This is a genomic window from Streptomyces sp. NPDC002889 (assembly GCF_042888425.1).
Taxonomy (GTDB): Bacteria; Actinomycetota; Actinomycetes; order Streptomycetales; family Streptomycetaceae; genus Streptomyces.
In genome coordinates, this window is sequence record NZ_JBIAPT010000001.1 from 1 (window position 1) to 112,658 (window position 112,658).

Below are 112,658 nucleotides of genomic sequence, written 5' to 3' on the forward strand. Positions count from 1 at the left end.
CACCGTCTCCGTGGCGGCCGGCGCCGGAGTGGCGGTGACCGTCGAGGTCACGGTTGCAGCAGGTGCTGCCTTCTTGCTCGCTGCGGTGCCGGTCTTCGTCTCGCCGTCAGACCCGGCGACGATGCCTATGAAGAACAGCATCAGCGCGGCCGGTATCAAGATCCGCTTACGTGCCCACTTCGGGCGCTCCGGCTGCGGAGTCGGCGGCACGTACGGGCTGGGGCCCCCAGGGGCGGGTGGCTGGCCCCAAGGCGGCGGCTGCGACGGCGGGTTGTGTGACATGGAGCTCCCAAGGGACGCGACGAAGGAAGCCGACCGTAGCGGGTACACCGCTGGATACTGGGCAGTTTCGCTGGATAGCGGAACCTCGCCAACCTTCAATCTCACAGACGGTATCGAGGCCCGGAGACGTACGACCTGGACGAGGTCTGCGCTGGTGCCCCCGGAAGGTTTCGAAACCTGCGACACCCGCTTCAAGGAGCGAGGTGAGCGAGTCGGGGCCTGACCAGCGGCAGGTTAACTGTGGCGCTGGCTGGCCAAAGCCCCCGCCGGCAGCCGCAGCTCCCTATGAGTCTCCGCCCCACCTGGCGCGGTCGTGGGACGGGGAAGAACGACGAAGCTGGAGTGATGATTCGAGTGGTTGATGGCCGGGCCGGTTACAGCAGCAGTGCCCATACGCTCAACAAGCAGCCCCCCATGGCGATGCCTGTGTGGAGAGCCACCCACAGCATGAATAGACGCACCCTGAATAGCCGAGGGAACTTCGTTTGTTGATCGCGTTGGACCTCGGCCCACGTTGCACCAATAGAAACAGCTGGGTGCAGAGCGTCAAGCTTCTTCCGAAGGCTAACGGCTTGTGCGTTGTGTAGAGCATTCCGTTCCCGGTACTTCATGCATGCCAATGCCCCGTACGACCCAAGCAACGTCATGGGAACCGTGACAACCAGGACTGACGGTCGCAGGCCTCTTTGCGCGATGAACCCCAGCCCGGCTGCTGCTACCAGAATCACGATGTTGGTCAGGACCGCGCGTTGGTTCTCCACCTGCCGCGCCTGGTCACATTGTGACTTCCAGAACTCGATAAGGACGTCACTGTCATCAGCCATGGCCCCCCCGAATGCATTTGTCTGTCCACTCCAAGGTACGAGCAGCGTCGGGCATGGCGCATCGACATACGGAAACTAGGTCGCCAGTTTGAGGTCGGTGGAGTCTCGATGATGGGCGAGTCAACCATGTCAGCGATCTTGAAAGCCGTCGTGGCAGCGATGTCACCGTGGGTTCAAATCCAACACCCACCGCAGGTGGACGGCCCCTGACCAGGTAACTCGGTCAGGGGGCGTTCGCATGAGCTTTGCCTGCCAGCGACCGCTGTTCCCCGCTGCTTTCCGACCGAACGGGCACGGGAGGGGCACGGCCCCCTTTTGATCCCTAGCTCTAGCCGGATCGGCCAGTGACGGCCATTCCAGCCGCTACCAGGCCCCGGAGGGACGCTACCGGACGCTGGCGATTGCTGGGGTTGCGGTACCTGGCTGCTGTACCGCAGGATCCCGGCGGGGGTGACCATGGAACGGCATTTGCTGGAGAAGCTGTTGGCCGGTGACGACGAGGCGTCCGTGGTTGCTCTGGCCTCCCTCCGCAGCGGCGCCACCTACAGCGTGGGAGACAGGGCGCATCCCGCAGAGCGGCATGCCGGAGTCTTCGGGCACCGCTTCGGCGCATGCGGATGCACGGAGTCGAACCTCTTGGGCTGGAACGAGCAGTGCAGCTCCTCCGCGAACATGGCTGGCCGGTGCGCGTAGGGCTGATCGATCCTGCCGATCGGACATGGACCTTCCTGCTCCTGCTCACCGAGGACGGCAGCGCACTGGTGGCCTGCGCCGGCTGGCAGTGGGTTGCCAAGGAATCACCGCTTTAGGAGCGAGGTGGGGCGAGTTGGGGCCTGACCTGGGTAACGCTGGCTTTGGCGCCTCCGGCTCCTCAGCCCCGCTGACAGCCGCCGTTCCTCGTGACTCCCCGCTCGATCTGGCACGCCTGTGGCACGGGCTGACCCTCTCGATGCGAACTATCGGCTGGGCGGTCGCTGAGGTCTGCCTGGCTGGTAAGGCGGCCGCAGAGGGTTGGTGGGGGTCGGCGCCGGTTGCTGTGGTTGCTGTACTTCGCTGCTGTACGGCTTGAGCTGCCTGGTGGGCGTTGGCGAGGTGTTGTGGCCTGCCAGGGGTGCTTGACCACCAATGGTCCGCGACCGCTGAATAGCCCGGGATCCGCGTTCGTTGCACCACCGTACCCGTTCGGCCTGATGAGCTAACCGACCATGTTCGGGCCGAGGGCGCTGTCTGCGGCGCGAGCCACTCCGCCTGGAGCTGCGGAGCCATGAAGGTCGGTGGCGGTCCTGAAGCCGCTCCGGTTGAGAAGGCGTCGTTTCCGGTGAACTGGACGGCGTTCAGGGAGATCGCGTCACCAGCATTCAGTTGCACGATCGTGGACACGTCCTGTGAAATCGAATTGGCCCCAGCGGTTGTGATGGTGTCCTGCCGGTCAAGGGCAACGTGGGTGATGCCGTTGACCAGAATACGAAGCTCACGAAACCCGCCCGGATTCAGGGTGAAGGCCCATAGAAGCCTTCCCTTGAGGAGGTAGCGCCCGGCAGTGAGAAGATACTTGGGCCGATATCGACCGTGGGTCCGGTGGGTCCTGTCGCCCCGGTCGGTCCCGTAGCACCCGTCGGGCCAGTGGGTCCCGTGGCACCTACGCCTGTTGGACCCGCGGCACCGGTCGGCTGCGCCACCCGGGCCGCTCGTCGCGCTTACGCGTCCACCCATGCTGTGAGCCACGGCCGCGACCGGACTGGCACCCCGGCCGCCAGGACCAGCGCGAGCGAGGCGATCGTGCCGCCGGCCATCCACCTGGCTCGACGGGGCAGAGGTTCCCAGCGGGGACCGTGTCGTGGTGTCAGGACCCATGTGCAAGCTCCTTGTTTCGATCGCTTGGGGACTCCACGTCCGAACCCAAGGGCGAGCCTGTCCCGTGGGCGGCCGATCGATCGGCACACCTGGTCGACACGGCAAGCGCGGCGGCGTCCGGCCGGCGCCGCCGCGCTGTGCGCGGCACCTCCCCGGCTTCACCCTTCGCACTTATACGCATCTGATGCCGTCGAGTGAGGCTCGCACTCGGGCCGCCGTTGATCGAGTCTTCAGGAAGGACGATGTTGCCGCCGACGGCCCTGAGACGGCCCAAGAGGGTGCACGGGTCCCTGACCTGCGGCTCACTCAATAGCGCTGGTTCAGATAGCCCAGCAGCTCTTCGTGGAGCCGTCCGTTCGATGCCGCGGCGTTGCCGCTGTGCGGTCCCGGCCGGCCGTCGAGGCCGGTGAAGGTGCCTCCCGCCTCCTGGACGACGACCGCGGTGGCCGCCATGTCCCACAAGGACAGCTCCGGCTCCGCGCAGATGTCCACCGAGCCCTCGGCGACCATCATGTACGGCCAGAAGTCGCCGTACCCCCGGGTGCGCCAGCAGGCGCGGGTCAGGTCCAGGAACCCGTCGAGCCGCCCCTGCGCCTCCCAGCCGCTCAGCGAGGAGTACGCGAACGAGGCGTCCTGGATCCGCTCCACCTCGGAGACCCGGATCCGGCTCGCGGAGGAGAGGCTGCGGCCCGTGTACGCGCCCGTGCCCTTCGCCGCCCACCAGCGGCGGCCCAGCGCCGGGGCGGAGACGACACCCACCACCGGCTGGAAGCCCGGAGTGCCATCGGCACCCGCTTCCATCAGAGAGATCAGCGTCGCCCAGACCGGAACGCCGCGCACGTAGTTCTTGGTTCCGTCGATCGGGTCGACGACCCAGCGGCGTGGCCCCGTGCCCTCGATGCCGAACTCCTCGCCGAGGATCGCATCGCGCGGCCGTGCCCGCTGAAGATGCCCGCGGATCAGCTCCTCGGCCGCCTTGTCCGCCTCGCTCACCGGTGTCATGTCCGGCTTGGTCTCGACCTTGAGGTCCAGAGCCTTGAACCGTTCCATGGTCACGGCGTCGGCGGCGTCCGCGAGGACATGGGCAAGGCGCAGATCATCGTGGTAATCGGGCATGGCCGCCACTCTATCGGTGCACGTGGCTCCCTTCCCGGGCTGCGGCGGGGCGCCATCGGCGCCGGCCCGGCGGCGCCTGCGTCACGGCTATTGACAGTGGAGGAGCGCGAGTCAACTCTGTGCCGAGAGTCCGGACCCACACCCCCCGCCGGGAGTGCGCGCCCGGAGCCGCCCGGCAGGGGAGGCGACGATGCCCGCAGCCCGAGAGTCACTGCTGAACGCAGCGCTCGTGGCACTCGGCGACCTGCCCTGGTCCGCGGTGCGGATGGTCGACGTCGCCTCCGCCGCCGGTGTCTCGCGCCAGACCCTCTACAACGAGTTCGGCAGCAAGGACGGCCTCGCCCGCGCTCTTGTCCGGCGGGAGGCGGACAGGTACCTGCACGGTGTGGAACGGGTGTTGGCGCAGCGGACCGAGGCCGGCGACCGGCTGGTGGCCCTGGCGCAGTGGACCGTGGCGGAGGCCGGAGAAAGGCCGCTGCTGCGCGCCCTGCTGACCGGCTGCTGGGGGGAGCGGATGCCGGCGCCCAGGCCGGTGCGGCAGGGCGCCGTGCTCTGCGGACTGCCCGCACAGCGCCGGGCCGATGCGAGGCTGCCGGCCCCGGCCGACCTGGTCGCCACGGTACGGGACCGGTCGGTCACCGCCCTCGGCGCCGGGTGCCAGGACGGGCGGGCGGAGCTGGCGCAGCGCTGTGAGCTGGCGGTGCGGCTCGCCCTGTCGTATGTCGTCGCACCGGTCGGCGAGGGCGTCGACCGGCTCGTACGCGGGGCCCTGGGCGCCGTGCTCAGTGCGAGGAGCCCGAGAGCTGCAGACCGATGACGCCGACGATCACCAGTGTGATCGAGACGATCTTGAGAGTGGAGACCACGTCGTCGAGGAAGACCATTCCGTAGATCGCGGTGCCTGCGGCGCCGATGCCCGTCCACACCGCGTACGCGGGACCCACGTCGAGCTTCCTCAGCGCGAGCGTCAGCAGCCCGAAACTGCCCAGCGCGAACGCGGCGAACGCGATCGTCGGCCAGAGCCTGGTGAAACCGTGCGACAGCTTGAGGCAGACGGCGAAGCCCGTTTCCAGAAGTCCGGCGACCACGACCAGCAGCCACGACATCGTCTGTGCCTCCGCATAGGTCGGTGACCGCTTCGTCTGACTTGGTGCGATTATGCCCTTACCAGCAACGACGATCCGCAAACGTGCCTGACTCAGTCACCTTCGCGTCGCTCACGGGTGGACATCAGACGCCGCAGTGAGTACAGCCGCGCGGGATCGGCATGGCCGTCGGCCACCCATTGGTCCAGCGCGCAGTCCCGCTCGTCGTGCGAGCAGGCCCGTGGGCACCCCTGCGTGCCGGGCTCCAGATCCGGGAAGGCCTGGATGACCCGGGAGGGGTCGACATGGTGCAACCCGAAGGAGCGCACGCCCGGCGTATCGATCACCCAGCCGCCCTCCTTGTCCGCGAGCGGGAGGGCGAGTGCCGATGTCGTGGTGTGCCGGCCCCGGCCGGTGACCGCGTTGACCACGCCCGTCGTGCGGCGCCTGTCCTCCGGGACAAGGGCGTTGACCAGGGTCGTCTTGCCGACGCCCGAGTGGCCGACGAACGCGGTCGTCCGGCCGATCAGATACTCACGAACCCGGTCCGCGGCAAGGCCGTCCACGAACTCCTCGCGGGTGGTGACCACATGGGCCACACCGAGTGCCCCGTACATCTCCAACAGTTCGTCCGCCGGGGCGAGATCGGACTTGGTGAGCACCAGGAGCGGCTCGAGGCCGGCGTCGTACGCCGCCACCAGACAGCGGTCGATCAGGCGCGGGCGCGGCTCGGGGTCGGCGAGCGCGGTCACGATCGCGAGCTGGTCGGCGTTGGCGACGACCACACGCTCGAACGGATCGTCGTCGTCGGCCGTGCGACGCAGCACCGAGCGGCGCTCCTCGATACGCACGATGCGGGCCAGGGTGTCCTTGGCGCCGGAGAGATCCCCGACGATGCCCACCCGGTCGCCCACCACGGCCGCCTTGCGGCCCAGTTCGCGCGCCTTCATCGCCAGCACGACCCGGTCCTCGACGAGGCAGGTCAGTCGGCCCCGGTCGACGGTGAGGACCATGCCCTCGGCGGCATCCTCGTGCTTGGGGCGGATGTTGCTGCGGGGCCGGTTGCCCTTGCGGTTGGGGCGCGACCGGATGTCGTCCTCGTCGGTGTGCTTGCCGTAGCGGCGCATATCGTCAGGCCCCGAGCATTCCGGTCCACATCTGCGGGAAGTCCGGCAGGGTCTTGGCGGTTGTCGCCACGTTCTCGATCTGTACGCCCTCCACCGCCAGGCCGATGATCGCTCCTGCCGTGGCCATCCGGTGGTCGTCGTAGGTGTGGAAGACGCCGCCGTGCAGTGGCCGCGGGCGGATCAGCAGGCCGTCCTCGGTCTCGGTGACATCGCCGCCGAGCTCGTTGATCTCCTTGGTGAGGGCGGCCAGCCGGTCCGTCTCGTGCAGACGCAAGTGCGCCACGCCGCGCAGCGTGGACGGGGAGTCGGCGAGCGCCGCGACCGCCGCGATGCCGGGGGTCAGTTCTCCGACTTCGCCGAGGTCGACGTCGATGCCATGGATACGCCCGCTGCCGGTGAAGACCAGGGCGGTGCCGTCCGGGGTCGTCGTCAGCTCGCAGGAACCGCCCATCTCGGTGAAGATCTCGCGCAGCGCGTCACCGGGTTGGGTGGTGCGCTCCGGCCAGTCCGGGATCGTGACCCGGCCACCGGTGACCAGCGCCGCCGCCAGGAAGGGCTGGGCGTTGGACAGATCGGGCTCGACGGTCAGGTCCCGGCCGAGCAGCGCGCTCGGTGAGACCCGCCAGACGTTGGGCTCACCGCCGGTCTCCGGCTCGTCGACCTGTGCGCCGACCGCGCGCAGCATGTCGACGGTCATCCGGATGTGCGGCATGGAAGGGAGTCTGCCGCCGACGTGGCGTACCTCCACGCCCTGGTTGAACCGGGGTGCGGACAGCAGCAGGGCGGAGACGAACTGCGAGGACGAGGAGGCGTCGATCCGGACCGGTCCGCCGTCCAGCGCGCCGCCGCCGTGCACGGTCATCGGCAGGGCGCCGCGGCCGTCGTCGTCGATGCGGGCGCCCAGTACGCGCAGCGCGTCGATCACACCGTTCAGCGGGCGCTCGTACGAACGGGGATCGCCGTCGAAGCGGACCGAGCCGTCGGCGAGGGCGGCGACGGGGGGCAGGAATCGCATGACCGTACCGGCGTTGCCTACGTCCACGGTGGCCGGGCCGTGCAGCCCGGTGGGGATGACCCGCCAGGCTTCACCGGCGCCTCCGGTGGTGCTGGAGGAGACCGTCTCCTCGATGCCGACGCCCAGCGTGCGCAGGGCCGAGGCCATCAGCAGGGTGTCGCGGGAACGCAGCGGACGGCGCAGCCAGCCGGGCTCGGCGGCCAGCGCGGCCAGCACCAGGGCCCGGTTGGTGACCGATTTCGAGCCGGGCACGGTGACCGTCGCTTCGACGGCGCCGGTCGCGAGCGGGGCGGGCCAGAGGGCGGGTTGCACGGAGCTTTCGGTCATGGGCCTCACTTTAGTGGCTCGACGCGAGGCCCGATCTTGATCAGAAGCACTGAAACCGGGGCAAATGGGCCACGAAGGGCCGCGGCGGTTCGGTCAGAGTCCGAGCAGCCAGCGGCCGCCGCCTATCAGGGACGTGAGCGACACGGCGTGGAAGAGGAACAGCCACAGGGCCGGCGGCACGTTGGTCAGCCGGGCGAGCTGGTCCGCATCCGAGTCAGGGGCCCCGCCGTGCCTCCGCTTGGACTGGAGCTCGAAGGGCGGCCGTACGCCGCCGAGCAGCAGGAACCAGACAGCCGCATAGGCGAAGGCGGCCTGGACGCCGGGCTCGGTCAGCCAGGACACGAGCACGAACGCCGCTCCGGCGACGACCACCGTGAACACGCCGTACGCGTTCCGGATCATGATCAGCATTGCCAGCAGCAGCGCGGTGGCCAGCCAGAGCAGCAGTGTGATGTGGTGCGCGGCGAGCAGCCAGGCCCCGCCGAGGCCCAACAGCGACGGGGCGGTGTAGCCCGCGGCCGCGGTCAGGATCATGCCGAGGCCGGTCGGCTTGCCGCGGCTGACGGTCAGCCCGCTGGTGTCCGAATGCAGCCGGATGCCCTGCAGCCGGCGGCCGGTGACCAGAGCGATCAGGCCGTGGCCGCCCTCGTGGGCGATGGTCACCGCGTTGCGCGAGAACCGCCAGGCGGCCCCAGGTGTCACGGCGGCCAGCGCGACCACGGCCGTGGCGATGACGAGCCACTGCTCGGGGGCGGGCTGGCTGCCGAAGACGCGGTCCCACAGGTCGGCGACCGAGGTGATGCCCAGGGGCATGCCCGAGGCAATGAAGGAGTGTGTGCTGTCCATGTCTCGGGCGGGCTCCTCGGGATGGTGGTCGGGCGGCTTGCGGGAGTGGCAGTGTGGCACTTATGTGCGGACGGTATGCGGCGAGTCGTAGGCCCGAGGATCTCGTGGGCCTGTTCGAGGTCGAGAAGTGGGAGCCGGAGGAAACGCTGGCGCCCGACTGGAACGTGGCGCCCACCAAGGAGGTCTACGCGATTCTCGAACGTCCTCTCAAAGACGCCGAGGACCGGAGTCCGGTTCGCCAGCTCCGGACGCTGAAGTGGGGGCTGGTGCCGTCGTGGGCCAAGTCGCCGGAGGGCGGGGCCCGCATGATCAACGCGCGGGCGGAGACGGTGCACGAGAAGCCGTCGTTCCGCAGGCCGTTCGTCTCCCGGCGCTGCATCCTCCCGGCGGACGGCTATTACGAGTGGGTGACCGGCGCCGAGGAGCGGGAGCTCGAGGTCGAGGGCAGGAAGAAGCGGCCGCGTAAGCAGCCGTACTTCGTGACGCCGTCGGACGGGTCCGTGTTCGCGATGGCGGGCCTGTACGAGTTCTGGCGGGACCGCACACTGCCGGACGATCATCCGCGGGCCTGGTGGGTGACGTGCTCGGTGATCACCACCGAGGCGGAGAAGGGGCCGCTGGGGGTGGCCCCGGCACAGGGGCCGCGGTCGCTGTCGGACATCCACCCGCGGATGCCGCTGATGCTGACACCGGACCGGTGGGACGCCTGGCTGGACCCGTCCCGTACGGACCTGGAGGACCTGCGGATGCTGCTGGAGCCGCCGGAGGGCGGGCTCATGCGGGCGTATCCGGTGACGACGGCGGTCAGCAACGTCCGCAACAACGGCCCTGAGCTGCTGGAGGAACTCGCGGGCCCCGAGGTGGCCACGCTGTTCTGACGCCTCCCCCACGCTCCCCCGACCCGCCTCAGAGCCTCGTCCGCGGCCCCGTCCCGTGACCGGGGGCAGGGCCCCGGGGACCTCCGGGCCCGGCGTGGGCGCGCCGCGTCGCGTGCCCCGATGGGGGAGCATGGGCCGCGTGAGTCGGGTTGAGATCGTTCGGACCGAGGCCGGTGACGCCCGCGTCAGCTGGTGGCCGGCCGACAAGGCGCGGGGCGTGCTGGCCCTCGGGCACGGGGCCGGGGGCGGTATCGAGGCGCGGGACCTGAAGGCGGTCGCGGAGGTGCTGCCCGCGCACGGTGTGACCGTCGCGCTCGTCGAGCAGCCGTGGCGTGTCGCCGGGAAGAAGGTCGCACCGGCGCCCAGGACACTGGACGTCGGCTGGCGCGGCGTATGGCCCGTCCTGGAGAAAGCGGGGCTGCCCGTCGTCTCCGGTGGGCGCAGTGCCGGGGCGCGCGTCGCGTGTCGGACCGCCGTCGAGCTCGGTGCCGTGGGTGTGCTCGCGCTGAGTTTCCCCCTGCATCCGCCCGGCCGCCCCGAGAGATCACGTGTCCAGGAGCTCCTCGACGCCGGTGTGCCCACCCTTGTCGTACAGGGCGGCAACGACCCCTTCGGCCGCCCGGACGAGTTCCCCGATGGAGCATACGAGCTGGTGGAAGTCCCGCACGGGGATCACGGGTTCGCCGTGCCGAAGCGGGCCGGTGTCGGGGAGGCCGAGACCCTGCAGATGATCACCGACGCCGTGCGGGACTGGACACGGAGACGGTGGGAATGATGCGCGTGCGGTCGCTGTTGTGGCGAATGTCTGAACGTCAGCTACAGAGTATGGAGTAGGGAGTCCGCCACATGGGTACGACCTTCTGCCCGACAGCCGGGCGCGCGACCGGGCTCGACTGGACAGTGCTTTCCATGGGCAGGGCCGAGCGGGCTCGGGCGGCGGGCGGAACGGATCGGCAGGCCTCGTCGGAGCATGGTCGACTATTCTCCGATTCGAGCGGGTCCGCACTCGGTCCCGTCACAGCGTTGGAGGAGGTGGGTCCGGTCACTGGGACCGACGCAGGGACCGACGACGGCCAGGCGGAGCAGCCCGAGGAGACGACCGCCGAGCGCAATGCCCGTTTCGAGCGGGACGCCCTCGGCTTTCTCGACCAGATGTACTCGGCCGCGCTGCGCATGACACGTAACCCGGCCGATGCCGAGGACCTCGTGCAGGAGACGTATGCCAAGGCGTACGGATCCTTCCACCAGTTCCGCGAGGGCACGAACCTCAAGGCCTGGCTGTACCGGATCCTCACGAACACCTTCATCAACTCCTACCGCAAGAAGCAGCGCGAGCCCCAGCGCAGTGCGGCGGAGGAGATCGAGGACTGGCAGCTCGCGCGCGCCGAGTCGCACATGTCGACCGGACTGCGCTCAGCGGAGTCGCAAGCCCTCGACCACCTGCCGGACTCGGACGTGAAGGCGGCACTGCAGACGATCCCCGAGGAGTTCCGGATCGCGGTCTATCTCGCGGACGTAGAAGGCTTTGCGTACAAGGAGATCGCGGACATCATGGGGACACCCATCGGTACGGTGATGTCCCGCCTGCACCGCGGCCGCCGCCAGCTGCGCGGCATGCTCGAGGACTACGCCCGTGACCGCGGGCTCGTCCCGGCCGGTGCGGGGGAGTCGAACGACGTGAAAGGCTCGGGCTCATGAGCTGCGGAGAGCCGCATGAGACGGACTGCTCAGAGGTCCTGGACCACCTCTACGAGTTCCTCGACCGGGAGATGCCCGACAGCGACTGCACCAAGTTCGAGGTGCACTTCGAGGAGTGCTCCCCGTGCCTGGAGAAGTACGGACTCGAGCAGGCCGTGAAGAAGCTGGTCAAGCGGTGCTGCGGGCATGACGACGTGCCGAGCGATCTGCGTGCCAAGGTCATGGGGCGCATCGATCTGATCCGTTCGGGCCAGGCGGTGCCCGACCAGGACGTGGCGACGGCCCAGGAGTAGGGCCGGAGCACAGCCCGCCCAGGAACGCATGCACATACAGGGTGCGCCGCGCACAGCGCGGCGCACCCTGTGCGTATGTCACTCGTACGTGCGAATGGGCGGCGAACGGCAGCCCGTCCCCCCTCAACTCGCTAGCGTGGCGCTCGATGTGAGGAGGGTGCGGGGCAGTGACGGCCTTACCCAGGGCAGCTCGTGTGTACATCGCGGGCGCCGTGCTGTCCGCGGCGGCGTGTGCCGCCCCGGCCGCATGGGCAGCCGGGGTGCCATGGAGCACCGTGCTGCTGCTCGCCGCGCTGTACGCCGTGTGCGAGCTGCCCGCGCGCTGCCGCTATCTCGGCGACTCGGTCCCGGTGAGTGCCGGGTCGTTCTTCCCCGTACTGCTCGCCGCGGCATTCCTGCTGCCGCCCGCCGTGGCCGCCCTCGTCCCCGTACCCGGAGCACTGCTGGGGCGGGTGGACCGGCCCCCGGCAACAGCCCGGCGGATCTGGCGGGCGGCCCAGCTGGCCCCCCCGACCTGGGCAGCGGGGCAGGTGTATCTGCTGCTCGGGGGTGACCACACGCTGCGCGCGCCGGACTTTCCGTTCGCGCTGCTGCCGGCGGCAGGCGGCGCGCTCGCGTTCTGTCTGGTGCTGACGGTGCTCGAGGGGGGCATCCGGGTCACGGCCGAGCGGGTACCGCTGCGCAGCGCCTGGCGGGGGCTGCTGCCGGCATCGTCGGCGCCGCACTGTGTGCACGGGCTCGCCGGACTGATGATGGCGGTGCTGTGGAGCAGTCCGTACGGGCCGGTGTCCGCGCTGTTCGTGCTGCTGCCGATGTACATCTCCTGCTGGATCTTCGCGCAGTACCACCGTGAACGTGCCGCACACCAGGCGACGATCAGGGCGCTGGTGCAGGCGGTCGACATCAAGGACCGGTACACCCGCGGGCACAGCGAACGCGTGGGGCGGGCGTCGGTGCTGATCGCACGCGAACTGAGCATGGAGGAAGGCCGGCTGGAAGTGCTCCGGTTCGCCGGGATCCTGCACGACGTGGGCAAGCTCGGAGTGCCGACCCGGGTGCTGCGCAAGGACGGGCCACTGACGCCTCAGGAGCGGCGCGTGATCGAGCTGCATCCGGAGTACGGGCACGAGATGGTGCGCGGCATCGGATTCCTGGGCGAGGCGCGGGCCGCGATCCTGCACCACCACGAGCGGATGGACGGCAGCGGCTATCCGTACGGCCTCGTCGGCAGCCAGATCCCGGAGTTCGCACGGGTGGTGGCGGTGGCGGACGCGTTCGACGCGATGACCTCGACCCGGTCCTACAGCAGAGCGAGACCGGTGCCGGTGGCGCTGGCGGAGCTGGAGCGGTGCGCGGGGACCCAGTTCGATCCGCAGATGGTGCGGGCCCTGGTGCGGGCGCTGGCACGGCACGGCTGGGAGACATCCGTGACGTCGGACGAGGCGATGGCCGTGGGGGCGCCGCGAGGGCAGGAGCCAGGTGAGGCGCCGCCCGGGCCCGTCCCGCCGCCGTGGCGGGTGCGGGCCGGGTGAGGGCGCCGTCAGGCGGCACCGGGCGCGGCAGGGACACCGCAGGGGCAGGGATGAGGCGCCGCCCCGGGGGCCTCGTCGTCATCGTGTACGCCGCCAGTTTCGGTCTGACCGCGGCGGCGCTCGGTCATGTCGCATGGGCGGGGCTGGAGCAGCGCGGGATCGCGCTCGCCTTCGGGGTGTTCATCGCCGTGGGGGAACTCGCGCGGTCGGGGTCCCTGCCCGGGGTGGGGGAACCCCCCGTGCTCGAAGAGCCATGGGGGAGAGAGCCCGCACCGCTCGGGTCCGCGGGAGCACTGGCGTACGCCCTGCTCGGGGACTGCGCCGGGCAGCCCACGAGCCACGGCGTACTGCAGGTCGTCGCGGTCGTGCTCGCCGGCGCGCTCGCGGGGGCCGTACCGCATGTCGCCCGCGGGCGAGGGCCCTCTCTCGATCACGTGGTGCGTCGGGTGCTGACGGCCGGCTTCGCCGCCGTGTGCTTCCAACCGCTATACAACTCGAGGGAGTTGGACCGCCATGCCGGGCACGGGCCGTACTACGCCCTCTTTCTGCTGGTCCTGCTGGTGCTCACCGCGCTCTGCGACGCCGTACTCACCGCCGCGCTGCTGAGGGCCCGCACCCTCCCCCACGGCGTCAGACGCATGGGGGGCACCCCCGTCCCGTACGGGCCACTGCTGCGCGACGAGCTGCGGGCGCTGCTCGGCATAGGCTCGGCCGTCTGCGCCACCGGCGCGGTCATGGCGCTCGCCGTCGCCGTCGCCGGGCTGTGGGCGCTGCCCGTGTTCTGTGTGCCCCTGCTGCTGACCCAGCTGTCGTTCCGCCGGTACACGGCCGTCAGAACCACCTACCGGCAGACCATCGCCTCGCTCGCCCGCGCCACCGAGATCGCCGGATACACCCGGCCCGGCCACGCCCACCGGGTCGCCGCACTCAGCACCGCCGTGGGACGTGAGATGGGCCTCTCCGGTCCCGATCTGACCGTGCTGGAGTACGCGGCCCTGATGCACGACATCGGGCAGCTCTCCCTCCTCGACCCGGTCGCGGAGGGGGCCACCGCCGGCCTGCCGGTCGCCGAGCAGCGGCGGATCGCGCTGCTGGGCGGGGCCGTGGTCCGCCAGACCGGTGTCCCCGCGGCCGTCGCCGCCGTCGTGGAGCAGCAGGCCGACCCCTACCGGGACCAGCCGCTGCCCGCCCGGATCGTCCGTGCCGTCAATGCATACGACGATCTGACCGGGGGAAGCGGAGGAAGTGCGGGCGGGGCGCTCACCGCACTGGAGCGGCTGCGGCTCGGCACCGGGCACGACTACCAGCCCGAGGTCGTCGAGTCCCTTGCCAGAGTCCTTGCCCGAGGCGGTCTGGCCCCGGTTCCGCCGGGGTAACCCATGGGTAATGAGCGAGCCTGCGACCGGGCATGGTTGGATGCGAAAGAAGGCACACAAGCTGGCACACAGGCATGCGTCCGGGGGCAGTGACCCGAGCGATCGGCAGGCGGGAATCGTGAGGATCTTCGGGAAGGTACGGCATCGGCCCTCCGCCTCGTGGCGGCAGGCCACCGACCGCGCGTTCACGCTGATCGGCGACGGCCGGTACGAGGACGCCGGCGCCCTGCTGACGCGCGCTGCGGACCTGGAGCCCTGGCTGTCCGAGTCCTGGTTCAATCTCGCGCTGCTGCACAAGTTCCGGCACGACTGGGAGCAGGCACGGGCCGCGGGCCTGCGCGCCGTCGCCCTGCTCGACAAGGAGACCGGCGCCCCGGACTGGTGGAACGTGGGGATCGCCGCCACCGCTCTGCAGGACTGGCCGCTCGCGCGCCGCGCGTGGCAGGCATACGGGCTCAAGGTCCCCGGATCCGCCGTTCCGCACGGCGAGCCCGTCGGCATGGACCTGGGCAGCGCCGCCGTCCGCCTCTCGCCCGAGGGCGAGGCCGAGGTGGTGTGGGGCCGCAGACTCGACCCCGCCCGTATAGAGGTGCTGTCCATCCCGCTGCCGTCCTCCGGGCGGCGCTGGGGCGAGGTGGTGCTCCACGACGGCGTACCGAACGGCGAGCGGATCACCAGCGCGGGGCCTTCCTACCCCGTCTTCGACGAGATCGAGCTCTGGGCACCGTCGCCCGTGCCCACCTGGGTGGTCCTGCTCGAGGCCGCCACCGAGTCCGACCGGGACGCCCTGGAGCGGCTGGCCGCCGACGCCGGATTCGCCGCCGAGGACTGGTCCTCCTCGGTGCGGCTGCTGTGCCGGGCCTGTTCCGAGAGCCGGATGCCGAGCGCCGAGGGCGAGGGCGAGCACCTCGACCCGCACGACCACAGTGAGCCGGGACACCCCGGGCCGCTGGGCCACCGCACGGCAGGTGATCTGTGGTCGCCCGAGCGCGAGTGCGGGATCGCGGCGCCCGCCGGCCTGGTCCGGGGCCTGCTGGACGGCTGGGTCGCGGACAGTCCGGACTCCCGTGAGTGGCGGGATCTCGAGGAAGTCTGCTGAGTCCTGCCCGTAGGCTGTACGGACACAGGAGTGACCGGGCATCGGGTCGGGCAACGGGTAGTGAGAAGGGCGTACGGCTGACATGGCGTCGCAGCAGTCGCAGCAGGAGACGGACCAGCAGGTCAACGATGGTTTCGTCGTGGACACGGAGAACTGCGAGGAGCGCGAGCAGGCGTACTGCGAGCGCGGCGCCGCGCGGCCGATCACGGTCGTCGGCAACCCAGTCCTCCACAAGGAGTGCAAGGACGTCACCGAGTTCGACGACAAGCTCGCCGCGCTGATCGACGACATGTTCGCCAGCCAGCGCGCGGCGGAGGGCGTGGGTCTGGCCGCCAACCAGATCGGCGTGGACCTGAAGGTCTTCGTCTACGACTGCCCCGACGACGAGGGCGTACGTCACACCGGCGTCGTGTGCAACCCGGTCCTGGAGGAGCTGGCTCCGGACCAGCGCGTGCTCGACGACTCGAACGAGGGCTGCCTGTCCGTGCCGACGGCGTACGCGTCGCTGGCCCGTCCCGACTACGCGGTGGTGCGCGGCCAGGACGCCCGAGGCAACCCGATCAAGGTCCGCGGCACCGGGTACTTCGCGCGCTGCCTGCAGCACGAGACGGACCATCTGTACGGGTACCTGTACATCGACCGGCTCTCCAAGCGCGACCGCAAGGACGCGCTGAGCCAGATGGCCGAGGGCACACCGCGCTACCCGGTCGTCGCCAACGATTGACCGCTCGGACACACCACGGCCCCGCTCACGTCGAGTGGGGCCGTTGCCGTGGGGGAGGGCGCCATTGGGTCGACAAATGACGCCGGGGCAGGGGCTGTTGACGCGCGTCAACCGGCCCGCCAGTCTCTGCCGTACACCTCTCTCACGGTATGGAGGCTCGATGTTCCGACGAACCGCACGACTGTTGGTCGCTATTGTCATGCTCATGGCTGCATCGCTGGCCGGGGTCGTGGCGGCGGCCGGCGCCGCCCGGGCGGACGGCTGCTACACCTGGTCGCGCCCCCTCTCCCAGGGCACTTCCGGCGCCGATGTCACCCAGCTCCAGATCCGGGTCGCCGGATATCCGGGGTACGGAGCGGTCCTCGCGATCGACGGCGACTACGGCCCGGCGACCGCCGCGGCGGTCAAGCGCTTCCAGTCCGCCTACGGTCTCCCCGCGGACGGCGTCGCCGGGACCGGCACCTTCAACAAGATCTACGCCCTTCAGGACAGCGACTGCACCCCGATCCACTTCAGCTATGCCGAACTCAACGACTGCAACACCACCTGGGCCGGCGGCGCGGTGAGCGCGGGAACCGCCAAGTCCAACGCGCTGCGCACCATGTGGAAACTGGAAGCCATGCGGCACGCGCTGGGCGACCAGCCCCTCACGGTGACCAGCGGCTTCCGTTCGCAGGCATGCAACGACGCGGTCGGCGGGGCGGCGGGCAGCCGCCATCTGTACGGTGACGCCGCCGACCTCGGAGCGGGACCGCACTCCCTGTGCAAGCTGGCCCAGCAGGCCCGCAACCACGGCTTCAACGGGATTCTGGGGCCGGGCTATCCGGGCCACAGCGACCACACCCATGTCGACCACCGCGCGAGCCGATACTGGTCCGCGTCGAGCTGCGGGATCTGACCGAGAGGCCTTCCCGCGCCGGCCCTTCCTTCACCGGGTACGCCGGGCACCTCGGAACGACGGCCGGCCGCGGGAACCGGAACGTTCCGCCCGGAGCAGGGCCCAGCAGGCGGCCGCTCCCGCGGCCCCGACCGCGTACCAGAACAGATCGGGAGCATCGAAGGAGGTGCCGAGGACGAGCCGGGCGAAGGTGCTGTGAGCGGCGAGCCCGGCCGGGACACCGGTGAGCTGGAAGAACTCCACGGCCCAGCTGACGCCCAGCGCGATCCCGGCCGCCCGCCAGGGCGTCACGCGCGGGGCGCACACCACCACGAGGGTGAGGACCAGCACCGTGTAGAGCGCGTCCCCGCGTACTCGGCGGCATCGCCCGTCGCCGCGGACCGGATTCCCAGGCCCGCGGCGACGGTCAGCGGCGCGGCGGCGCACGCCATGAGCCATGTTCGAACCGGACCGTCCATGGCGCGCACCCCGTACGGCACCGGTCAGAAGTCCTCGTCCAGGTCGACCGACCCCTCGACCGCGACCTGGTACGCCGACGGGCGGCGCTCGAAGAAGTTCGTCAGCTCCTGGACCCCCTGGAGCTCCATGAAGGAGAACGGGTTCTCGGAGCCGTACACCGGGGCGAAGCCCAGCCTGGTGAGGCGCTGGTCGGCGACGCACTGCAGGTACTCGCGCATCGACTCGGTGTTCATGCCCGGCAGGCCGTCGCCGCACAGGTCCTGTCCGAACTGCAGCTCCGCCTCGACGGCCTCTTGCAGCATGTCGGTGACCTGTTGCCGGAGCTCGTCGTCGAACAGCTCCGGGTCCTCCTTGCGGACGGTGTCCACGACCTCGAAGGCGAAGTTCATGTGCATCGTCTCGTCCCTGAACACCCAGTTGGTGCCGGTCGCCAGACCGTGCAGCAGGCCGCGGGAGCGGAACCAGTAGACATACGCGAACGCGCCGTAGAAGAACAGGCCCTCGATGCAGGCCGCGAAGCAGATCAGGTTCAGCAGGAAGCGGCGGCGGTCGGCCTTCGTCTCCAGGCGGTCGATCTTCTCGACGGAGTCCATCCACTTGAAGCAGAACTGGGCCTTCTCCCGGATCGACGTGATCTCCTCGACCGCGTCGAAGGCGGCCGCCCGGTCGTCCGGGTCGGGGAGGTAGGTGTCCAGCAGCGTCAGATAGAACTGGACGTGCACAGCCTCCTCGAAGAGCTGGCGGCTCAGATACAGCCGCGCCTCCGGGGAGTTGATGTGCTTGTAGAGGGTGAGCACCAGGTTGTTGGAGACGATCGAGTCGCCCGTCGCGAAGAACGCGACCAGGCGGCCGATCATGTGCTGCTCGCCCGGGGAGAGCTTGGCGAGGTCGGCGACGTCGGAGTGGAGGTCGACCTCCTCGACGGTCCATGTGTTCTTGATCGCGTCCCGGTAGCGCTCGTAGAAGTCCGGGTAGCGCATGGGGCGCAGAGTCAGTTCGAAGCCGGGGTCAAGCAGGTTCTTCTCGGGGGTGACCGTCGGCGCGGAGCGCCGTCCGTCGGGGGTGGTGGCCGGGTGACGGGTGGGCATTACTGGCAGGCCTCGCAGGACTCGGGGTTTTCCAGGGAGCAGGCGACGGCGTCGGGTTCGGCCGCCTGCTGTACGGGGATCGGCGTGGCGGACCGGGCCGCGCGGGCGATCCGGGTCGCCGGCCGGGAGCGCAGGTAGTACGTCGTCTTCAGGCCCTGCTTCCAGGCGTACGCGTACATCGAGCTGAGCTTGCCGATGGTCGGCGTCTCCAGGAACAGGTTCAGGGACTGCGACTGGTCGAGGAACGGGGTACGGGCCGCAGCCATGTCGATGAGGCCGCGCTGCGGGAGTTCCCAGGCGGTGCGGTAGAGCGCGCGTACGTCTGCCGGGACCCAGTTCAGGCCCTGCACCGAGCCGCTGGACTCGCGCAGCGCCTCGCGGGTCTGCGCGTCCCACACGCCCAGCTTCTTCAGCTCGTCCACCAGGTACGAGTTGACCTGAAGGAACTCACCGGACAGCGTCTCCCGCTTGAAGAGGTTGGAGACCTGCGGCTCGATGCACTCGTACACGCCCGCGATCGACGCAATGGTGGCGGTCGGCGCGATGGCGAGGAGGAGCGAGTTGCGCATGCCGGTCGTGGCGATGCGTTCACGCAGCGCGGCCCAGCGCTCGGGCCAGTTGAGCTCGACGTCGTAGTGGTCGGGGTGCAGCACGCCGCGCGCTGCGCGGGTCCGCTCCCAGGCGGGCAGCGGGCCGTTGCGCTCGGCAAGGTCGCAGGACGCCTCGTACGCCGCCAGCATGATCCGCTCGGCGATGCGGGTCGACAGGGCCTTCGCCCCGTCCGAGTCGAAGGGCAGCCGCAGCTTGAAGAAGACGTCCTGGAGGCCCATGGCGCCGAGGCCCACCGGGCGCCACCTGGCGTTGGACCGGCCCGCCTGCTCGGTCGGGTAGAAGTTGATGTCGACGACACGGTCGAGGAAGGTCACGGCCGTACGGACGGTCTCGTCCAGCCGTTCCCAGTCGATCACTTCCTCCCCGGCGCCGGCGTCGTGGGTGACGAAGGCGCCCAGGTTGACCGAGCCGAGGTTGCAGACCGCGGTCTCCCCGTCGTCGGTCACCTCGATGATCTCGGTGCACAGATTCGAGGAGTGGACGACCGTGCCGGGCTCGGCGGTCTGGTTCGCCGTGCGGTTCGAGGCGTCCTTGAAGGTCATCCAGCCGTTGCCGGTCTGGGCGAGCGTACGCATCATGCGTCCGTAGAGCTCACGCGCCGGGATGGTGCGCCGGGCGAGCCCGTCCGCCTCGGCCTTGCGGTACGCGGCGTCGAAGTCGTCGCCCCACAGGTCCACCAGCTCAGGGACGTCCGCCGGCGAGAACAGCGACCAGTCGGCGTCCGCGTTCACCCGGCGCATGAACTCGTCCGGGATCCAGTGCGCCAGATTGAGGTTGTGCGTACGCCGCGCCTCCTCGCCGGTGTTGTCGCGCAGTTCCAGGAACTCCTCGATGTCCGCGTGCCAGGTCTCCAGATAGACGCAGGCCGCGCCCTTGCGGCGGCCGCCCTGGTTGACGGCGGCGACCGACGAGTCCAGCGTCCGCAGGAACGGAACGATGCCGTTGGAGTGACCGTTGGTGCCGCGGATGAGTGAACCGCGGGAGCGGATGCGGGAGTACGAGAGCCCGATGCCGCCCGCGTGCTTCGACAGCCGCGCCACCTGGTGGTAGCGGTCGTAGATGGAGTCCAGTTCGTCCAGCGGGGAATCCAGCAGATAGCAGGACGACATCTGGGGGTGGCGGGTACCGGAGTTGAAGAGCGTGGGGGAGGACGGCAGGTAGTCGAGCCGGCTCATCAGCCCGTACAGTGCGGCCACTTCGTCGAGGGCGCGGACCGACTCGTCCTCGGCAAGGCCTGCGGCCACGCGCAGCATGAACTGCTGCGGGGTCTCGATGACCTTGCGGGTGATCGGGTGGCGCAGAAGGTAGCGGCTGTAGAGCGTGCGCAGGCCGAAGTAGCCGAACCGGTCGTCGGCGCCCGGGTCGACGAGCGCGTCCAGCCGGGCCGCGTGCAGCGTGACGAACTCGGCCGTACGATCCGCGATCAGGCCCTCGCGGTGTCCTACCGCGACCGAGGCGGAAAACGACACCGAGCCCTGCCCGGCCGCCTCTTCGGCGATGGTGCGGGTCAGCAGACGGGCGGCGAGCCGGGAGTAGGAGGGGTCCTCGGAGATCAGCCCGGCGGCAGCGTCGGTGGCGAGGGAGTGCAGTTCGGCCTCGTCCGATCCGGAGTGCCGGCCGCGCAGTGCGGCGGCGGCGACCCGGCCCGGGTCGGTGTCGGGCAGATCGGCCGTGAGGTCGGTCAGGGTCCGCAGCAGCGCGGTCCCGGGACCGTCGGCCGCCTGCTCGACGGTTCCTGAAACCGGATCGGCTGGCGCGATCGTCACGTGGTGCTCCCTCGCTCGGATCCGGTTCGGCGGGGGAGGGGGAGGGCCGTGGGGCGTACGTGCCGCATCGGGGCAGCACGGCGCACGGCGTCCACCGGCCCAACCGCGAGGCCCGGACGTCCTGGCACCCGGATCGGTCGAACCGGATGCACCGTCGGCAGGTGCTCGGACTCGCGGGTACGGCAAAGCGCACCACAGCACACCGTTGCGGGACAGTTCCGGATTTTCACCGGATTCCCCTGCGGCGACAGCGAGCATGAGCATACATGTGGGGGCGGCTCATTGCGTCACCCCCCACATGTTGTGTCAGGAGGTATGTGAGACGCCCCAAAGATCCTGGGCGTCCGCCAACAGGCCGATACCGGGGACGCCTTCCCCGTCCTGTGCGAAGGGCCGCCGCATTCCCGGGCGGGAGATGCGACGGCCCTTGGCCCGGTGACAGAACGGTCAGTGGCCCGCGCCCGCTGTCGCCGCCGGGAGTTCCACCGTGACGCCGGGGTCGCCCGCGTCCGCCGTGTAGTCGGAGGGGCTGGTCTCGTCGACGCCGTCGGGGGCCTTGGCCGCCCGCAGGACGAAGGTGAGGGCCACGGTGACAACGACGTTCAGCACGAACGCGGTGAGGCCGATGTAGCCGATCTCGCCGATGCCGGGGATCTGGGCGGAGGAGCCGCCGAAGTGCTTCTGGGTGGGGCTCGCGACACCGTAAGCGGCCGCCGTACCGTAGACCATGCCGACCGCCCAGCCGGCGAGCAGCGCCCAGCGGTGGAACCAGCGGGTGAACAGACCGCCGACCAGGGCCGGGAAGGTCTGCAGGATCCAGATGCCGCCCAGCAGCTGGAAGTTGATGGCGACGGTCTTGTCCATGGTCAGGACGAAGGCCAGTGCGCCGACCTTCACCAGCAGCGAGACCAGCTTGGACACCTTGGTCTCCTGCGCCGGGGTCGCGTCGGGCTTGATGAAGTCCTTGTAGATGTTCCTGGTGAAGAGGTTCGCCGCGGCGATCGACATGATCGCCGCCGGCACCAGGGCGCCGATGCCGATGGCAGCGAAGGCCACGCCCGCGAACCAGGCCGGGAACATGTTCTCGAACAGCTGCGGGATCGCCAGCTGGCCGTTGGTCACCTTCACACCGGCCGCGATCGCCATGAAGCCGAGCAGCGCCAGCAGGCCCAGCATCAGCGAGTACAGCGGCAGGATCGTGGTGTTGCGGCGGATCACCTCGCGGCTGCGCGAGGACAGCGTCGCGGTGATCGAGTGCGGGTACATGAACAGCGCGAGCGCCGAGCCGAGCGCCAGCGTGGCGTAACCCCACTGGCCGAGTTCGCCGGGTACCAGCGCGCCGGCCGGTTTGCCTGTCGCCTCGTTGATCGTCGCGAACTTCTCACCGGCCTTGGCGAAGATCTCGTCGAAGCCGCCGAGTTTGATCGGGATGTAGATGATCGCCACCGCGATCACGATGTAGATCAGGGTGTCCTTGACGAAGGCGATCAGCGCCGGGGCACGGAGCCCGGAGGAGTACGTGTACGCCGCCAGCACACCGAAGGCGATCAGCAGCGGCAGGTCCCTGACGAACCAGTGGGTGGTCTCACCGCCGCCGACCCCCATCACGTCCAGCACCGCCTGGATACCGACGAGCTGCAGGGCGATGTACGGCATCGTGGCGAGGATGCCGGTGACGGCGACCGCCAGGGACAGGCCCTTGGAGCCGAAACGCCCGCGCACGAAGTCGGAGGTGGTGACGTACCCGTGCTTGTGCGACACCGACCACAGCCGCGGCAGGAAGGTGAAGATGAGCGGGTAGACGAGGATCGTGTAGGGCACGGCGAAGAAGCCGGCCGCGCCCGCCGCGTAGATGGCCGCGGGGACGGCGACGAAGGTGTACGCGGTGTAGAGGTCGCCACCGAGCAGGAACCAGGTCACCCAGGTGCCGAACGACCGGCCGCCCAGGCCCCATTCGTCGAGGCTGTGCTCGTTCTCGGCCTTGCGCCAGCGCGCGGCCAGGAAGCCCACGGCCGTGACGGCCAGGAAGAAGAAGACGAAGACGCCGAGTGCGACGCCGTTCACGCCGTCGTTCACTGCGACGCACCGCCCTTGCGGGCGCGCTGGTCACGCTGCCACAGCTGGTACGCGACCATCGTCAGCGCGGTCGACAGCAGGACCCAGAGCATCTGGTACCAGTAGAAGAACGGCATGCCGATGAACGTCGGCTCGACCTTGGCGTAGGAGCTCACCCAGAGCATCGCCACGAAGGGCGCGATGAGGCAGAGGGCGATGACCACCCGCACCGGTGTGACGGCGGGCTGGTTCAGTTCGGGCGCTTGTGGCGGTTCGGGCGCTTCGGGCGCCTCGGGCACTGCGGACATCGTTGTCTCCGTCCCATGCTGATCACCTGTACCTGTAACGCGCAGGGAAATGTAGGCGAGGCTTTCGAACCGAGTCACCCCCGTCCGCATATCGGTACGGCAACGACTGCGCTCAGGCTCTGGGCACGGCGGAGGAAACCGCGACATAGCGCCGCGACGTCCGTCGCGGCGCCATGCGGTCGAGGGCGGTCCGGGCCGGGGGCCGGGGTGCTGCGGCCCCCGCCCTCAGTCCTGTGGACGCTGCAGCCTCGCCACGAACTTGTAGCGGTCGCCCCGGTACACCGACCTCACCCATTCCACCGGCTCGCCCTGCGCGTCCAGCGAGTGGCGCGAGAGCATCAGCATCGGAAGGCCCACGTCCGTACCGAGCAGGCCGGCCTCGCGCGGGGTGGCCAGGGAGGTCTCGATGGTCTCCTCCGCCTCGGCCAGGCGGACGTCGTACACCTCCGCGAGCGCGGTGTAGAGCGAGGTGTACTTCACCAGGCTGCGGCGCAGCGCCGGGAAGCGCTTGGCCGACAGATGCGTGGTCTCGATGGCCATCGGCTCACCACTGGCCAGGCGCAGCCGCTCGATGCGCAGCACCCGTCCGCCGGTCGAGATGTCCAGCAGTCCGGCCAGCGTGTCGTCGGCCGTGACATAGCCGATGTCCAGCAGCTGCGAGGTGGGTTCGAGGCCCTGGGCGCGCATGTCCTCGGTGTACGAGGTGAGCTGGAGCGCCTGCGAGACCTTGGGCTTGGCGACGAACGTGCCCTTGCCCTGGATGCGTTCCAGCCGGCCCTCGACGACCAGCTCCTGGAGTGCCTGGCGCACGGTGGTGCGCGAGGTGTCGAACTCGGCGGCGAGTGTGCGCTCGGGCGGTACGGGCGTGCCGGGGGGCAGCGTCTCCGTCATGTCGAGCAAGTGCCTCTTGAGCCGGTAGTACTTGGGCACGCGTGCGGTACGGGTCTGTGCCCCGCCCTCGTTGTCCGTGCCGCCCCCGTCCGTGGCCATACCCCGCCTTCCCGACTGCTGCGATCCTGCCGTCACCGGCTCCTCCGTCTGTAGCGGCTCACATGGTGGCACGGACCGGCCGCAGGTCGTCGCCCTCCCTCAGGTGTCGGTCCGATAACGGACACGACAGCCCTTCTTATACACCCTTGACACCCCTAAAGGTCTAGGCCAAGCTCCCGGTACTGGTCTAAACCACTAGAGGCCAGGTCCCAGCCCCACGAGCAGTACTCGGCGTATTGCCTCCGTATGTCTTCGCGGTGGGCGGGGGGTTGCAGCATCCCTGAGGAGGATGGCGTGAAGCGCAAGCTCATCGCGGCGATCGGCGTCGCGGGCATGATGGTCGGCATTGCGGCGTGTGGGTCCGACAGCGAGAAGCCGGGGGACAAGGCCGGCGGCGACGTCAAGGAGATCACCGTCTGGCTGACGGTCGACGCCCAGAACAACTGGCCCGACCTCGTCAAGGCGGCCGACGACGCGGTGGTCAAGAAGCACCCGGGCCTGAAGATAAAGCACGAGTACTACGGCTGGCCGGACAAGAACGCCAAGCTCGACGCCGTACTCGCCACGGACAAGGCTCCGGACGTGGTCGAGATGGGCAACACGGAGATGCTCGGGTACACGGTCAAGGGTGCGTTCGCCGAGATCGACCCGTCGAAGTTCGACCAGTCCGACGCCTGGCTGGACGGCCTCAAGGAGTCCGTCACCTACGACGGCAAGACCTACGGTGTCCCGTACTACGCCGGTGGCCGCGTGGGCAACTGGCGCAAGGACGTCGCCGCCGAGGCCGGTGTGAAGGCTCCGCCGAAGACGTACGCCGAGCTGACCGCCGCCCTCGACAGGATCCAGAAGAAGAAGGGCGCCAAGTTCAGCGCCTGGTACCAGCCTTCGCCGGACTGGTACGCCGCGATGTCCTTCGTCTACGACGCGGGCGGCGCCATCGCCACAAAGGACGGCGGCCAGTGGAAGGCGAGCCTCTCGTCCCCTGAGTCCCTCAAGGGCCTGAACGAGTACAAGAAGATCCTCGACTCGTACATGAAGGCCGACAAGACCAAGGACGAGTCGGACCGTTACATCGTGTACGGCCAGGGCAACGCCGGCATGATCTTCGGCGCGGCCTGGGAGGGCGCCACCGCCGAGGACCCGAAGAACGACAAGACCGGCAAGCTCAAGGGCAACCTCGAGAACTTCGTGATGCCCGGCCCGTCCGGCAAGAACATGCCCGTCTTCCTCGGAGGCTCCGACCTGGCCGTCCCGGTCAAGTCCAGGGCGCAGGACGTCGCGGCCGAGTGGATCAACGCCTTCACCGGCGCCCAGGGCCAGAAGGGTCTGCTCGCCAAGGGCAACCTGCCCAACAACAAGACGGACCTCGCGACCCTCAAGAACGACCCGAAGACGGTCGTCCCCGCCACCGCGGCCGAGTCCAGCTGGTTCGTGCCCATGGCACCGGGCTGGGGCCAGGTCGAGAAGGCCCAGACCCTGAAGACCATGCTCCAGGAGATCGGCACGGGCAAGAAGTCGGTCGAGGACGCCGCGAAGGCCGCGGACGCCGCGATCGACAAGGTCATCAACACCAAGTGACCTTGCCGCAGGGCCCCGTCGGGCGACGACGGGGCCCTGCTCCCGTACGAGGAGAGGGACCGCTGAGGAGCGCCGGATGAGTGCCGCTGAAACAACCACTGCCAAGGTGCCGCCCGCGCGGCCGTCGACAGCCCCGAAGGCCGGGGCCGGGACCGGGGGAGCCGGAAAGCCGGGGAAGCAGCGGCGCACGGGCGGGGCCGCGCTGCCGTGGACCCTGCTCGCGCCCTGCCTGCTCGTCCTCCTGCTGGTCCTCGGATATCCGCTGGTCCGGCTGGTCACCCTCTCCTTCCAGAAATTCGGGCAGCCACAGCTGTGGGGCTTCCAGGAGGCCGAATCCGTCGGCTTCGCCAACTTCACGAGAATCCTCGGGGACGGTGAGTTCTGGGCCGTCGTCGTCCGCACGGTGATCTTCGCCGGCGGCGCCGTCGTCCTCACCATGGTGCTCGGCATGCTGATCGCCCTGCTGCTGCAGCGCGTCTCCGGTTGGGTGAAGACCCTCATCAACATCGCGCTCGTGGCGAGCTGGGGCATGCCCATCATCGTCGCCACCGCGATCTTCAAATGGCTCTTCGACACCGACTACGGCGTTCTCAACTGGCTGCTGAGCCGACTGCCCGGCGTCGACATGATCGGGCACAACTGGTTCGCCAGTGGCACGCAGGGTCTCGCGGTGATCATGCTGTTGGTCGTGTGGGGCGCCGTGCCCTTCGTCGTCATCACGCTCAGCGCCGGACTCACCCAGGTGCCCAGGGAACTCGAAGAGGCCGCCCGCCTGGACGGCGCCGGCTCCTGGGGCGTCTTCCGCTATGTCACCCTGCCGGTCCTCAAGCCCATCATCGTGATGCTCACGACGCTCTCGCTCATCTGGGACATGGGCGTCTTCCCGCAGGTCTTCGTGATGCGCAACGGCCACCCGGAGGCCGAGTTCCAGGTGCTCACGACGTACTCGTACGACAAGGCCTTCGTGGTCAACGACTACGGCGGCGGCTCGGCGATCGCCCTCGTCACCGTGATCCTCCTGCTCGGCGTGGTCGCCGTCTACATGCGCCAGATGCTCAAGATCGGAGAGGTGGAGTGACCACGAACGCCGCGGCACCCGCTGCCGTACGCCGTCCCGGGAAGGCCGGCCACCCCGGCAGGCCCACCAAGCCCCGCAAGAGCAGGGCGGGCTGGAATCTGCTCGGCCTGCTGGTCGTCGTCATCGCCGGCTTCCCGGTCTACTGGATGCTCAACACGGCCTTCAAGCCGGCCAAGGACGCGATCGACCCCGACCCGCACTTCTTCCCCAGGACGTTCACCCTGGAGAACTTCGAGCGCGCCTTCGACGTCGCCGACTTCTGGGGGCCGGTCGGGCGCAGCCTGACCGTCTCGCTCGCCGTGGTCGCCATCGGCGTCGTGGTCGGCATGCTGGCCGCGCTCGCCATCTCCCGGTTCGCCTTCCGCGGCCGCAAGATCGTGATCGTGGGCATCCTCGCCGTCCAGATGGTGCCCCTGGTCGCCATGATCATCCCGGTCTTCCTGCTGCTCAACGACCTCGGTCAGTACGACAGACTCACCGGCCTGATCATCACGTATCTGACCTTCATCCTGCCCTTCACGGTGTGGACGCTGCGCGGATTCATCGTCAACATCCCCAAGGAACTGGAGGAGGCGGCGATGGTCGACGGCTGCACCCGCACCGGCGCCTTCGTCCGCGTGGTCTTCCCGCTGCTTGCCCCGGGCATGGTGGCCACGTCGGTGTACGGGTTCATCCAGGCCTGGAACGAGTACCTGTACGCGCTGATGCTGATGAGCCAGCAGAACCAGACGGCCACCGTCTGGCTCGGCAACTTCTCCACCAAGCACGGCACGGAATACGCACCGATGATGGCCGGTGCCACGATGATGGCCGTCCCCATCGTGATCCTCTTCCTCCTCGTCCAGCGCAAGATGGCCGCGGGCCTGACGGCCGGCGCAGTGAAGGGATGACGCCGCCCCATGACGACTCTTCTGCGTGGATCCTCGGGCACCCTCACCCGTGACGCCCTGACCGTGCTTCAGCCCGGCTTCATCGGCACCAGCGCGCCCGACTGGCTGCTGCGCCGGATCGGTGAAGGACTCAGTGCCGTCGGCCTGTTCGGCCGCAACATCGCCACCCCGGAACAACTCGCCGCGCTCACCGCACAACTGCGGGCCGAGCGGGACGACGTGCTCGTCGCCATCGACGAGGAGGGCGGTGATGTCACCCGCCTCGAGGTGCGCACGGGATCGTCCTTTCCCGGCAACTACGCGCTCGGGTGCGTGGACGACGTCGACCTGACCCGGGCGGTGGCGCGTGAACTCGGCCGCCGGCTCGCGCGGTGCGGGGTCGACCTCAACTGGGCACCCTCCGCCGATGTCAACTCGAACCCCGACAACCCGGTCATCGGCGTCCGGTCCTTCGGGGCCGGCACGGAACTCACCGCCCGGCACACCGTCGCGTACATCGAAGGCCTCCAGGCCGCCGGAGTCGCCGCCTGCACCAAGCACTTCCCCGGGCACGGCGACACCAATGTGGACTCGCACCATGCGCTGCCCCGCATCGACGTGGATCCGGACACGCTGCATGCCCGTGAGCTGCTGCCCTTCCGCGCGGCCATCGCGGCGGGCTCCAAAGCGGTGATGAGCGCGCACATCCTGCTGCCCGCGCTCGACCCGCACCGTCCCGCGACCCTGAGCCCGCGGATCCTCACCGGGCTGCTGCGCGAAGAGCTGGGCTACGAAGGGCTGATCGTCACCGACGGCATGGAGATGCAGGCCATCTCGTCGACGTACGGCATCGAGCGCGGCTCCGTCCTCGCGATCGCCGCCGGGGCCGACGCCATCTGCGTCGGTGGCGGCCTGGCCGACGAGGGGACCGTACTGCGCCTGCGCGACGCGCTGGTCGGCGCGGTACGGGACGGCGAACTGCCCGAGGAGCGGCTGGCCGACGCGGCGGCGCGAGTGCGCACTCTCGCCGACTGGACGCGACGGGCCAGGAGTGCCTCGGCAGAGCCCGGCGCGGCGACGGAGGCAGGGGTCCCGGGCTCCGACATCGGGCTGGTCGCCGCGCGCCGCTCGGTACGGGTGACACCGGGGGAGGTGCCGTACGGGCCGCTGACCGACGCCCCGTACGTCGCCGCCTTCACGCCGGTCGCCAACATCGCCGTCGGCGACGAGACCCCGTGGGGTCTCGCCTCGGAACTGGCCGCGATGCTTCCGGGCACAGGGACCGGCACCTACGGCGCCGGGACCGATACATCCGCATTGGTGGCAGATGTGCTGGCGGTCGCGGCGGACCGTAGGATCGTCGCTGTAGTACGCGACGTCCACCGCCACCCCTGGATGGCCGAGGCCCTGGACGGCCTGCTCGCGGCCCGCCCCGACACGGTCGTGGTCGAAATGGGCCTGGACCGGGCCGCACCCAAGGGGGCCCTGCACATCGCGACCCACGGCGCCGCCCGTGTCTGCGGACGCGCCGCCGCGGAGGTCATCACCGGCCGGGGGGCCGGAGCCTGACCGATGCGGACCTGCCGTGCCGGGCGAGTGCCCACAGGCCCTCTGCGCCCGGCACCCGGAGCGTCCCTGGAGGCACCCAGCATGTCCGACACGATGCCTGCCGAGAACAGCGAGCATCCGGGCCGGATCATGGCCGGCGAGATGGCGGAGCAGCCCGCGGTGCTGCGGCACATCATCGAGGAGGGTGCGCCCGCGATCCGTGAGGTGGCCGCCGCGATCGCGGCGAAGCGCCCGCGGTTCGTGCTGCTGGCCGCACGCGGCACGTCCGACAATGCCGCGCTGTACGCGAAGTACCTGCTGGAGATCCGGCTCGGGCTGCCGTGCGGGCTGACGTCCATGTCCACGACGACGGCGTACGGGGCCCGGCCGGACCTCACCGACGTCCTGTTCGTCACGGTCAGTCAGTCCGGCGGCTCGCCGGATCTGGTGGCCTCGGCGAACGCGGCGCGGGAGGCCGGCGCGGTCACCCTCGCGGTGACCAACAACCCTCGGTCCCCGCTGGCGGCGGTCTGCGAGTTCCAGATCGACATCCTGGCGGGTCCGGAGAGGGCGCTGCCGGCCACCAAGACGTACACCGCCTCGCTGCTCACCCTCTACTTCTTCGGGGAGGGCCTGCGCGAGAGAGAGGGCTTCGCGGCGAAGATGCTGCCGGAACTGGCGGCGCGCATCCTGGACCGCCGCGACGAGGTGCGCCGGCTGGCCGCGCGCTACCGCTTTGCCGAGCGCATGGTCATCACCTCGCGCGGCTACGGGTACCCGACGGCGAAGGAAGCGGCGCTGAAGCTCATGGAGACCAGCTACGTCCCGGCCCTGGCGTACTCCGGCGCGGATCTGCTGCACGGCCCGCTGGCCATGGTGGACAACATCTCCCCGGTCATCGCGATCGTCCCCGACGGCAAGGGCGGCGAGGCGCTCCAGCCGGTCCTCGACCGGCTGCGCGGCCGTGGCGCGGACCTGATGGTCGTGGGCCCCGCGAAGAACGTCGAGGCGGCGTCGGCGGGCTTCGTCCTGCCGACGCACGGTGTCCCCGAGGAACTGCAGCCGATCCTGGAGATCCTGCCCCTGCAGCTGCTGGCCTACGAGGTCACGATCGCCCGCGGCCAGGACCCGGACGCCCCGAGGGCGCTGGCGAAGGTGACGGAGACGCGCTGAGCTTCATCCCTGCCCCCAAGGGGGTTTGCGTCGCTGCGCGCGGGGGCCTCGCGTTGCGCCTTCCCGGCAGCGGCGTCGGCGCTTCGCGCGCGAAGGAGCAGGTCGCCGCGTCGCTGGGCAGCGGCAGCGGAACAGGCAGGTGGTACTGAGGAGCTCGGTCGGTCGTCGGCGCGGGTTCGCGGGACGGAGTCCGGCCGACGGCCCGAAGCTTCTGAGGCTCCTGGGGCCGAGCAGTGCGAGGGGCGCAGAAGAAAGGGGGCCACCCGCGGGCCGCGGCGCCGTGACGGGACCCTCGACCCGTCCGGCACCGCAGCCCGGAGCTCCCGGCCGAGGGGTGTGCGGTCCCGTTCGGCCGTGCAGGAGGTCTCGGCGCAGTCAGGGCAGAGAGCGCCGGTACCCCGGTCCACCCTCCTGTGCGGGGAGGGTGGAGGCTTCGTGTACTTCATTGTGGACTAGACCATTTTTCCTGTCCATCCTCCTGCAGAGCATAGTTGGCGGCCCGTACCCCACCACGGGCGGACGGGGAAACCGGTTCATCACACAGGTACGCTCGCACATGTGCCCTCCATGAATGACCTCGTCCGCCAGCACACCGCTCTCAGCGAGTCCGACCTCGAATGGCTCCATCTGCTGGTGTCGGAGTGGCAGCTGCTCTCCGACCTCTCCTTCGCCGACCTGGTCCTGTGGGTCCCCACCCGCGACGGCAGCCGCTATGTCTCCGTTGCCCAGATGCGGCCCAACACCGGGCCCACCTCCTACCACGACGACATGGTCGGCCAGTTCGTCCCCCGTGGCCGCCGCCCGCTGCTGGACGCCGCGCTCGACGAGGGCCGGATCGTGCGCGAGGGCGACCCGGAGTGGCGCGAGGAGGTCCCCGTACGGGTCGAGTCCATCCCCGTACGCCGTGACGGCCGCGTCCTCGGCGTCATCGCCCGTAACACGAACCTGCTCACTGTGCGCACCCCCTCCCGCCTGGAGCTCACCTACCTCCAGTCCGCGTCGGACCTTGCCCAGATGATCGCGGCAGGTGCGTTCCCCTTCCCCGGCCAGCAGGTCGACATGGACGCCTCCCCGCGCGTCGGCGACGGGCTCATCCGGCTCGACGCCGACGGCGTCGTCCAGTACGCGAGCCCCAACGGCCTGTCCGCGTACCACCGCCTGGGTCTCGCCTCCGATCTGGTCGGCCAGCACCTCGGCCAGATCACCGCCGAACTCGCCCCGTCCCGCGGTCCGGTCGACGAGGCCCTGGTCAAACTCGCCAGCGGTTACGCACCCCGCGAGACCGAGGTCGAGTCCAACGGCGGGGTGATCCAGCTGCGGGCCATTCCGCTCAAGCCCAAGGGTGTACGGATCGGTTCCCTGGTCCTGCTGCGCGATGTCACCGAACTGCGCCGCCGGGAGCGGGAGTTGATCACCAAGGACGCGACCATCCGGGAGATCCACCACCGGGTGAAGAACAACCTGCAGACGGTCGCCGCGCTGCTGCGGCTGCAGGCCCGGCGGATGGATTCCGTACGCGGCCGCGAGGCGCTCAACGAGGCGGTCAGGCGGGTCGGCTCGATCGCTATCGTGCATGAGACGCTGTCTCAGAACCTGGACGAGCGGGTCGAGTTCGACGAGATCGCGGACCGGGTGATCGCGATGGTGGCGGAGATCTCGCCGGGCAAGGTCGAGTGCCGGCGCACCGGACGCTTCGGCATCCTGGACGCCGAGATCGCCACGCCGCTGTCCATGGTGCTGACCGAGGTGCTGCAGAACGCCCTCGAGCACGCCTTTGCGCAAGGGGAACAGGGCTCCGTGGAGGTCGCCGCGGTCCGCGGCGATCTGGGCGTGGATGCCGGCCGGCTGCTGATCACCGTCCAGGACGACGGCCGCGGACTGCCCGAGAACTTCGACCCGCAGCGGGCGGGCAACCTGGGGCTGCAGATCGTACGAACCCTGGTGGAAGGGGAGTTGGGCGGAACCTTCGACATGGTCCCGGTCCCGGAGCCGGGCCGCGGCACCCGGGTCGTCCTCGACATCCCCGTACCCGGCAAGCGTTAGGAGCTTTTGGATCATGCCTGGTCCACAAGCCCCCTGACCCACTGCCCTCCCGGCGATGTCGCCGGGCCCGCACACAGCGAAGAGCCCCGGACCGTGGATCACGGTCCGGGGCTCGAAGCTCACGTTGCTCGCATGTGCGAGATGCGCATTCGGGGTACTGCGCGCTGCGGCTCGGGGGCGGTGAGTGCGTACTCGCTGTACGCGCCGCCGGCTGAGGCTCGTAGCAGGGGGCGTCAGGCGCTGGCGTTACGTGCCCGGTTGCGAGCGGCGCGGCGCTTCATTGCGCGACGCTCGTCCTCGCTGAGGCCACCCCAGACGCCGGAGTCCTGGCCGGACTCGAGCGCCCACTGCAGGCACTGCTCCATGACGGGGCAGCGACGGCAGACGGCCTTGGCTTCCTCGATCTGCAGCAGCGCAGGACCGGTGTTGCCGATGGGGAAGAAGAGCTCGGGGTCTTCCTCGCGGCAAACGGCGTTGTGACGCCAGTCCATGGCTGCTACCTCTCCTTGGTATTACGTGCGGGTTGCTTGTGAATGTGAACGCTTTCACGAATCCCCCCACCAAGGAAGGGCCGACTTCCGGTTTGCCCGGTGTGGTCCTGGGTTCGAGGAGGGGTTCCGGCGGTCTGTGGGGCCGATGTTGCGGGCCGTCCCGATCGCCATGTAGAGATTCGCAAACCTCGGCGGCGGATACAACCCCTTCCGGAAAGTTTTTTTTGATTCCTCGGTGTCGACTAGGTCACAGCCGTACTTCTATGGGGTGGAGGCCAGCCCATACGTTCGAGATAAAGGACTTTCGGCCCTTCCACTCACACAATCACACGCAGTGCACGGCGAACGCCTGTGAACGTCACGCTGGTGCGCAGCCCAAGGTGGTCACCGTCCATCTGGAAGGGGAGTGGGACCTTGGAATGCAAGGTGAAGTCGGTGAGGTCGTGCAGGGCGACGGCGTGCTTGCCGTGCGGACCGCGCTCGGGGGTGGAAGTGAGCAGCTGGGTCGCGTACCGGGCCACGGCGGGCGCCGAGAGTCTGGACAGTCCGAGCACGTCGAGGGCCGTGTCGAAGGAGGCGTCCGGGGACGCGTACACCGGGCGGTTGCCCAGGTAGGTCCAGGGCGAGGTGTTGCAGACTATGGACAGCACCAGGTCGGTCACCGGGTCGGCGCCGGGATGCTCCAGCGTGATCATGCCGTGCCGGCGGTGGGGCTCGTCCAGGAACTGGCGTACCGCCTGGCGCACGTAGAGCGCGTGGGTGGAGCGTCTGCCGCGCTCGCGGTGCTGTTCGACGCGGCCGACGACACCGGCGTCGAAGCCGAAGCCGGCGCAGAAGGTGAACCAGCGCTGCGGGACGCCCTCGTCCTCCGTACCCGGAGTACCGGCCGCCAGGCCGAGGCCGACCGTCCGCTCGGTCCGGTCGCGCAGCGCGTCCAGGATGGCACCGGTGGCCTCGACGGCGTCGTTGGGCAGCCCCAGTGCGCGGGCGAAGACGTTGGTGGAGCCGCCGGGGACGACGGCGAGGCGGGGCAGGCTGTCGGGGTCGGGGCCCTCGTGCAGCAGTCCGTTCACGACCTCGTTCACGGTGCCGTCGCCGCCGAGGGCCACGACCAGGTCTATCTCGCCGGACCCGGCGGCCCGCCGGCCCAGGTCGCGGGCGTGCCCGCGGTACTCGGTGGTGACGGCCTCCAGCTTCATCTCGCTGGCGAGCGCATGGATCAGCACGTCACGGGTGCGGGCACTGGTGGTGGTTGCTGCCGGATTGACCACGAGGAGTGCGCGCATGCGATGCAGCGTACCTACTGAGGGGTACCTGGCCCAGCCCGGGTTCCGGGCCCCCGCTCCCGGGCTACCCTGCTGGGGTGAGTGATGAGCAGAGCCCCCGCCCCACCCGTCTGACCGCCGCGGCCGCGGTGTGCGCCGCGGAAGGCCTGGCCCTGGCCGCGGGCGGCCTCTACATGCTCGTCATGGGGCTCCTGGGCCGCCCCGACAGCCCCTCCCAGGCGGAGACGGGCGGACTGACCCTGATCGCTCTCGGCGCGATCCCGCTCGCGGCTGCCCGCGGCCTGCTGCGCCGCCGCAGCTGGAGCCGGGGCCCGGCGATCATCACTCAGCTGATCGCCCTGATCCCGGCCTGGACCCTGCTGCGCGCCTCGGGCGTCCTGATCCCGGTGGGCGTCGTGCTCGCGGCGGTGGCGGTGACGGGCCTGTTCCTGCTGGTCAACCCGACGACGACCGAGGCGCTGGGCATCGGGGACACGCGCACCGACGCGTAGCGCCCGCACGGCATCCCGCGAGGCGCCGGCCCCGCCACGCGGATGCCCGGCCGCGGGCGGCGGCAGGTACCGGTGCCGCGGCCCGCAGGCCGGGTCGCCTCTGCCACGCGGTCCGGGGCCGCGCCCCGGGACCTACTCCTCGACCAGGAGCTTCTCGCGGAGCTGGGCCAGGGTGCGGGCCAGCAGGCGTGAGACGTGCATCTGGGAGATGCCCACCTCCTGCGCGATCTGCGACTGGGTCATGTTGCCGAAGAAGCGCAGCAGCAGGATCCGCTTCTCCCGTGGCGGGAGGTCCTCCAGCAGCGGCTTGAGGGATTCGCGGTACTCGACGCCCTCAAGGGCCTCGTCCTCCGCGCCGAGGGTGTCCGCCACCGCCGGGGACTCGTCGTCCGTGTCGGGGACGTCCAGGGACAGCGTGGAGTACGCGTTCGCCGACTCCAGGCCCTCCAGGACCTCCTCCTCCGAGATGCCCAGGCGCTCGGCGAGCTCGTGCACCGTCGGTGAGCGGCCGTGCTGCTGGGAGAGTTCCGCGGTCGCCGTGGTCAGGGCGAGCCGCAGCTCCTGCAGACGCCGCGGTACCCGGACCGCCCAGCCCTTGTCGCGGAAGTGGCGCTTGATCTCGCCCACCACCGTCGGGGTCGCGTACGTCGAGAACTCGACCCCGCGCTCCGGATCGAACCGGTCCACCGACTTGATCAGACCGATCGTCGCGACCTGGGTCAGGTCGTCCAGGGGCTCCCCGCGATTGCGGAACCGCCGCGCCAGGTGCTCGACGAGCGGCAGATGCATCCGTACGAGCTGATTGCGCAGCTCCGCCCGCGCGGGCGACCCGTCGGGCAGCTTGCGCAGCTCGATGAACATCGCCCGCGCTCCGCTGCGGTCATGGGGCTGGTGCTGCTGCTGTGGCTGCTCGTGCTGCTGCTCGCTCATCCGGTCCGCCCTCCCCCAGAGGTTCGCCTGGGAGGTACCCCCATCCCGCTCCTGCTCCGCCGCGTCCGTCCGGCCGTCAGGTCCGTCCACCGCCGGATGCGGCCGCGCCTGCTGGTCCGGGATGCCGGCCGACGTGCTCAGCACCCGGGGGCCGCGCTCCTCGTCCTGCGTCATCGGACCGTCCCCGTTTCCGTTGCTCACGCCGGCCCGGGTCCCGCGCCGCGCTGCTTGTACAGGCTGATGGAAACCGTACGGTCCTCGGCGACCGACGAGTCGACCTTGCCGGCCAGCGCCGACAGCACGGTCCAGGCGAAGGTGTCACGCTCCGGCGCCCGGCCGTCCGTGGTCGGAGCCGAGACCGTCACCTCCAGCGAGTCGTCGACGAGCCGGAACACACAGCTCAGGACGGACCCGGGTACGGCCTGCTGGAGCAGGATCGCGCACGCCTCGTCGACCGCGATCCGCAGATCCTCGATCTCGTCGAGGGTGAAGTCCAAGCGCGCTGCGAGGCCTGCGGTGGCCGTACGCAACACGGACAGGTAGGCACCCGCAGCGGGCAGCCGGACTTCCACGAAGTCCTGGGTCCCGGGCTCGCCTGCGATCTGGGACACCCTCACCTCCAAGGTGGCACAAGCTCTTTCGGGGCTTCGGGAAAAAGCTCCCGGAGCCTTGCGGTACGTAGTCGATACGTAGCCGGTACTGGCCCGGCGACGCTATCGCGATCCATGGTGCCGTGTCGCCGGGACCCCTGCCGACGGCTGTCACTCATGGTAAGTCTACGAGTACGGACAGTGGCTAGAGGTCTGCGCCGCCCAATTGAGCGGATCCGGCGGATGGTTGACGTACCCAGACGTCAGACGATCGAACCGTCGACAAAGCACCACCGCCAGGGCTGGCCCGGCTCGAAACTGCGCATCACCGCATGCGCCGTCTCCTCGAAGTGCCCGGTCGCATGCCGCAGCGGCGAGGAGTCGCAGCAGCCCACATGTCCGCAGACCAGACACATGCGCAGCTGCACGGGGTGGCTGCCGACCGCACTGCACTGCGGACACGTGTCGGACAACGGCACGGGCTCGGGGCGCGGCAGTTCTGCTACATGCGGGCACTCGCTCATGATTGCCAGATTACGACGCAGCCGACGGACGAGGTGGGTGTGGTGGACGCATTGCCACTGGTGGGGCTGATTGCCGCGAGCGCCGCTGTCGCGGGAGTGGCGCGCAGGACACCCGTACCCGCTCCGCTGCTGCTGGTGACGACCGGACTGCTCGCCTCCTTCGTGCCGGGCGTGCCGGACTTCACCCTCGACCCCAGCATCGTGCTGCCGCTGGTGCTCCCTCCGCTGCTGCACACCGCCGCGCTCGAAAGCTCCTACCTCGACCTGCGCGCCAACTGGCGACCCATCGCGCTGCTGTCGGTCGGCTATGTCCTCTTCGCGACGGTGGCCGTCGGCTACATCGCCTATCTGCTGGTGCCCGGTCTGCCGCTGCCCGCCGCGCTGGTGCTCGGCGCGGTGATCGCACCGCCGGACGCGGTCGCCGCGACCGCGGTCGCCCGCCGCTTCGGACTGCCCAACCGGATCACCACGATCCTGCAGGGCGAATCCCTGCTGAACGACGCCACCGCGATCACCGCGTACAAGGTCGCGCTGGCTGCCGCGATCGGTGAGGGCGCGAGCTGGGTCGGCGGCATCGAGGAGTTCGCGCTGGCCTCGATCGGTGGCGTCGGCGTCGGACTGGCGCTGATGGTCCCCATCCACTGGCTGCGCACCCATCTCAAGGAACCCCTGCTCCAGAACACCCTCTCGCTGCTCATTCCGTTCGTCGCCTACGCGGCGGCCGAGCAGGTGCACGCGTCCGGAGTGCTCGCGGTGGTCGTCGTCGCGCTGTATCTGGGCCATCACTCCTGGCAGGTCGACTTCGCCACCCGGCTCCAGGAGGAGGCCGTGTGGAAGATGGTCGGCTTCCTCCTGGAATCCGCGGTCTTCGCCCTGATCGGGCTGCAGCTGCAGTACGTCGTGAAGGACCTCGGCGCGTACGGAGTCGACAGGGCCGTCTGGTACGCGGTCGCGGTCCTGGTGGCCGTCGTGGTGATGCGCTTCGTCTGGGTCTATCCGGCCACGTTCCTGCCGCGCTTCCTGTCGCGACGGGTCAGAGCGCGGGAACCGGACACGAACCGGGCCGCGGCGCTGATCGTCAGCTGGGCCGGGATGCGGGGCGTGGTGTCGCTGGCGATCGCGTTCTCGATCCCGATGACGACCTCGGACGGCGAGCCCTTCCCGGATCGCAGCCTCATCCTCTTCCTCACCTTCACGACGGTGATCGGCACCCTGTTGCTGCACGGACTGACCCTGCCGCCGCTGATCCGCGTGCTGAAGCTGCCGGGCCGCGACGTGTACGCCGAGACACTGGCCGAGGCGCAGGCGCAGAGCGAGGCGTCCCGGGCGGCCGAGGAGCAGCTGGAGGAGCTTCTGGCGGACCCGCGCAACACCCTCCCGCAGCCGCTCGCCGAGCGGCTGCGCACCGTGCTGGAGCGCCGGCGCAACTCCGTCTGGGAGCGGCTCGGCGCGGTCAACGAGGAGACCGGCGAGTCCGCGGACGACACCTACCGGCGCCTCGCCCGGGAGATGATCGCCGCCGAGCGTGAGGTCTTCGTCGACCTGCGCAACCGTCGCCAGATCGACGACGAGATGATGCGCACGCTGCTGCGCCGCCTGGACCTGGAGGAGGCGGCGGCGTTCCGGGAGGACTCCTGACGCCTGGCCCGACGGGCGGCGGATCTCCGGGAGGACTCCTGGCGCCCGGTGGCGGGCGGGTGCCGGCCGGGACCGGCCGGGGCGCTGCTGCGGCAGCGGGGCGGGCGACCGCGCCCGCGAGCGCCTGACGTGACCACGTGAGAATGGGTGGGTGACCCGGGAAGAGCTCGACATCGCCGCCGCACTGCGGCCGCGGCTGCCCTCGCCGCTGCTGCCGGTGCCGGACGAGCGCTTCGCCCGGCACGGCGTACGGCTGCTGCTCAAGCGCGAGGACCTGATCCACCCCGATCTTCCGGGCAACAAGTGGCGCAAGCTGGCCCTGAATCTGCGTGTTGCCGAAGGGCGCCCGGTGCTGACGTTCGGCGGCGCGTACTCCAACCATCTGCGCGCGACCGCCGCCGCGGGGCGGCTGCTCGGCTTCCCCACGATCGGCGTCGTACGCGGCGACGAACTGGCAACGCGACCGCTGAACCCGTCGCTGTCCCGGTGCGCGGCCGACGGTATGCGCCTGGTGTTCGTCGACCGCGCGACCTACCGCGCCAAGGACGACCGCCAGGTGCTGGCCCGGATCCTCGACCTGTCGTCGGCCGGCGATGCATACGTGGTCCCCGAGGGCGGCAGCAACGCCCTCGCCGTGCGCGGCTGCGTCGAGCTCGGCCGTGAGCTGCGTGGCCTCGCGGATGTCGTCGGCGTCGCCTGCGGAACCGGCGGCACCCTCGCCGGGCTTGCCGCCGGCCTCGGCGACGACCAGCGTGCGCTCGGCTTCCCGGTTCTCAAGGGCGGGTTCCTCGCCGACGCGGTGCGGGGCCTGCAGACCGAGGCGTTCGGCGGTCAGGCCGGCCATTGGTCGCTCGACGAACGCTTCCACTGCGGCGGCTACGCTCGTACCACCCCCGAACTCCATGCTTTTGCCGAGGACTTCGAGTCCCGTCACGGGCTGCCGGTGGAACGCGTCTATGTCGCCAAGATGCTGCTCGGCCTCACGACCCTCGCCGAGGAAGGGGCCTTCGCGCGCGGCACGACGGTCGTCGCGGTGATCACGGGCGACGAGGACAGCCGCCCGCGCCCCACGGACTGAGAGTCGGCAAGCCGGCGCCGAGGGCGGTGGCCGGGACCGGTCCCGGACCGCCGGGCGGACAGCCCCGGGCCCGGCGACATGGCACACCGGTCACCTCGTTCGGACGGTGCGCGAGCCGGTCCGCCCACTGCCCTGGTGCGGCGGTTCCAGTCCCACTCATTTGTGTGATGGCGGGCTCACGCACCGTACTGGAAGGCTTTCTGTCGCAGGTCAGAACCGTGATCGTGAGCGATCGAAGGCGAGAGGGAGTCATATGACGGTTGGTTCGGTTGGTTCCGTCGGCGAAGAGGTCCGTGACCAGAGCGCCCAGCAGAGTCTCGGCACCGCAGCCGCACGCAACCTCGCGACCACCACCAAATCGGCCCCGCAGATGCAGGAGATCACCTCACGGTGGCTGCTGCGCATGCTGCCGTGGGTGCAGGTGCAGGGCGGTACATACCGGGTGAACCGCCGCCTCAGCTATTCGGTCGGTGACGGCCGGGTCACATTCGTGCAGACCGGGGACCGGGTCGCCGTGATCCCCGCCGAGCTCGGCGAGCTGCCCGCGCTGCGCGACTTCGGAGACGAGGCGGCGCTCACGGAGCTCGCGCAGCGGTGCGAGCAGCGGGACTTCGCCGCCGGTGAGGTGCTGGCCGCGGGCGGGGAGCCGGCGGACCGGATCTATCTGCTGGCCCACGGCCGCGTGGAGCAGATCGGCGCCGGTCCGTACGGCGACGAGGCGGTGCTCGGCGTCCTCGCCGACGGTGCGTACTTCGGCGAGGAAACGCTCGTGGACCGCGAAGCCGTCTGGCAGTACACCGCCAGGGCAGCGACGGCGTGCACCGTACTGGTGCTGTCCAGGTACGACGTCCTCAACCTCGCAGACCGCGTCGAGTCGCTGCGCACGCATCTGGCGGGCCTTGCCGCACTGCCCGAGCAGCGGACGAACAAGTACGGCGAGGCGGAGATCGACCTGTCGGCCGGCCATGTCGGCGAGGCCGTCGTCCCGCACACGTACGTGGACTACGACGCATCCCCGCGCGAGTACGAACTGAGCGTCGCCCAGACCGTGCTGAAGGTGCACAGCCGGGTCGCCGATCTCTACAACCAGCCGATGAACCAGACCGAGCAGCAGTTGCGGCTCACGGTCGAGGCGCTGCGCGAGCGCCAGGAGCACGAGCTCATCAACAACCGGGAGTTCGGGCTCCTGCACAACTGCGACTACGGGCAGCGGCTGCAGCCGCACGACGGGGCGCCGAGCCCGGACGACATGGACGAGCTGCTGTCGCGGCGGCGCGGTTCGAAGCTGTTCCTCGCCCATCCGCGGGCCATCGCGGCCTTCGGGCGCGAGTGCAACAAGCGCGGTCTGGTCCCCCAGAGTGTGGAGGTGGCCGGCAGTCATGTGCCGGCCTGGCGCGGAGTGCCGATCTTCCCGTGCAACAAGATCCCGGTCTCCGAGGCCCGGACCACCTCCATCATCTGTATGCGTACGGGCGAGGAGGACCAGGGCGTCATCGGACTGCGTCAGAGCGGCATCCCGGACGAGATCGAGCCCAGCCTGTCCGTGCGCTTCATGGGCATCGACGAGCAGGCGATCATCTCGTACCTCGTGACGGCCTACTACTCGGCGGCGGTCCTGGTCCCGGATGCGCTCGGCGTTCTGGAGAACGTGGAGGTCAGCCGCTGGCGGTGACGGGCGAGCCGGGGGCGCGGCGGCCGCGCCCCTCCGTCCCGGCCGGGCGCGACGCCCGGCCGGTCGACCGGCTCCGGCCGGCCCGAGCGAGTGAGCCAACCCCCCCGAAAGGATCTCCCCGTTGACCATGTCGGACACTGTCGGGAGCAGGGACGCAGGAATCCTCCTGGAGCGGACCCGAAGTGCTGTCGATCCCCAACTCCGGTCCACCATCGACACCTTGCCCGGCACCATACGCCGCGTGGCGCTGTATCACTTCGGCTGGGAGCAGGCAGACGGCACCCCGGCCGGCTCCGCCGGAAAAGCCATCAGACCCGCGCTCGTCCTCGCGGCGTGCCGGGCCCTGGGAGGCGACCCGCAGCAGGCCGTCCGGGCGGCCGCCGCCGTGGAGCTGGCGCACAACTTCACCCTGCTGCACGACGACGTCATCGACGAGGACCCCACCCGAAGACACCGCCCCACCGCCTGGGCGGTCTTCGGCATCCCGGACGCCATCATCGCCGGGGACGCCATGCTGGCCCTCGCACTACGGCTGTTCGCCGAGGATCCCCACCCGGCCTCGGTCACCGCGTCGGAGCGGCTCGCGGCCAGTGTCATCGAGCTGTGCGCGGGGCAGCAGGCCGACTGCGCCCTCGAGGAGCGCGCACCGCACGAGGTCACCCTGGAGGAGTGCCTCGCCATGGCCACGGCCAAGACGGGATCCCTGCTCGGCTGCGCCTGCGCGCTCGGCGCGCTGTACGCGGGAGCGGGGGAGGAGGCGGCCGCGGCGCTGGACGCCTTCGGGCGGGAGGCCGGTCTGGCGTTCCAGCTCATCGACGACCTGATCGGCATCTGGGGAGATCCGATGCGTACGGGCAAACCGGCGGGGGCCGACCTCGCGGCCCACAAGAAGTCACTCCCCGTGGTCGCGGCCCTCGCGTCGGGCACGGCGGCCGGGGCAGAACTGGCGCAGCTGTACCGGGGGCCGATGAATGCCGCCGCCGTACGCCGCGCCGCGGACGCCGTCGACGCGGCGGGTGGCCGGGACTGGGCGCAGCTGCAGGCCGCCGAACGGATGTCCCGGGCGATCGACGAGCTCTCCCGCGCGGTGCCGGACCTCACGGCGGCGGGCGATCTGCTGGCGCTGGCGGAGTTCGTCACCCGCCGTACCCGCTGAGCGCGCCGGACACCGGGTTCGGCGCCATCGGGCCCGTAGCCATCTGCTTCGATGCCGGGGTGTCCGGGCTGCCCATACCGTCATATTCTGGAGTTATGGGCAGTGAAGGACACCATGCCGACCGGCGCCCGCAGAGCGAGCCCGTCTGCCCGGCCTGTGGACAGCCTGTCGGTACGGTCATCAAGCGACAGAAGATCTTCGGGGCGTTCGTCCCTGCGTGGGAGCCGGGTCCGTGCCGTAATCCCGAGTGCACGCTCTGCATCGACAAGCAGAAGGACGAGCCAGGACACGAGGTCGCCGCCTCCTGAAAGCGCACCCGGCTGCCTTCCTGAGGGAGGCCGGATGTACGGCGGAGGCGGCCGTACCGCTACAGTCCGCGCATGTCATCGGAGTCGACGGAAGTCTGGGCGGGCTGGTACCGCGACCGGCAGGGCGCGGAAGCGGTCACCATAGCGGCGAGCGGCGCTCAACTGCGCACGCGTATAAAGGGCGTTGAGTACGAGGGCGCGACATTCGCCGCGATGCGGGCGGAGGGCACGGACGCCGTCCTGGTCTCCTGCGTACTCGAATGGGACATGCCGCTGCCCGTCCACCTGGACGACGCCGTGCAACAGGCGACGCTCAGCTGTCTGCTGACGCTGGGGGAGCCGTCCGGGCCCGGCGGCCCGCTGGACCGCTCGGACCTCAATCTGACGCTGCACTACGGCGGTACGGCCTACGAGTCGGGGGTCGCGGACGGTGACTTCGACCACGCCCTGAGCCGTATCCGGCAGCAGCTCCCGCCAGGTGCGCAGCTCGGCCGGAGGGAGCCGGCGGAGGCCTGACACGTCCCGCACGCCTGCGCACAGGCCCCGGCCGGCCCTGCGCACGCGCCCCGGTCAGCGCAGTCCGTTCCAGCCCCAACGGGGGGTGGGGCCGGGGTCGCCGAGATCCGTGCCGGGCGGATCGGCCGAGACCTCGCGGGCGATCTTCGTACCCCAGTCGAAGTACTCCACCACCCGGCGGCGCAGCAGCTCGTCGTCGGGGAGCTCCTTGGACACCGCGTCCGTCATCAGCTCCATCCAGCGCAGCCGCTGCTCCTCGGCGATGTGCAGTCCGAGATGGGCGCGCAGCAGGGCCTGATGACCGCCCAGCTCATCCGTGAAGCGGGTGGGTCCGTCGAAGACCTCGGACAGCCACACGGCCACGTGCTCGATATGGGCGGGGGTGAAGTCGGCGAAGACGGGGGCGAGCAGGGGGTCGGCGAGCACGGCCTCGTAGAACGTGTTGCTCAGGCGGCGCAGCGCGTCCGTGCCGCCGGCCGCCTCGTACAGCGTGTCGGGCTGATTGCTCATGACTCCCAGGATTGACCGGATCCCGGGACCGGCCAAGCATTTCCGCTCTCGGCGCATGGACCGGAAGGACGAGATCCGTACCCGGCGGGGGCGGGGAAACGGCTCCGCAGTGGGAAGGGCGCCCCGCCGTGCAGTGCGGGGCGCCCCTGCCATTGATGTCGCGGCCACCGGCCCCGGGTCAGGAGACCCGGGCGAGGGCAGCTGCCAGACCATTGGCCCACAGCTGGTTCACCCGGGAGCGTTCCTGGGCGTTCGGAGTGGCGTTCTGGCACGAGGTGCCGGGGCCGCCGCCCGACATCAGCTCGCTGCACGGCCCCGAGTAGTGGTCGGGCAGGCCGAGCACATGACCGGTCTCGTGGGCGGTGACGCGGGTGGAGTTGTACTGCTGGTTCTGCCGGTAGTCGAGGAAGATGTAGCCGCGGCCGTGGCCGTCGGTGCTCGCGTACGAGCCGCGGGAGTCATTGCCCTCGTAGTACCGGAAGTCAGGGCTGCTGCCCTCCTGCAGCCTCACATTGCTGACCGAGCTGTTCCAGATCTGGGTGCTGCGGGCTATCTGGGTGCGGAAACTCGGTGCGTTGCTCGTGCTGTAGACGACGGTCACGGCCTGGGCGCCCGGGTTCGCGGCGCGCTTCCTGGCGACCGACTGCACGACAGCGTCGAAGAATGCCGCGGTCGCCCTGGCGTCCTCGGTGGAGCCTTCATAGGCGACGTACGACGAAGTGGCTGCGGCCGCAGGGGAGTTGGCCGTGGTGGCAGCGGTGGCGGGCACTGCGCTCAGCGCGGCGGCGAGGCCGAGGCCGAGAGCGGCGGCGAGTAACGGTCTGGGGTGACGCATGGGGGGCTCCTACTCGTCCGATGGAACGGGTTCGGTACGGCAGAGTGTCGGGGAGTCGAACCCCCGTGCGGATGATGTCAACCGGCGATAGCGCGAGCGCATCATCCGGTCCGGCCGGGATTGCGCCACAACCTGTCCCGATCCGCCCGGCCTGCCCCAACTACGGTGTCTGGTGTGACAGTTGGGGTCGCTCTACGCTCGGTTCATGGAGCTCGAGGTGAGGCACCTGCGTGCACTGTGTGCCATTGCCGACACCGGCAGCCTGCACAAAGCGGCCCGGCAGCTGGGAGTGAGTCAGCCGTCCCTGACGACGCAACTCCGCAGGATCGAGAACTCCCTGGGCGCGGAGCTCTTCTCGCGTGAGCGCACCGGCTGCCGGCCGACACCGCTGGGCCGCTCCGTACTGAGCCTGGCCCGCCCGCTGGTTGCAGGGATGGCCGCACTGATCGTCGAGGCCAAGGCGGCGGCGGCCCGCGACGGCGGACAGCGGTTACGGATCGGCTCGACAGCGAGCCGCGCCCTCGCGGGCTGGCTGCGCCGGCTGCGGCAGCGGCTGTCCGGTACCGACATCTCGCTCCATGTGGACGTGTCCGCCAACGCGCTGCTGCGGATGGTCGCCGCCGGCCAGCTCGATGTCGCCTTTGTGCACGAGGTGGAGGGCTGCCGGCTGCTGGTGCCGGACGGCCTCGGGGTACGCGTACTGGTGGAGCGCGAGCCGCAGTTCATCGCCATGGCCCGCGACCACCCGGCCGCAGCGGCGCCCGTCGTGGAACTCGCCGACCTGGCGCAGGACCGCTGGATGGTCGACCCGACGGTGGACGGCGAATGGGAGGGGCTGCGCCGCGTACTGGGGGCGGCCGGGATCAACCCTCCCGTTCTGCACGGGGACTACCACACCGCGGCCTCCCTGATCGCGGTCGCAGAGGCGGTGGCCCCCTGCCAGCCGACCTCGCTCGCGCGCGACGACATCGCGATCCGCCCGCTGCGCGACGACCCCTTGGCCGTACGGCTGCTGCTCTTCCACAGACCCGAGGCGCGCACGGAGCTCTACGAGGCCGTGTACGCGGACCTGGCGGCGGCCTACCACGAGGCGGCGCTGCGGGCAGGGGCGTACCGCCAGTGGCTGACCAGCCACAAGAGCCCGCTGCTGGACGCGCCCGCCTCACGGTGCGCGTGATCGGGCGCCCGAGGACCGGTATCGGGCGATGACCCGCCCGCGCAGGATGATCCGGCGGGATGTGCCAGTGCCCCGGGATCCAGCGTCGGGTCGGTGTCGAACGCGACGAGATCGGCGGGCGCACCCTCCACCGGTCCGGGCTGGCCGAGCCACGACCGGGCCGTCCACGAGGCGGCCCCGACCGCTGCCTCGGCGGGGACGCCGGCGCGCACCAGCCAGGACTCACGCGTGGGTGTCCGCTCCCCCGTTGGGTGGCCGACGCCGTGGAGCTCCCCCGCGTGCGGTCCGCCCGGGCGCTGGCTGGCGACACCGGGCCGGTTCTTTCCCGGCGTGGGACGGGACATCCGCGAGGACGAGCTCCCCGGTGCGCGAGGAGCAGCGTGCCCTATGGGCGCGGCGGCCCGGCGTGCGTATCAGAAGCACCCCGGCATCGCGGTGACCGATCAGGTGCCGGCGCAACGCCTCGTCGGCAACGGGATGTCGTGCGACTCTGTGCCCGGATGGTTGTGCACGTCGACCAGCCCCGGCAACAGCCACCCGCCGTCGGCGACCGACTCCGCATGCGCAACAGGCTCGGTGCGCAGAACACCACCGTCGATCCAGAAGGGCCGCTCCGCCCGTTCGGGCAGCACAACACTGGCACCTGAATGACCACGAGCACCCCTCCTCGTGCGCCATCCCTCACGTCCCGCCCCTGCGGCCGGGCAAAAGAACGCACCCGGACCGCGAACTCCCGCCGTTTTCGGCAGGCTGCGGTCCGGGTGCGGACGCGTAGGCGCTCAGGCCTTCTTGGTCTCCCAGAAGATCTTGTCGATCTGGGCGATGTAGTCCAGAGCCTTCTGCCCCGTGGCCGGGTCCGTCGACGCCTTCGCGGCCGAGAGGGCCTTCAGTGCGTCGTTGACCAACTGGTGCAGCTCGGGGTACTTCTCGAAGTGCGGGGGCTTGAAGTAGTCGCTCCAGAGCACCGAGATGTGGTGCTTGGCGAGCTCCGCACGCTGCTCCTTGATGACTGTCGCGCGGGCCCGGAAGTGCGGGTCCTCGTTGGCCTGGAACTTCTCCTGGACGGCCTTGACCGACTCGGCCTCGATACGGGCCTGGGCCGGGTCGTAGACACCGCAGGGGAGGTCGCAGTGCATGCTGGCCTTCACCTTGGGGGCAAACAGGCGGGAGAGCATTGAGCTGTCCTTCCTCGTGATCGTCTTCTCAGGTGGGACATTACTCCGTGAGAGACGTGTTTTCGCGGGTGCCCCCTTGCGCCTAGGTCAAAAGTCCAGGGCCAGTATGGGACCGGTGGCGGAACATACGGTGCGACCCGGAGGTGGTGGCTGATGGCGGAGCAGGGGCGGGAGCCGACGGGACTGTTCGGGCTCGTCGAGGCGACCGGGCGTTCCATGTATCCCCGGCTGCGGCACCGGGACCAGCTGCTGGTGCACTACGGGGCCGAGTTGCGGGCCGGGGACGTGGCGCTGCTGCGCCATCCGCTCCAGCAGGACCTGCTCATCGTCAAGCGCCTGGTCGGACGGCGCGACGGCGGCTGGTGGGTGCTGGGGGACAACCAGGACGACGAGGTCGTGGACAGCCGCTCCTTCGGCGCCGTACCCGATGAACTGGTGCTGGCGCGGGTGCGGGCGCGGTACCGGCCGATGCTGCCGGGGCGCCGGCGCACGCCCGCCTATGTGGCGTCCTGGGTGCTCTCCGCCGTACGGCTCGTGCTCGCCGACCGCTCGGTCTCCAGGCGCTTGCGGGCGCGGTAGGCCGCCACATTGGCGCGGGTCGCGCAGCGGTCCGAGCAGTAGCGGCGGGAGCGGTTGGTGGAGGTGTCGAGGTAGGCGTTGCGGCAGGGTGCCGCCTCGCACAGGCCGAGCCGGTCGACGCCGTACTCCGTGAGATGGAAGGCGAGGCCCATCGCGGCGATCGCGGCGTATCCGGCTGTCGCGTTGGAGGGGTGGTCGGCGAGGTGCATGTGCCACTTGGGGCGGCCGTCCTCGTCCCGGTGGTCGTGGCCGGAGATCTGCGGGCTGACCGGGAACTCCAGCAGCAGCGAGTTCAGCAGGTCCACCGCCTGCGTCTCCTCGCCGGCGTCGGCGGCGGTGAAGACCGCGCGCAGCCGGCTCCGCACGGACCGGAAGCGGGTGACGTCCGAGTCGTTGGCACGGCGCGCGGCCTGGGAGGACGCGCCGAAGAGCTCGCGGACGGCCTCGACCGAGGTGAGGGAGTCCTTGCCGCGAGCCGGTTCCTCGGTGTTGACCAGACGTACGGCGTAGTCCGAGTAATAGGCCAGTTCCACTTGTAGTCCTTACCGCGACGTTCTACTGTCGACGTAACAGCTGGGTCTGCTTCGAGGGTATTACGGACGGGAGGTTTCCGGTGGTGGAGACAGGGACGAGTACGGGAGCGGCGACCGGAACGGGCACGGACACCGACTGGCGGGCCTGGCAGGAGAGCTGGGACCGGCAGCAGGAGTGGTACATGCCCGACCGCGAGGAGCGGTTCCGGGTGATGCTGGACATGGTCGAGGCCACGGTCGGCGCCGAACCGAGGGTGCTGGATCTGGCCTGCGGTACGGGAAGTATCACGGACCGGCTGCTGCGGCGGTTCCCGAACGCCACCAGCACGGGGGTTGATCTCGACCCCGCGCTGTTGACCATCGCCCGGGGCTACTTCGCCGGCGACGAACGCGTCTCCTTCGTCACCGCAGACCTCCTGGACCCCGCGTGGCCGGCCGCGCTGCCGCACACCTCGTACGACGCCGTGCTCACCGCGACCGCTCTGCACTGGCTGCACAGCGAGCCGCTGACGACGCTGTACGGCCAGGTCGCGACGCTCGTGAGGGACGGCGGTGTGTTCATGAACGCCGACCACATGAAGGACGGGTCCACGCCCCGCGTCAACGCCGCCGAACGGGCCCACCGCCACGCCGCCATGGACCGCGCCCGCGCCGCGGGAGCGCTCGACTGGGCGGACTGGTGGGAGCTGGCCGCCCAGGACCCGGAGCTGGCCGGGCCCACGGCCGAGCGGTTCCGGATCTACGGGGAGCACGCCGACAGGGACACCCCGTCCACCGAGTGGCACGCGCGGACCCTGCGCGAGGCGGGCTTCGACGAGGCGCGCACGGTGTGGTCCTCGCCGTCCGACGCGCTGGTGCTCGCCCTGAAGTAGGCCGAAGGGGCGGTACGGACCCCTGGTCCGTACCGCCCCTTCCGCATGTCACGCGCCCGATGCCACGCGCTCGCTGCTACAGCACCTTCGACAGGAACGCCTTGGTGCGCTCGTGCTGGGGGTTCCCCAGGACGTCGCGCGGATGGCCCGACTCGACCACCACACCGTCGTCCATGAACACCAGCGCGTCGCCGACCTCGCGCGCGAAGCCCATCTCGTGCGTGACGACGATCATCGTCATGCCGTCCTCGGCGAGGCCGCGCATGACGTCGAGGACATCACCCACCAGCTCCGGGTCGAGGGCCGAGGTCGGCTCGTCGAACAGCATCAGCTTCGGCTCCATCGCCAGCGCACGGGCGATGGCGACGCGCTGCTGCTGGCCGCCGGAGAGCTGGGAGGGGTAGTTCCTCGCCTTGTCGGCCAGGCCCACCCGGTCCAGCAGTCGCTCGGCACGCGCACGTGCCACGGCCTTCGCCTCGCCGCGCACCTGGATCGGTGCCTCCATGACGTTTTCGAGGGCCGTCATGTGCGGGAAGAGGTTGAAGCGCTGGAAGACCATGCCGATGTCGCGGCGCTTGCGGGCGACCTCGCTGTCCTTGAGCTCGTAGAGCTTGTCGCCCTTCTGCCGGTAGCCGACGAGATCGCCGTCGACGGAGAGCCGGCCGGCGTTGATCTTCTCGAGGTGGTTGATGCACCGCAGGAAGGTCGACTTGCCGGAGCCCGAGGGCCCGATGAGACAGAACACCTCGCGGGGGGCGACTTCGAGGTCGATGCCCTTGAGGACCTCGATGGGGCCGAAGGACTTGTGGACGCCTTCGGCCTTCACCATGGCGGTCATGCCGTCACTCCCTTCGGGCGGCGCAGCGAGAACACGCTGGACTTGATCTTCTGCAGCGGGGTGGGCGGCAAGCTGCGGCTGGAGCCGCGGGCGTAGTACCGCTCCAGGTAGTACTGGCCCACGCTGAGGATCGAGGTGAGGATCAGGTACCAGGCGGCGGCCAGGAACAGCATCTCCACCGGTGCACCGGAGGTCTGACCGATGTCCTGGGCCTGGCGGAACAGTTCGGAGAACTGGACCACCGACACCAGCGACGTGGTCTTGAGCATGTTGATGACTTCGTTGCCCGTGGGGGGAACGATGACGCGCATCGCCTGCGGGATGACCACCCGGCGCAGGGTCTTGGTGTGGCTCATGCCCAGGGCGTGGGAGGCCTCGGTCTGGCCCTCGTCGACGGAGAGCAGGCCGGCCCGGCAGATCTCGGCCATGTAAGCGGCCTCGTTGAGGCCCAGTCCGAGCAGCGCCGTCAGAAGCGGCGTCATGAAGTCGGACCACTCGTCCCTGTAGAAGGGGCCGAGGTTGATGTACTCGAAGACGAGGCCGAGGTTGAACCAGACGATGAGCTGGACCAGGACCGGGGTACCGCGGAAGAACCAGATGTAGAACCAGGCGATGGAGGAGGTCACCGGGTTCTTCGACAGACGCATGACGGCCAGGAGGATGCCGCCGATGATGCCGATCGCCATCGACAGCACCGTCAGCAGCAGCGTGTTGCCGACGCCGTCGAGGATGCGTGGGTCGAAGAAGTACTCGGGGATCGCATCCCAGTTGATCTTGCCTTGCGCGAAGGCATAGACGATCGCCGCAAACAGGGCGATCGCGACGACGGCGGAGACGTACCGGCCGTAGTGCCGGACCGGAATGGCCTTGATGGCTTCCGGTCCGGACGGCGGCGTCGGTGCGTCCTCCGGACCCGTCTTTTCGATGTCGACAGTCACGTGGAGCCTTTCAGTGCTTCAGTGCCGAGTCAGATCCCGACCGAGGTCAGGAGCCGCCGTTGATCTTGGCCTCGGTCACCGCGCCGGCGTCGACGCCCCACTTGGAGATGATCTTCTCGTACTCGCCGTTCTTGATGATCGCGTCGAGAGCGGCCTGGAGCGCGTCGCGCAGCTGCGTGTTGGATTTGGCCACCGCAATGCCGTACGGCGCCGCCTCGACCTGCTCACCGACGATCTGGAAGTCCTTGCCGCCGCCGGAGGTCTTCACGGCGTACGCCGCGACCGGGAAGTCGGAGGAGCCGGCATCCGCGCCACCTGCCCGCAGGCGGGTCTGGGCCTGCTGGTCGTTGTCGAAGGCCTCGATCGTGATCTTGCCCTTCTTGGCCTCCAGGCACTTCTTGTTCTCGGCCTTGGCGAGGTCCTCGGAGACCGTGCCGCGCTGCAGGACGATCTTCTTGCCACACAGGTCGGACCAGGACTTGATGCCCTTGTCGTCGCCCTTCTTGGTGTAGATCGAGACGCCGGCGGTGAAGTAGTCGACGAAGTCGACGCCCTCGCCGACCTTCTTCCCGGTCTCGGAGTCCACGCCCTCCTGGCGGTCCTTGGTGTCCGTCATAGCCGACATGGCGATGTCGTAGCGCTTCGAGCGCAGACCCGTGATCAGGGTGTCGAAGGTGCCGTTCTCGAACTGGAACTTCACGCCGAGCTGCTTGCCCAGGGCGTCCGCGATGTCCGGGTCGATACCGACGACCTTGCCGGAGCCGTCCTTGAACTCGACCGGCGGGTACGCGATGTCCGAGCCGACCTTGACGACGCCGGCGTCGCGGATCGACTTCGGCAGCTTGTCGGCGAGCGGAGCGGCGGAAGTGGCGGCGCCCTGCTCCTTGCTGCCGTTCGCGGTCTGGTCACCGCAGGCGGTGAGCGTCAGGGCACCGACGACCGCGACAGCGCCGACCGCGGCGATCCGGGACCTGGCTGCGGTCGTACGACGAGTGATGCGTGCGGTCATGATCGGGGTCCTCCGGCGGGTGAGAGGGGGATGTACCAGGGGTCGTGTACTCATCTTCGAGTGTCGCGACCTTGTGTGTTTCCGGCATCTTGCCATTCGGACTAGCCCATTCAGGGGGGCGCGCATGTCAAAATCGGGTAACGGGTCACCCCCGAACCCCAGCGGGCCGGTACATCAAGGCCGGACCTTTCACTGGAATGGCGTCTTCCGACCGGAAGATCTTCTGTGCGTGTCGCCGTCTGTGCTGCCTTGGCAGCACCTGGCTGGCTCGCCCCGGTTTGCGGCTATGAGTCGCGTCACCGACCCGATAACGACTCGTCGGGGTCGGTGTCGGTCCGGTAAGAAGGACGTTTACACCCCTCATCCGGGGCTCAGGGCGCGTGTGCGGCGCGCCCGCGCGTACGTACCTCCCCCTGTCAGGCGGGCCAACCGCTGAGACAGGGCACGGACGCGGTGCCCGCCCACCCCTCCTCAACCAGGAGTGGCCACCCTCAACTGATGAAGACTTAAGGGGTCAACCAATGGCAGCGGAGATCGTCAATCCTCGCAGCGACAGTACGGGTACGGAGAGTGCTCCCGAAGAGCCCTTCGATCCGGCCTTCGCGCTGCACCGCGGCGGCAAGATGGCCATCCAGGCCACCGTGCCGCTGCGCGACAAGGACGACCTGTCCCTCGCGTACACACCCGGCGTCGCCAAGGTGTGCACCGCGATCGCGGAACAGCCCGAGCTCGTCCACGATTACACCTGGAAGTCCCAGGTCGTCGCGGTCGTCACGGACGGGACCGCGGTGCTCGGTCTGGGCGACATCGGGCCGGAGGCGTCGCTTCCGGTCATGGAGGGGAAGGCGATCCTCTTCAAGCAGTTCGGCGGCGTGGACGCGGTCCCGATCGCCCTTGCCACCACCGACACCGACGAGATCGTCGAGACAGTCGTGCGTCTCGCCCCCTCCTTCGGTGGCGTGAACCTCGAGGACATCTCGGCCCCGCGGTGCTTCGAGATCGAGCGCAAGCTCCAGGAGCGCCTCGACATCCCCGTCTTCCACGACGACCAGCACGGCACGGCCGTCGTCACCCTCGCCGCCCTGCGCAACGCCGCGAAGCTGACCGGGCGCGGCCTCGGGGACCTGCGCGGTGTCATCTCCGGAGCCGGTGCGGCGGGTGTGGCCATCGCGAAGTTCCTGCTCGAGGCCGGCCTCGGCGACGTTGCGGTCGCCGACCGCAAGGGCATCGTCAGCCGCGACCGCGAGGACCTGACCCCGGTCAAGCGCGAGCTCGCCGAGATCACCAACCGGGCCGGGCTCTCCGGCTCGCTGGAGACCGCCCTGGCCGGCGCGGACGTCTTCATCGGCGTCTCCGGCGGCACGGTGCCCGAGGAGGCCGTCGCGTCGATGGCGCCGGGTGCGTTCGTGTTCGCCATGGCCAACCCGAACCCGGAGGTCCACCCCGACGTCGCGCACAAGTACGCGGCGGTCGTGGCCACGGGCCGCTCCGACTACCCGAACCAGATCAACAACGTTCTGGCCTTCCCCGGGATTTTTGCGGGCGCGCTCCAGGTCCGGGCCTCCCGGATCACCGAGGGCATGAAGATCGCGGCGGCGAACGCGCTGGCGGACGTGGTCGGTGACGCGCTCGCGGCCGACTACGTGATCCCGTCGCCGTTCGACGAGCGGGTCGCCCCGGCGGTCACGGCGGCGGTCGCGGCGGCCGCGCGTGCGGAGGGTGTGGCGCGGCGCTGATGTAGCACATGCGCGGCGAACGGGCCGCGTCGTACCCCGGCCGGGGTACGACGCGGCCCGTTCCCGTTCCCCCGGACTGCGCGGGCCGCGTTGGGCCGTCCGGGTGAACGCGGCGTCCCTGCTGGGCCGGGTGCCTCGACCTTGCCGGGTGGGCGGGCCCCGCCGCGGAGGGGCGCGCGGCCGCCCCGCCTCTGACGGCCCGTCCGGCTACACGGCGCAGCGCCTCGTCCGGCCCGCCGGCCCCGGTGACTGCCCGGTACATCCCGTCCGGCCTGGCGGGCTTCCGGTGGTGGTCCGTCCGACCTGTGGGCCTTCCGGGTGCCTTTGCCCGGCACAGGCCGGGGCCCGTCCGGTCCGCCGGACTCCTGGCGCCACGTCCGGCACATTGGCGTCCGCCCGTCCGGCCGCCGCCGGGCTTCCGGTGGCGGCCGGTCACGCGGGCCGGCAGGGCGCCTTGCCCGTCCCGCCTCCGGCGGTCGCCCGTCGGCCTGCTGGGCCCAGGATGCTTTTCCAGGCACGTGTCCGGGCTCGTCCGCCCGGCTCCTCGACCGGCATCTGTCGGTCCGGGCCGTCCGGCCGGCTCCCGGCCTCCGGCGGCTCGGCCTTCCGGTCGGTGGGACCTCCGGGCCTTGCCTGGCTGTCTGCTGGGCTCCGGCACCTTACCGACACATGCCCCGTCCAGGCCCGCCACGCTCCCGGCCTTCGTACGCCGGGCCCGGTGCCCTGCCCGGGGCATGCCCGCTCCGACCGGCAAGCCCGGACGGGACACCGCTGCCCCCCGCCCTTGGCCTGTTTCGTTCCGCTGTTCCGGTGGGCGCCTTCCCAGGTTCATCTCGCACTGCTGTGATGCTCCGCGCCAACACGCACCCCACAGGAGGCACTTGTGAATCTGGTCGTCAACGGTGACGCCGAGAGCGGGCCCGGCGGTACCGCCGAACCCGTCGGTGCCGTCGTCGGATGGGTCGTCCGGCAAGGGGCGCCCGCGCTCGTCGGATACGCGCTGGGCGGCGGTTATCCGACCGCAGCCGATCCGGGGCCCGCTCAGCGTGGCAGCCGGTTCTTCAGCGGCGGCAATTCACCTCGCACCACCCTGATACAGGACATCGCCCTGCCCGCCGCCGGAGTCACTGGCTCGGCCGCCGTCGACGCGGGGCAGGTCCGGTACGGCCTCGGCGCCTGGCTCGGGGGATACGCCGCACAGGAGGACGGCGTCCGCCTGTCCGTGGAGTTCCGCGACGCGAAGGGGACACCCGTCGCCCTCAGCGTGCTCGGCCCCGTGACCGCCGCCGAACGCGGCGCGCGCACCGGCCTCGTCGAGCGCACGGCATCCGCCGCCGTACCGCCCGGCGCACGCACCGCACGCCTGCTCCTCGTCTTCACCCGAAGCGGAGGCGGGACCTCCAACGACGGGTACGCCGACGCCATTTCGCTCAGCCTGACGGCCACAGGGGGACACAAGTGACCAGGCTCAACCGACGGGATCTGCTCAAGGCCGCCGGTGCGGCCGGTGCCCTCAACCTGCTCTGGCCGTTGAGCGCCGGGCTCTCGCCCGCGCAGGCCCGCGAGGCCGCCGAAGCTCTCGGCGCCGACTACGACCCCGCGCCGTTCACCCTCGGCGTCGCCTCCGGTGACCCGCAGCCCAGCAGCGTCCTACTGTGGACCCGCCTCGCGCCCGAGCCGCTCGCGACCGAGCAGAACCTGCCCGAGATCGTCGAGGTCGACTGGGTCGTCGCCACCGACCCCCAGCTGCGGCGCGTCGTCGCCCGCGGCACCGCCCCCGCCTCCGACACGCTCGGCCACAGCGTGCATGTCCCGGTCTCCGGACTGCGCTCGGGCACCCGCTACTGGTACGCCTTCAAGGCGCTGGGGAAGACCAGCCGTATCGGCCGGACCAGGACCGCACCTGTCGCGGACATCCCCCGCGTCCGCTTCGCCGCCGCCAACTGCCAGGCATTCCACGACGGTTTCTACGCCGCCCACCGCGGCATCGCCAGCGAGGACGTCGACTTCGTCGTGCACCTCGGCGACTACATCTACGAACACGGCCAGGTCGGCGGCGTCCCGGCCGACCACGTACGTGACCACGAGGGCCCGGCTGTCTTCACCGTCGCCGACTACCGCCGCCGCCACGCCCTCTACAAGGGGGACGCCTCCCTGCGCGAGGCGCACGCGGCCCACCCCTGGTTCCTCACCTGGGACGACCACGAGGTCGCCAACGACTACTCCGGTACGGGCGGCGGCGCCCCGTTCATGCAGCGCCGGGCTGCCGCCTACCAGGCCTGGTACGAGAACATGCCGCACCGCGACAGCGGCACCTCCGCCCTGCCCGACCCAGAGATCCACCGGGTCCGCCGCTGGGGCAGCCTGCTGGAGCTGACCGTGCTCGACCTGCGGTCGTACCGCTCGGCGCAGAACCTCCCCGACGGCACGATCCTCGGCGCCGACCAGAAGTCCTGGCTCACGCGGGGCATCGACCGCGCCCCCGACTCCTGGCACGTCTGGGCCAACTCGATCATGCTCAGTCAGCTGCGCGGCCGGCCGGGCGGCTCGTACATGTTCACCGACCAGTGGGACGGCTTCCTCACCGAGCGGGGGGAGGTGCTGAACCACGTGCACCGCAGCGGTCTCGAGGACCTGGTCGTCATCACCGGCGACTGGCACTCCGCCTTCGTCGACGACATCAGGACGGACTTCGACGACACGTCGTCCCCCCTCGTCGGTACGGAGTTCACCGCGCACTCCGTCACGTCGGGGGCCTACTCCGCGGACTGGAACAGGACCAACGGCCCGCTCATGGGCCGGGCCAACCCGCATCTGAAGTACTTCGAGGGCAATCGCTACGGCTACGACGTGTATGAGGTCACCCCGGAGCGCTTCAGCGCGCACATGCGGGTGATCGCCGACCGCCGCGACCCTCTCTCGCCCGTGACCACCCTCACCACGTTCCATGTGGACCGCGGGACAGCCGGCTCGTACGAGGACCCGGCGACGAAGAACTCGCCTGCCCAGTGGCGCCGGGACTAGGTCCTCAAGTCGGGACCAGGTCCGAAAAAGGCAGTGCGCGTCACACCGGTGCGCGGTTCCGCCGCGCACCGGCCCGCCCTATCGTCAAGGTCATGTTCGCCGCCTACGCCGCCCGTATCGACCGTGACCAGCCGCTGAACGGCCTCGAGCTGGGGGAACGCCCGGCCCCCGAGGTCCGTCCCGGCTGGACGACCGTGACCGTCAAGGCCGCTTCCCTCAACCACCACGACCTCTGGTCGCTGCGTGGGGTGGGCCTCTCCGAGGACAAGCTGCCGATGATCCTGGGCTGCGACGCCGCGGGCGTCGACGCCGACGGCAACGACGTGGTCATCCACTCCGTGATCGGCCAGAGCGGCCACGGAGTCGGCCCGAACGAGCCGCGTTCCATCCTCACCGAGCGCTACCAGGGCACGTTCGCCGAACAGGTGACCGTACCGGCCTGGAACGTCCTGCCGAAGCCGAAGGAGCTCACTTTCGAGCAGGCCGCGTGCCTCCCGACGGCATGGCTGACCGCGTACCGGATGCTCTTCACCAACGCCGGGGTGCGGCCGGGTGACTCGGTGCTGGTGCAGGGCGCGGGCGGCGGCGTCGCCACCGCCGCGATCGTGCTCGGCAAGGCGGCCGGCCTGCGGGTGTACGCGACCAGCCGCGACGAGGCCAAGCGTAAGCGCGCCCTCGAGCTGGGTGCCGAGGAGGCGTACGAGCCGGGCGCGCGGCTGCCGCGGCGCGTGGATGCCGTCATCGAGACCGTCGGCGCGGCCACCTGGTCGCATTCGGTCAAGTCGCTGCGGCCCGGCGGCACCCTGGTGATCTCGGGAGCCACGAGCGGCGACCGTCCTTCGCACGCCGAGCTCACCCGGATCTTCTTCCTGGAGCTGAAGGTCGTCGGCTCGACGATGGGCTCGAAGGACGAGCTGGAGGATCTGCTCTCGTTCTGCGCGGCGACGGGCGTGCGACCGGTGATCGACGACGTGCTGCCGCTGGACCGCGCCCGGGAGGGCTTCGAGAAGATGGCGGCGGGCGATCTGTTCGGAAAGATTGTCCTGACGAACCCTTGATGGACCGTCAGATGCGCTGATGGGATCTCCGGCACCGTCGTCGACCGTGCCGGAGGTTGCCCATGTACCGCTCTCTCGCCGTGCTCACGAGCTGCGTCGTGCTCTGCGCGGGCACAGCCCACGCGGACGGCGGGGAAGGGGACGTACCCCGGCTGACCGACGACCGCGGCCGCGTCCTCACCCTGCGCGGCTGGAACGTCGAGGACAAGATCCACCGCGGTGAACAGGCCCTGTCCGCCATTACGGAGCGGCACTTTCGCGACATGAGGGCCCAGGGCTTCAACCTGGCACGCCTGCTGGTCTTCTGGGACGACATCGAACCGGTCCGCGGCCGTTACAGCGAGGCGTATCTCCGCAAGGTCGAGCGTGTCCTCGACTGGGCGCGGAAGCACGACGTCCAGGTGCTCATCGACGCCCACCAGGACGTCTTCGGGCCCGTCTTCGGGCATCGAGGCATCCCGGAGTGGGCCACCCGGACCGACGGCCTGCCCTTCACGCCGCATCCCGACGACTGGTTCGCCGAATACTTCGAGCCCGCTGTGCAGCGCGCCTTCACCCACCTCTACGAGGACCCGGACCTGCGGCGCGCGCAGGCACGGATGTGGCGCGTGCTCGCCGACCGGTTCGCGGACCATCCGGCGGTGCTCGGCTACGACCTGATCAACGAGCCCATGGGGGAGCTGCGGGAGGGCGAGGACCTGCCGACGGCAGCCCGGCGCATCGAGGGCGACCAGCTGACGCCGATGTACAACCGCCTTGCGGACGCAGTCCGTTCGGTCGACGACAGCAACTGGGTCTTCGTCGAGCCGACACCGATCGTCGGGGAGGGCGTCCCCGCCGGACTCGGCAGGATCAAGGACCCGAAGGTCGTCTACGCGCCGCATTTCTACAACGCGGCGATGGAGGCGGGCGCGGACTACGACCCCTCGGCGGGCTGGGTCGAGTCGTACGAGGCCGCCGTCACCGCCTACCCGAAGAGGTACCGCGTACCGGTCGTGGTGGGGGAGTGGGGTCCGCTGAACAACTCCCTGCCGAACATGGGCCGCTTCTACCGCGAGGCACTGACGTCCCTGAACCGGTACAGCTCCGGCTGGGCGGGCTACGTCTGGTGCTACGGCGGCGGGTACTGCGCGGTCGACGAGAAGGGGCGCTTTCGTACGAACAAGGAACAGACCGCCGCCCCGTACGCCCCGGCCGTGGCGGGACAGGTCCGTCCTCGCCGCGGCCTACGACGCGGCGAGCGGGAACTACCGGCTGGAGTACCGGGCGTCGAGGAGTCCGGGGACGACCGAGATCTCCGTCCCGCCGGGCGGAGGCGGCCGGCGCATCGAGGTGACGGGGCCCGCCTGGACCTCCACCCGAGCGTTCCCTGCGGACCGGGCGGGCGTGGCGCGCGTGTACGCACGGCCCGGCGCGCGGGTCACGGTCCTCGTCACTCCCCGTACACGACGATGAAGTCCCCGCACGGGCCCTGGTGCCGTTCGAGGGCGTCGCGCAGGCGGCGCAGGTGGCCGGCCGTCAGCTGGAGCGGCGGTTCGTCCGGCTGATGGGTCGTGCCGCGCGGATAGTCGACGTCCGGGGTGCGGGTCATCTCGATGTGGCAGCCGAGGACGTGCGTCACCGGGTTCGCCGCGCAGAACGTCAGCAACCGGTCGACGGTGGCGGTGAAGGCGGCCAGGTCCTCGACGTACAGCCGGCCGGGATAGAGCGAGTCGCCGGTCAGCAGCAGGCCGGTGTGCCGGTCGTGGAAGACGACCGCGGCGCCCTGGTGCCCGGGGCCCGGCAGCAGGTCCAGCACGCGCCCGCCGAGATCCAGTTCGGCGGGCCGCAGCGGCCACTGCTCGAAGCCGAAGAACGCCGTCACCGCGTCGAGCGACGGCCCGACGACCTCGGTCAGCGGGCGGTCCGCGAACTGAGCGTCCCCCGCGATGTGGTCGCCATGGCCGTGCGTGTGGGCGACGACCAGCCCGTACTCGTCACGGGGGTGGCGGGCGAGCCACTGCTCGATCAGCGCGTCGACGGTGGAGCGCAGCGGCAGATCCGCCGGATCGGGCGTGGCTCCGGTGTCCAGCAGCAGGGCGCGTTCATTGCCGAAGAGCAGGAAGAGAAAGGGCGCTTCGAAGTGGACGGATTTGTTCTGCCGCAGGATCAGGGTGTGTTCGGAGTACGCGTGGACCTGGATCCGGGGTGCGGGGTCGTGCCCGGGGGAGGGCCGGCCGGCATGCCACTGGACGTCGAGGGAGCCGGAGACAGGTGCGTCCGTGCGAAAGTCGATCACGTCGACACCGTACGCCCCGGGCGTGCGCCCGCGTCGGGCCGGCGGAGGCCCGGACGGCGCGCAGGACGGTTGCGCGGCGTCCGGGCGGGGCACGACCCTTGACACTCACGTGACCGCACGTGAAGGGGGAGGGGCGATTGTGTCAACGGGGGAACCGCACAGCCGGATTCCGGCCTATCCAGGAGTCGAGCGTTTCGTCGACGCCTTCGACAAGCTCGTCGTGCAGCCGCGGCGCAGCCGCAGCCGGGTCCCGGTGGTGCTTCTGAGCGAGCCGGGCGACGGACAGGCGGGGCGCCGGATCGCCGCCGGGCTGCGCTCCCGGTTACGCGGCCGCGAGGGGCAGCTCGCCCCGCACGCCTGGCTGCCCGCCGCACCCGAGGACCCGGCAGCGGCGTCACTCGATCTGTTCGAGCAGATCACCTTCCAGCTCGACGAGACCATGCCGTCCGGCACCGGACGGCTACGGCTGCCGGCGTACCGCCTGCTGCGCGCCGTTGTCACCGCGCCCGCCGCCGGGGGCCTGATGGAGCGCCGCCCCGGGGAACTGCGTGATCACTGCTACGCCGAGCACCGGGAGGTGTCGGCGCTCGCGCGCGGCCTGTGGTGGCTGGGCGGCCGCGACCAGGCCAGCGGCGGCACTCTGCTCGAACTGCTGTGGAACTTCATTGCGGGCCCGCTGTTCCAGCGGCTGCCGCGCGCGCTGTACGGCCGGCGTGCCAACCGCCGGATGCTGGGCCGCGCGGGAGGCCGCCGCTGGTACGCGGAGTGGGTGCGCCAGCAGCAGGGCACCCCGCCCAGCGACTTCTTCCGCTCGGCACTCGACCTTGTGGGAGGCGGCCCCGAGGGCGACCCCGAGCAGCTCGACCGGATCCTGGTGCACGCGCTGCTCGCCGACCTCGAGGCCGCTAGCCGCAAACGGCTGTTCGACCCGTGGCGCCGCCGGCGGGTCAGCCGTTTCGTACTCCTGGTGGAGGAGGCGGGCCCGGCCGAGTCGCGCGTCCAGCGGTTCCTGCGCGAACTGCGCGCCGCCATGGAGGACATGAGATGCACGTCGGTGGTGGCGGTGGCCGCCGGGATACGCACCCTTGCCAGCCGAATCCCTGACATCGAGGTCCCCGGCCTGTCCGCCGCCGGGGCCGAGCTGGCCAACATCGCACAGCGCGGCACCCCGCCGGGGCGGCCCTCGGGGATGGTGGTGCCGGTCGCCGAGGGGGCGGAGGACGACCAGGCCGCCACGTACTGGCTGGGTCGCTGGCCGACGCTCGCCCCGCCCGCGCCGCGCTGGGGGCCCGGGGCAGAGGCGGCCGGGGTGTTCGGTGCGGGGGTGCTCGCCCTCGCGCTGACCGCAGGGCTGGTCGTCGGGATGCCGTTCTCCACGGACGATCCCGATCCTTGCCTCGGCTCCACCTTCCTCGGCACGGACGGGCAGTGCGTCGGCGTCACGGAGGGTACCCCGCAGAGCGACAAGGCCGTGCAGGACGTACTGAAGCTCATCGAGGATCAGAACGCGACGGTGGAGAAGACGCTTTCGGGCAGGGACGACGACGACCCGCGGCCGCGCGCCCGTACCGTCGTCTACTTCGGTCCGCTCAGCGGCGGCGACGACGCCGAGGATCCGGTGCGCGGCGGTACCCTCGCCGAGCTGCGCGGCATCGCGGTCGCCCAGGGGTTCGTGAACGAGGACGCGCTGGGTTCCGGGGAGCGGGTGCCGCTGCGGGTGCTCGCAGCGAACGCGGGAGACCGGTTCAACGATGCGCCGGCCGTGGCCCGCCGGATCGTCGAACTCGCCGAGCGGGACCGCTCGATCGTCGGAGTACTCGGCTTCGGACAGAGCCGTCGCACCACGTACGAGGCGATGCGCATCTTCGACGAGGCGGGCCTCCCGATGGTCGGCACCTCGGGCACCGCCGACGAGCTGCTCCGCCAGGGCGAGCACTACTACCAGACCGCGCCGACCGACACCCGGGCCGGCGAGGTGATGGCGGCGTTCGCCCGGCACGAGCCGATGGTGGGTGGCAAGCGGGCGGTGCGGGTGCGCCTGATCGCCGATCCCTCGGACGCGTACAGCGCGAGCCTCTCGACAGCCTTCCGCGCCGCCTACGGCGACAAGCGCACCGACATGCTCCTCTACACACCGAAGGACGCGCCCGAGCCCTCTCCGGTGCCGGGCGGTCCGACCGGGCCTTCGGTCCAGACCGTTGCCGACCTGGCGCGCGAGGTCTGCCGGGCGGTGGCGAAGGAGCCGCACACGGCTGTGGTGTGGGCGGGGCGGGGGAGTCACTTCCAGCTGTTCCTGAGAGAGTTGGCGCGCGATGCGGGCAACTGCCCGAAGCTGAGCGTGCTCGGCGGCGACGATGTCACGAACGCGCTCACGGAGGAGCACCGTCCGTGGGAGATCTTCCCCGGGCTCACGCTCCATTACGTCTCACACGGCCGGGCCCCGACACTCGCCAAGGACAGCCCCGAGGCGGCGACCTTCCTCGCGCGGTACGGCCATGCCTTCGCGGAGGACCACGGCACCCGTACGGGCGCAATGCAGCAGGACGCCCATGTGGCGCTCGCCTGGGACGCGATGCGCTACCTGTCGGAGGGCGTCGATCAGGCATGGCGGGGCACCGGCGGCCACCACGAGCGTCTCGACCGGGCGCTGCTGCAGGCGGTGCTCTATCAGGGACTCGGCGGCGGGGGCTTCAACGGGGCCACCGGGCGGATCGACGCGCACGCGGCCTCGGGCGGCGGCAGGGTCACGGAGGAGAAGCTGATAGCGGTCGAGCGCGCGGGCGCGGAGGGCACCTCGACGGTGCTGCTGTGCGGGATGGTGGCGGAGGACGACGTGCGCCGTACATGGGGTTCGCGGAAGTACCCCTGTCCCGGACAAGAACGTCGGGAAGGTTGACAGGAGAAGGCGCTGCGGATCGCGGTGGGCCGGCGCGACCGCGTCGTCGGCGCCGAGCACATCCTGCTGGCGCTCACGGCCCGCCCGGGCGTGGTGGCCGAGGCGCTGGCCGACCACGGGGCGACGTACACGACGGTGGAGCGGGCTCTGTTCGGTACCGCGGACGGGGGGCGGCGCCGGCGGGCTGAGCCCCCGCGTGGACCGGCCGTCCGGTCCACGCGTCCACTACTCCTTGGGGCTCCGCAGCAGCGCGCCGATATGGGCTGCGGCCGTCGACAGATGGCGGCGGGCATCGCGGAGCTGGGCGTCCGTCACCCCGTGGTCGCGGGCGGCGTCGCGGATGTCGTCGCGGAACCGGTCGAGCAGGCGGTCCAGGTCGCGTGCCGGGTTCTGCGACGGCTCCTCCTCGGCCCAATCCGGCTCAGGCGGCGCCTCCGCGCCGGACGGCTCCACGACCACCACCGGTTCGGGCTTCGGACCCGCCCCGGACTTGGTGAAGCGGCCGAACTCCTTGGTGATCTCGGCCAGTCCCTCGCGCAGCCCGGTCGGCCAGTCGCCCCGCGCGAAGTGGTCCTGCACCTTGTCCTGGACCTGCCTGGCGACGCGCTGCAGCTCCTCCTGGGCCTGGTCCTGGGCCTCCTTGGCCTGGCGGCGCGCCCGCTGGGCGTCCTCGCGGGCCCGCCGGGACTCGTCCTTCGCACGGCGCGCCTGCTCCTTCCACTCCTGCTTGGCGCGGCGCAGTTCCTCCTTCGCGGCCCGCCACGACTCCTTGTCGCCGGCGTCCCCGAAATCCCCGACGTTCCCGAAGTCTCCGAAGCCGGACTCCCCTTCGCTGCTGTCCTGCCCCTTGCCGCTGCCGGACGCCTCGCGGGTCCGGGTCGCCGCCGCGCGCATCTCGCTGCGCAGCTTTCCCGCCGCGCCGCGCACGTCGTCGCGTATCTCGGCGGCCAGCTCCGAGACCGACTCACGGATCTCCAGCTCCAGGTCGGCCAGTTCGCCGCTGCGTCCGGCCAGTTCGGCGCGGCCCGCGTCGGTGATCGAGTAGACCTTGCGGCCGCCCTCGGTGGCGTGGGTGACCAGGCCCTCGGCCTCCAGCTTGGCCAGCCTCGGGTAGACGGTGCCGGCGCTCGGCGCGTACAGGCCCTGGAAACGCTCCTCCAGGAGGCGGATCACCTCGTAGCCGTGGCGCGGTGCCTCGTCGAGCAGCTTCAGCAGATAGAGCCGGAGCCGGCCGTGGGCGAAGACGGGGGGCATGTCAGAGCACCTTCCCGGTCGGGGCGTCGGCGGGCACGTCCTCGTACGGATCGTCGTCCGCCGACGGCCTGCGCAGCAGCGCGATGGAGCCGGAGACGGTCGTCGCCCTGAGGGTGCCCGTGCCGTCGCCGAGCGTGCCCGTGATCTGCTTCGCGCCCCACTGGCCGCTGACGCGCAGATCCTCGAAGGCGTTGGACACCGCGCCGCTCGCGGTGTTCGCCTCGACCCGTGCGTCCGCCGGGTGCGGCAGCCGGATGGCGACCTCGCCGGAGACGGTGGTCAGCCGGATGTCCGTGGGCTCGCCGGCCGGGTCGAGGTCGATGACCATGTCGCCGCTGACGGAGTCGGCCCGCACAGCGGTGCCGGAGCCCTCGATCACGGTCAGATCTCCGGAGACGGAGTTGTAGCGCAGTTCGCCGGTGACCGACTGGGCCTCCAGATTCCCGGAGACGGTGTCGGCGCGGACCGGTCCCGAGAGGCCGACGAGGGTGGTGTCACCACTGACACCCCGGACCGTCGTGGGGCCCTTGATGCCGGAGACGACCGCTGCCGCGCCGACGACTCCGACCTCGACGGCCGAGCCCGCCGGGACGGCCAGGGAGACCACGGCGCTGCGGTGCCAGCCCTTGCGGTCCAGCCACTTGAGGAAGCCCTTCCACGGCAGGTCCTCATAGGCGACGGTGAGGGTGGAGCCGCTCCTCGTCACGATCAGCGGCGGTCCGTCGATCTCGGAGACCTCCAGGCGGGCGGAACCTTCGTCGGTGCCCATGACGTTGACCGTTCCGTTGACGATGCGCACATTGAGCGCGCTGACCGGGTCGTCGAAGGTGAGCTTCTTCGGCTCAGCGACTTCCCATGTCGTCTCTGCCATGGTGCTGACCTCCCCAGGCCGGCTCGCGACGCAACATATCGCGTCTTGTGAACAACACGATATATCGCGGTTGTCGGATGTCAAGCGTGAGACGGACGCGTGATCGCGCAGCGAGCGGCCCATGCTTCTCACGGGGGGTCATTACGGGATGAATTGCCCTAGCGTGGGGGCATGAACGCGACATCCGTAGGAGCGCTGCTGCTGTGCCGGGCCGACCCCGCGGCGGTACGGACCCCGGCCCATCTGCTGCGCGAGAGGCAGCTCCTCGTCCCGGCCGGCGAAGGGTGGAGCGTGCTCGTCCCGGAGGGCAAACCCTGGCTCCACGACGGCGAGCCGGTCGATGTCGTGCTCGCCGGCTGGGCGCATGCGATGGCTGTCGGGGTGACCTGGCCCGTACTCGCCCTGTGGTGGGACGGCGACCACGCCGGGTTCACCCTCGCGTCCGGGTTCCGCCGGACCGTCGGCTACATCTGGCTCGCCGACGGCACCCCCGTCGGCGAGGACGAGGCGATGCGCACCTTCGCCGCCCGCCTGGCGCTCGACCCCGTCCTGGACATCCAGGACCTGGAGCCGCTCACACGGCCCGACCCCGAGTCGGACGCGCGGGCCCGGCTGCTCGGTCTGACCGCCGTCCTCAGCCGCACGGGCCTCACCCTGCCCACCGGCATCACCCCCGGCGAACCGGCCGACCGGCTGCGCTCGGTCGCCCATGCCCAGGAGGCGCAGACCATCGAGTGGTCGGGGTGGCGCGACACGGTACGGGCCGAACTCGACGCGGTCGAGGAAGGGCCCCTCGGCCCTTGGCTCCGCGGCCGCCGGGCCCAGGTGCTGGGCGCGGCGCAACTCGCGGCCGGACTCCCGCTGGCCGCCTGGGGCCTGGGCCGCCGCAGCGGTGGCTGGACGGCGGCGGGGGTGCTGCTGATCGCGCACGGGCTGCTGGGGCTGGGCTACGAGCGCCTGAGGCGCTGAACCTGCCGTACGGCAGGATGCGGCCCAGGGACTCCGCCCGGCCCGTCCACAGGGAGACCGGCCCGGACATCCGGACCGATTCCGGGGCCACCCGGGTGGCCGTCCCCCGGTTACTCGTCCTCGTCCTCGTCGTCGAGGCGCGCCAGCCACGTGGCCAGCCGCTCGACCGGAACCTCGAAGTCCGGATTGAGGTCGACGAACGTACGCAGCTGCTCGGCGAGCCACTCGAAGGTGACCTCCTCCTCGCCGCGCCGCTTCTCCAGCTCCTCGATGCCGCGATCGGTGAAGTACAACGGGGTGCTCCTGCTCCTGCTTCCGATGATGCGTGCCGGTGGGCTCCCACCAGCGTAGGCGGCCGAAGGGCCCGGCCCCGCATGATGCGGAGCCAGGCCCTTCGTAGGTGCGGACAGCAGTCCGGTCAGGCCTCGAAGACCTCGTTGACCAGCTGCTCCTGCTCCTGCTCGTGGCGCTTCTTGGAGCCCACCGCCGGGGACGAGCCGTGCGGACGCGAGATGCGGCGCAGGCGCTCGCCGTGCGGGATGTCCGCACCGACGGCCAGGTCCAGGTGGTCGATCAGGTTGAGGGCGATGAACGGCCAGGCACCCTGGTTCGCCGGCTCCTCCTGGGCCCACAGGTACTTCTCGGCGTTCGGGAACTTGGCGATCTCGGCCTGGAGCTCCGCACCCGGCAGCGGGTACAGGCGCTCGAGGCGGATGATCGCCGTGGTGGCGGCCGCGGGGTCCGTCGAACCGCGCTTCTTACGCTCCGCGTCCAGGTCGTAGTAGAACTTGCCGGAAACGAAGACGACCTTGCGGATCGCGGCCGGGTCGACCACGCCCGAATCGACCGCCGTGTCGCCGATGACCGGGCGGAAGCCACCGGTGGTGAACTCCTCCGCCTTCGACGCCGCGGCCTTCAGACGCAGCATCGACTTCGGGGTGAAGACGATGAGCGGCTTGTGGTGCGGGTTGTGCACCTGCCAGCGCAGCAGGTGGAAGTAGTTCGACGGCAGGGTCGGCATGGCGACCGTCATGTTGTCCTGCGCGCACATCTGGAGGAACCGCTCGGGGCGGGCGGACGAATGGTCCGGGCCCTGGCCCTCGTAGCCGTGCGGCAGCAGCAGCGTGACGCCGGAGTGCTGGCCCCACTTCTGCTCGGCCGAGGAGATGAACTCGTCGACGACGGTCTGCGCGCCGTTGACGAAGTCACCGAACTGGGCCTCCCACATGACCAGCGCGTCCGCGCGGGCCAGGGAGTAGCCGTACTCGAAGCCCATCGCCGCGTACTCGCTCAGCAGCGAGTCGTAGACGTTGAAGCGGGCCTGGTCCTCGGTCAGGTAGAGCAGCGGGGTGTAGTCCTCGCCGGTCTCCTGGTCCACCAGCACCGCGTGGCGCTGGCCGAACGTACCGCGGCGGGTGTCCTGGCCGGACAGCCGGACGGGGGTGCCTTCCATCAGCAGCGAGCCGATGGCCAGGGTCTCGCCCATGCCCCAGTCGATCGTGCCGTCCTCGACCGAGGCCGCGCGGCGCTGCAGCTGCGGCAGCAGACGCGGGTGGACGGTGACGTGGTCGGGGATGTTGACCTGGGACTCGGCGATCCGCTTGACGACCTCCTGGGAGACCGCGGTGGTGACGCTCACCGGGAACTCGGGCTGGGCGTCCGGGACATGGGTCGGGGCCGGGAGGCTGGTGGCCTCGCGGACCTCCGCGAAGACCTTCTCCAGCTGGCCCTGGAAGTCCTGGAGCGCCTGCTCCGCCTCTTCCAGCGTGATGTCGCCGCGACCGATCAGCGACTCGGTGTACAGCTTGCGCACCGAACGCTTCTTGTCGATCAGGTTGTACATCTGCGGGTTGGTGAACTGCGGGTTGTCGCCCTCGTTGTGACCGCGGCGGCGGTAGCAGATGAGGTCGATCACGACGTCCTTGTTGAACGCCTGGCGGAACTCGAAGGCGAGCCGCGCGACGCGGACCACGGCCTCCGGGTCGTCACCGTTCACATGGAAGATCGGCGCCTCGATCATGCGGGCCACGTCGGTCGCGTACATCGACGAACGCGACGACTCCGGGGCGGCGGTGAAGCCGACCTGGTTGTTGATGACGATGTGGACCGTGCCGCCGGTGCGGTATCCGCGCAGCTGCGACATGTTCAGCGTCTCGGCGACCACACCCTGGCCGGCGAAGGCCGCGTCACCGTGCAGGGCGACCGGCAGGACGGTGAAGTCCGTGCCGCCCTTGTTGATGACGTCCTGCTTGGCGCGGGCGACACCCTCGAGGACGGGGTCGACGGCCTCCAGGTGGGAGGGGTTGGCGACCAGCGAGACCTTGATCTGCTCGCCGTCGAGGCCCGTGAAGGTGCCTTCGGCGCCCAGGTGGTACTTCACGTCGCCGGAGCCGTGCATCGACTTCGGGTCGAGGTTGCCCTCGAACTCGCGGAAGATCTGCGCGTACGACTTGCCCACGATGTTCGCGAGGACGTTCAGACGGCCGCGGTGGGCCATACCGATGACGACCTCGTCCAGGCGCGACTCGGCGGCCGAGTCGATGACCGCGTCGAGCAGCGGGATGACGGACTCGCCGCCCTCCAGCGAGAAGCGCTTCTGACCGACGTACTTGGTCTGCAGGAAGGTCTCGAAGGCTTCCGCCGCGTTCAGCCGGCGCAGGATGCGCAGCTGCTCCTCGCGCTCCGGCTTGGTGTGGGCGCGTTCGACCCGGTCCTGCAGCCACTTGCGCTGCTTCGGGTCCTGGATGTGCATGAACTCGATGCCGGTGGTGCGGCAGTACGACTCACGCAGCACGCCCAGGATGTCGCGCAGCTTCATCATCGACTTGCCGGCGAAACCGCCGACCGCGAACTCGCGCTCGAGGTCCCACAGGGTGAGCCCGTGCTCGGTGATGTCGAGGTCGGGGTGCTTGCGCTGGCGGTACTCCAGCGGGTCGGTGTCGGCCATGACATGGCCGCGGACCCGGTAGGAGTGGATCAGCTCGAAGACGCGCGCGGCCTTGGTGACGTCGTCGTCGTGCGAGGCGTCGATGTCCTTGAGCCAGCGGACGGGCTCGTAGGGGATGCGCAGCGACTCGAAGATCTCGTCGTAGAAGTTCTCCTCGCCGAGGAGGTAGTTGGCGACGATCCGCAGGAACTCGCCCGACGCGGCACCCTGGATGACCCGGTGGTCGTACGTCGAGGTCAGCGTCATGACCTTGGAGATGCCCAGCTTGTTCAGGGTGTCCTGGGAGGTGCCCTGGAACTCGGCGGGGTAGTCCATCGAGCCGACGCCCATGATGACCGACTGTCCGGGCATCAGCCGCGGCACGGAGTGGACGGTGCCGAGGCCGCCGGGGTTGGTCAGCGAGACGGTGACGCCGGTGAAGTCGTCCATCGTCAGCTTGTTGTTGCGGGCGCGGCGGACGATGTCCTCGTAGGCCTGCCAGAACTCGAAGAAGTTCAGCGTCTCGGCCTTCTTGATGCCCGCGACGACCAGCTGGCGCTCGCCGCTGGGCTTCACCAGGTCGATGGCCAGACCGAAGTTGATGTGGTCGGGCTTGACCAGGGTCGGCTTGCCGTCCTTCTCCGCGAAGGAGTAGTTCATCGACGGCATGGCCTTGATGGCCTGCACCATCGCGTACCCGATGAGGTGGGTGAAGGAGATCTTCCCGCCCCGGGCGCGCTTGAGGTGGTTGTTGATGACGATGCGGTTGTCGAAGAGCAGCTTCACCGGGACGGCGCGCACGGACGTGGCCGTGGGCAGCTCCAGCGAGGCGTTCATGTTCTTCGCGACCGCGGCGGCGGGGCCGCGCAGCGTCACGAACTCGGGGCCGGCGGGAGCCTCGGTGACCGTGGCCGGCTGAGGGGCGGGCTTCGGGGCCGGAGCCGACTTCGCCGGGGCCGGGGCCGCCGCCGCGGGCTTCGCGGGGGCCTGGGCCGGTGCGGCGGCCTGCGAGGGTGCGGCGGCAGGAGGCGCCGGCTGCGCCGGTGCCGCGGGCTGCGCCTGAGCGTCGGTGGCCGGGGCAGAGGTCACCGCAGCCCCCGCGGCTGCGGTACCGGTCGCGGGCTTGTCCGCCGTGCCGGAGGTACCCGGCTTGTAGTCGGCGAAGAAGTCCCACCAGGCACGGTCGACCGAATTCGGGTCCTGGAGGTACTGCTGGTAGATCTCGTCGACGAGCCACTCATTGGGCCCGAACGCGGCGGCAGGGTTGTGACCCTGCCCGCCTTGGTCGGTGGAGGTGCTCGAATTACTGGGGGACTGAGACGACACGGCGGCAACCGCCCTCTTCCGCTTCACAAGGTGATGGACAGCGGAAATAAAGGCTACGCCTCCCTGGCCGGGAGGTGCAGGCGGGGCGGCTCATCGTCGCGCAAGTCACACCGGAAGGCGGGTTTCGGGGATGTGAATGGCGGGAAACAAGCCTGGTTCCGCGCCTGTGAGGGTACAGCGGAGTACGGCTACAGGCCTCTGGCCTGCAACCTTGTCCACGCGCTGTCGTGTCCTGACCAATTGCGCGCAGAACGAGTTCTTCCGGTTCGAACCCTACGTCAACCCCGCGCCGACGGGATCCCCGGAAGAGTGACCTGAATCCGGCAGCCACGTGCGGATTCGGCCACGCCGATGCGTCCGCCGTGCAGATCCACCGCCCAGCGCGCGATCGCCAGGCCCAGTCCCGTACCGCCGTCGCTGCCGGGACCGTGCGGCGAGGCCACCTGGCCCCGGTTGAAGCGCTCGAAGACCCGGTGGCGCTCCTGCTCCGGGATACCGGGGCCCTCGTCGACCACTTCCAGGTCCAGCGACTCCGGGAGCGGCCCGCGCCGGGCCCGCACCGTCACCCGGCCGTGCGGTGGCGAGTGCTTCACCGCGTTGTCGATGAGATTTGCCACTACCTGGTGCAGCCGCTCCGCGTCCGCGTGCGCGGTCAGCTCGGGCGGTGACACATCCAGGTGCAGGTGCACATCCGTACGGGTGTGACGGCCGGACCCCGAGGCCAGGCCACGCTGGGACGAGGCCAGATTGGCCTCCTTCAGCACGCCCGACAGATACGGCCACACCTCGAAGCGTCGGGCCCGCAGCGGCAGCACCCCGTTGTCGAGACGTGACAGGTCCAGGAGGGTCTCGACCAGCCGGCCCAGGCGCTCGGTCTGCTTGAGCGCGGTGCGCATCGTCTCCGGATCAGCGGCTGAGACCCCGTCGACGACGTTCTCCAGCACGGCGCGCAGCGCGGCGATCGGGGTGCGCAGCTCGTGCGAGACATTGGCGACCAGCTCCTTGCGGTTCTGGTCCACGGCCTCCAGATCGTCGGCCATGCGGTTGATCGTGGAGGCGAGGTCGCCGAGCTCGTCGCGGCGGTCGGCGCCGCTCACCCGGCGGGTGTAGTCGCCGTGCGATATGCCTTTGGCGACCGTGTTCATCTCGTCCAGCGGCGCGGTCAGGCCGTGCGCGAAGAACTGGGTGATCAGCAGAGTGGCTATCACCGAGAAGACGGTGATGAAGCGCAGCTCGGTCTCGGTGCGCAGCGCCACCAGCAGCAGGCCGGTGGTGATGAAGACCGAGACGACGACGAGCGTGCCGAGCCTGGTCTTGATCGAGATGACGAGAGGGGCCGAACGCGGCCGCGGACGTGACCTGCCCCGAGGCCGCCGCTTCATGGCGCGGGTGTCTCCAGCGCGTAGCCGACACCGTGCACGGTACGGATCCGCTCGGCACCGATCTTGCGGCGCAGCGCCTTGATGTGGCTGTCGACCGTGCGGGTGCCGGAGGCGTCCGCCCAGTCCCACACCTCGGCGAGCAGCTGCTCCCGGGAGAGCACCGCGCGCGGAGTGTTGGCCAGGCACACCAGCAGATCGAACTCGGTGGGCGTCAGATGCACATCCTCGGTGCGTACCCGCACGCGACGCTGGGCGTGGTCGATCTCCAGCTCGCCGAGCCGCAGGATCCCGCTGCGCGGCGTCACGGCGGCCAGCGCGGCACGCTCCACCCGGCGCAGCAGTACATGCACCCGGGCAGCCAGCTCGCGCATCGAGAACGGCTTGGTCATGTAGTCGTCGGCGCCGACACCGAGACCGACCAGCATGTCCGTCTCGTCGTCACGGGCGGTGAGCATGAGCACCGGGACGGGCCGCTGTGCCTGGACGCGGCGGCAGACCTCGAGCCCGTCGAATCCGGGCAGCATGACGTCGAGGACCATCAGATCGGGCTGCCATGCCTCCGCGGCGTCGACGGCGGCAGGGCCGTCGAGGGCCGTCTGGACCAGGAAGCCCTCGGCCCGCAGACGTGCGGCGATGGCGTCGACGATCGTGGCGTCGTCCTCGACGACCAGCACCCGGCGCTGGGCTCCGGGGGTGGCCGCGACTCCGTTGTGCGTGGTGTGTGTCTGCTCCATCGCCCCGCCCTGTTCCGCGTTCTCGCGAGCTGCATGGGGATCCGGATCGAGGTAGATCCCGTGGTGATCCCCGTGTGTCGTCCAGCAGCGTAAGGGCACCGACGGCGTCCCGGCTACGCAGGGCGAACCGCGAGGTGAACCACGTCCGGTACTCCTCGGGCAACCTGGATCTCTTCGGTTCTTACCCCGCTGAATCCGGCATTCCGCAACGCATCCTCGAATGCGGGGGAGGGCTGCGCGGACCATACGGCGAGGATTCCGCCGGGCTCCAACACCCGCTGACAGGCGGCGAGTCCGGCCGGTGAGTAGAGGTTCTCGTTGTCGTCGGTGACGGTCCAGTCCGGGCCGTTGTCGATGTCCAGACAGAGAGCGTGCCAGCGGTCCGTGGTCGTGTGCAGATGGGTCACGAGATCCGTGTGAAGGATCACGCTGCGGGGGTCGGCGAGCGCTTCGCCGGAGATCGCGGCGAGCGGGCCGGTGCGGTGCCAGTCGATGATCGCCTGCTCCCGTTCGACGACCGTGATCCGGCCCCAGCCCGGGTTGGCGGCGGCACGGACCAGGGAGAAACCGGCCCCGAGCCCGCCGATGAGGACGCCTGGGGCGGGACGGCTCGGGGGGAGCGCGTCGTAGGCCGCGTCGACCAGCAGCCGCTCCGAGCGGCCGTCGGACGTGTCCATCAGGAAGCATCCGTTGGCGATGATCTCGTAGACGGGGCTTTCCGCGTCCCCGCCCCTGTGCTCGGCCTCGGGGCTGTCGCGCCGCCGCAGGACGACCTCGCCGTAGGGCCCCTCCCGCCGGTCGAGAGTGACCACGGTGTCAACGGCGGGGAACGGCATGGCGATGGCCTCCGGGCGGCTGGCGGTGACGACACGGATCAAGGCCATCTTGTCGGGGTGGGGGCGTGGGGGACAAACCATTTCCCAACGGCCCGGGGCGGTGCCTGCGGGCCGCAGGCCCGGCCGCCCCTCGCGTCGGCCGGGACCGTGGCTCGCGGGCGCCGGTCAGCTTTCGCGCCGCGGCCCCCGCCAGGCGTACACGGACGCGCCCGCGACGAACAGCGCCACCGCTGCCGCCCAGGCCCCCGCCTGAGGGCCGGGCTGCATCGGCCAGGCCCAGATCTGCGCGCCGTGGCCGTGTACCCGGCCCGCGCCCAGGTAGATCGCGCTGACGTACGCGAAGGCCGGCAGCCAGCTCAGCCGCGCGCCGATCATCACGGCCGCGGCGGCCGTGATGCCCATGGCGCCGAGCGCGTTGCGCGCCATGGCCGGGGCGCCGAACTCGGCCGTATGCCCGAGCACCGCGACCGCCAGGACCGTCGCGGCGAGCGCCGTGAGGCCGAGCAGCTGGGTCAGCCGCCGGGGCCACCAGGGGCGCACGGCCGTACGGTCGAGCTCGTCCATGTACGGGTGCAGGCCGGTGCCGATCACGGCGGCGGACAGCAGCGGGGCGAGGGCCACGACCGGCACCCGGCGCGAAGGCTCGAGATAGGCGTCCAGGCCGTGCGCGCCCCACACCGCGAGCACCGCGATCGCGGCCAGCGAGGCCACGGCGAGCGGGATGGCGCGTGAGCGGGCGAAGAGCAGGGGGCCGCGGAGCGACCGTCGGAGTGCGGGGTACGAGGTCACAGGGCGGGCACCTGCTTCGGGTCACAGCTGTCGGCGGTCGCGAAGTAGCGGGAGAGCCATGCGCGGCGCTCGTCGTCGCCCATGGACGCCAGCCGGGCGCGGGCGGCCCCGTCGGCCTCGATACCGGCCACAACCTTCTTGTCGCCGTTCTGCTGGGCCCAACGGAGACTGTCGCGCTCGATCGTGTCCCGAACGCGGCTGGGACCGAGCCAGTCGGCCACCGTGCTGTCGACCCGGCTCGCGCGCTCGTCCCCCAGACGCGCCTCGCACGGGTCCCCCGCGGCCAGGGCGGCGGCGGCCTCCCCCGCGTAGCGCTCCGGATCCGTCAGCTCGCCGCGGACCAGGGTCCAGCCCATCGGGGTCAGCATGGGCAGTTGGGCCTCGTCCGGCTTCGGTTCCCCGGCCAGGTCCTCGAACCGGACCGGCAGGTTCTCGACGCCTTCGAGACGCTGGGTGAGGCCGGACAGCGCAGCTTTGACCTCCGGCAGCAGCCCTGGATAGAGGGCACTCACACAGATATGGGGTCGTACAGAGGTGTCGCACACCTGCTGGTGCGCCAAGGGGTCGTCGCGCCACATGCGGTCGCCGGTCTGGGTGATCAGCACGGCCGCCACGGCCGCGGCGGTGAGGGGAAGCAGCGCTGTGTACTTGCGGGAGGCCGCGCAGGCGAGGACCGCTGCGGCCGCCAGACCGGCCACCCACACGGTCGCGGCGAGCGGCTGCCACCACACGGGGAGCAGGTCGCCGGTGTCGGAGGCGGACGCCGGACTGAGGTGGCGGATCCCGGCTGTCCCGTACGTCGGCACGCCGAGCGCCAGGTATCCGCACACGGCGAGCGCCGGTGCCGCCGGTCGCCAGGCCACCAGTCGCCCCACGACGTGCCCCAGCAGCGTCATGGCCACGAGGAACGCCGCGTCCGCGAGCGCGGGGGAGAGCAGCGGACGGCTCGCCGACGCGTACGGCCAGGTCGCGGCGAACACTCCGGCGGCCACGACCGCGTATGCGGCGGCGATCCACGCCGCCACGGGCAGCGATGCCATGAGGAACTGGGCAAGCGTGCCGCGGGCGGCCGACGCGCGCAGCTCGTCGGTGCGGCGGCGGCGCTCCCTGCCCCCGTGCCAGCAGCCCGCCGCGGCCGCGAGCGGGCCGCCGAGCAACGTGCTCGCGATATGCAGGTCGGCCTGGGTTGCACCCCAGCTGCCCTGCCACTGCGGTGCCTTCATGGCCATCGCGATCCCCACGGTCGCGGAGAACGCGAGGCCCGCCCATGGTGCGAAGCCGCGCCGGAGTTCGCTGCGCAGGGGGTGCGGTGCGGTGCGGGTGCGGCCTCCGGGGGCCGACGCGGTGCGGATCCTGGTCTCGATCCCGGTCTCGGTCCCGGTCTCGAGGGTGCTCAACGCGGCGCCCCCGATCCGGCCGGAGCGAAGTGCCCGGCGTGCGCGGCACGGTGGGCTCGCAGGGCAGCCGTGTAGCCGCGTTCGATCAGGTTGGCGCCGCTGTCGCCCGCGGAGTCCTTGCCGAGAGCGGTCAGTTCGGCCGTCGCGCCCCGGTAGGCCAGGCGGCCCGACTCGATCAGGGTCACCTCCGAGCACGCGGCGGCCACGTCCTCGACGAGGTGGGTGGAGACGATCACGGTGGAAGCGCTGCCCAGTTCCCGGAGCAGTGCTCTGAACTCGACACGCTGCTCCGGATCGAGACCGGCGGTCGGTTCGTCGAGCAGCAGCAGCTCCGGCTCGTTCACGATCGCCTGCGCGATGCCGACACGGCGGACCATGCCGCCCGACAGCGTCTTGACCTTGGCGTCGATACGGTCGCCGAGCCCGACCCGCTCGACCGCGCGTTCCACCGCGTCCGGGACGGTGCTCGCCGGCATCTCCTTCAGCCAGGCCACGTACGCGACGAACTCACGCACCGTGAATCCGGGGTAGTAGCCGAACTCCTGCGGCAGATATCCCAGCCTGCGCCGGATCTCCGTGCGCTCCCGGTGCTGCGACACATCTCGGCCGAGCAGCTCGACCCGGCCGCCGGTGGGCGCGGCGACCGTCGCCAGGACCCGGATCAGTGAGGTCTTGCCCGCGCCGTTCGGGCCGAGCAGCCCGTGGACCCCGGTCCCGAAGGAGACGTCGACGTCGTCCAGGGCGAGGGCTTTGCGGTGCCGGACCGTCAGCCCGGTGACCTGCACGGTGTTCAGGCCGTTCAGGGTGTTCCCTGTGGTGCTCACATCTTCTCCAGGTGGTCGAACGAGGAACGGCGCAGCGCGAGCAGCCCCGCGCACAGCACGGCCCCGGCGGCCCAGGCCCCCTGCACGGCAGGTCCGTCCACATAGGCGGCGAGCCGTGCGGCGATGTCCAGCGGCAGCGAGGCCAGTACGGGCGCGACGACGAGAACCATCCAGCCAAGGGCCAGTGCGCCGGCGGCGACCTCGCAGCCGACATAGGAACCGAGCGCCAAGGCCGCGAGGGTCAGTGCCAGCCCGGGCAGCAGCCAGGCCGCGGCCCCCGGCCCGTCGGCCGCCGCAGGCAGCAGGGCGCCGGCCGCCGTGAGCAACGGGATGCTGACCGCGAGCACGGCGGCGGCCCGCGTCAGCAGCAGCCGGAGCCCGCCGGCCGGAGTGGACGCGGCGACCTCGTACAGCGGATCGGCGTGCCGTCCGTACGAGAGCCCGACGCCGGCGAGTGGTACCACGGGCGCGATCAGCAGCAGGGCCGGCTGTACGTCCCCGAGCCCCGCCACGTACGCAAGGCCGAACGCCGCGGCGACGACGAGCCCGAGCGCGACGAGCCAGGCCCGGTGCAACGCGGGCCCCGCGGCCCAGACAGCCCGCGCGACCCACCCGAGCGGCCGGCCGCGTCCCGCGCCTTCGGGGCCGTGCAGACCGATGGCCCCCGCCGCGGGTCCGGCAAGCGGTGCACCCGGCCGCCGGGTAACCGTGGCACGGGCCGCGAGTCCTGCGGGTGCACCCGGCCGCGGGGTGACACCGTCCGGGGCGGCCTGCCCGCGGACATCGCCGACCGCGCGGGCGGGCTCCTCGGCGCGCGCCGCGCCCAGTCCCGGCGAGCCGGGCAGGTGCTCCCGCGGGCCGGCGCTCTCCGCCGGGACGGACGCGCGCCTCCCCGAGCGGGAATCACCTGCCGCGGACGACGGGCGCCACCCCCACAGCCGGATCCGTACGGACCTCCGTGACGGCTCCGACACCGCCGCCGTCGCGAGGACCGATGCCCGCACCTCCGCCAGCAACGGTGCCGCCGGCCCCGCGCTCGCCGCCGCCGAGACACGGGTCGCGCAGGCGGTGCAGCATTCGACGTGCTTCTCCAGGGACCAGGCGTCCGGTTCGGACGCCGAGCCGTTGGCGTACTGCGCCGCCAGCCGTTCGCTCACATGCCAGTCGTTCACGCCGTGCCTCCCAACGCATCGGTACCGGCCGCCAGTTGCCCGAGCACGGCGCGCAGCTCCCGGCGGGCCCGCAGGGCGCGGGTCTTGACCGTTCCCTCCGGAATGCCGAGCAGCCGCGCCGTCTCGCGGGTCGTCAGGCCGTCGACTACCGTCGCCCGCAGGACATCCCGCAGCTCCGGCGAGATCCGGTCGAGGGCCGTGCCCACATCCCCGTACTCCAGGCCGGCCAGCACCCGCTCCTCCGCGGACGGCACCGGCTCGGCCGGCTGATGGACCGTGCGGTCCTGCCTTGCCAGGGCCCGCTGCGCGTCGACCAGGCGGCGCGCGGCGATCACCCACAGCCAGCCGCCTGCCTCGCCGCCGCGGTGCGCGGCGGCCGAGCGCCACACGGTCACAAAGGTGTCCTGCAGCACTTCCCGTACGGTCTCCGGATCCGTGCAACGCCGCGTCAGCCGGGTGTGCAGCCAGCCGGCATGCCGGTCGTACAGCAGGCCGAGCGCTTCCGTGTCCCCGCGCGCGACCGCCCGCAGCAGTGCCGCGTCGTCGTCCCGCTCTCCCCCCGAGGGGCGCATCAGTCTCACGTGCTCTCTATCGCTCGCGACCGGCGCACCGGTTCACGTCCCCATGTGGCGTACAGCATGGACGCGCGAGAGGGTGATCGGATTGGGTGGGGTCCAGGGTGTGAACAGGGGCTCGGCGAAAGGGGCGTACCCGGTGTGCAATCTCGGTGCCCCCGCCGCGCGCGGTACCTCGCCGTGGCGACGGCTCGCCCGGCTGCTGCCGACGCCCACCGGCACCCCGTTCACCTTCGGCTACGCCCTCGTTCTGATCGCCACGTCCCTCTTCACCGCGTACGCCGATCCCGGCACGGTCGCCGCCCTGCTGCGCGACTCCAGCACGGACGTCGCCCATCTGGCCCACAATCGGCTGCTCGTTCTCGTCGCCAGCGCGCTGTGGGTGGCGGGCGGTCCGGCGTCCCCGTACACCGTGATGTTCGTCTTCGTGCTGACCGCGCTCGAGCGCCGCGTCGGCGGCCAGCGCACCGCCGGAGTCTTCCTGTTCGGCCATGTCACCGCCACACTCGCGACCGAGATACCCGTCGGGCTCTCGGTCGCGGCCGGACGGCTGCCCGACAGTTCGCTGCACCGCCTCGACTACGGGATCAGTTTCGGGCTGATGGCCTGCACCGGAGCGCTGGCCGTCCTGCTGTCCCCACCGCCGCGCACGGTGCTGCTCGGGGCCGTGTCCCTGGTGCTGCTCCATGACCTGCTGGCCTTCGAGGACCCACTGACCGCGTGGGGCCATCCGCTGGCGCTGCTCGTCGGCATCGCGTGCGGGCCTGCGGTACGGCGCCGGGCAGCGGCGCGAGCCCCTTAGGACGCCGCGGATCCGGTGCCCGGACCGCCGCGGCAGGGCATGCGGCCGGAGCGATACCTCAGGATCGGCGCCCGAACCGCACCAACACGTGCCACGGCTGCTTGACGTACTGCGGCACCTCGTCCCGGCCCCCCACCGCGTCCACGCCTGCGGCTCCCGTACCACCGAGGCCGCCGCGCGCCCGATCACCTCCGCGTCGAGCAGGCCCGTGCGCCCGTGGGTGGCGCAGACGTGCGCGGCGAGCGGCCCCATCACCGGGCCCCTGAACTCCGCGTCCACCTCGTCCGGCGCCGGCGTGAACCCGGCGTGCCACTCGAGCGCGATGCCGCACCGCCGGGCCGTTCCGGCCAGCAGCCGCCCCGTATCGGTGTCCCGGAACGACGGGTCGACCACCAGGGTCTCAGCGTCGCCGCCAGATCGGTGTCCCCGTGGATCTGGGCAGGGGCGTCATCGCCGCAGTATGGCGCGCCAACCCCAGCCGGAGCAGGCGGATTTCGCCGCTGCATCACACCCCGTGCGGCACGTGGAACAGGCTGACCAGCGGGGCCTGCACCTGCCAGCCCAGGGACTCGTACAGCGCCCGGCCGTCCGGCGTCCCGCCGAGCACCCCGATGGTGGCGCCCTGGTCGACCGCGGTGTTGTGGAGCGTACGCATCACCAGGGAGCCGAGCCCCTTGCGGCGGTGCGCGGCCGACGTCTCCACCTGGTCGACGACGGCGGTGGGGCCGGTGGGGGCGATCTGGCCGCGGGCCGCGAACGAACCGTCGGCGGCCACGACCAGCGCCCGCGTGACGCCGCCACGGGTCCAGGTGGTCAGGGTGTAGCCGTCGGGCACGGCGGTGGGCGTGCGGCGCAGCCGCGCCGACATCAGCCAGCCGGGCTCGTCGACCGCCCACGTGGGGCCGACCCAGGACCGGACGGCCCCGGGATCGGCGAACACCTTCAGCCAGACCGACGGAGCGGCGACCTCGGCGGCGACCTTGCGCACAGTGGCTTCGTCGTCGGCGGTCAGGACGTGGCGGGTGGCGTGCGTGACCTGCCCGACGTCGACGGTGAACCCCCAGGGCCTGACCACGGGGTCCGCCGCACCCCGAGAGACGACCCAGCCGTCGACCCAGGCGCGGATGGTCAGGGCGGTGGACTCGAAAGGCATCCGTCACTCCAGGTAATAGGCTCTATGAAGTAAAGGCTATTACTGATGCGTGGTGGTCCGCCGTGCGGCCGCTGATCTGTGAGCCGTCTCACGCCGACCCGCCGTGCGGAACCGCCGGGCCCCGCGCGGCCGCCCGACGATCGGGTGACGGGACGGTCGCACTCGATACGGGTGCCGGATGCGACCGCACTGCGACGGCGCGGGCGCCGGAGGGGCGCGGCGCCTCCCGCCGGGCAGTCTTGCGCCCGGCGGCCCGGCACGCCGATCTCGCTCACTCGGATCGCGTCGTTCGCGGGCCACTCCGGGCCCTTCACGCCCTGGTCACAGGCCGATCGCTCACAGCGAACAGCACGCGGGGAACATCCCGGGGCTCACGTGCATTGAGTGCGTACAACTCAACTTGACTGCGTTCGATTGTGTAAGGGGAGATCATGGCTTCGACGACGTCCTCACCGCTCACCCTGCCTGTGCTGCCGCTCGACGACGAGGTCGTGCTGCCCGGAATGGTGGTGCCTCTCGACCTGTCCGACACCGATGTACGGGCCGCGGTGGAGGCCGCCCAGGCCGCAGCACGCACTTCGGGCGACAAGCCGAAGGTGCTGCTCGTCCCCCGGATCGACGGCACCTACGCCGCCACCGGTGTGCTGGGCACCGTCGAGCAGGTCGGCAGGCTCTCCGACGGCGACCCCGGCGCACTCATCCGCGGTCGCGGACGGGTCAGGGTCGGTGCCGGTACGACCGGGCCCGGCGCCGCCCTGTGGATCGAGGGCACGACCGTGGAGGAGGTCGAACCCGATCCGGTGCCCGGCGCCGTCGTCGACCTGGTCAAGGAGTACAAGGCCCTCGCCACCGACTGGCTGAAGAAGCGCGGCGCCTGGCAGGTCGTCGACCGGGTCCAGCAGATCGACGGCATCTCGCAGCTCGCCGACAACGCCGGCTACTCGCCGTTCCTGACCACCGCTCAGAAGATCGAGCTCCTGGAGACCGCCGACCCGGTGGCCCGCCTCAAGCTCGCCACCGAGCAGTTGCGCGAGCACCTCGCCGAGCAGGAGGTCGCCGAGTCCATCGCCAAGGACGTCCAGGAAGGCGTCGACAAGCAGCAGCGCGAGTTCCTGCTGCGCCGTCAGCTGGAGGCCGTCCGCAAGGAGCTGCGCGAGCTCAACGGCCAGGCCGCCGACGCCGCGGACGAGTCCGACGACTACCGCGACCGCGTCGAGGCAGCCGACCTGCCCGAGAAGGTGCGTGAGGCCGCCCTCAAGGAGGTCGAGAAGCTGGAGCGTTCAAGCGACCAGAGCCCTGAGGGCTCCTGGATCCGCACCTGGCTCGACACCGTCCTGGAGCTGCCCTGGAACGAGCGCACCGAGGACGCGTACGACATCCAGGGCGCCAAGGCGATTCTGGACGCCGAGCACGCGGGCCTGCAGGACGTGAAGGAGCGGATCACCGAGTACCTCGCGGTGCGCAAGCGGCGTGCCGACCGCGGGCTCGGGGTCGTAGGCGGACGGCGCGGAGGCGCGGTGCTCGCGCTCGTCGGCCCGCCCGGCGTCGGCAAGACCTCGCTCGGCGAGTCCGTCGCGCATGCGATGGGCCGGAAGTTCGTGCGGGTCGCGCTCGGCGGCGTACGCGACGAGGCCGAGATCCGCGGCCACCGGCGTACGTACGTGGGCGCCCTGCCCGGCCGGGTCGTCCGGGCCATCAAGGAGGCCGGTTCGATGAACCCGGTCGTCCTGCTGGACGAGATCGACAAGGTCGGGTCCGACTTCCGGGGCGATCCGGCCGCGGCCCTGCTCGAAGTCCTCGACCCGGCACAGAACCACACCTTCCGCGACCACTACCTCGAGGTCGAACTCGACCTGAGCGACGTCGTCTTCCTGGCCACCGCCAATGTGCTGGAGGCCATCCCGGAGGCCCTGCTCGACCGGATGGAGCTGGTCCGGCTCGACGGCTACACCGAGGACGAGAAGATCGTCATCGCCCGGGACCATCTGCTGCCGCGCCAGCTGGAGCGGGCGGGCCTGGAGCCCGGCGAGGTGACCATCGAGGAGTCCGCGCTGCGCAAGCTGGCGGGGGAGTACACCCGCGAGGCGGGCGTACGGAACCTGGAGCGCTCGGTGGCCCGGCTGCTGCGCAAGGTGGCGGCGCAGCACGAACTGGGCGATCAGGAGCTGCCGCTGAGCATCGGTGCCGAGCAGCTGCGCCCGCTCATCGGACGGCCGCACCATGTGCCCGAGTCCGCGCAGGACCCGGCCGAGCGCCGCACCGCGGTGCCCGGTGTGGCCACCGGCCTCGCGGTCACCGGCGCGGGCGGCGACGTCCTGTTCGTCGAGGCGTCGCTGGCGGACCCGGAGACCGGCGCGGCCGGCCTGACCCTGACCGGTCAGCTCGGTGACGTCATGAAGGAGTCCGCGCAGATCGCGCTGAGCTTCCTGCGCTCGCACGGGGCGGAGCTGGAACTGCCCGTCGCCGACCTCAAGGACCGGGGCGTGCACATCCACTTCCCGGCGGGCGCGGTTCCCAAGGACGGCCCGAGCGCGGGCATCACGATGACCACGGCGCTCGCCTCACTGCTGTCGGGGCGTCAGGTGCGCACGGATGTGGCGATGACCGGCGAGGTGTCGCTGACCGGGCGGGTGCTGCCGATCGGCGGGGTGAAGCAGAAGCTGCTGGCCGCGCACCGGGCGGGCATCACCACGGTGGTGATCCCGAAGCGGAACGAGGCGGATCTGGACGATGTCCCGGCCGAGATCCTCGACACGCTGGAGGTCCACCCGGTGACGGACGTGCGGCAGGTGCTGGAGCTCACGCTCTCCCCGGCGAAGGAGCTGGTGCCGGCCGCGGCGGCCTGACCCGTGCGGCCACGGGCCCGGCGGTGACCACCGCCGGGCCCGACCGCAGTCCGCGGTGCCGTGACCGCTGTTGGCGGTCCTGCCACTGAGGTCGACCGCTCCTGCTGGTCCGCCCGCCCCGCCCGGCTGCCGTCCGCCATCCTGTCGCCGGGCCGGCCGCCGGCCTCGTCCGCCGCCCGACGCGACTGCTGTAGGCGGTCCGGCCGCCGGTTCCGCTGCCCGGCGTGAGGGCTGTCGGCGGTCCTGCCGCCGGGCCCGACCGCTGCCGGCGGTCCTGGGTGCGACCGTTCCTGATGGTCCGGCAGCCCGACGCGACGCTGTCGGCGGTCCTGCCGCCGGGACCGCTGCCCGGTTCCCCCGCCCCGGGCGAGGGCTTCGCGGGTCCTCCACAATGGGCGGATGGAAACCTCGCCCGCCCCCGAAGGACGCGAAGACCCCGGCCTGCGCGCCGACTGCGCAAGCTGCTTCGGGCTGTGCTGCGTGGCGCTGCCCTTCTCCGCCTCCGCCGACTTCGCGGTGACCAAGGACGCCGGGCAGCCCTGCGGCAATCTGCGGACCGACTTCCGCTGCGGTATCCACACCCGGCTGCGCTCGAGCGGTTTCCCCGGCTGCACCGTGTACGACTGCTTCGGTGCCGGGCAGCAGGTCTCCCAGGTCATCTTCGGGGGCAAGGACTGGCGGCAGGCCCCCGACACCGCCCAGCAGATGTTCGCGGTGTTCCCCGTCGTACGGCAGCTGCACGAACTGCTCTGGTACATCGACGAGGCGCTGACGCTGGGTGCCGCGCGCGAGCTGCACCCGGGCCTGCGCCGACAGCGGCGGACGATCGGGGAACTCACCCGGCTCGGCCCCGATGCCCTCACGGAGCTCGATGTCGCCGCGCACCGCCAGGACGTCAACGTCCTGCTGCTGCGGACCAGCGAGCTCGTGCGCTCCGAGGCCGGCGGCAAGAAGAAGGACCGCCGGGGCGCTGACCTGATGGGTGCCCGGCTCAGAGGGGCAGATCTGCGCGGGGTCAGTCTGCGGGGCGCGTATCTCATCGCCGCCGACCTGTCGGGGGCCGATCTCCGGCTGGCCGACCTCATCGGGGCCGACCTCAGGGACGCCGATCTGTCCGGCGCTGATCTGACCGGCTGCATCTTCCTCACCCAGCCGCAGCTCAACGCCGCCCGGGGCGATAGCGTCACCCGGCTTCCGGCCGGGCTGACCCGCCCCACGCACTGGTCGTGACGACGGGGCGCGACGGGGCGGACAGCGGCGGTGCAAGAGCGGATCGGGGGCACACTCCTGGGGGTCCCCCGGCCGGAGGCTCGGGGAGAAGCTCCGGGGGAGGGCTCAGCCGTTGGCGAGAGCCTCGACGCGGTCGTACGCGCCGTTGAACCCGTCGTGGTCGCCGACGATCGGTCCGGACGAGGTGTACTGCCACATCGTCCGGTAGGCCCAGCCGGCCGGCAGGGAGGCAATCTGGTGTGGACATGCCATCAGCGGCGCACGTGGAACGCGGGGTGGAAGAGGGCCGGATGCTGCCGTTGGTCTACGCCTGCGAAATACTGGTCCAGCTGCGGCTGCGCGGGCCGCCGACGGAAACTTTCAGGATCCGGAAAGCGTGCGAGGGGTGCTGACGTGCACGGAAGCGGTACGGGGAGTGAAGCGGACCCGACGGGCAGAGTGTGCGCGGACCGCGAATTCCTCGCCCTGGAAAGGGAGCTGGCGGTCTTTCTGCGCCGCGCGAGGGCGTCGTCCGGTGAGATGGCACGCGAGGTGCACCCCGAACTGGAGCCCGCCGCCTACGGCCTGCTGGCCCGTCTGGAGGAGGCAGGACAGCAGCGTGCCACCGAACTCGCCGGCTACTTCGGCGTGGGCAAGGCGACGATGAGCCGTCAGCTCCGCGCACTGGAGGACCTCGGTCTGGTGACCCGGGAACCCGACCCGGCGGACGGCCGGGCTTCCCTCGTACGGTTGACGGACGAGGGGGTGACCCGGTTCCGCCATGTGCGCGATGCGCGTCGTGACCGCTACATGAGCAAGCTCGCCGGCTGGGACCGCGCCGAGGTCGCGGAACTGGCGAGGCTGCTGCACCAGCTCAACGCGCGGGCGGGCGCCTGACGCGCTCCGCCCGTCCGTGGTCCCTGGTCCGTGGTCGCGGCACCGGCGGTCAGAGCTCCGCGAACACCGCCGTCGCGTCGTCATGCAGCTTCCAGCGGATCACCTGCGTGCGCTGGTCGGCCGCGGCCTCCAGTTGCCTGACCCGGTCGATCAGCGCCTGGGCGCCCTCCTCGCGGAGCACGCCCAGGCATGCCGCCCAGTCGCCCTGCGCGAACATGTCCACCCAGCGCGAGGCGCCGTCGGTCAGGGCGGCCACCGCGCGTACGGCGGTGCGCGGGGTGCGGCCCGCCACCGCGCGCACCACCACCCCCGGGTCGGCAGCCGCCGTGAAGAAGCCGCCCTCGCTGTTGCGCAGCGCATCGGCCGACGCATGGGTGCGCAGTGCCTCCCGCGGCAGCCGGTCCAGCCGGTCGTCCAGGACCGCCCTCACCGTCCCGTCGGGCGACTCCAGCAACAGCGTCGAGTCGGAGAGCACCAGATGCTCCACGTCGTCCCCCGGCCCACCCCAGCGCGCCATGACCACCGTCGCCTGCGGCGTACGTACGTGAGAAAGGTCACAGGTGTCGCGGTGGGAGTCGGCGGTGCGCCGGATTGCCAGGGCGAGAATTTCCTGAAGTGTCAGATCGTGACGCGAACCGGACAGTTCGGCCAGGGTGCCGCCGAGCCGGGCGGTGAACCACGGAACCGAGTGCTCGCACCCGTCGTGGCCCTCCAGGGGTGTCACCCCGTCCAGGGCCACGAGCGTTCCGCCCTGGCCCGATGCGGGCAGGGCCGCCGACGCCCAGTCCTCGTTGGGGTGCTGTGGTGAGCCGGGCGAAGTGGCCAGTTCGATACGCATGACGCCAGTCTGCCCGAGGGGTCGACAGACCCGTCCCAGTCGGGCAATTGCGGCCGTATGAGCAGGTCAGGCCGGTTCTTCGGTCGAACCGACCGGCCCGCGGCGGCCCCGGGAAGCTGCGGGCGCGCATCCTGTCAAAGGCCGGGCGGAAGGTCCAACCCATGGCCGTCGCACGGCCCCGCGGGCCCTCCGGAGAAGTTGTTCGCCAACTCCCGAGTGTTGTTCACTCGTTCGGGTGGCGGAGCGGCCGATGCGCGCCTCCCTCCCAAAAGCACTGGAATGGTCGGAAGCCGTACCAGGGGTGGGGCTCTCGCGTGTGACCGGTCGTCATCTCTGCTTCATGGGTGGACGAGTCAAGCAAGATTGCGAGCACCGGTGCAGAAGAAGTGGCCTCGGGGCAAGGGCAGCAGCCGTACGAAAACCCCGGGCGACGTTCAGGCCCAGGCCACCCAGGCCGTGACAGGAGACCGGAGCCCGGTCCCGGTCCCGGCCTCGAGTGCGGCCTCGGACCCGGTGACCCCCGGCGGCCGGCCCGTCCGCGTACGCAGCCGGCTCGTCGCCGGCGTCGCTGCCGTCGGCCTTGTCGTCGTGGCGGCAGGCACCCCCGGCATTCTCGCCACCTCGGACCGGCTGACCGAGTCCCAGCGGCTGGTCACCCTCGCCGGCCTCGACCGCCAGGCCGTCACCCTCGCCCACTCCCTCGCGGACGAACGCGACGAGGTCACCGCGTACATCGCGGCGGGCCGTGACGACCAGCAGGGCGACAAGGCGGACCGCCGCCGGATCTCCGACGCCCTCAGCGCCCGCGTCGACCGGCAGATCGACGAGATCCGCACCGCCGTCCCGGACGACCACGCCGAGCTGCGCCACGTCCTCGCAGGCGTCCCCTCCGTACGCCGTACCGCGCTCACCGGCAAGGGCACCGCGATGGAGGCCCACCGGGCCTACAGCGCCGTCATCGCCGCGTTGCACGCCCTCGCCGACGAGCTCGTTGAGAAGACCCCGCCGCGCGCCGCCGGGGCCACCCGCGCGCCCGCCGACCTCGGCCTCGCCGTGGAACAGGCATCCGCCAGCCGCGGGCTGCTGCTGGCCGCGCTCGGCGTGCCCCAGCCGCAGAGCACCGTGACGATCGATCCGGTCACCGGTCTGCCCGTGGAGACCGAGGGAGCCGACTCGGGGGCCAACGCCCGTGCGCGCGACGCCCTTACCGCCGCCGCACAGCAGTCCCGCGTACGCGAACAGGCAGCACTCGCCGACTTCGACCAGGCCGCGGACAAGGCCGCCCGCGACAAGCTGGCCGCCACCGTCACCGGGCCCGAGGTCAAGACCGCCGAGCGCTATCTGGCCCGCCTGACCGACCAGCCCCAGCTGTCCAGCAGCGAACGCAAGACCGACCAGGACAAGCTGCAGGCCGCGCTCACCGCCCGGATCGAGCAGATGCGCGGAGCCGAGTCAGCCCTCGCCGCCGACCGGGTCGAGCGGTTCGAGCAGCTGCGCGACGACGACGTCACGGCACTCGAACTGCGCATCGCGCTGCTGGGCGGACTGCTCATCGTCGCCGTCGGCGTGTCCTCGGCCGTCGCCCGTACGCTCACCCGCCCGCTCGCCGTCGTGCGGATCGGCGCGGCCCGTATCGCCGAAGCGCCCGAGGCCGGCGAGCCGGTCCGCTTCACCGGCCGCAACGACGAGTTCGCGCAGGTCGTACGCTCCCTCAACACCCTGCACGGCAAACTCCGCGACCTCGGGGTGCGCGCCGAGCGGCTGGACAGCGACCGCGCCGACCTGGCCGGCGCGCGGGAGGCGCTCGCCGCCGACGTGGGCGCCGCGCGCGCCGAACTGCAGCAGCGCACCGACGAACTGACCGCAGAGCTGGAGCGGCTGCGCCACACCGTCCACCACACGTTCGTCAACCTCTCGTTGCGCACCCTCGGTCTCGTCGAGCGGCAGCTCGGCATCATCGAGAATCTGGAGGCGCGCGAACAGGACGCGGAGCGCCTCGCCACCCTCTTCAAGCTGGACCACATGGCGACCGTGATGCGCCGACACAGCGAGAACCTGCTGGTGCTGGCGGGTGCCGAGCACGGCCAGGGGCATGTCGGGCCGGTACCGCTCGTGGATGTGCTGCGGGCCGCGGTCAGCGAGATCGAGCGCTACGACCGCGTGGTGATCCAGTCCCTGCCGCCGCACTCCCAGGTCGCCGGGTTCGCCGCGGACGACCTGAGCCATCTGATCGCCGAACTCCTCGAGAACGCCACCTCGTTCTCGCCGCCGGACGCCCAGGTCGAGCTGTCGGGCTGGCTGCTGGAGAGCGGCGAGGTGATGCTCTCCGTCCAGGACGCGGGCATCGGCATGACGGCCGAGCGAATCGCCGAGGTCAACGCGCGCCTCGAGAACCCCAGGGCGTACGAGACCCAGGGCCGCGAGGGCGAGGGCCTCGGACTGCGGGTGGCCGGGCTGCTGGCAGCGCGGCACGGCGTACGGATCCAGCTGCGTGAGCACACGCAGGGCGGCATCACCGCGGTCGTGGTCGTGGGCCGGTCACTGCTGCCGAGCGGGCCGCCGGCAACGGAGGCTCCGTCGCCGAAGGTGGCGGGAGCGGCGCCGGCACTCAACCTGCCCGGTTCGGTGGCCGAGGCCAACTCCAACGCACTTCCCGGCGGCCGTCGGCGTCCGGACGGGTCAAAGATCCCGGAGCCCATGGTCCCTGACGCGACACCGGCGCCGGACCCGATCGCCGAAGCGTCGGGTACCGCCGTGGACCAGGGCCCGGCCCTGGGCACGGAGAGCGCGGACCCGGACCCGGATCCCGACCCCGTCACGGCCCTTGTCGCACATACCGTGGATCTTGACCCGGCCGGTGACCCGGACCGGTCCGGTCCGGTCGCCGCGGTGGACCCACTCACGGAGTGGGAGTCGCAGCCCGAGCCCGAGTGGGTGCCGGAGTCGGATCCGGAGCGGGAGCCGGCCTCCGGTGGCTCGGACGACCCGTTCATCGAGGCCGCCGAGCGGGCCATCCGCGCCTCGCATGCGGAGCAGGACACGCGTGAGCACATGGCCGACGGCGACCCGGAGACCGCGGGGATCGACCAGGAGACGTTCGCGATGCGGCTGCCCCAGCAGCCCCGGCCGGCTTTCGAGGCCGAGCCCGAGCCCGAGCCCGAGCCCGAGGTCGAGCCCCAGGCCGCCGAACCGGCGGACCCGCCCATCTGGGACCGCGTCACCGACAAGGGCCTGCCCAAGCGCACTCCCCAGTCCGTCCAGCCCGCCGCCGCCCCCGGCGAACGCACCGGGAGCGTGGACGCCGCGGCACTGCGCCGCAGGCTCGGCGGCTTCCACCAGGGCGCCAAGGACGGCCGACGCGACGTCGAGGCGGAACTCGCCGACAGCACCGAGTCAGAGCAGCAGGAAACCGAAGCGGAATCGGGGGACAACGTCGAGGAGGCACGCAGTTGACTGCGACCGGCACATTCGGCCTGAGCAGCGAAGCCCGCAACCTGCACTGGTTGTTGGGCAACCTGGTGGAGGAGGTGCCAGGAGTGCGTTCGGTAGCCGTCGTCTCGTCCGACGGACTGCTGCTGCTCTCCTCGGATCCCGTACACAACGCAGCCCCGGTCGTAGCCGGCCGCCCGCAGGGCCCCAGAGGCTCCAGCGCGGACCTCGCCACCATCGTCTCCGGTGTCGCCAGCCTCACCCTCGGCGCTGCCCGGCTGATGGACGGCGGCGGTGTCAAACAGACCATGGTCGCGATGGAGGAGAGCAGCGTGCTCGTCATGTCGATCAGCGACGGATCGCTGCTCGGCGTGCACGCCACCCCCGACTGCGACATGAGCGTCGTGGCGTATCACATGGCTCTGTTCGTCGGCCGCGCCGGACACGTTCTCACCCCCGAACTCCGCAGTGAACTGCGCAAATCGTTGGAGAGCGCCCAGTGACGTCCGCAGCCGAACCCTTCCCCAGGCTCCCCGTGCGCGGTGGCGGCAAGCGCCCCGCCCGGGTCCGCCCGTACTCACTCACCGGCGGCCGCACCCGCTTCGGTCATGTGCTGCTCGTCGAGACCTTCGTGTCCGCGCTCGAAGCGGCTCCCGAACGCAAGGAGCTGCCGGGCGGCAACCTCTCGCGCGTCATGCCCGAACTGCGCGCCATCGTCGAACTGTGCCGCCGTATGCGGACCGTCGCCGAGATCTCGGCGCTGCTGAAGATGCCCCTCGGTGTCGTCCGCGTCCTGCTCAGCGACCTGGCCGACCAAGGAAAGATCCGTGTGTACGGAACGGGGCACGGCACCGGCCAGCCCGACCGTGCGCTGCTCGAAAGGGTGCTGAGTGGACTCCGCCGCCTCTGACACGCTGCTCTCCCGCCCGCAGCCCCAAGCGGACGGGAAGTCCGAAGCCGGCCGGCAGTCCGAGGAACAGCCGCACTCGCAGCCGCAGGAGACGCTGCAGGCCTGGCAGTTGGACACCACCCGCGCTCCGACCGCGACCAAGGTCGTCGTCGCGGGCGGCTTCGGTGTCGGCAAGACGACCTTCGTCGGCTCCGTCTCCGAGATAACCCCGCTGCAGACCGAGGCACTGATGACCCGGGCCAGCGAGGAGACCGACGATCTCTCCGCCACGCCCGACAAGCTCACCACCACGGTGGCGATGGACTTCGGCCGGATCACCCTCGACGACGACCTGGTGCTGTACGTCTTCGGGACCCCCGGCCAGCAGCGCTTCTGGTTCATGTGGGACGACCTGGTGCGCGGCGCGATCGGTGCGATCGTGCTCGCCGACACGCGGCGACTGCAGGACAGCTTCCCGGCGCTCGACTACTTCGAGAGCTGCGGGCTGCCGTACATCGTCGCCGTCAACCACTTCGAGGGAACGATCGCGTACGAGACCGAGGACGTACGGGAGGCCCTGACGGTGCCGCCGCACATACCCGTGGTGATCATGGACGCTCGTAGCCGGATCACGGTGATCGAGTCGCTGCTCGCGCTCGTCGCCCACGCCCTCGAAGTCACCCCCGAATAGCTGATCGACGAAAGAGCACCCAGCCATGCGGAAGATACTCATAGTCGGAGCCGGTCAGTCCGGTCTCCAGCTCGCCCTCGGCCTGCAGTCGCAGGGTTACGAGGTCACGCTGATGTCCAACCGCACGGCGGACGAGATCCGGTCCGGACGGGTCATGTCCACGCAGTGCATGTTCCACACCGCCCTCCAGCACGAGCGTGATCTCGGCATCAACTTCTGGGAGTCCCAGGCCCCGAAGATAGAGGGCCTCGGCGTCTCGGTCGCCGCCCCCGACTCCACCCGCGCCATCGACTGGGTGGGCCGGCTCGACGGCTACGCGCAGTCCGTCGACCAGCGCGTGAAGATGGCCGGCTGGATGGAGACCTTCGCGCAGCGCGGCGGACAGCTCGTCATCCATGGTGCGGCCGTCTCGGACCTGGACTACTTCTCCCGTACCTACGACCTGGTGATGGTCTCCGCGGGCAAGGGCGAGCTCGTCTCGATGTTCGGCCGGGACGCGTCCCGCTCACCGTACGCGGAGCCGCAGCGCGCGCTCGCCGTCGCCTACGTCCACGGGCTCGGCCCGCGCCCCGAACACCCCGACTACGAGGCGGTCCGCTGCAACCTGGTGCCGGGCGTCGGCGAGCTGTTCGTGATGCCGACCATCACCACGTCCGGCCGTGCGGACATCCTCTTCTGGGAAGGCGTCCCGGGTGGCCCGCTCGACGCCTTCCAGGGCGTCAAGGACCCTGCCGAGCATCTCTCCCTGACGCTTGAGCTCATGGAGAAGTTCACGCCGTGGGAGTACGCGCGGGCGACCAAGGTCGAGCTGACCGACGCGGGCGGCACACTCGCAGGCCGCTACGCCCCCACCGTCCGCAACCCGATCGGCACGCTCCCCGGTGGCGGCCTCGTGCTGGGCGTCGCCGATGTCGTCGTCGCCAACGACCCGATCACCGGCCAGGGCTCCAACTCGGCGTCCAAGTGCGCGGCCGCGTACCTCGAGTCGATCGTCGAGCACGGGGACGAGCCGTTCGACGAGGCATGGATGCAGGCCACGTTCGACCGGTACTGGGACACGGCTCAGCACGTCACCAAGTGGACGAACGCGATGCTCGGCGTCCCGCCGGAGCATGTGCTCAACCTGATCGGCGCGGCGGGCCAGCTGCAGCCGGTCGCCGACCGGTTCGCGAACGGGTTCAACAATCCGGCGGACTTCGAGAACTTCTTCTTCGACCCCGAGAAGACGGCGGCGTACCTGGGCTCGGTCGCCGGCGCGTGACGGGCTTCCGACCAGCGATACGACCGTGGTCGCTGGTCGTTGGCCGGTCGTCACCGGCCCTCCTCGGACGGCCCGGAGACGGCCCGGCCGTCGCGTGGACAACACCGTGAGATCCGTGTTGCACAGCAGGCCGGTTGCCTGCGGTCGGTCGCCCTGGCAGCGCTGGCCGGGCACGCCTCTGCTGCGTGGATCACAGAGGGCGGTCCCGCTCGGGACCGCCCTCTGTCTTTGGGTCGCTCAGAGCCATTGGCTGCTGAAGGCTGCGAACGAGTCGAACAGCGTAGCTCGCTCTTCAGGTTTGTCCGTGCAGGTCAGGGCCCTGTTCGTGACCGTTCAGTGCCCGAGCGGCGAGGCGCGGTCACGTTCCGGGGAGTCGGGACTTGACGGAGCCGGGCATCCGCTCAGGCAGCGGCGGCGACTCCCACGCGCCGCAGCTCCTGTTCCAGCGCCGACACCGTGTGCCGGATCTGCTCGGGGGTGTGGTCGCAGGTGATGAAGAACCGCAGCCGGGCCTCCTCCTCCGGAACGGCCGGATACAGGATGGGGTTGACGCTGATTCCCCGTGTGAAAAGGGCCTCGGCGAGCTGCAGGGCCTTTGCCGAGTCGCCCGTGACGCAGGGGACGATGGGTGTGTCGTGGCTGTTGCCGGTGTTGATGCCCGCCCGCCGTGCCAGGTCCAGGAAGAGTGCGGCGTTCTCCCTGAGGCGCCTCACGCGCTGCGGCCTGCTGCGCAGCAGCCTGAGGGCTGCCAAGGAGGCGGCGGTGTTCGCGGGGGTCATCCCGGCGCTGAAGACGAAGCCCGGAAGCGTGTACTTGAGGTACTCGACGACCGTGCGGCTCGCGGCGACATAACCGCCGCAGCTCGCGAGCGCCTTGGACAGGGTGCCCGACCACAGCTCCACCTCTGATGGATCGGTGCCGAAGTGCTCTCCGATGCCGCGCCCGTTCGCGCCGATCACTCCGATGCTGTGCGCCTCGTCGATCATCAGCATGGCGCCGTGCCTGCGCTTGACCTTGATGAGAGCCGGCAGCTCCGCGATGTCACCGTCCATGCTGTACACGCCTTCGATGACGACCAGCACCCGGCGGTACTGGTGGCGGACCCGGGTGAGGAGGGCGTCGAGGGTGCCTGCGTCGTTGTGCGGGAAGGGCCTGCGGGTCGCGCCGGAGAGCTTGCACCCCTGGAGGATGCTGTCATGGGCGAGACGGTCGTGGACGATGAGGTCGCCCGGCCCGACGAGGTGGCCGATCACGGTGACGTTGGTGGCATGCCCGCTGACCAGTGTGATCGCGTCCTCGGTGCCGAGTGTTGCGGCGAGTTCGGTCTCCAGCTCCCCATGGAGGGGGCGGCTGCCGGAGAGCAGCCGGCTGGCGGAGACCGATGTGCCGCATCGGCCGACGGCCTCCTTGGCAGCCTCGGTCACCTGGGGGTGCGTGGCCATCCCCAAGTAGTTGTAACCGGAGAACGAGATCAGTTCCCGCCCGTCGACGACGGTGGTGTCCTTCATGCCGCCTTCGTGGACCAGGAGGTACGGATTCGGCAGCCCCAGCCGGGTGAAGGTGCGGATGCGCTCGTGGTGGGCGGTGACTTCGGGGAAGTGCTCGATCCGCGTCTGCTGCTCCGGAAGCACGACGTCAGGCTCGGCATGGCCGGCAAACGGCGCAGTGCCGGGTGCCGAGCCGGGTCCGGCCGGTTCCGGCGGAAGCGGGCAGGGGCCGGCAGGCTGCGGGGTCGGGGCTTCGTCGCTGCGGCCGCTGCTCGGTTCGGTGACGGAGTCGGCTGCCGGTGCCGCGACCGTGGTCCCGCCTGTGACCAGGGCGGTGATGCGGGCGACGGTCGGCCTGTCCCAGGCCTCTCTCGTGTCGAAGGCCACGAGCGGCCACTGCCGCCTGAGGGACGTGAAAAGGTCGGTCAGCATGAGGGAGTCGAAGCCGAGGTCCTCGATGAGCTGCTGGTCGTCGCGCAGATGGCCCACCGGGAAGGCGCTGATCCGGGCCACGTGCCCGAGGACCGTCTCGGTGACCTCGGTGATGTCCGGGCTCGCCGGGCCGCCTTCGGCCGATGCGGCGACGACCGGGGATTCCGTGGTGGGCGCTGCCATGGGGGCCGGTACGGCCACGGAGGCAGGAGCGTCGGGCAGCCCGGTTGCGGCAGTGACTTCGGATACAGAAGCAATATCAGCGGCTGCAGCGACTGCAGCATCCGAGGGTGCGGATGCAACCGGTGCTGTCTCCGGGGCCATGTGCGGCGCCGCGAGCGTTTTGCTGATGCGGGCCAGCAACGTCACCTGCTGCCGTACCAGTTCGAGCAGCTCGTCCATCGAATCCCTTCCTGCTGGGACCTGAGGGCCGGCTGACTGCTCGGACCGGTCGACGGACAGCTCGACGGGAGCGGAGGGCTGTCCGCTGACGGGAACGTCCGGGTGATCGGCCGGTCCGGGGCTGTGCTGCGGTGGGACGCAGGAGGCCGGAGCCGTCTGCCCAGCGCTCCTGTGGCGCGGCACCCAGTACGACTGGGTGGCGAGCCGGGCCGCCGGCAGGTCGACAAGACGCCGGTCGGTGGCGGGGATCAGGGCGCGGGGGTCGACGGGGGCGCCGAGGACGGAGAGGTGGGCGAGGGTACGGAGGAAGCCGCGTCCGCGGTCCGCGGCCGGGCTGTCGGCGGAGACGACGTGGATGTCGTCGTGGCCGGTGAGATTGCGGCGGACCGCACCCACGAGGGAATTGCCGCCGGTGACCTGGAGGAAGACACGGGCGCCGTGGGCGTAGGCGGTTCGGACGGCGTCCCCGAAGCGCACGGGGGCGCAAGCGTGGCGGGCCCACAGTTCGCGCAGTTCTGCCGGGTCGGCGCAGACGGCCGCGTTCACGCTGGACACGAACGGCACGACGGGGCCGGCGATGGCCCGGGCGGCGAGGTCCGCGCGCATGGCGCGGTCGGCGGCGGCGAGCCGGGGGGAGTGAAAGGCGTTCGACACCTGGAGCGGGGCGGTGACGATGCCCGCTTCGGCGCAGGTGCGCCGCACTGCGGCGAGCCCTTCAGCGGTGCCGCTGACCACGATCTGGCGCGGCTGGTTGAAACAGGCGAGCCACACGTCGTCGATGTCGCCGGTGAGTCGACGGCAGGTTTGCTCGTCGGCCTGTACGGCGAGCATCCCGCCGTGCGGCACGGGTTCGGCCCGCTTCAGGACGGCGCCCCGGTGTGCCAGCAGACGGACGGTGTCCTCGTCGGAGAGCGCGCCGGCCGCGGCGGCGGCGGGAAACTCTCCGACGCTGTGGCCGAGGACGAGGCCGGGAGTGAGGCCGCAGGCAGCGAGCAGGCGCGTGGCGGCGAGCGCAACGCTGCCGAGCACCGGCTGGCACACGTCGGTGCCGGCCAGACGCTGCCGGAGCTCCTCGTCGTCCGGGTCCGCGGTGGCCGTTCCGTACAGCACTTCGGCGAGGTCGAAGTCGCAATGCCCGCGGGCCGCGGTGCTGAGCGTGTCGATGGCCGCGGTGAAGACGGGGAACCGCTCGTAGAGGTCGCGCATCAGCCCCGGGCGCTGACTCCCCTGGCCGGGGTAGAGGAAGGCGGCCCGGCGCTGCGGGTACGGCAGCGGGGCATCGGCGGCGAACGCGCCGTCACCGAGGTCGCCCCGGACGCCTTCGGCGAGCTGTCGGCGGGCGCGGCGCAGCCGTTCGGTGAATTCGTCCATGCCGGAGACCACGACTGCGAGCCGGGCGGTGAGCGGTTCGCGTCCGCCCATGGTGTGGGCCACTGCCGCGATGGGTGGCCCGGGCGTGTGGTCCAGGGTGTCGAGCAGGTCACCGATGTGCTCCCGGAGCAGCTCGGGGGAACCGGCCGAGAGCAGGACGAGATGGGGTTCGGTGCCGACTGCGCCGGTGCGTACGGGACTTGTACGTGCGACCCCGTCGCGTACGGTCCCGTGGCGTCCGGCCGGACGTCCGACGGCCGGGGCGGCCGGCGCTTCCTGCAGGACCACATGCACGTTGCTCCCGCCGAAACCGAACGAGCTGACCGCGGCACGCCGGGGCGCGGCTGAGTCCGGCCAGGACCGCACGGTGTCCGTGAGCCGCAGACCGGCGTCCTCGATGGCGAGTTCGGGGTGGGGGCTGGTCCGCGGCTGCGGCACGATCGTGCCGTGATGCACCACCAGGGCCGTCTTGATCAGCCCCGCGATGCCCGCAGCCGACAGTGAGTGCCCGATGAGCGCCTTGCCCGAAGAGAGATAGCACAGGCCCGGGCCGTTACCGTCGCACTCGGTGCGGAGCTGGTGCAGCGCCTCGGTTTCGGCGCGGTCTCCGGCCACTGTGCCGGTGCCATGGGCCTCGAGGAAGCCGACCGAGGTGGGTGCCACACCGGCGTCGAGGTACGCCCGGCGCATGGCGCGCAGCTGGCCTTCCGGCGCAGGGGCCAGTGGCCCCGGGGAGGCGCCGTCGTTGGCCGAGCCGATGCCCTTGATGACCGCGTAGATGCGCTGGCCATCGGCGAGCGCGTCATGAAGGGGCCGTATGACGACGCTCCCGGCGCCTTCCCCGAGGACGAAGCCGTCGGCCCCGTGGTCGAACGGGCGGCACACCCCGGTGGCGGACAGCGCGCCGAGCTTGGAGAAACCGATCAGGCTGTCGGGGGTGAGGCTCAGATAGACACCGCCGACGACGGCGATCCGGCAGGTTCCCTGACGCAGATGGGCGACCGCCTGGTCGAGGGCGGTCAGCGAGCCGGAGCAGGCGGCGTCGACGGCGAAGCTGGGGCCGCCGAGGCCGAACTGCCTGCTGACCGTGGCGGGCGCCATGCTGAGCAGGCTCCCGGGCAGGGTGAAGGCGTTCAGTTGCCCGGCCTCCTCCCTGACAGCGCCGCGCGGGCCGGGAGCGGTCCCGTCGCCGGGTGATCCCTCGCTCATGCCGGCGGCACGGAGGCGGGCCGTCATGAGGTCCTTGTAATCGGAGTTCGAGATGCCGACGAACACCCCGGTGTTGTCCCGGTCGAAGCCGCCACGGCCCAGCCCCGCGTCGTCGAGGGCCTCGCGGGTGACGTCGAGCATCAGCCGGTGCTGGGGGTCCATGGACCGGACGCGCGCGGGCGGCAGTCCGTAGTGCAGGGCGGCGAAGCGGTCCACGTCGTCGAGGAAGGCGACCTGGTCGGTGTAGGCGGTGTGGCCCGGGGACCGGTTGCCGGGTTCGTGGAAGGGGGCGTGGTTCCAGCGGTCCTTGGGGACCGCGGTGAACTGCCGCTCCGAGCTGAGCAGGAGGTTCCAGTACGCCCGGGTGCCTGGGGCACCGGGGAAGCGGCAGCCGAGTCCGACGATCGCGATGTCGTTCATGATGAGCCTTCCTTGTCCAGGTGCCCGCAGAGGGCGGCGGGGGCGGTGCAGGTGGGGGTGAGGCTGTTCGGGGACGTGCAGGCCGCGTGTGCCGGTGGGTGCTCCGCGGCGGTGCGTGGCGTGGCGGGCGGCCCCGACGAGGGTCGGGCGGGCGGAGGGGGAGAGTGCCGGCGCGTTCGCCGGAGGCCCACCAGCCGGCGAGGCGCCCACCAGTTCCAGTCACCCGCGAGGCGCATGAGCGCCGGCACGAGGACGCCCCGGACGAGGGTGGCGTCGATCAGCACGCCGAGCCCGGCGCCTATTCCGAAGAACTGCAGGAGCGTGACCTGCGAGGTTCCGAAGCTGAGCAGCGTGAAGGCAAGCAGGGCGCCGGCGGTCGTGACGATGCCGCCCGTGCGGGCGATGCCCGAGACGATCGAGTTGGCCGTGTCCTGCCCGTCCTCGTGCGCCTCCTTGATGCGTGCGAGGACGAACACCTCGTAGTCCACCGAGAGCCCGAAGACGATGCAGAACAGCAGCACCGGCATGGTCGTACTCAGCGGCCCCGGCGTGAAGCCGAGCAGGTCCTGAAGATGGCCCGTCTGGAAGATCCACACCATGGCTCCGAGGACCGCCATGAGACTCAGGGCGTTCAGGGCGATCGCCTTCAGGGGCAGGAGCAGGCTCCGCGCGAAGCAGAACAGCAGCACGAACGTGGTGAGCGTGATCAAGGCCAGTGCGGCGGGAAGCCGGTCGGCGATGGTGTCCTTGGCGTCGACCAGGACCGCGCTCGGCCCGCCGACGTGGACACTGCTGCCCGCCGGCCCGGGCACCGCGCGGACCGCATGGACGAGCCTCTGGGCAGCATCGGACTGGGCCTCGGCCGAGGGCAGCACCGTGAAGTGCGCCGGGCCGCCCTTGGCCTGCTGGGTGACGCCGGTACCCGAAGAGCCGGGCTCCGGTGCCGTTGCCCCGTGGCGGTGGACACCGCTCGGGCCGACGACCTGAGCGACGCCGGGGAGGGCGGCCAGACGACGGGCGTAGTCCTCCTGCGCGTGCCGGGGCGCCGGATCCTTGGGGACGACCGTCAGCGCGGATGCTCCTGTCGCGTCGAACTCGCCGCGCACCAGGTCACCCGTCTGCCGGCTGGACGCGCTCACCGGCAGGGTCCGGTCGTCTGGGGTGGCGAAAGCGGCGTGCGTGAACGGGGCGGCGAGCACTACCAGCAGGCCGACCACCGGCAGCGCCGCGAGCAGCGGGCGGCGCACGACCAGTCGCGCCAGGCGTTCCCATGCACGGGATGCGGAGCCGGTGCGCACGTTGCGGCGCCACGGTACCGGCCAGGCGTTGACCCGCTCGCCGAGCAGAGCGAGGAGCGCCGGCATGACGGTGGTCGCGGCGACGGCCGCGATCGCCACCACGCCGATCCCGGCGTACGCGAAGGAGCGCAGGAAATACGGCGGGAACACCAGCAGCGTCGCGAGTGCGGCTGCCACCGTGGCGGCACTGAAGACGATGGTGCGGCCTGCGGTGCACACCGTGCGCACCGCCGCACGGGGCGGGGTTTGCCCGCGGGCGAGCTCCTCGCGGAACCGCGAGACGATCAGCAGGCCGTAGTCGATGCCCAGTCCGAGGCCGAGCGCGGTGGTGAGGTTCAGCGCGAACACCGACACATCGGTGACACTGCCGAGAACGCTCAGGACCAGCAGTGTCCCGCCGATGGCCAGGACCCCGATCAGCAGGGGCAGAGCCGCGGCCACCACACTGCCGAACACCAGGACCAGCAGGATCAGCGTCCCCGGCAGGACGACGGCCTCGGCTCGCGTCAGGTCCGAGGCCGAGGTGTCCTGTATTTCGGCCTCGGCGAGCGCCGACCCGCCCACGTGCACCGTCAGAGCCGCTGCAGCCGGAGCGCCGTCGTTCCGAGCCGTGTCGCCGGACGGCCGAGTGGAGGGAGCGGGGGCGGTGAGAGCCTCACGGATCTGCTTGGCCCGGGCCCCGGCCTGCCGGTCCTCCCCGTCCACATGGGCGAGCAGCATCGCTGCGTGGCCGTCCCGGCTGCGCAGCTCTGCCGCATGCCCCTTCCAGTACGAGGTCACGGCGCTCACGTGCGGTTGCGCCTGGAGGCGTCCGGTCAGCTCCGCGCCCGCGCTGCGGGTGGCGTCGTCGTCGACCGAGCCGCTGCGGGCCTGCGCGACGACTACCAGGTTGGGCGGCGCGCCGGAGTGGGCGGCCGTCAGCTTGGCCGCGCGGCTGGAATCGGAACGGGGATCGTCGTAGCCCTGTGTCTTCAGCCCACCGGCGGCTCCGGAACCGAAAGCCACGCACAGCAGGAGGAAGACGAGGGCGGCGAGCAGGACGAGCCGGGGGCGTCCGGTGACGGCCATTCCTGTCCAGCGGAACATCGTGTCTCCAGTCCGGTCGGCGTTCCGCCCCTGCGGTCGCAGGAGCGGCGGTCGGACTGCCACCGTGCCGGGCCGGGAGGGGGAGGCCGTAGTCCCGGCTGTTCGTCACTTGACGGGGAGCAGGTAGGGCGGTACACGGGTGCTCGGGTGGAGGTGGCGGGCACAGCTCTCCGTCCGTTCTGCCTGTTGGCAGCGCCCAATCGTGCGCAGGCGCAGGCGCGCTGCGAGATTGACCGTGACCGGCATGGATGAGCGTCGATGCTGTCAAGCCCCGAAATGCAGTGACGAGAGCGGTTCGATTGCCCACGAACAACGAGCGTGGCCTGTGGTGTCGGCGTGGCGTTCGGCCACGGCGTTTCTGCAACACCGTTCCGCGACGCCTGCCGCTCGCGACAGGCCCGCGCCCGGCACCGCGGTGAGAAAACACCGCCGACAGAAGACGGGTGCCTGTCTGGCGGAGGTCTCGGGCGGCGCGAGCGCCTGACGGTGGGGACGGGCGTGCGGCGGAGCCGGACGCCCTACTCCTCCTCGGCACGTGCCTCGTCGCCCTCGTCCTTCTCCTCGATCTCCGTGGCCTCGTAGCCCTCGTCCGATCCGGCTGTCGCGTTCTCGGGCAGCACGGGTGGCGTGTACGAGGCGAGCGCCCGGCCGGCCGGATCCGGGCGGACCGCGCCCAGCAGCGGGTTCGACGCAACGGGAGAGACCTTCACGCGGCCGCCGGGTCGCGGGGCCTGGATCACCATGCCGTCGCCCAGGTAGACCGCCGCATGCGTGGCCTTCGGGAAATAGATCACCAGGTCGCCGGGGCGCAACGATCGCAGCGGCACTCTGGTCAGCTCCGCCCACTGCTCCTGGCTGGTGCGGGGAATGGCGCGCCCGGCGGCGGCCCATGCCTGCGAGGTGAGCCCCGAGCCGTCGAACGACTCGGGGCCCTCCGTGCCCGACCGGTACGGCTTGCCGATCTGCTGCACGGCGAAGTCCAGCGCCGCACCGCCCTCCTCGGACGGGGTGCGCACCCCGTCGAGTACGCCGGTGGCCATCAGCTTGTGCTGGGCCTCGGCTGTCTCGGCCCGCTCGCGGTCGGACAGGGCGGCGAGTTGGCCGTCGGAGAGCGAGGCGAGCATCCCCTCGACCGCCTTCAGCCGTGCGGTTGCCGTGTCACGGGCCTTCTTCTGCCGGGTCGCGAGGACCAGTTCCCTGTCCAGCGCCTTGCGGGACGCGGTCGCCAGCGCGTGCGCCCGCTTGGCGCCCGCCTCCAGCGTGGCCATGGCGGCCAGGCGGCCGCTCGCCGCGCGTTCGATGAGATGGCCCTGGTCCAGGGCGCGCTGCGGATCGCGGGCGAGGAGGAGGCGGAGGTAGGAGGAGAGTTCGGAGTGCCCCTGGTACTGCTGGCGGGCGAGCCGGCCCGCGGCGTCGCGGCTGTCGGCGAAGGCGGTCCGCGCGTCGGCGAACGCCCGGCCGAGCCGTGCGGTTTCGGCGCGCTGCTTGTCGAGCGCCTGCTCGACGGCGTTGTACACCTCCCCGGCCTCCTCGGCCCGGCGGTACAGCTCCTTGAGCCGGGTGAGCATGCCGGAGACGGCGGTCAGCGCGGGGGCTCCCGCGGTGAGCGCGGTGGGATCGGGAGGGCCGGTGGGGATGGTGGAGCCGGTGGGTGCATCAGGCCGGGTGGTGCCGGCGTGCTCGGTCGTGCCGACGGATTCGGCGGATTCGGCCGGCTCGGCGGATTCGGTGCTGCCGGTGCGGCCGGAGGTGCCGCTGGGTTCGGCGGTGACGGCCGGCGCAGGGTCGGCGGACGCCGGTACCGCGGCGATCACCGTGACCGCGGCCAGCGCCACCGTGCAGACCGTACGCAGCACAGTGCCCGAAGCCGTGCCTGACACCTCATCACCTCCGGTTGCGAGGTGGGCCGTCCACCTCACGGCCGAGCATGCGGGCGTGCCGCCGCAGCGGCCCGGCGGGTGGTCGGTTCAGCGCAACGCGGTCACCCGTCTGAGGGTCCGTCAGTCCACGGGGAGGGCGTAGAAGGTCCGTCCCCGGCGTACGACGAGCCGTCCGTCGCCGCCCGGCAGCGGTTCGTACCGGGGAGCGTCCTGCGGATTCCCGGCATCCCGGGCACCCGCCTCCTGGAACTTCCACAGCCGCCGGCCGTCGCGCGCCGCGAACGCGGTGAGCGCCACGGCGTCGCCGGCGAGCACCGTACGGCCTCCGGCGCTCAGCGCGGTCCGGGGCGTTTGGCGCCAGGCGGGCGTCTCGGTCGAGCGGCGCCACAGCGGTCGGCCGGTCGCCGTATCGACAGCACACACCTCCTGGTAGCGGTTGGCGGCATAGAGGGCGGGGCCGTGCACGACGGGGATCCCGTAGGCGAACACGCCCTTCTCACCCGGGGTGGTCGCTGCGGGTACGCGCCACAGCCGCTTGCCCTTGCCGTCGTACGCATGCAGCTCGCGGCCCGCTGCGCCGAACAGTTTGCCGCTCCCCCCGTCACCGACGACGGCGGCCGTCGATCCGACCCCGTGGAGCGGGACGGACCCCAGCGCCTTGCCGGTGGCGCGGTCGAGGCCGAGCAGAACGGACCCGCCCTTGGCGGCCTTGGACTGCGCAGGGGTGAGGGAGTTGCCGTCCTGCCGCACGACGATGCTGTCGGGGCGGGCCACGACCAGGTCGTAGCGGGGCGTCTGGGGAGCCTTCCCCGCCGGGACCCGGGCGCGCCACAGCTGTTTGCGCCCGGCGAGGTCGTAGGCGATGACATACGCCTCCCGCACGGTGACCTTCTTCTTGCGCTTCTTGACGGTCCGCTCGACGCTCTTGGAGACATGGCCGGTCAGCCATATGCCGGCCCCCTCGGCCCCGATCACCCCGCCGAGGGCCAGGGTCTCACCGGGTTGTGCGAAGGTGCGCTTGGCGACCTTGTGGGCGACCTGTCCGTCCTGTGCGGAGATCCACAGGAGTTCGTCCGGGGCGTCGACGAGACAGAACCGGTCGTCGACCGGCACGGCCCGGGAGGCCGAGGGTGCCTCGGGCCGGGCCCAGAGCCGGCGCCCGGTGCGCAGATCCACGCCGGTGGTCTGCCGGCTGTCGGTCAGCAGCAGCACCCGGTCCCGCCATACGGTGACGCCGAGTGGTTCGCTCGGGTGCTCGTACCGCCAGTTCGGCTCGGGCGCCAGCCCGGCCATCCGGGTACGCCGGGGCGCGGGGGGCCGCGGGGCGGGATCGGCCTCGGTGTCCCCACCGACGACGGCATACACACCGCCCCCGCCGACAACGACCCCGGCGACCCCTGCCGCGACGGCAGCGAGCACCCCGCGCCGCCCGACCGTGCCGGCGGGAGGAGGTGGGACGGGTCCGTCGGTGGGCGCCGCGGGCGGGGGATTCCACCCGGGGCTGCCCGCGGGCACGGGCTGCCCGGCCCACGCCTGGCCGACCGCCGCAACGGGTGCGCTCCCGTGGCGCCGCACCAGGAGGGTCGAGGTGTCCGCGACAAGCCCCGCCCCGTCCGCGGTTGCGGCCGACGGTCCAGTGAAGGCCTGCCGGCCGTCGGGCACGCTTCCCGCAGCACCGGCGCTTGTTCGGGGCGCGCCGGGACCAGGAGGGACGGTGGCGCCCGCGCTCTGCGGCGGCACCATCGGCGGCGCCGCCGCACCGCCGTTCCCCGGTACGGGGCCTGCACCCGATGCGAGGGCGACGGCCGGAAGGGCCGGGCTGTCACCGGCACGTGCGGCGGCCTCGCCCGCTACGGGCAGGTGCGATGCGTCGCTCCGCGCCGGGATCAGCGCCTGCGGGGCGGCCGTGCCGGCCCCGAGCGGGACATCCGGTGCGGACACCCTCCCTGTCCCTGTCCCTGCCTCTGCTCCCGCCCCGGTCCCGCTCGCCGAAGCCGGGGCGTCCTGCACCCCCGGGCGGCCCGATCGCAGCGACGCCGCCTGCACCGCCTCGGCCGTCAGCGCGTCCAGCACGGGCTGGGGCAACCAGCCCTCGCGGCCCAGTGCCGCCGCGCCCTCCAGTGCCAGGTCCGCCGCCACCGTGCCCGCCGTGGGGCGGTCCTGGGGCCGCTTCGAGAGGCACCGCGCCGTCAGTTCCCGCAACGCACCCGGCATGGCGTCCAGTCGGGGCTCGTCGTGCGCAATGCCGTCCGCGCCGCCCAGTGGTGTCGTGCCGGTCGTCGCGTAGGCCAGCAGCAGGCCCAGTACGAAGACGTCGGACGCCGGGCCCGGCTCCGCGCCGGTCGCCTGCTCCGGCGTCAGATAGCTGAGCTGTACGGAGAGTTGACCGCCCGGCCGCGTCTGCGCGACGGCTGCGGCGCCCAGCGCGCCGAACGCGGTGAGCCGTGGCCCGTCCGCGGCCAGCAGCACCGTGTCCGGAGCGAGACCGTGCAGCACCGTGCCCGTGGCGTGCACGCGGGACAGGGTTTCGGCGAGTCCCGCGCCCAGTACCCGTACGGCCCGCTCCGGCAGTGGACCCACGAGCGCTATCGCCGCGCGCAGCGTCAGCGCCGGAATGTAGGCGCTCGCGGTCCACAGCTCCTGCCGCTCGTCCGTCGCCATGGCGAGGGGCTGCGGCACCCAGCCCCCGGCCAGCCGTTCCGCCGTCCGGGCCTCCGCGGCAAAACGCCGCCGGAACGCGGGCACCGCCGCCAGACCGGGGCGGGCGGAGGAAACGACGACGGGCGCGTCGTCGGAGCCGTACGCCAGGTACTGCACGGCGCTCGCCGACTCCCGCAGCCGTGCCCGCGTGGTGTACGGGCCGATTCGGCGCGGGTCGTCCTGCTGCAGCGGCTCCATGCGAAGCTCCCCCCTGGTGACACGGTCGTCCGTGATCCTATGGCGGGCCCGCTCGCACCGGCCAGGCAGTCACCTGCGAGGGAACTTCGCAGCTACGGCGTGCGCTTCGGCTTCGACCAGGGCCACTTGAGCTCGCGGCGCTCCACGCCCCCGGGCGCGTACTCGTACTTCCAGCCCCGCTGCAGCCCGAGCCGCTTGCTGTAGCCGGACGGCACACGCCGGTAGACGTGCACAACCGTCGGGGAGCCGTCGTCCTGCGGGACGGGGACCTTGTACCACTTCGGCGGGTGGCCGGTCGGTCCGACCAGTACCGGCAGCACCCGCCCGTCCAGCGGCCCGCCCTCGAAGGGGGTGTTCTCGCTTTTCACCGGTCCAGTGTCACAGGGGATCCGCGACGTCGCTCAGCACGGGCCCCAGCCGGTGTACCAGCAGAGCCACCGGGCCGGTCCCGCTCTCCTGCGCGATCAGGCCCCGGAGCGCCCCCGCCGTCTCCTCGTCCGTCGCCGCGCTCGCCGCCAGCAGGGCGAGGAGGTGGTCGATGAGCCAGTCCCGCAGCTCACCGGCGGCCGGCTGCTTGCCCTCGTCCAGCCAGATCAGGGACGCCGCCTCGACGGCCGCGATCCAGGTGCGCACCATCATCCGCAGCCGCGGGCCCGGGTCCGCGACCCCGATGTGCACGAGGATCTGCTCGGCGGCCGCCCGCCGCACCTCGTCGACGATCGTGCTGGTACAGGAGGTCTCGGCGACGCTCCCGCCGCGCAGCAGCGCGCTGAACCCGGCGTCGTGCTCGTCGACGAACTCGAGGTAGCGGTCCAGGACCCGTGAGAGCCGTTCGGTGGGCGGCCCGTCCGGCGGCTCGGAGAACCGCCCCTCCAGCTGGTCGGCCGCGGAGCGCAGTGCCGTCTCGTACAGCTGCTGCTTGCCGCCGGGGAAGTAGCGGTAGACGAGCGGCCGGGACACCCCGGCCGCCTCCGCCACATCGTCGAGGGAGACCTCCTCCGGCGGGCGGTGCGCGAAGAGCGTGAGCGCCGCCGCGAGCAGTTGCGTACGGCGCTCCTCGACGCTGAGCCGTCGGTACGCGCGAGTCGCGGGAGCGGGACTGGTCATGCTTCGCAGCGTAACCGTGCAGTGCGCGTAACCGTACTTTTCTCCGATTGTGCGAGGAGATGTGCGAGCAGCCGTCGAGGGGTTGCGCGCGGAGCCACGGGAGGGGCCAGGGGTCACAGCGTCAGGGTTCACAGGAGTCAGGGGAGGAGCCCGGAGCTCTTCCAGAGCCTGCGACCAGGACCGCGCAGCACCCCGATGTCGTCCAGGAAGTCGGTCAGCCGGCGGGCGCCGGACTGCATCACTTCGCGGCGGTGTCCGCTCGCCTTGACCTGGGCGACGACCTCGCGGCGGTCCAGGCCGATGTCCTCGTACACCTTCGGGTTGACGAAGCAGACGGAGAAGACGCGTGCCGCCTCGCCGCAGCCGATCCGTGTGAACTCCTGCTCCCAGCGCGGCGCGGTCACCATCTGGCGGCGCAACTCCTCGCGGGCGTACCGCACATGGCGCGCCTCCTCCACCACATGGATACGGGTGACACCGCGCACCAGCGTCTGTACCCGCTCGTCCGGGAACGTGAGGCGCTGCATCCAGTCGAGGATCTCCTCGCCCAGCAGGGTCGCGGCGAACGAGCCGGGTGTGGTGGATATGGTCTTCAGGATCCGCGCGAGGTTGTGGTAGACCCGCGGCACCGGGTACGCCGGTGCACCGGACTTCTGGATCATCCGGGCGAACATCATCGAGTGCCGGCACTCGTCGGCGATCTCGGTGAGCGCGTAGCGGACATGGTTGCTGGTCACGGGCTTGTCGTAGATGTGGCGCACCAGCAGCTGCATCAGGATGATCTCGAACCAGATGCCCAGGGAGGCGAGCGAGGCGGCCTCGTGGCGCGACAGCTCCAGGCGCTGCTCCTCGGACATCGTGTGCCACAGGGGCGTGTCGTAGAGGGAGAGCAGCTCCGGCGGCCAGTACCACTTGCCGTCTTCGGCAGGGGAGTCCCAGTCGAGTTCCTTGTCCGGGTCGAAGGAGTGCTTGGCGGAGGATTCGAGCAGGCGTGCGGCGACCTGCTCGCGGTCCCGGAGCGGGCCGAGTGCGTCGCGGAGCAGCTGCACGTCGCGTTCGGTCACGGATGTCATGGCTGAGGGCACCTCGCGAGTGGGTTACCGGTGTCAATGGCTATGAGACTCCCTGTCAGCAAGGTCGTCAATCCCCTGTGCGCGACTTGTTGACTATCCGTCTACCAACGTGTGAGCCTGCCAACTGTGCTTGCGTACCACGGGATACGAGGCGAAGGAGCCGCCAGTGTCGACGCATGACCGCTACACCCACGCGCCCGAAAGCCCGCACTGGCAGGTCCCGGCCTCCGGCTCGGCGCGCTTCAGCTGGGAATACGAGGACGGCCGCGACCGGCTCCTCGCCCTCTACCAGAAGGGCAAGGACAAACAGTGGGACGGCACCAAGCGCATCGACTGGGACCTGGAGGTCGATCCGTACGACCCGCTCGGCACCCCCGACGACGTCCTGACGCTCTACGGCACCCGGCACTGGGCCAAGCTCACCGACAAGGACAAGGGTGACCTGCGCCGGCACTACACCTCCTGGCAGTTCAGCCAGTTCCTGCACGGCGAGCAGGGCGCCATGGTGTGCGCGGCGCGGATCGTGGAGTCGGTGCCGGACCTGGACGCCAAGTTCTACTCCGCCACCCAGACCATGGACGAGGCCCGGCACGCCGAGATCTACAGCCGCTTCCTGCACGACAAGATCGGGATGCTCTACCCGATCAACGACAATCTCCAGGGCCTGCTCGGCGACACCCTGCGCGACTCCCGGTGGGACATGCCGTACCTGGGCATGCAGGTGCTCATCGAGGGGCTCGCGCTGGCCGCGTTCGGGATGCTCCGCGACACGACCGACAAGCCGCTGCCCAAGCAGATCCTCACGTACGTCATGCAGGACGAGGCCCGCCATGTCGCCTTCGGACGGATGGCCCTGCGCGACTACTACAGGCAGCTCAGCGACGCGGAACTGCGCGAGCGCGAGGAGTTCGTGATCGAGGGCTGCTATCTGATGCGCGACCGGCTGCGCGGCGTCGAGGTGCTGGAGAACTTCGGCGTCCCGAAGAAGGAGGCCGAGGAGCTGTCCGAGCAGTCGGAGTTCCTGCATCTGTTCCGCAAGCTGCTGTTCAGTCGGATCGTGCCCTGCGTCAAGGACATCGGGCTGTGGGGCGAACGGCTGCAGAAGGCCTATCTCGACATGGGTGTCTTCGAGATGGGCGACGCGAACCTGGACCTGCTCATGTCCCAGGACGAGGAGATCGCGGAGCAGCTCGACCGCGAACGCTTCGCGGCGGAGGAGCAGGCACGGGTGGCGGAGGTCGAGGAGGCGATCGCGGAAGGATCCCGGCTCCCCGGCTGACACATCCGGGCCCCGGCCCCGGGCCCCTCGCTCCCGAGCTCTTCGACGGCGGCAGCCTCGGCAACGGCCCGGCCATGCGGGTGGCCCCGCGCGGCGCCTGGTTCCATGTGGACCTCGAACAGGTCGCCCACCAGGCTGAGTTGTCCGCCCGCGTGACCCACGCCCACCCCGCGGGCGTGGTGGGCGCGGTGGCCGTAGCCACGGCGGCAGCGCCGTCCGCCCGCGGCGAACCGTCGATTGCCGAGGCCGCTTCCCGCACCCCGCCCGGCGCCGTCCGCGACGGCCTCGCGCGCGGCGGAGCTGCCGTTCACGACCGAACCCTGGAAGGCGTCGGACATGTTCGGAGGACTCGGTGCCCTTCGTGGTCCGGACGGCTGTCCGCCACCACGAGGACCTGACGGCGGCGCCGTGGTCCACGGCCGAGGGTCTCGGCGACGTCGACACGGCGTGCGCGATCACGGGCGGCATCGTGGGAGCGGCGACGGGGGTGCATGGTGCCCGGGCGAGTGGCTGCAGCGCCGGGAGGCAGTGCCCGGCGGCTGAGCCGTCGCTGGTCAACCTCGGATCGTCGATCACTCTTTCGATCGAGTGATGCGGCATCTCCCCTGGGTACGCTGAACTCGCCGGGCAGACTCCGTCGCATGGGAGCAATCATGAGCGCCGCACGCGAGTACGGGCTGGACGACCAGTACGAGTGGCCGCGACCGCCGGCCGACGGCTGGGTGGCGGACGACCTCGACAGGCTTCCGAATCTTCCTCCGCACACGGAGCTGATCGACGGGAGCCTTGTCTTGATGAGTCCGCAGACCCGCTTCCACTCGCGCGTCATTCATTACCTGGTGAGCGCTCTGACGGAGCAGGCGCCGGAGCATCTGGAAGCCATCGGCGAGATGACCATCAAGCTGAACAAGAGGAACCGGCCGGAGCCCGATGTGCTGGTGGTTCCGGTGGACGCGGACAGCGGTCCCCGGCAGACCTGGTTCGAGCCCGAGGACGTTGTTCTCGCCGTCGAGGTCGTCTCGGCCGACTCCGTGGAGCGCGACCGCGAGGTGAAGCCGCGCAAGTACGCCCAGGCAGGCGTCCCCCACTTCTGGCGCGTCGAGGAGAACGACGGGCTCCCCGTCGTCTACGTCTACGAGCTGGACCCCGCTACCCGAACCTACGCACTTGACGACATCTACCACAAGCAGCTCAAAGTCGACCTTCCCTTTCCCGTCGACATCGACCTCACCGCGGTCAACCGGCGCGGCCGCCCCGCCGGCGGCTGAGGTCAGGCCGGGGACGGCGGCGGGAACGACTTCCGCAGGGTGAACGCGTGCTCCGTCGGCCCGTGTTCGCGCACATGCACCAGGCGCTCCTCCGCCTCGCGCACCGTGGGGCGGTGGCCCGGCTCCACCCACCACAACGTGGTCATGACCTCCTGCACCCGCTCGAAGAACTCGTGGCGCCGCGCCAGCAGTTCGCGGTGCATGCCCTGGTACATGAACGCTGTCAGCGCATTCGTGTCCCGCCATACCGACATGTTCACGATCAGCAGGTCATCGCCGAAGACCCGCAGATCCGTCGCGTTCCCGGAGTCGTTCTGGAGGCGCCAGACAAAGCCGTCCGCAGCGTCGGCGATCGCGTTGACGGGGTCGAGGTTGTCGACGAAGTCCTTCAACTCCGGCGAGTCCAAAGGGTGTTTGAGTCTGGCTATGTTCACCTGGGCGAGTTCGTAGGAGGCCATGGGCGCACCATAATCAACTGCCGCTGTGCCGCCACCGCCATTTCGAGCAGTGAGACGTCCGCGCCGCGCGCCGCCACCAATTGCAGTCCGACCGGGCAGCCGTCGTTCGTGAAGCCCGCGGGGATGCTCGCCGCCGGGTGGCCGCTCAGGTTGAACGCCCAGGTCAGTGCCGTGGAGTAGTGCTCGCCCGGTCCCTCGTGTCCATGCGGCCGGTTCGGGGTCGCCGGGGTCAGCAGCAGTTCGGTCCGCGTGAACACCTCATCGAGGCGGCGGTCGTTCTCCGCCCGTATCGCCGCCCCGTCCGCCGGCCGACCGCCCCGTACCGCCGACCAGGCGGCCGCCGGATCGAGCAGCGCAATGCCCTCGCCGCCCCGCCGCACGACACCGTGGGACACCAGCCGCTCCACCGCCGCCCGCGCGACCGCCGCCACCTCCGGGTCCGTCGCAGCGAAGCCCAGGTCCGCAGACCAGACCACTCGTACCGGGAGCGCCGGAGGCGCCGGCGCGTACTCGTCCAGCACACAGCGCAGATACGCGCGCGCCTCCTCCGCCGTGCGGGTCAGCACGCCCGCCGACGCCAGGCCCGTCCGGTCCGGTGACGGCAGCAGCCCGTTCGTCGTCTTCAGCCCGAAGACCCCGCACCACGCTGCCGGGATTCGTACCGAGCCCGCCCCGTCGCTGCCCGTCGCCAGGCCCACCATGCCCGCGGCGACCGCCGCCGCGGAGCCTGCGGACGAGCCGCCCGGTGTGCGGTCCGCCCGCCAGGGGTTACGGGTGGGCCCGTGCGCCCCGAGCCCCCATGTCTGCCAGTACGTCCCCGGTCCCGGCACCGACGTCGACCCGACCGGCACCGCACCCGCCGCGATCAGCCGCCGTGCCGCGTACGAGCGGATGCCCGACGGCCCCTTCACCGCGAACGGCAGCCCTGACAGGGGGAGTCCGGGGTCGGCATCGCGCTCGTCGGACAGGGCGCGCTCTCCCCACACGTCCAGGAACGCGCTCAGAACCGGGTCGAGCCGCTCGATGATCTCCAGTGTCTCCGCCACACTCACCCCACCAGTGTCCTTGCCCCGGGCGGTTCCGACGGCGTTGTCAGTGGCGTGTGCTGGGATGGATCACGTCTCACCGAGCAGGGCGAACGGGGGTGCGCGAGGTGACGAACCCGCAGGAAGAGCCGATCGAACCACAGCGACACACATCGGAGGCCGCACCGGTGTCCACCGCACCCGAGCCGCGGCCCGTTCCTCCTGACCCGCAGCCGTCACCGCCCGACGCTCCGCGCGGCGCGAGGCAGCGGGCCGCGCTCAGCGCCCTGGATCTGCTGCTGTCCCTTGCACCGGCCGGCGCCCCGCTGCCGGACGACCCGGGCAGCCTGCGCTATCTGGCCCACCACGACCACGACGACGCTCCGGGTCTGGAGACCCCGGGCTGGTTGATGGACGCATGCCGCGCCCACGGCGTCCGACCGGATGACGGCTGGTGCGCCGCTCCTACCCGGGAAGGGGCAAGGACGACGCGTCCGCAGAGCTGCCGTTCGTGCGAGAGCACCGTGGAGAGCGCGTATGCGCACGGAATCGTCCAGGCCGACGACCTGCTGCACACGCTCCCCGCCCGACTGCTGCTCGCCCTCCCGCACGAGTGGCGCGGACGCTCCTTCGCCACCGCCTGGAGCCGGGCAGTGGCCGCGTACCTGGACCGGGAGCTGGGCACCGACGCGGACGGCTGGCTGAGGCTCGTGGCCGCAGCGTGCGACGAATCGTCGGGCGGGGCATCGGGCCGTACGTCGGAGGAAGCCTTCCACGAACGGTGCGGCCGCGGTGGGCGAGGGGAGGACGGGCCAAGCTGGCCCGAGCTCCTCGACCGTTCCCGCACCGCGCCAGGCGGCGACCGGAAGGGGCTCGCCGCCTGGCGCGAGAACGTACCCGACGGCACGCTGTTCCGGACTGCCGCACCCACCACTGCCGACAGCGCCATCACGTTCCTCGAGCGCGGCAACCATCTGTGGATGTGGCCGCCCGGGACGCTTCTGTGCCTGGCCGCGCCCGAGACACTCGACGCCGTACTGCCCCGGCTCGGGGCCGACGCCCAGTGGCTGCTCGCCGCCTATCTGCTCCGGTACGACAGGACGCCCCGCGCAGCCTTCGACCATCTTCTGAAGCTGCGCGACCCCGAAGCGCTGCGGATCCTCGCCACGCAGTCACGTTGGCTGAACGAGGAACTCGAGGACCGCCTTGCCGACCTCCACGATCCGGCCGTCGACCTCGCCCTGCTGCGCGGCAGCCGGCAGCGCCACATCGTGCTTCGCGTCATCATGACGCCGGGCCCGCTGGCCGCCGGGCTCCTTACCGAGCTGCGGTCCGATCCTGTCGCGACCCCGCCGGGTGGCGTCCTGTGGCTCCGATCGGCAGAACCGGACCTGATCGAGGAGGTCTTCGCGCGGATGGGCAAGTCCCTGAGCCTTGCCCATCAGCTCGTCGGCTGCCTCAACCTCCTGCGGTACGGCGGCCCGCAGCGTCTGACCGCGCTGGTGGACGGCGGGCATCTGGGCCTGGCCGCGAGCAGGATCTGCCGGAAGGCCCTGGCCGCAGGCGACCCTCTCGCCGTCATCCGGGCCCGTGCCGACCGCGAACTGTCCATGGAGAAGCTCGCCAAGCGCCTGCGCCGGTGCCAAAGGCACTGGGACACGGCCGAGGTGATCCGCTCGATGGCCGCCGAGCCGGACTGGGAGGGCCTGGAGGCCGAGCACCTCCGTGAGCCGATCCCGCACTGGGACCAGCTGGTCAACCTTCCCTGTGCCCCGCTCGACGTGAAGCTGCGCCATGCGGAACGGCTTCCCGAGCCGACGTACGCCAGGATGCCGGGCAGTCCGGAGCTGACGCGCGCGCGAGTCCGGCACGGGCTGGGGGGCCGCTACGGTGAGCCGCTGACCCGTCAGCTGGACCATCTGCTGGCGGCGGGCCATCTGTCGGGCCGGTATCTCGTTCACGAAGCCGCTCCGGCCGCTCCGGTCCTGTCCTATCTCAACGCGGCCAGGCGACGCACCGACGCGCCGCGGCAGATACGGGCCGCCATGGACGACGTGGCCGCCCTCGTCCACGACCGGCTCGGCACCGACCCCGCGGCCTGGCGCCGGGTGATCGCCCGGCTCACCGAGCGCGATCCGGACTGGAACCTCCGCGGCCCGATCCCCTCCCTGGTGGCCCTGTCGCGACCGGACGGCAAGGACGGATGATGCGCTTGC

At 70.9% G+C, this 112,658-nt stretch carries 95 protein-coding genes, 5 pseudogenes and 1 riboswitch; of the genes and pseudogenes, 50 read left to right on the forward strand and 50 right to left on the reverse strand.

Features of this window, described 5'->3' with window-relative positions:
• Positions 1-1,562 precede the first annotated feature (1,562 nt).
• Positions 1,563-1,799, forward strand: a complete 237-nt coding sequence (locus ACFYWI_RS00005; RefSeq protein ID WP_389222945.1) for a hypothetical protein — start codon at positions 1,563-1,565, stop codon at positions 1,797-1,799.
• Positions 1,790-1,915 carry a hypothetical protein gene (locus ACFYWI_RS00010; protein ID WP_389222948.1) on the forward strand — a complete coding sequence of 42 codons (126 nt, stop codon included), beginning with the start codon at positions 1,790-1,792 and terminating at the stop codon, positions 1,913-1,915. The genes ACFYWI_RS00005 and ACFYWI_RS00010 overlap by 10 nt, the downstream gene beginning before the upstream one ends.
• A gap of 1,351 nt (positions 1,916-3,266) precedes the next feature.
• On the opposite strand, the gene hisN is transcribed toward ACFYWI_RS00010, so the two are convergent.
• The gene (gene hisN / locus ACFYWI_RS00015; RefSeq protein WP_389222951.1) at positions 3,267-4,076 is read right to left on the reverse strand and encodes a histidinol-phosphatase; all 810 of its coding nucleotides are present in this window, start codon (positions 4,074-4,076) and stop codon (positions 3,267-3,269) included.
• Positions 4,077-4,266: 190 nt separating this feature from the next.
• Here hisN and ACFYWI_RS00020 point away from each other — a divergent pair, with 190 nt between their 5' ends.
• The gene (locus tag ACFYWI_RS00020; protein WP_389222954.1) at positions 4,267-4,893 is read left to right on the forward strand and encodes a TetR/AcrR family transcriptional regulator; all 627 of its coding nucleotides are present in this window, start codon (positions 4,267-4,269) and stop codon (positions 4,891-4,893) included.
• On the opposite strand, the gene ACFYWI_RS00025 is transcribed toward ACFYWI_RS00020, so the two are convergent.
• The 4 genes from ACFYWI_RS00025 to ACFYWI_RS00040 all read right to left on the reverse strand — a co-directional run bounded on the left by ACFYWI_RS00025 (position 4,859) and on the right by ACFYWI_RS00040 (position 8,443).
• Positions 4,859-5,182, reverse strand: coding sequence for a DMT family transporter (locus ACFYWI_RS00025; protein ID WP_389222957.1), 324 nt, complete (start codon positions 5,180-5,182; stop codon positions 4,859-4,861). The two genes, ACFYWI_RS00020 and ACFYWI_RS00025, sit on opposite strands and share 35 nt — an antisense overlap.
• A gap of 92 nt (positions 5,183-5,274) precedes the next feature.
• Positions 5,275-6,288, reverse strand: coding sequence for a ribosome small subunit-dependent GTPase A (gene rsgA, locus ACFYWI_RS00030; RefSeq protein ID WP_389222960.1), 1,014 nt, complete (start codon positions 6,286-6,288; stop codon positions 5,275-5,277).
• Positions 6,289-6,292: 4 nt separating this feature from the next.
• Positions 6,293-7,630: a 3-phosphoshikimate 1-carboxyvinyltransferase gene (gene aroA / locus ACFYWI_RS00035; protein WP_389222963.1), complete on the reverse strand. Its 1,338-nt coding sequence runs from the start codon at positions 7,628-7,630 to the stop codon at positions 6,293-6,295.
• Positions 7,631-7,723: 93 nt separating this feature from the next.
• The gene (locus ACFYWI_RS00040; protein WP_389224392.1) at positions 7,724-8,443 is read right to left on the reverse strand and encodes a M50 family metallopeptidase; all 720 of its coding nucleotides are present in this window, start codon (positions 8,441-8,443) and stop codon (positions 7,724-7,726) included.
• Positions 8,444-8,538: 95 nt separating this feature from the next.
• Between ACFYWI_RS00040 and ACFYWI_RS00045 the strand changes: the two genes are divergently transcribed.
• The 9 genes from ACFYWI_RS00045 (at position 8,539) to ACFYWI_RS00085 (ending at position 16,974) form a co-directional block, all read left to right on the forward strand.
• The gene (locus ACFYWI_RS00045; RefSeq protein WP_389222966.1) at positions 8,539-9,354 is read left to right on the forward strand and encodes an SOS response-associated peptidase; all 816 of its coding nucleotides are present in this window, start codon (positions 8,539-8,541) and stop codon (positions 9,352-9,354) included.
• Positions 9,355-9,484: 130 nt separating this feature from the next.
• Entirely contained in the window at positions 9,485-10,129 is a 645-nt protein-coding gene (locus tag ACFYWI_RS00050; protein ID WP_389222969.1) for an alpha/beta family hydrolase, read from the forward strand.
• Between the two features lie 257 nt (positions 10,130-10,386).
• Positions 10,387-11,052 carry a sigma-70 family RNA polymerase sigma factor gene (locus ACFYWI_RS00055; RefSeq protein WP_389222972.1) on the forward strand — a complete coding sequence of 222 codons (666 nt, stop codon included), beginning with the start codon at positions 10,387-10,389 and terminating at the stop codon, positions 11,050-11,052.
• Positions 11,049-11,345, forward strand: a complete 297-nt coding sequence (gene rsrA / locus ACFYWI_RS00060; protein ID WP_389222975.1) for a mycothiol system anti-sigma-R factor — start codon at positions 11,049-11,051, stop codon at positions 11,343-11,345. Before ACFYWI_RS00055 ends, rsrA begins: the two co-directional genes overlap by 4 nt.
• 167 nt (positions 11,346-11,512) lie before the next feature.
• Positions 11,513-12,877, forward strand: a complete 1,365-nt coding sequence (locus ACFYWI_RS00065; protein WP_389222978.1) for an HD-GYP domain-containing protein — start codon at positions 11,513-11,515, stop codon at positions 12,875-12,877.
• A gap of 50 nt (positions 12,878-12,927) precedes the next feature.
• Positions 12,928-14,253, forward strand: a complete 1,326-nt coding sequence (locus ACFYWI_RS00070; protein WP_389222981.1) for an HD-GYP domain-containing protein — start codon at positions 12,928-12,930, stop codon at positions 14,251-14,253.
• A gap of 118 nt (positions 14,254-14,371) precedes the next feature.
• Positions 14,372-15,352: a tetratricopeptide repeat protein gene (locus ACFYWI_RS00075; RefSeq protein ID WP_389222984.1), complete on the forward strand. Its 981-nt coding sequence runs from the start codon at positions 14,372-14,374 to the stop codon at positions 15,350-15,352.
• Positions 15,353-15,434: 82 nt separating this feature from the next.
• Complete coding sequence (gene def / locus ACFYWI_RS00080) at positions 15,435-16,076, forward strand: peptide deformylase (RefSeq protein WP_389222987.1); 642 nt, start codon at positions 15,435-15,437, stop codon at positions 16,074-16,076.
• Between the two features lie 160 nt (positions 16,077-16,236).
• The gene (locus tag ACFYWI_RS00085) at positions 16,237-16,974 is read left to right on the forward strand and encodes a D-Ala-D-Ala carboxypeptidase family metallohydrolase (protein ID WP_389222990.1); all 738 of its coding nucleotides are present in this window, start codon (positions 16,237-16,239) and stop codon (positions 16,972-16,974) included.
• Between the two features lie 30 nt (positions 16,975-17,004).
• Here ACFYWI_RS00085 and ACFYWI_RS00090 read toward each other — a convergent pair.
• From ACFYWI_RS00090 to ACFYWI_RS00115, 6 genes and pseudogenes are all read right to left on the reverse strand, one after another.
• Positions 17,005-17,432: pseudogene (locus ACFYWI_RS00090) on the reverse strand (DUF2809 domain-containing protein).
• Positions 17,433-17,456: 24 nt separating this feature from the next.
• Positions 17,457-18,413, reverse strand: a complete 957-nt coding sequence (locus tag ACFYWI_RS00095; protein WP_389224394.1) for a ribonucleotide-diphosphate reductase subunit beta — start codon at positions 18,411-18,413, stop codon at positions 17,457-17,459.
• A 107-nt stretch (positions 18,414-18,520) separates the two neighbouring features.
• Positions 18,521-20,899: a ribonucleoside-diphosphate reductase subunit alpha gene (locus tag ACFYWI_RS00100; protein WP_389222993.1), complete on the reverse strand. Its 2,379-nt coding sequence runs from the start codon at positions 20,897-20,899 to the stop codon at positions 18,521-18,523.
• A gap of 138 nt (positions 20,900-21,037) precedes the next feature.
• Positions 21,038-21,170: riboswitch (cobalamin riboswitch) on the reverse strand.
• A 176-nt stretch (positions 21,171-21,346) separates the two neighbouring features.
• On the reverse strand, positions 21,347-22,975 hold the full coding sequence (gene mctP, locus ACFYWI_RS00105) for a monocarboxylate uptake permease MctP (RefSeq protein WP_389222996.1): 1,629 nt from the start codon (positions 22,973-22,975) through the stop codon (positions 21,347-21,349).
• Complete coding sequence (locus ACFYWI_RS00110) at positions 22,972-23,262, reverse strand: DUF3311 domain-containing protein (protein ID WP_389223000.1); 291 nt, start codon at positions 23,260-23,262, stop codon at positions 22,972-22,974. The genes mctP and ACFYWI_RS00110 overlap by 4 nt, the downstream gene beginning before the upstream one ends.
• Before the next feature lie 225 nt (positions 23,263-23,487).
• Positions 23,488-24,252, reverse strand: coding sequence for a GntR family transcriptional regulator (locus ACFYWI_RS00115; protein WP_389223003.1), 765 nt, complete (start codon positions 24,250-24,252; stop codon positions 23,488-23,490).
• 294 nt (positions 24,253-24,546) lie between these two features.
• Here ACFYWI_RS00115 and ACFYWI_RS00120 point away from each other — a divergent pair, with 294 nt between their 5' ends.
• The 6 genes from ACFYWI_RS00120 to ACFYWI_RS00145 all read left to right on the forward strand — a co-directional run bounded on the left by ACFYWI_RS00120 (position 24,547) and on the right by ACFYWI_RS00145 (position 32,541).
• Positions 24,547-25,830 carry an extracellular solute-binding protein gene (locus tag ACFYWI_RS00120; RefSeq protein ID WP_389223006.1) on the forward strand — a complete coding sequence of 428 codons (1,284 nt, stop codon included), beginning with the start codon at positions 24,547-24,549 and terminating at the stop codon, positions 25,828-25,830.
• Positions 25,831-25,906: 76 nt separating this feature from the next.
• Positions 25,907-26,908, forward strand: coding sequence for a carbohydrate ABC transporter permease (locus ACFYWI_RS00125; protein ID WP_389223009.1), 1,002 nt, complete (start codon positions 25,907-25,909; stop codon positions 26,906-26,908).
• Entirely contained in the window at positions 26,905-27,798 is an 894-nt protein-coding gene (locus tag ACFYWI_RS00130) for a carbohydrate ABC transporter permease (RefSeq protein WP_389223012.1), read from the forward strand. Before ACFYWI_RS00125 ends, ACFYWI_RS00130 begins: the two co-directional genes overlap by 4 nt.
• Positions 27,799-27,807: 9 nt before the next feature.
• Complete coding sequence (locus ACFYWI_RS00135; protein ID WP_389223015.1) at positions 27,808-29,346, forward strand: glycoside hydrolase family 3 protein; 1,539 nt, start codon at positions 27,808-27,810, stop codon at positions 29,344-29,346.
• A gap of 81 nt (positions 29,347-29,427) precedes the next feature.
• Positions 29,428-30,498 carry an SIS domain-containing protein gene (locus ACFYWI_RS00140; RefSeq protein ID WP_389223018.1) on the forward strand — a complete coding sequence of 357 codons (1,071 nt, stop codon included), beginning with the start codon at positions 29,428-29,430 and terminating at the stop codon, positions 30,496-30,498.
• A 567-nt stretch (positions 30,499-31,065) separates the two neighbouring features.
• Positions 31,066-32,541, forward strand: coding sequence for a histidine kinase N-terminal domain-containing protein (locus tag ACFYWI_RS00145; protein ID WP_389224396.1), 1,476 nt, complete (start codon positions 31,066-31,068; stop codon positions 32,539-32,541).
• Between the two features lie 233 nt (positions 32,542-32,774).
• On the opposite strand, the gene ACFYWI_RS00150 is transcribed toward ACFYWI_RS00145, so the two are convergent.
• Both ACFYWI_RS00150 and ACFYWI_RS00155 read right to left on the reverse strand, forming a co-directional pair.
• Entirely contained in the window at positions 32,775-33,032 is a 258-nt protein-coding gene (locus ACFYWI_RS00150) for a WhiB family transcriptional regulator (protein ID WP_003953983.1), read from the reverse strand.
• 317 nt (positions 33,033-33,349) lie between these two features.
• The gene (locus tag ACFYWI_RS00155; protein ID WP_389223021.1) at positions 33,350-34,318 is read right to left on the reverse strand and encodes a diacylglycerol/lipid kinase family protein; all 969 of its coding nucleotides are present in this window, start codon (positions 34,316-34,318) and stop codon (positions 33,350-33,352) included.
• 77 nt (positions 34,319-34,395) lie between these two features.
• On the opposite strand from ACFYWI_RS00155, the gene ACFYWI_RS00160 reads away from it, so the two are divergent.
• Positions 34,396-34,809 carry a hypothetical protein gene (locus ACFYWI_RS00160; RefSeq protein ID WP_389223024.1) on the forward strand — a complete coding sequence of 138 codons (414 nt, stop codon included), beginning with the start codon at positions 34,396-34,398 and terminating at the stop codon, positions 34,807-34,809.
• Between the two features lie 132 nt (positions 34,810-34,941).
• Here ACFYWI_RS00160 and ACFYWI_RS00165 read toward each other — a convergent pair whose 3' ends face one another.
• From ACFYWI_RS00165 to ACFYWI_RS00175, 3 genes are all read right to left on the reverse strand, one after another.
• Positions 34,942-35,913, reverse strand: coding sequence for an RNA polymerase sigma factor SigF (locus ACFYWI_RS00165; RefSeq protein ID WP_389223027.1), 972 nt, complete (start codon positions 35,911-35,913; stop codon positions 34,942-34,944).
• A 23-nt stretch (positions 35,914-35,936) separates the two neighbouring features.
• On the reverse strand, positions 35,937-36,350 hold the full coding sequence (locus ACFYWI_RS00170) for an anti-sigma regulatory factor (RefSeq protein ID WP_138053254.1): 414 nt from the start codon (positions 36,348-36,350) through the stop codon (positions 35,937-35,939).
• A 242-nt stretch (positions 36,351-36,592) separates the two neighbouring features.
• Entirely contained in the window at positions 36,593-36,853 is a 261-nt protein-coding gene (locus ACFYWI_RS00175) for a UBP-type zinc finger domain-containing protein (protein WP_389223032.1), read from the reverse strand.
• Positions 36,854-36,895: 42 nt separating this feature from the next.
• On the opposite strand from ACFYWI_RS00175, the gene ACFYWI_RS00180 reads away from it, so the two are divergent.
• From ACFYWI_RS00180 to ACFYWI_RS00205, 6 genes are all read left to right on the forward strand, one after another.
• Positions 36,896-38,491, forward strand: a complete 1,596-nt coding sequence (locus ACFYWI_RS00180; RefSeq protein ID WP_389223035.1) for a Na+/H+ antiporter — start codon at positions 36,896-36,898, stop codon at positions 38,489-38,491.
• Positions 38,492-38,642: 151 nt separating this feature from the next.
• A complete protein-coding gene (locus ACFYWI_RS00185) occupies positions 38,643-39,569 on the forward strand; it encodes a 1-aminocyclopropane-1-carboxylate deaminase/D-cysteine desulfhydrase (protein ID WP_389223038.1) in 927 nt (308 codons plus the stop codon).
• A 253-nt stretch (positions 39,570-39,822) separates the two neighbouring features.
• Positions 39,823-41,241, forward strand: a complete 1,419-nt coding sequence (locus ACFYWI_RS00190; protein ID WP_389223041.1) for a family 2B encapsulin nanocompartment shell protein — start codon at positions 39,823-39,825, stop codon at positions 41,239-41,241.
• Positions 41,242-41,368: 127 nt separating this feature from the next.
• The gene (locus ACFYWI_RS00195) at positions 41,369-42,397 is read left to right on the forward strand and encodes a family 2 encapsulin nanocompartment cargo protein polyprenyl transferase (RefSeq protein WP_389223044.1); all 1,029 of its coding nucleotides are present in this window, start codon (positions 41,369-41,371) and stop codon (positions 42,395-42,397) included.
• A 95-nt stretch (positions 42,398-42,492) separates the two neighbouring features.
• Positions 42,493-42,705: a hypothetical protein gene (locus tag ACFYWI_RS00200; protein ID WP_389223047.1), complete on the forward strand. Its 213-nt coding sequence runs from the start codon at positions 42,493-42,495 to the stop codon at positions 42,703-42,705.
• Positions 42,706-42,777: 72 nt separating this feature from the next.
• A complete protein-coding gene (locus tag ACFYWI_RS00205; protein ID WP_389223050.1) occupies positions 42,778-43,221 on the forward strand; it encodes a DUF6304 family protein in 444 nt (147 codons plus the stop codon).
• Between the two features lie 54 nt (positions 43,222-43,275).
• On the opposite strand, the gene ACFYWI_RS00210 is transcribed toward ACFYWI_RS00205, so the two are convergent.
• A complete protein-coding gene (locus tag ACFYWI_RS00210; RefSeq protein WP_389223053.1) occupies positions 43,276-43,731 on the reverse strand; it encodes a group II truncated hemoglobin in 456 nt (151 codons plus the stop codon).
• 178 nt (positions 43,732-43,909) lie between these two features.
• The gene (gene snpA, locus ACFYWI_RS00215) at positions 43,910-44,566 is read right to left on the reverse strand and encodes a snapalysin (protein WP_389223056.1); all 657 of its coding nucleotides are present in this window, start codon (positions 44,564-44,566) and stop codon (positions 43,910-43,912) included.
• A 205-nt stretch (positions 44,567-44,771) separates the two neighbouring features.
• On the opposite strand from snpA, the gene ACFYWI_RS00220 reads away from it, so the two are divergent.
• Positions 44,772-45,743: a LysR family transcriptional regulator gene (locus ACFYWI_RS00220; protein WP_389223059.1), complete on the forward strand. Its 972-nt coding sequence runs from the start codon at positions 44,772-44,774 to the stop codon at positions 45,741-45,743.
• 443 nt (positions 45,744-46,186) lie between these two features.
• Here the strand turns inward: ACFYWI_RS00220 and ACFYWI_RS00225 are convergent, their stop codons facing one another.
• Positions 46,187-46,375, reverse strand: coding sequence for a hypothetical protein (locus ACFYWI_RS00225; RefSeq protein ID WP_389223062.1), 189 nt, complete (start codon positions 46,373-46,375; stop codon positions 46,187-46,189).
• A gap of 147 nt (positions 46,376-46,522) precedes the next feature.
• Complete coding sequence (gene sodN, locus ACFYWI_RS00230; protein WP_389223065.1) at positions 46,523-46,918, reverse strand: superoxide dismutase, Ni; 396 nt, start codon at positions 46,916-46,918, stop codon at positions 46,523-46,525.
• 153 nt (positions 46,919-47,071) lie between these two features.
• Here sodN and sodX point away from each other — a divergent pair, with 153 nt between their 5' ends.
• Positions 47,072-47,497 carry a nickel-type superoxide dismutase maturation protease gene (gene sodX, locus ACFYWI_RS00235; protein ID WP_389223068.1) on the forward strand — a complete coding sequence of 142 codons (426 nt, stop codon included), beginning with the start codon at positions 47,072-47,074 and terminating at the stop codon, positions 47,495-47,497.
• Here sodX and ACFYWI_RS00240 read toward each other — a convergent pair.
• Positions 47,416-48,030, reverse strand: coding sequence for a CGNR zinc finger domain-containing protein (locus tag ACFYWI_RS00240; RefSeq protein ID WP_389223071.1), 615 nt, complete (start codon positions 48,028-48,030; stop codon positions 47,416-47,418). The genes sodX and ACFYWI_RS00240 overlap by 82 nt on opposite strands.
• An 80-nt stretch (positions 48,031-48,110) precedes the next feature.
• On the opposite strand from ACFYWI_RS00240, the gene ACFYWI_RS00245 reads away from it, so the two are divergent.
• Positions 48,111-48,902 (forward strand): class I SAM-dependent methyltransferase, encoded by a 792-nt coding sequence (locus ACFYWI_RS00245; protein ID WP_389223074.1) that lies wholly within the window; start codon positions 48,111-48,113, stop codon positions 48,900-48,902.
• A 76-nt stretch (positions 48,903-48,978) separates the two neighbouring features.
• Here ACFYWI_RS00245 and ACFYWI_RS00250 read toward each other — a convergent pair whose 3' ends face one another.
• Genes ACFYWI_RS00250 through ACFYWI_RS00260 form a run of 3 tightly spaced genes read right to left on the reverse strand, consistent with a single transcriptional unit; the run spans position 48,979 to position 51,687 of the window.
• Positions 48,979-49,740, reverse strand: coding sequence for an amino acid ABC transporter ATP-binding protein (locus ACFYWI_RS00250; RefSeq protein ID WP_389223078.1), 762 nt, complete (start codon positions 49,738-49,740; stop codon positions 48,979-48,981).
• The gene (locus ACFYWI_RS00255; protein ID WP_389223081.1) at positions 49,737-50,678 is read right to left on the reverse strand and encodes an amino acid ABC transporter permease; all 942 of its coding nucleotides are present in this window, start codon (positions 50,676-50,678) and stop codon (positions 49,737-49,739) included. Before ACFYWI_RS00255 ends, ACFYWI_RS00250 begins: the two co-directional genes overlap by 4 nt.
• 46 nt (positions 50,679-50,724) lie before the next feature.
• Positions 50,725-51,687 carry an ABC transporter substrate-binding protein gene (locus tag ACFYWI_RS00260; RefSeq protein WP_389223084.1) on the reverse strand — a complete coding sequence of 321 codons (963 nt, stop codon included), beginning with the start codon at positions 51,685-51,687 and terminating at the stop codon, positions 50,725-50,727.
• A 521-nt stretch (positions 51,688-52,208) separates the two neighbouring features.
• Between ACFYWI_RS00260 and ACFYWI_RS00265 the strand changes: the two genes are divergently transcribed.
• The 5 genes and pseudogenes from ACFYWI_RS00265 to ACFYWI_RS00285 all read left to right on the forward strand — a co-directional run bounded on the left by ACFYWI_RS00265 (position 52,209) and on the right by ACFYWI_RS00285 (position 58,960).
• Positions 52,209-53,423 carry an NADP-dependent malic enzyme gene (locus tag ACFYWI_RS00265; protein WP_389223087.1) on the forward strand — a complete coding sequence of 405 codons (1,215 nt, stop codon included), beginning with the start codon at positions 52,209-52,211 and terminating at the stop codon, positions 53,421-53,423.
• Positions 53,424-54,306: 883 nt separating this feature from the next.
• Positions 54,307-54,885 (forward strand): phosphoesterase, encoded by a 579-nt coding sequence (locus ACFYWI_RS00270; protein WP_389223090.1) that lies wholly within the window; start codon positions 54,307-54,309, stop codon positions 54,883-54,885.
• Positions 54,882-56,447 carry an alkaline phosphatase D family protein gene (locus tag ACFYWI_RS00275; protein WP_389223093.1) on the forward strand — a complete coding sequence of 522 codons (1,566 nt, stop codon included), beginning with the start codon at positions 54,882-54,884 and terminating at the stop codon, positions 56,445-56,447. Before ACFYWI_RS00270 ends, ACFYWI_RS00275 begins: the two co-directional genes overlap by 4 nt.
• Positions 56,448-56,539: 92 nt before the next feature.
• The gene (locus ACFYWI_RS00280) at positions 56,540-57,505 is read left to right on the forward strand and encodes a zinc-binding dehydrogenase (protein ID WP_389223096.1); all 966 of its coding nucleotides are present in this window, start codon (positions 56,540-56,542) and stop codon (positions 57,503-57,505) included.
• 62 nt (positions 57,506-57,567) lie between these two features.
• A pseudogene (locus ACFYWI_RS00285) lies at positions 57,568-58,960 on the forward strand (glycoside hydrolase family 5 protein).
• Here the strand turns inward: ACFYWI_RS00285 and ACFYWI_RS00290 are convergent.
• Positions 58,938-59,783 carry an MBL fold metallo-hydrolase gene (locus ACFYWI_RS00290; protein ID WP_389223099.1) on the reverse strand — a complete coding sequence of 282 codons (846 nt, stop codon included), beginning with the start codon at positions 59,781-59,783 and terminating at the stop codon, positions 58,938-58,940. The pseudogene ACFYWI_RS00285 and the gene ACFYWI_RS00290 sit on opposite strands and share 23 nt — an antisense overlap.
• A gap of 139 nt (positions 59,784-59,922) precedes the next feature.
• On the opposite strand from ACFYWI_RS00290, the gene ACFYWI_RS00295 reads away from it, so the two are divergent.
• The gene (locus tag ACFYWI_RS00295; RefSeq protein ID WP_389223102.1) at positions 59,923-62,679 is read left to right on the forward strand and encodes an ABC transporter substrate-binding protein; all 2,757 of its coding nucleotides are present in this window, start codon (positions 59,923-59,925) and stop codon (positions 62,677-62,679) included.
• An 18-nt stretch (positions 62,680-62,697) separates the two neighbouring features.
• Positions 62,698-62,817: pseudogene (locus ACFYWI_RS00300) on the forward strand (Clp protease N-terminal domain-containing protein); the annotation flags it as partial.
• 87 nt (positions 62,818-62,904) lie between these two features.
• On the opposite strand, the gene ACFYWI_RS00305 reads toward ACFYWI_RS00300, so the two are convergent.
• On the reverse strand, positions 62,905-63,933 hold the full coding sequence (locus ACFYWI_RS00305) for a helix-turn-helix transcriptional regulator (RefSeq protein ID WP_389223105.1): 1,029 nt from the start codon (positions 63,931-63,933) through the stop codon (positions 62,905-62,907).
• Between the two features lies 1 nt (position 63,934).
• Positions 63,935-64,804, reverse strand: coding sequence for a DUF4097 domain-containing protein (locus tag ACFYWI_RS00310; protein WP_389223108.1), 870 nt, complete (start codon positions 64,802-64,804; stop codon positions 63,935-63,937).
• Positions 64,805-64,975: 171 nt separating this feature from the next.
• Between ACFYWI_RS00310 and ACFYWI_RS00315 the strand changes: the two genes are divergently transcribed.
• On the forward strand, positions 64,976-65,773 hold the full coding sequence (locus ACFYWI_RS00315) for a hypothetical protein (protein ID WP_389223112.1): 798 nt from the start codon (positions 64,976-64,978) through the stop codon (positions 65,771-65,773).
• Positions 65,774-65,883: 110 nt separating this feature from the next.
• Here the strand turns inward: ACFYWI_RS00315 and ACFYWI_RS00320 are convergent, their stop codons facing one another.
• The 10 genes from ACFYWI_RS00320 to ACFYWI_RS00365 form a co-directional block, all read right to left on the reverse strand.
• Positions 65,884-66,066 carry a DUF6104 family protein gene (locus tag ACFYWI_RS00320; protein WP_003961784.1) on the reverse strand — a complete coding sequence of 61 codons (183 nt, stop codon included), beginning with the start codon at positions 66,064-66,066 and terminating at the stop codon, positions 65,884-65,886.
• 125 nt (positions 66,067-66,191) lie between these two features.
• Positions 66,192-70,025 (reverse strand): multifunctional oxoglutarate decarboxylase/oxoglutarate dehydrogenase thiamine pyrophosphate-binding subunit/dihydrolipoyllysine-residue succinyltransferase subunit, encoded by a 3,834-nt coding sequence (locus tag ACFYWI_RS00325; protein ID WP_389223115.1) that lies wholly within the window; start codon positions 70,023-70,025, stop codon positions 66,192-66,194.
• 278 nt (positions 70,026-70,303) lie between these two features.
• Positions 70,304-71,407 (reverse strand): ATP-binding protein, encoded by a 1,104-nt coding sequence (locus tag ACFYWI_RS00330; RefSeq protein ID WP_389223117.1) that lies wholly within the window; start codon positions 71,405-71,407, stop codon positions 70,304-70,306.
• The gene (locus ACFYWI_RS00335; RefSeq protein ID WP_389223120.1) at positions 71,404-72,141 is read right to left on the reverse strand and encodes a response regulator transcription factor; all 738 of its coding nucleotides are present in this window, start codon (positions 72,139-72,141) and stop codon (positions 71,404-71,406) included. The genes ACFYWI_RS00330 and ACFYWI_RS00335 overlap by 4 nt, the downstream gene beginning before the upstream one ends.
• Positions 72,142-72,254: 113 nt before the next feature.
• Positions 72,255-72,977, reverse strand: coding sequence for a spermidine synthase (locus ACFYWI_RS00340; RefSeq protein WP_389224398.1), 723 nt, complete (start codon positions 72,975-72,977; stop codon positions 72,255-72,257).
• A 165-nt stretch (positions 72,978-73,142) separates the two neighbouring features.
• Positions 73,143-73,766 (reverse strand): hypothetical protein, encoded by a 624-nt coding sequence (locus tag ACFYWI_RS00345; protein WP_389223124.1) that lies wholly within the window; start codon positions 73,764-73,766, stop codon positions 73,143-73,145.
• Positions 73,763-75,163, reverse strand: a complete 1,401-nt coding sequence (locus tag ACFYWI_RS00350; RefSeq protein WP_389223126.1) for a hypothetical protein — start codon at positions 75,161-75,163, stop codon at positions 73,763-73,765. The genes ACFYWI_RS00345 and ACFYWI_RS00350 overlap by 4 nt, the downstream gene beginning before the upstream one ends.
• On the reverse strand, positions 75,160-75,987 hold the full coding sequence (locus tag ACFYWI_RS00355; protein ID WP_389223129.1) for an ABC transporter ATP-binding protein: 828 nt from the start codon (positions 75,985-75,987) through the stop codon (positions 75,160-75,162). The genes ACFYWI_RS00350 and ACFYWI_RS00355 overlap by 4 nt, the downstream gene beginning before the upstream one ends.
• Positions 75,984-77,159: a zf-HC2 domain-containing protein gene (locus tag ACFYWI_RS00360; RefSeq protein ID WP_389223132.1), complete on the reverse strand. Its 1,176-nt coding sequence runs from the start codon at positions 77,157-77,159 to the stop codon at positions 75,984-75,986. Before ACFYWI_RS00360 ends, ACFYWI_RS00355 begins: the two co-directional genes overlap by 4 nt.
• Complete coding sequence (locus tag ACFYWI_RS00365) at positions 77,156-77,731, reverse strand: RNA polymerase sigma factor (RefSeq protein ID WP_389224400.1); 576 nt, start codon at positions 77,729-77,731, stop codon at positions 77,156-77,158. Before ACFYWI_RS00365 ends, ACFYWI_RS00360 begins: the two co-directional genes overlap by 4 nt.
• A 142-nt stretch (positions 77,732-77,873) precedes the next feature.
• On the opposite strand from ACFYWI_RS00365, the gene ACFYWI_RS00370 reads away from it, so the two are divergent.
• Positions 77,874-78,536: a rhomboid-like protein gene (locus ACFYWI_RS00370; RefSeq protein ID WP_389223135.1), complete on the forward strand. Its 663-nt coding sequence runs from the start codon at positions 77,874-77,876 to the stop codon at positions 78,534-78,536.
• 129 nt (positions 78,537-78,665) lie between these two features.
• Here the strand turns inward: ACFYWI_RS00370 and ACFYWI_RS00375 are convergent.
• Together ACFYWI_RS00375 and ACFYWI_RS00380 are read right to left on the reverse strand one after the other, a co-directional pair.
• Positions 78,666-78,932 (reverse strand): annotated as a pseudogene (locus ACFYWI_RS00375) (DUF3626 domain-containing protein); the annotation flags it as partial.
• A 109-nt stretch (positions 78,933-79,041) separates the two neighbouring features.
• On the reverse strand, positions 79,042-79,689 hold the full coding sequence (locus tag ACFYWI_RS00380) for a GNAT family N-acetyltransferase (protein WP_389223138.1): 648 nt from the start codon (positions 79,687-79,689) through the stop codon (positions 79,042-79,044).
• 431 nt (positions 79,690-80,120) lie between these two features.
• Here ACFYWI_RS00380 and lon point away from each other — a divergent pair, with 431 nt between their 5' ends.
• Positions 80,121-82,535, forward strand: a complete 2,415-nt coding sequence (gene lon, locus ACFYWI_RS00385) for an endopeptidase La (RefSeq protein WP_389223141.1) — start codon at positions 80,121-80,123, stop codon at positions 82,533-82,535.
• A 399-nt stretch (positions 82,536-82,934) separates the two neighbouring features.
• Positions 82,935-83,765, forward strand: coding sequence for a pentapeptide repeat-containing protein (locus tag ACFYWI_RS00390; protein WP_389223144.1), 831 nt, complete (start codon positions 82,935-82,937; stop codon positions 83,763-83,765).
• Between the two features lie 105 nt (positions 83,766-83,870).
• Here ACFYWI_RS00390 and ACFYWI_RS00395 read toward each other — a convergent pair.
• Positions 83,871-83,999 (reverse strand): annotated as a pseudogene (locus tag ACFYWI_RS00395) (lysozyme); the annotation flags it as partial.
• A gap of 159 nt (positions 84,000-84,158) precedes the next feature.
• Between ACFYWI_RS00395 and ACFYWI_RS00400 the strand changes: the two are divergent.
• Positions 84,159-84,641, forward strand: a complete 483-nt coding sequence (locus ACFYWI_RS00400) for a MarR family winged helix-turn-helix transcriptional regulator (RefSeq protein WP_389223147.1) — start codon at positions 84,159-84,161, stop codon at positions 84,639-84,641.
• Positions 84,642-84,690: 49 nt separating this feature from the next.
• Here ACFYWI_RS00400 and ACFYWI_RS00405 read toward each other — a convergent pair whose 3' ends face one another.
• Positions 84,691-85,479 (reverse strand): hypothetical protein, encoded by a 789-nt coding sequence (locus ACFYWI_RS00405; RefSeq protein ID WP_389223150.1) that lies wholly within the window; start codon positions 85,477-85,479, stop codon positions 84,691-84,693.
• Positions 85,480-85,854: 375 nt separating this feature from the next.
• Here ACFYWI_RS00405 and ACFYWI_RS00410 point away from each other — a divergent pair, with 375 nt between their 5' ends.
• The 5 genes from ACFYWI_RS00410 to ACFYWI_RS00430 all read left to right on the forward strand — a co-directional run bounded on the left by ACFYWI_RS00410 (position 85,855) and on the right by ACFYWI_RS00430 (position 91,749).
• Positions 85,855-88,932 carry a nitrate- and nitrite sensing domain-containing protein gene (locus ACFYWI_RS00410; RefSeq protein WP_389223153.1) on the forward strand — a complete coding sequence of 1,026 codons (3,078 nt, stop codon included), beginning with the start codon at positions 85,855-85,857 and terminating at the stop codon, positions 88,930-88,932.
• On the forward strand, positions 88,929-89,411 hold the full coding sequence (locus ACFYWI_RS00415) for a roadblock/LC7 domain-containing protein (protein ID WP_389223156.1): 483 nt from the start codon (positions 88,929-88,931) through the stop codon (positions 89,409-89,411). The genes ACFYWI_RS00410 and ACFYWI_RS00415 overlap by 4 nt, the downstream gene beginning before the upstream one ends.
• The gene (locus tag ACFYWI_RS00420; RefSeq protein ID WP_389223159.1) at positions 89,408-89,818 is read left to right on the forward strand and encodes a DUF742 domain-containing protein; all 411 of its coding nucleotides are present in this window, start codon (positions 89,408-89,410) and stop codon (positions 89,816-89,818) included. The genes ACFYWI_RS00415 and ACFYWI_RS00420 overlap by 4 nt, the downstream gene beginning before the upstream one ends.
• Positions 89,819-89,912: 94 nt before the next feature.
• Entirely contained in the window at positions 89,913-90,488 is a 576-nt protein-coding gene (locus tag ACFYWI_RS00425) for an ATP/GTP-binding protein (RefSeq protein ID WP_389224402.1), read from the forward strand.
• A gap of 25 nt (positions 90,489-90,513) precedes the next feature.
• Positions 90,514-91,749, forward strand: a complete 1,236-nt coding sequence (locus tag ACFYWI_RS00430) for a styrene monooxygenase/indole monooxygenase family protein (RefSeq protein ID WP_389223162.1) — start codon at positions 90,514-90,516, stop codon at positions 91,747-91,749.
• A gap of 401 nt (positions 91,750-92,150) precedes the next feature.
• Here ACFYWI_RS00430 and ACFYWI_RS00435 read toward each other — a convergent pair whose 3' ends face one another.
• From ACFYWI_RS00435 to ACFYWI_RS00465, 7 genes are all read right to left on the reverse strand, one after another.
• Positions 92,151-97,070, reverse strand: a complete 4,920-nt coding sequence (locus ACFYWI_RS00435; RefSeq protein WP_389223165.1) for an aminotransferase class I/II-fold pyridoxal phosphate-dependent enzyme — start codon at positions 97,068-97,070, stop codon at positions 92,151-92,153.
• The gene (locus tag ACFYWI_RS00440; protein ID WP_389223168.1) at positions 97,067-99,454 is read right to left on the reverse strand and encodes an MMPL family transporter; all 2,388 of its coding nucleotides are present in this window, start codon (positions 99,452-99,454) and stop codon (positions 97,067-97,069) included. Before ACFYWI_RS00440 ends, ACFYWI_RS00435 begins: the two co-directional genes overlap by 4 nt.
• A gap of 518 nt (positions 99,455-99,972) precedes the next feature.
• Entirely contained in the window at positions 99,973-101,334 is a 1,362-nt protein-coding gene (locus ACFYWI_RS00445) for a C40 family peptidase (RefSeq protein ID WP_389223171.1), read from the reverse strand.
• A gap of 120 nt (positions 101,335-101,454) precedes the next feature.
• On the reverse strand, positions 101,455-104,232 hold the full coding sequence (locus ACFYWI_RS00450; protein WP_389223174.1) for a PQQ-binding-like beta-propeller repeat protein: 2,778 nt from the start codon (positions 104,230-104,232) through the stop codon (positions 101,455-101,457).
• Between the two features lie 92 nt (positions 104,233-104,324).
• Entirely contained in the window at positions 104,325-104,600 is a 276-nt protein-coding gene (locus tag ACFYWI_RS00455; protein ID WP_389223177.1) for a hypothetical protein, read from the reverse strand.
• A gap of 10 nt (positions 104,601-104,610) precedes the next feature.
• A complete protein-coding gene (locus ACFYWI_RS00460; RefSeq protein WP_389223180.1) occupies positions 104,611-105,339 on the reverse strand; it encodes a TetR/AcrR family transcriptional regulator in 729 nt (242 codons plus the stop codon).
• Between the two features lie 137 nt (positions 105,340-105,476).
• On the reverse strand, positions 105,477-106,412 hold the full coding sequence (locus tag ACFYWI_RS00465) for a diiron oxygenase (protein ID WP_389223183.1): 936 nt from the start codon (positions 106,410-106,412) through the stop codon (positions 105,477-105,479).
• Positions 106,413-106,578: 166 nt separating this feature from the next.
• Between ACFYWI_RS00465 and ACFYWI_RS00470 the strand changes: the two genes are divergently transcribed.
• The 4 genes from ACFYWI_RS00470 to ACFYWI_RS00485 all read left to right on the forward strand — a co-directional run bounded on the left by ACFYWI_RS00470 (position 106,579) and on the right by ACFYWI_RS00485 (position 108,959).
• On the forward strand, positions 106,579-107,691 hold the full coding sequence (locus tag ACFYWI_RS00470; protein ID WP_389223186.1) for a ferritin-like domain-containing protein: 1,113 nt from the start codon (positions 106,579-106,581) through the stop codon (positions 107,689-107,691).
• A 74-nt stretch (positions 107,692-107,765) separates the two neighbouring features.
• Complete coding sequence (locus ACFYWI_RS00475) at positions 107,766-108,089, forward strand: ADP-ribosylglycohydrolase family protein (protein WP_389223189.1); 324 nt, start codon at positions 107,766-107,768, stop codon at positions 108,087-108,089.
• Entirely contained in the window at positions 108,044-108,283 is a 240-nt protein-coding gene (locus ACFYWI_RS00480; protein WP_389223192.1) for a hypothetical protein, read from the forward strand. The genes ACFYWI_RS00475 and ACFYWI_RS00480 overlap by 46 nt, the downstream gene beginning before the upstream one ends.
• A 61-nt stretch (positions 108,284-108,344) precedes the next feature.
• Positions 108,345-108,959: a Uma2 family endonuclease gene (locus ACFYWI_RS00485; protein ID WP_389223195.1), complete on the forward strand. Its 615-nt coding sequence runs from the start codon at positions 108,345-108,347 to the stop codon at positions 108,957-108,959.
• 2 nt (positions 108,960-108,961) lie between these two features.
• On the opposite strand, the gene ACFYWI_RS00490 is transcribed toward ACFYWI_RS00485, so the two are convergent.
• Together ACFYWI_RS00490 and ACFYWI_RS00495 are read right to left on the reverse strand one after the other, a co-directional pair.
• Entirely contained in the window at positions 108,962-109,417 is a 456-nt protein-coding gene (locus ACFYWI_RS00490) for a DUF3291 domain-containing protein (RefSeq protein ID WP_389223198.1), read from the reverse strand.
• On the reverse strand, positions 109,390-110,469 hold the full coding sequence (locus tag ACFYWI_RS00495) for an amidase family protein (protein ID WP_389223201.1): 1,080 nt from the start codon (positions 110,467-110,469) through the stop codon (positions 109,390-109,392). Before ACFYWI_RS00495 ends, ACFYWI_RS00490 begins: the two co-directional genes overlap by 28 nt.
• 101 nt (positions 110,470-110,570) lie before the next feature.
• Between ACFYWI_RS00495 and ACFYWI_RS00500 the strand changes: the two genes are divergently transcribed.
• Entirely contained in the window at positions 110,571-112,649 is a 2,079-nt protein-coding gene (locus ACFYWI_RS00500; RefSeq protein ID WP_389223204.1) for a hypothetical protein, read from the forward strand.
• Positions 112,650-112,658: the final 9 nt, after the last annotated feature.

Bases quoted from the DNA above. Each gene is read 5' to 3' on its own strand.
- ACFYWI_RS00070 (WP_389222981.1), top strand. From the start codon at position 12,928: ATGAGGCGCCGCCCCGGGGGCCTCGTCGTCATCGTGTACGCCGCCAGT.
- ACFYWI_RS00050 (WP_389222969.1), top strand. From the start codon at position 9,485: ATGGGCCGCGTGAGTCGGGTTGAGATCGTTCGGACCGAGGCCGGTGAC.
- ACFYWI_RS00095 (WP_389224394.1), bottom strand. From the start codon at position 18,413: ATGCGCTACCCGGACTTCTACGAGCGCTACCGGGACGCGATCAAGAAC.
- ACFYWI_RS00085 (WP_389222990.1), top strand. From the start codon at position 16,237: ATGTTCCGACGAACCGCACGACTGTTGGTCGCTATTGTCATGCTCATG.
- ACFYWI_RS00210 (WP_389223053.1), bottom strand. From the start codon at position 43,731: ATGAGCAATCAGCCCGACACGCTGTACGAGGCGGCCGGCGGCACGGAC.
- ACFYWI_RS00140 (WP_389223018.1), top strand. From the start codon at position 29,428: ATGTCCGACACGATGCCTGCCGAGAACAGCGAGCATCCGGGCCGGATC.
- ACFYWI_RS00020 (WP_389222954.1), top strand. From the start codon at position 4,267: ATGCCCGCAGCCCGAGAGTCACTGCTGAACGCAGCGCTCGTGGCACTC.
- ACFYWI_RS00450 (WP_389223174.1), bottom strand. From the start codon at position 104,232: ATGGAGCCGCTGCAGCAGGACGACCCGCGCCGAATCGGCCCGTACACC.
- ACFYWI_RS00250 (WP_389223078.1), bottom strand. From the start codon at position 49,740: ATGACCGCCATGGTGAAGGCCGAAGGCGTCCACAAGTCCTTCGGCCCC.
- ACFYWI_RS00440 (WP_389223168.1), bottom strand. From the start codon at position 99,454: ATGTTCCGCTGGACAGGAATGGCCGTCACCGGACGCCCCCGGCTCGTC.
- rsrA (WP_389222975.1), top strand. From the start codon at position 11,049: ATGAGCTGCGGAGAGCCGCATGAGACGGACTGCTCAGAGGTCCTGGAC.
- ACFYWI_RS00405 (WP_389223150.1), bottom strand. From the start codon at position 85,479: ATGCGTATCGAACTGGCCACTTCGCCCGGCTCACCACAGCACCCCAAC.
- ACFYWI_RS00475 (WP_389223189.1), top strand. From the start codon at position 107,766: ATGCGGGTGGCCCCGCGCGGCGCCTGGTTCCATGTGGACCTCGAACAG.
- ACFYWI_RS00380 (WP_389223138.1), bottom strand. From the start codon at position 79,689: ATGCCTTTCGAGTCCACCGCCCTGACCATCCGCGCCTGGGTCGACGGC.
- ACFYWI_RS00150 (WP_003953983.1), bottom strand. From the start codon at position 33,032: ATGGACTGGCGTCACAACGCCGTTTGCCGCGAGGAAGACCCCGAGCTC.
- ACFYWI_RS00155 (WP_389223021.1), bottom strand. From the start codon at position 34,318: ATGCGCGCACTCCTCGTGGTCAATCCGGCAGCAACCACCACCAGTGCC.
- ACFYWI_RS00200 (WP_389223047.1), top strand. From the start codon at position 42,493: ATGGGCAGTGAAGGACACCATGCCGACCGGCGCCCGCAGAGCGAGCCC.
- ACFYWI_RS00430 (WP_389223162.1), top strand. From the start codon at position 90,514: ATGCGGAAGATACTCATAGTCGGAGCCGGTCAGTCCGGTCTCCAGCTC.
- ACFYWI_RS00265 (WP_389223087.1), top strand. From the start codon at position 52,209: ATGGCAGCGGAGATCGTCAATCCTCGCAGCGACAGTACGGGTACGGAG.
- ACFYWI_RS00280 (WP_389223096.1), top strand. From the start codon at position 56,540: ATGTTCGCCGCCTACGCCGCCCGTATCGACCGTGACCAGCCGCTGAAC.
- ACFYWI_RS00340 (WP_389224398.1), bottom strand. From the start codon at position 72,977: ATGCCGTTCCCCGCCGTTGACACCGTGGTCACTCTCGACCGGCGGGAG.
- ACFYWI_RS00045 (WP_389222966.1), top strand. From the start codon at position 8,539: ATGTGCGGACGGTATGCGGCGAGTCGTAGGCCCGAGGATCTCGTGGGC.
- ACFYWI_RS00040 (WP_389224392.1), bottom strand. From the start codon at position 8,443: ATGCCCCTGGGCATCACCTCGGTCGCCGACCTGTGGGACCGCGTCTTC.
- lon (WP_389223141.1), top strand. From the start codon at position 80,121: ATGGCTTCGACGACGTCCTCACCGCTCACCCTGCCTGTGCTGCCGCTC.
- ACFYWI_RS00190 (WP_389223041.1), top strand. From the start codon at position 39,823: ATGACGGTTGGTTCGGTTGGTTCCGTCGGCGAAGAGGTCCGTGACCAG.
- ACFYWI_RS00390 (WP_389223144.1), top strand. From the start codon at position 82,935: ATGGAAACCTCGCCCGCCCCCGAAGGACGCGAAGACCCCGGCCTGCGC.
- ACFYWI_RS00165 (WP_389223027.1), bottom strand. From the start codon at position 35,913: ATGACGCAGGACGAGGAGCGCGGCCCCCGGGTGCTGAGCACGTCGGCC.
- ACFYWI_RS00315 (WP_389223112.1), top strand. From the start codon at position 64,976: ATGAACGCGACATCCGTAGGAGCGCTGCTGCTGTGCCGGGCCGACCCC.
- ACFYWI_RS00260 (WP_389223084.1), bottom strand. From the start codon at position 51,687: ATGACCGCACGCATCACTCGTCGTACGACCGCAGCCAGGTCCCGGATC.
- def (WP_389222987.1), top strand. From the start codon at position 15,435: ATGGCGTCGCAGCAGTCGCAGCAGGAGACGGACCAGCAGGTCAACGAT.
- ACFYWI_RS00335 (WP_389223120.1), bottom strand. From the start codon at position 72,141: ATGGAGCAGACACACACCACGCACAACGGAGTCGCGGCCACCCCCGGA.
- sodN (WP_389223065.1), bottom strand. From the start codon at position 46,918: ATGCTCTCCCGCCTGTTTGCCCCCAAGGTGAAGGCCAGCATGCACTGC.
- ACFYWI_RS00220 (WP_389223059.1), top strand. From the start codon at position 44,772: ATGGAGCTCGAGGTGAGGCACCTGCGTGCACTGTGTGCCATTGCCGAC.
- ACFYWI_RS00005 (WP_389222945.1), top strand. From the start codon at position 1,563: ATGGAACGGCATTTGCTGGAGAAGCTGTTGGCCGGTGACGACGAGGCG.
- aroA (WP_389222963.1), bottom strand. From the start codon at position 7,630: ATGACCGAAAGCTCCGTGCAACCCGCCCTCTGGCCCGCCCCGCTCGCG.
- ACFYWI_RS00310 (WP_389223108.1), bottom strand. From the start codon at position 64,804: ATGGCAGAGACGACATGGGAAGTCGCTGAGCCGAAGAAGCTCACCTTC.
- snpA (WP_389223056.1), bottom strand. From the start codon at position 44,566: ATGCGTCACCCCAGACCGTTACTCGCCGCCGCTCTCGGCCTCGGCCTC.
- ACFYWI_RS00175 (WP_389223032.1), bottom strand. From the start codon at position 36,853: ATGAGCGAGTGCCCGCATGTAGCAGAACTGCCGCGCCCCGAGCCCGTG.
- ACFYWI_RS00205 (WP_389223050.1), top strand. From the start codon at position 42,778: ATGTCATCGGAGTCGACGGAAGTCTGGGCGGGCTGGTACCGCGACCGG.
- hisN (WP_389222951.1), bottom strand. From the start codon at position 4,076: ATGCCCGATTACCACGATGATCTGCGCCTTGCCCATGTCCTCGCGGAC.
- ACFYWI_RS00435 (WP_389223165.1), bottom strand. From the start codon at position 97,070: ATGAACGACATCGCGATCGTCGGACTCGGCTGCCGCTTCCCCGGTGCC.
- rsgA (WP_389222960.1), bottom strand. From the start codon at position 6,288: ATGCGCCGCTACGGCAAGCACACCGACGAGGACGACATCCGGTCGCGC.
- ACFYWI_RS00305 (WP_389223105.1), bottom strand. From the start codon at position 63,933: ATGCCCCCCGTCTTCGCCCACGGCCGGCTCCGGCTCTATCTGCTGAAG.
- ACFYWI_RS00485 (WP_389223195.1), top strand. From the start codon at position 108,345: ATGAGCGCCGCACGCGAGTACGGGCTGGACGACCAGTACGAGTGGCCG.
- ACFYWI_RS00195 (WP_389223044.1), top strand. From the start codon at position 41,369: ATGTCGGACACTGTCGGGAGCAGGGACGCAGGAATCCTCCTGGAGCGG.
- ACFYWI_RS00365 (WP_389224400.1), bottom strand. From the start codon at position 77,731: ATGCGCCCCTCGGGGGGAGAGCGGGACGACGACGCGGCACTGCTGCGG.
- ACFYWI_RS00135 (WP_389223015.1), top strand. From the start codon at position 27,808: ATGACGACTCTTCTGCGTGGATCCTCGGGCACCCTCACCCGTGACGCC.
- ACFYWI_RS00110 (WP_389223000.1), bottom strand. From the start codon at position 23,262: ATGTCCGCAGTGCCCGAGGCGCCCGAAGCGCCCGAACCGCCACAAGCG.
- ACFYWI_RS00460 (WP_389223180.1), bottom strand. From the start codon at position 105,339: ATGACCAGTCCCGCTCCCGCGACTCGCGCGTACCGACGGCTCAGCGTC.
- ACFYWI_RS00125 (WP_389223009.1), top strand. From the start codon at position 25,907: ATGAGTGCCGCTGAAACAACCACTGCCAAGGTGCCGCCCGCGCGGCCG.
- ACFYWI_RS00025 (WP_389222957.1), bottom strand. From the start codon at position 5,182: ATGTCGTGGCTGCTGGTCGTGGTCGCCGGACTTCTGGAAACGGGCTTC.
- sodX (WP_389223068.1), top strand. From the start codon at position 47,072: ATGGCGGAGCAGGGGCGGGAGCCGACGGGACTGTTCGGGCTCGTCGAG.
- ACFYWI_RS00490 (WP_389223198.1), bottom strand. From the start codon at position 109,417: ATGGCCTCCTACGAACTCGCCCAGGTGAACATAGCCAGACTCAAACAC.
- ACFYWI_RS00330 (WP_389223117.1), bottom strand. From the start codon at position 71,407: ATGAAGCGGCGGCCTCGGGGCAGGTCACGTCCGCGGCCGCGTTCGGCC.
- ACFYWI_RS00465 (WP_389223183.1), bottom strand. From the start codon at position 106,412: ATGACATCCGTGACCGAACGCGACGTGCAGCTGCTCCGCGACGCACTC.
- ACFYWI_RS00145 (WP_389224396.1), top strand. From the start codon at position 31,066: ATGAATGACCTCGTCCGCCAGCACACCGCTCTCAGCGAGTCCGACCTC.
- ACFYWI_RS00115 (WP_389223003.1), bottom strand. From the start codon at position 24,252: ATGGCCACGGACGGGGGCGGCACGGACAACGAGGGCGGGGCACAGACC.